84 protein-coding genes, 1 tRNA gene and 1 pseudogene (2 of these 86 only partly in view) are annotated in these 115343 nt (G+C 71.2%); 35 read left to right on the top strand and 51 right to left on the bottom strand.

The features are described from left to right. Positions 1 to 594, top strand: partial view of a SulP family inorganic anion transporter gene (locus DQ384_RS27070; protein ID WP_220183148.1) — the 3' portion only. The gene continues 993 nt to the left of window position 1, outside the view; 594 of the gene's 1587 nt are visible here — the last part of the coding sequence; its start codon lies beyond the left edge, outside the window; its stop codon occupies positions 592 to 594. Beyond that, a complete protein-coding gene (gene atzF / locus DQ384_RS27065) occupies positions 591 to 1901 on the top strand; it encodes an allophanate hydrolase (protein ID WP_220183147.1) in 1311 nt (436 codons plus the stop codon). Before DQ384_RS27070 ends, atzF begins: the two co-directional genes overlap by 4 nt. A gap of 47 nt (positions 1902 to 1948) precedes the next feature. Here the strand turns inward: atzF and DQ384_RS27060 are convergent, their stop codons facing one another. Both DQ384_RS27060 and DQ384_RS27055 read right to left on the bottom strand, forming a co-directional pair. Continuing rightward, on the bottom strand, positions 1949 to 2926 hold the full coding sequence (locus tag DQ384_RS27060) for a TrmH family RNA methyltransferase (RefSeq protein WP_245966807.1): 978 nt from the start codon (positions 2924 to 2926) through the stop codon (positions 1949 to 1951). 99 nt (positions 2927 to 3025) lie between these two features. Further along, on the bottom strand, positions 3026 to 16267 hold the full coding sequence (locus DQ384_RS27055) for a hemopexin repeat-containing protein (protein WP_114031700.1): 13242 nt from the start codon (positions 16265 to 16267) through the stop codon (positions 3026 to 3028). 45 nt (positions 16268 to 16312) lie between these two features. Here DQ384_RS27055 and DQ384_RS27045 point away from each other — a divergent pair, with 45 nt between their 5' ends. Both DQ384_RS27045 and DQ384_RS27040 read left to right on the top strand, forming a co-directional pair. Further along, positions 16313 to 19393, top strand: a complete 3081-nt coding sequence (locus DQ384_RS27045; RefSeq protein ID WP_147268908.1) for a hypothetical protein — start codon at positions 16313 to 16315, stop codon at positions 19391 to 19393. A gap of 12 nt (positions 19394 to 19405) precedes the next feature. Next, positions 19406 to 19597 carry a hypothetical protein gene (locus DQ384_RS27040; RefSeq protein ID WP_245966806.1) on the top strand — a complete coding sequence of 64 codons (192 nt, stop codon included), beginning with the start codon at positions 19406 to 19408 and terminating at the stop codon, positions 19595 to 19597. A 113-nt stretch (positions 19598 to 19710) separates the two neighbouring features. Here the strand turns inward: DQ384_RS27040 and DQ384_RS27035 are convergent, their stop codons facing one another. After that, positions 19711 to 20529 (bottom strand): DUF4184 family protein, encoded by an 819-nt coding sequence (locus DQ384_RS27035; RefSeq protein ID WP_114031697.1) that lies wholly within the window; start codon positions 20527 to 20529, stop codon positions 19711 to 19713. Positions 20530 to 20666: 137 nt separating this feature from the next. Here DQ384_RS27035 and DQ384_RS27030 point away from each other — a divergent pair, with 137 nt between their 5' ends. The 10 genes from DQ384_RS27030 to DQ384_RS26985 all read left to right on the top strand — a co-directional run bounded on the left by DQ384_RS27030 (position 20667) and on the right by DQ384_RS26985 (position 35033). After that, complete coding sequence (locus DQ384_RS27030; RefSeq protein WP_181871438.1) at positions 20667 to 21308, top strand: cation diffusion facilitator family transporter; 642 nt, start codon at positions 20667 to 20669, stop codon at positions 21306 to 21308. 717 nt (positions 21309 to 22025) lie between these two features. Then, entirely contained in the window at positions 22026 to 23846 is a 1821-nt protein-coding gene (locus DQ384_RS27025; protein ID WP_114031695.1) for a substrate-binding and VWA domain-containing protein, read from the top strand. A gap of 440 nt (positions 23847 to 24286) precedes the next feature. Further along, on the top strand, positions 24287 to 26155 hold the full coding sequence (locus tag DQ384_RS41555; protein ID WP_181871437.1) for a sigma-70 family RNA polymerase sigma factor: 1869 nt from the start codon (positions 24287 to 24289) through the stop codon (positions 26153 to 26155). A 288-nt stretch (positions 26156 to 26443) separates the two neighbouring features. Then, on the top strand, positions 26444 to 26797 hold the full coding sequence (locus tag DQ384_RS27015) for a hypothetical protein (protein WP_245966805.1): 354 nt from the start codon (positions 26444 to 26446) through the stop codon (positions 26795 to 26797). Positions 26798 to 26799: 2 nt separating this feature from the next. Next, entirely contained in the window at positions 26800 to 27909 is a 1110-nt protein-coding gene (locus DQ384_RS27010) for a GNAT family N-acetyltransferase (RefSeq protein WP_245966804.1), read from the top strand. A gap of 134 nt (positions 27910 to 28043) precedes the next feature. Then, on the top strand, positions 28044 to 28877 hold the full coding sequence (locus DQ384_RS27005; RefSeq protein WP_114031692.1) for a glycosyltransferase family 2 protein: 834 nt from the start codon (positions 28044 to 28046) through the stop codon (positions 28875 to 28877). A gap of 5 nt (positions 28878 to 28882) precedes the next feature. Then, positions 28883 to 29857: a glycosyltransferase family 2 protein gene (locus DQ384_RS27000; RefSeq protein ID WP_181871436.1), complete on the top strand. Its 975-nt coding sequence runs from the start codon at positions 28883 to 28885 to the stop codon at positions 29855 to 29857. Between the two features lie 4 nt (positions 29858 to 29861). Next, on the top strand, positions 29862 to 30662 hold the full coding sequence (locus DQ384_RS26995) for a polysaccharide deacetylase family protein (RefSeq protein ID WP_181871435.1): 801 nt from the start codon (positions 29862 to 29864) through the stop codon (positions 30660 to 30662). A 49-nt stretch (positions 30663 to 30711) separates the two neighbouring features. After that, a complete protein-coding gene (locus DQ384_RS26990) occupies positions 30712 to 32100 on the top strand; it encodes a lipopolysaccharide biosynthesis protein (RefSeq protein ID WP_114031690.1) in 1389 nt (462 codons plus the stop codon). Next, positions 32097 to 35033, top strand: coding sequence for a hypothetical protein (locus DQ384_RS26985; RefSeq protein ID WP_147268907.1), 2937 nt, complete (start codon positions 32097 to 32099; stop codon positions 35031 to 35033). Before DQ384_RS26990 ends, DQ384_RS26985 begins: the two co-directional genes overlap by 4 nt. Positions 35034 to 35229: 196 nt before the next feature. Here the strand turns inward: DQ384_RS26985 and DQ384_RS26980 are convergent, their stop codons facing one another. Next, positions 35230 to 36618 (bottom strand): GH39 family glycosyl hydrolase, encoded by a 1389-nt coding sequence (locus DQ384_RS26980; protein ID WP_245966803.1) that lies wholly within the window; start codon positions 36616 to 36618, stop codon positions 35230 to 35232. A 352-nt stretch (positions 36619 to 36970) separates the two neighbouring features. Here DQ384_RS26980 and DQ384_RS26975 point away from each other — a divergent pair, with 352 nt between their 5' ends. From DQ384_RS26975 to DQ384_RS26965, 3 genes are all read left to right on the top strand, one after another. Beyond that, complete coding sequence (locus DQ384_RS26975; RefSeq protein WP_245966802.1) at positions 36971 to 37486, top strand: hypothetical protein; 516 nt, start codon at positions 36971 to 36973, stop codon at positions 37484 to 37486. A gap of 121 nt (positions 37487 to 37607) precedes the next feature. Beyond that, positions 37608 to 38690: a GNAT family N-acetyltransferase gene (locus DQ384_RS26970; RefSeq protein WP_114031686.1), complete on the top strand. Its 1083-nt coding sequence runs from the start codon at positions 37608 to 37610 to the stop codon at positions 38688 to 38690. Positions 38691 to 38873: 183 nt separating this feature from the next. Continuing rightward, positions 38874 to 40046, top strand: coding sequence for a DegT/DnrJ/EryC1/StrS family aminotransferase (locus DQ384_RS26965; protein WP_220183146.1), 1173 nt, complete (start codon positions 38874 to 38876; stop codon positions 40044 to 40046). A 9-nt stretch (positions 40047 to 40055) separates the two neighbouring features. On the opposite strand, the gene pdxR is transcribed toward DQ384_RS26965, so the two are convergent. Continuing rightward, complete coding sequence (gene pdxR / locus DQ384_RS26960; RefSeq protein WP_114031684.1) at positions 40056 to 41531, bottom strand: MocR-like pyridoxine biosynthesis transcription factor PdxR; 1476 nt, start codon at positions 41529 to 41531, stop codon at positions 40056 to 40058. A 67-nt stretch (positions 41532 to 41598) separates the two neighbouring features. On the opposite strand from pdxR, the gene DQ384_RS26955 reads away from it, so the two are divergent. The 7 genes from DQ384_RS26955 to DQ384_RS26925 all read left to right on the top strand — a co-directional run bounded on the left by DQ384_RS26955 (position 41599) and on the right by DQ384_RS26925 (position 48543). Further along, the gene (locus tag DQ384_RS26955; RefSeq protein WP_114031683.1) at positions 41599 to 42249 is read left to right on the top strand and encodes a pyridoxamine 5'-phosphate oxidase family protein; all 651 of its coding nucleotides are present in this window, start codon (positions 41599 to 41601) and stop codon (positions 42247 to 42249) included. A 177-nt stretch (positions 42250 to 42426) separates the two neighbouring features. Then, positions 42427 to 44166: a serine/threonine-protein kinase gene (locus DQ384_RS26950; protein WP_245966801.1), complete on the top strand. Its 1740-nt coding sequence runs from the start codon at positions 42427 to 42429 to the stop codon at positions 44164 to 44166. After that, positions 44167 to 45645: a protein kinase family protein gene (locus DQ384_RS26945; RefSeq protein WP_114031682.1), complete on the top strand. Its 1479-nt coding sequence runs from the start codon at positions 44167 to 44169 to the stop codon at positions 45643 to 45645. 88 nt (positions 45646 to 45733) lie between these two features. Next, positions 45734 to 47338: a DUF2510 domain-containing protein gene (locus tag DQ384_RS26940; RefSeq protein WP_181871434.1), complete on the top strand. Its 1605-nt coding sequence runs from the start codon at positions 45734 to 45736 to the stop codon at positions 47336 to 47338. A 21-nt stretch (positions 47339 to 47359) separates the two neighbouring features. After that, on the top strand, positions 47360 to 47956 hold the full coding sequence (gene orn, locus DQ384_RS26935) for an oligoribonuclease (RefSeq protein ID WP_114031680.1): 597 nt from the start codon (positions 47360 to 47362) through the stop codon (positions 47954 to 47956). A gap of 71 nt (positions 47957 to 48027) precedes the next feature. Further along, positions 48028 to 48103 (top strand) — tRNA-His (locus tag DQ384_RS26930). A 197-nt stretch (positions 48104 to 48300) separates the two neighbouring features. Continuing rightward, positions 48301 to 48543 carry a helix-turn-helix domain-containing protein gene (locus DQ384_RS26925; RefSeq protein WP_114031679.1) on the top strand — a complete coding sequence of 81 codons (243 nt, stop codon included), beginning with the start codon at positions 48301 to 48303 and terminating at the stop codon, positions 48541 to 48543. Positions 48544 to 48639: 96 nt separating this feature from the next. On the opposite strand, the gene lat is transcribed toward DQ384_RS26925, so the two are convergent. Both lat and DQ384_RS26915 read right to left on the bottom strand, forming a co-directional pair. After that, on the bottom strand, positions 48640 to 49938 hold the full coding sequence (gene lat / locus DQ384_RS26920; RefSeq protein WP_114031678.1) for an L-lysine 6-transaminase: 1299 nt from the start codon (positions 49936 to 49938) through the stop codon (positions 48640 to 48642). Between the two features lie 153 nt (positions 49939 to 50091). Next, complete coding sequence (locus tag DQ384_RS26915; protein ID WP_114031741.1) at positions 50092 to 50685, bottom strand: HdeD family acid-resistance protein; 594 nt, start codon at positions 50683 to 50685, stop codon at positions 50092 to 50094. Between the two features lie 152 nt (positions 50686 to 50837). Here DQ384_RS26915 and DQ384_RS26910 point away from each other — a divergent pair, with 152 nt between their 5' ends. Beyond that, the gene (locus DQ384_RS26910) at positions 50838 to 52076 is read left to right on the top strand and encodes a M20 metallopeptidase family protein (protein ID WP_220183145.1); all 1239 of its coding nucleotides are present in this window, start codon (positions 50838 to 50840) and stop codon (positions 52074 to 52076) included. A 107-nt stretch (positions 52077 to 52183) separates the two neighbouring features. On the opposite strand, the gene DQ384_RS26905 is transcribed toward DQ384_RS26910, so the two are convergent. Further along, a complete protein-coding gene (locus tag DQ384_RS26905) occupies positions 52184 to 53740 on the bottom strand; it encodes a penicillin-binding transpeptidase domain-containing protein (RefSeq protein ID WP_181871433.1) in 1557 nt (518 codons plus the stop codon). Positions 53741 to 53791: 51 nt separating this feature from the next. Between DQ384_RS26905 and DQ384_RS26900 the strand changes: the two genes are divergently transcribed. After that, entirely contained in the window at positions 53792 to 54652 is an 861-nt protein-coding gene (locus DQ384_RS26900; protein ID WP_245966800.1) for a spermidine synthase, read from the top strand. Positions 54653 to 54788: 136 nt separating this feature from the next. Here the strand turns inward: DQ384_RS26900 and DQ384_RS26895 are convergent, their stop codons facing one another. The 6 genes from DQ384_RS26895 to ngcE form a co-directional block, all read right to left on the bottom strand. Beyond that, the gene (locus DQ384_RS26895) at positions 54789 to 55082 is read right to left on the bottom strand and encodes a 4a-hydroxytetrahydrobiopterin dehydratase (protein ID WP_114031674.1); all 294 of its coding nucleotides are present in this window, start codon (positions 55080 to 55082) and stop codon (positions 54789 to 54791) included. A gap of 187 nt (positions 55083 to 55269) precedes the next feature. Beyond that, positions 55270 to 55845, bottom strand: a complete 576-nt coding sequence (locus DQ384_RS26890) for a carboxymuconolactone decarboxylase family protein (protein ID WP_114031673.1) — start codon at positions 55843 to 55845, stop codon at positions 55270 to 55272. Between the two features lie 151 nt (positions 55846 to 55996). After that, positions 55997 to 58096 carry a M6 family metalloprotease domain-containing protein gene (locus DQ384_RS26885; RefSeq protein WP_245966799.1) on the bottom strand — a complete coding sequence of 700 codons (2100 nt, stop codon included), beginning with the start codon at positions 58094 to 58096 and terminating at the stop codon, positions 55997 to 55999. Positions 58097 to 58291: 195 nt separating this feature from the next. Continuing rightward, entirely contained in the window at positions 58292 to 59200 is a 909-nt protein-coding gene (locus tag DQ384_RS26880; protein ID WP_114031672.1) for a carbohydrate ABC transporter permease, read from the bottom strand. A gap of 1 nt (position 59201) precedes the next feature. Next, positions 59202 to 60155, bottom strand: a complete 954-nt coding sequence (locus tag DQ384_RS26875) for a carbohydrate ABC transporter permease (protein ID WP_245966798.1) — start codon at positions 60153 to 60155, stop codon at positions 59202 to 59204. Positions 60156 to 60161: 6 nt separating this feature from the next. After that, positions 60162 to 61613, bottom strand: coding sequence for an N-acetylglucosamine/diacetylchitobiose ABC transporter substrate-binding protein (gene ngcE, locus DQ384_RS26870; RefSeq protein ID WP_114031671.1), 1452 nt, complete (start codon positions 61611 to 61613; stop codon positions 60162 to 60164). A gap of 483 nt (positions 61614 to 62096) precedes the next feature. On the opposite strand from ngcE, the gene DQ384_RS26865 reads away from it, so the two are divergent. After that, positions 62097 to 63332 (top strand): DUF4032 domain-containing protein, encoded by a 1236-nt coding sequence (locus tag DQ384_RS26865; protein WP_220183144.1) that lies wholly within the window; start codon positions 62097 to 62099, stop codon positions 63330 to 63332. A 19-nt stretch (positions 63333 to 63351) separates the two neighbouring features. Here the strand turns inward: DQ384_RS26865 and DQ384_RS26860 are convergent, their stop codons facing one another. The 22 genes from DQ384_RS26860 to DQ384_RS26755 all read right to left on the bottom strand — a co-directional run bounded on the left by DQ384_RS26860 (position 63352) and on the right by DQ384_RS26755 (position 82942). Next, on the bottom strand, positions 63352 to 63861 hold the full coding sequence (locus DQ384_RS26860; protein WP_114031670.1) for a 2-thiouracil desulfurase family protein: 510 nt from the start codon (positions 63859 to 63861) through the stop codon (positions 63352 to 63354). A gap of 142 nt (positions 63862 to 64003) precedes the next feature. Next, entirely contained in the window at positions 64004 to 64879 is an 876-nt protein-coding gene (locus tag DQ384_RS26855; RefSeq protein WP_114031669.1) for an alpha/beta fold hydrolase, read from the bottom strand. 64 nt (positions 64880 to 64943) lie between these two features. Then, positions 64944 to 65606 carry an SDR family oxidoreductase gene (locus tag DQ384_RS26850; RefSeq protein WP_114031668.1) on the bottom strand — a complete coding sequence of 221 codons (663 nt, stop codon included), beginning with the start codon at positions 65604 to 65606 and terminating at the stop codon, positions 64944 to 64946. A gap of 64 nt (positions 65607 to 65670) precedes the next feature. Further along, positions 65671 to 66450 carry a DUF4328 domain-containing protein gene (locus DQ384_RS26845; protein WP_181871432.1) on the bottom strand — a complete coding sequence of 260 codons (780 nt, stop codon included), beginning with the start codon at positions 66448 to 66450 and terminating at the stop codon, positions 65671 to 65673. A gap of 88 nt (positions 66451 to 66538) precedes the next feature. Continuing rightward, the gene (locus tag DQ384_RS26840; protein ID WP_484378260.1) at positions 66539 to 67708 is read right to left on the bottom strand and encodes an LLM class flavin-dependent oxidoreductase; all 1170 of its coding nucleotides are present in this window, start codon (positions 67706 to 67708) and stop codon (positions 66539 to 66541) included. 177 nt (positions 67709 to 67885) lie between these two features. Next, positions 67886 to 68284, bottom strand: coding sequence for a hypothetical protein (locus DQ384_RS26835; RefSeq protein ID WP_147268906.1), 399 nt, complete (start codon positions 68282 to 68284; stop codon positions 67886 to 67888). A 58-nt stretch (positions 68285 to 68342) separates the two neighbouring features. After that, positions 68343 to 69407: a hydrogenase expression/formation protein HypE gene (gene hypE, locus DQ384_RS26830; RefSeq protein ID WP_114031665.1), complete on the bottom strand. Its 1065-nt coding sequence runs from the start codon at positions 69405 to 69407 to the stop codon at positions 68343 to 68345. Between the two features lie 94 nt (positions 69408 to 69501). Next, positions 69502 to 70629: a hydrogenase formation protein HypD gene (hypD, locus tag DQ384_RS26825; RefSeq protein WP_114031664.1), complete on the bottom strand. Its 1128-nt coding sequence runs from the start codon at positions 70627 to 70629 to the stop codon at positions 69502 to 69504. Between the two features lie 6 nt (positions 70630 to 70635). Then, positions 70636 to 70887 (bottom strand): HypC/HybG/HupF family hydrogenase formation chaperone, encoded by a 252-nt coding sequence (locus DQ384_RS26820; RefSeq protein ID WP_245966797.1) that lies wholly within the window; start codon positions 70885 to 70887, stop codon positions 70636 to 70638. Then, entirely contained in the window at positions 70862 to 71260 is a 399-nt protein-coding gene (locus DQ384_RS26815; protein ID WP_245966796.1) for a hydrogenase maturation nickel metallochaperone HypA/HybF, read from the bottom strand. The genes DQ384_RS26820 and DQ384_RS26815 overlap by 26 nt, the downstream gene beginning before the upstream one ends. A 6-nt stretch (positions 71261 to 71266) precedes the next feature. Continuing rightward, entirely contained in the window at positions 71267 to 71935 is a 669-nt protein-coding gene (locus tag DQ384_RS26810; protein ID WP_220183143.1) for a hydrogenase maturation protease, read from the bottom strand. Then, positions 71932 to 73320, bottom strand: a complete 1389-nt coding sequence (locus DQ384_RS26805) for a hypothetical protein (RefSeq protein ID WP_114031662.1) — start codon at positions 73318 to 73320, stop codon at positions 71932 to 71934. Before DQ384_RS26805 ends, DQ384_RS26810 begins: the two co-directional genes overlap by 4 nt. Further along, positions 73317 to 74021 carry a DUF6084 family protein gene (locus DQ384_RS26800; protein ID WP_245966795.1) on the bottom strand — a complete coding sequence of 235 codons (705 nt, stop codon included), beginning with the start codon at positions 74019 to 74021 and terminating at the stop codon, positions 73317 to 73319. The genes DQ384_RS26805 and DQ384_RS26800 overlap by 4 nt, the downstream gene beginning before the upstream one ends. Next, positions 74014 to 74643 carry a DUF5947 family protein gene (locus DQ384_RS26795; RefSeq protein ID WP_245966794.1) on the bottom strand — a complete coding sequence of 210 codons (630 nt, stop codon included), beginning with the start codon at positions 74641 to 74643 and terminating at the stop codon, positions 74014 to 74016. Before DQ384_RS26795 ends, DQ384_RS26800 begins: the two co-directional genes overlap by 8 nt. A gap of 125 nt (positions 74644 to 74768) precedes the next feature. Continuing rightward, positions 74769 to 75326 (bottom strand): NifU family protein, encoded by a 558-nt coding sequence (locus tag DQ384_RS26790; RefSeq protein ID WP_220183141.1) that lies wholly within the window; start codon positions 75324 to 75326, stop codon positions 74769 to 74771. 64 nt (positions 75327 to 75390) lie between these two features. Next, the gene (locus DQ384_RS26785) at positions 75391 to 77175 is read right to left on the bottom strand and encodes a nickel-dependent hydrogenase large subunit (protein WP_114031661.1); all 1785 of its coding nucleotides are present in this window, start codon (positions 77173 to 77175) and stop codon (positions 75391 to 75393) included. A 1-nt stretch (position 77176) separates the two neighbouring features. Further along, the gene (locus DQ384_RS26780; RefSeq protein WP_114031660.1) at positions 77177 to 78253 is read right to left on the bottom strand and encodes an NADH-quinone oxidoreductase subunit B family protein; all 1077 of its coding nucleotides are present in this window, start codon (positions 78251 to 78253) and stop codon (positions 77177 to 77179) included. A 95-nt stretch (positions 78254 to 78348) separates the two neighbouring features. After that, the gene (locus tag DQ384_RS26775) at positions 78349 to 79107 is read right to left on the bottom strand and encodes a D-sedoheptulose-7-phosphate isomerase (protein WP_114031659.1); all 759 of its coding nucleotides are present in this window, start codon (positions 79105 to 79107) and stop codon (positions 78349 to 78351) included. After that, positions 79100 to 79390, bottom strand: a complete 291-nt coding sequence (locus tag DQ384_RS26770; RefSeq protein ID WP_114031658.1) for a HypC/HybG/HupF family hydrogenase formation chaperone — start codon at positions 79388 to 79390, stop codon at positions 79100 to 79102. Before DQ384_RS26770 ends, DQ384_RS26775 begins: the two co-directional genes overlap by 8 nt. Further along, positions 79387 to 80055 carry a D-sedoheptulose-7-phosphate isomerase gene (locus tag DQ384_RS26765; protein WP_114031657.1) on the bottom strand — a complete coding sequence of 223 codons (669 nt, stop codon included), beginning with the start codon at positions 80053 to 80055 and terminating at the stop codon, positions 79387 to 79389. Before DQ384_RS26765 ends, DQ384_RS26770 begins: the two co-directional genes overlap by 4 nt. Before the next feature lie 180 nt (positions 80056 to 80235). Continuing rightward, positions 80236 to 80916: a dienelactone hydrolase family protein gene (locus DQ384_RS26760; RefSeq protein ID WP_114031656.1), complete on the bottom strand. Its 681-nt coding sequence runs from the start codon at positions 80914 to 80916 to the stop codon at positions 80236 to 80238. 13 nt (positions 80917 to 80929) lie between these two features. Beyond that, positions 80930 to 82942 carry an erythromycin esterase family protein gene (locus DQ384_RS26755; protein ID WP_114031655.1) on the bottom strand — a complete coding sequence of 671 codons (2013 nt, stop codon included), beginning with the start codon at positions 82940 to 82942 and terminating at the stop codon, positions 80930 to 80932. Between the two features lie 668 nt (positions 82943 to 83610). Here DQ384_RS26755 and DQ384_RS26750 point away from each other — a divergent pair. The 3 genes from DQ384_RS26750 to DQ384_RS26740 all read left to right on the top strand — a co-directional run bounded on the left by DQ384_RS26750 (position 83611) and on the right by DQ384_RS26740 (position 87815). After that, positions 83611 to 85026 (top strand): family 2B encapsulin nanocompartment shell protein, encoded by a 1416-nt coding sequence (locus DQ384_RS26750; protein ID WP_245966793.1) that lies wholly within the window; start codon positions 83611 to 83613, stop codon positions 85024 to 85026. Between the two features lie 132 nt (positions 85027 to 85158). Beyond that, on the top strand, positions 85159 to 86571 hold the full coding sequence (locus tag DQ384_RS26745; protein WP_245966792.1) for a family 2B encapsulin nanocompartment shell protein: 1413 nt from the start codon (positions 85159 to 85161) through the stop codon (positions 86569 to 86571). Positions 86572 to 86780: 209 nt separating this feature from the next. Next, positions 86781 to 87815: a family 2 encapsulin nanocompartment cargo protein polyprenyl transferase gene (locus DQ384_RS26740; protein ID WP_114031652.1), complete on the top strand. Its 1035-nt coding sequence runs from the start codon at positions 86781 to 86783 to the stop codon at positions 87813 to 87815. Between the two features lie 37 nt (positions 87816 to 87852). Here the strand turns inward: DQ384_RS26740 and DQ384_RS26735 are convergent, their stop codons facing one another. The 8 genes and pseudogenes from DQ384_RS26735 to DQ384_RS43740 all read right to left on the bottom strand — a co-directional run bounded on the left by DQ384_RS26735 (position 87853) and on the right by DQ384_RS43740 (position 95634). Continuing rightward, positions 87853 to 88338, bottom strand: coding sequence for a MarR family winged helix-turn-helix transcriptional regulator (locus DQ384_RS26735; RefSeq protein WP_245966791.1), 486 nt, complete (start codon positions 88336 to 88338; stop codon positions 87853 to 87855). A gap of 116 nt (positions 88339 to 88454) precedes the next feature. Beyond that, positions 88455 to 89897 carry an MFS transporter gene (locus DQ384_RS26730; RefSeq protein WP_281274111.1) on the bottom strand — a complete coding sequence of 481 codons (1443 nt, stop codon included), beginning with the start codon at positions 89895 to 89897 and terminating at the stop codon, positions 88455 to 88457. Between the two features lie 460 nt (positions 89898 to 90357). Continuing rightward, positions 90358 to 91983: a glycoside hydrolase family 6 protein gene (locus DQ384_RS43995; RefSeq protein ID WP_425451518.1), complete on the bottom strand. Its 1626-nt coding sequence runs from the start codon at positions 91981 to 91983 to the stop codon at positions 90358 to 90360. A 315-nt stretch (positions 91984 to 92298) separates the two neighbouring features. Continuing rightward, a pseudogene (locus tag DQ384_RS44265) lies at positions 92299 to 92697 on the bottom strand (cellulose binding domain-containing protein); the annotation flags it as partial. Between the two features lie 337 nt (positions 92698 to 93034). Next, positions 93035 to 93526: a MarR family winged helix-turn-helix transcriptional regulator gene (locus DQ384_RS26720; protein WP_114031649.1), complete on the bottom strand. Its 492-nt coding sequence runs from the start codon at positions 93524 to 93526 to the stop codon at positions 93035 to 93037. 162 nt (positions 93527 to 93688) lie between these two features. Then, positions 93689 to 93988 (bottom strand): alpha-isopropylmalate synthase regulatory domain-containing protein, encoded by a 300-nt coding sequence (locus DQ384_RS26715; RefSeq protein WP_181871431.1) that lies wholly within the window; start codon positions 93986 to 93988, stop codon positions 93689 to 93691. Between the two features lie 164 nt (positions 93989 to 94152). Then, complete coding sequence (locus DQ384_RS26710; RefSeq protein ID WP_342769456.1) at positions 94153 to 95412, bottom strand: alpha/beta fold hydrolase; 1260 nt, start codon at positions 95410 to 95412, stop codon at positions 94153 to 94155. A gap of 99 nt (positions 95413 to 95511) precedes the next feature. Further along, positions 95512 to 95634 (bottom strand): hypothetical protein, encoded by a 123-nt coding sequence (locus tag DQ384_RS43740; RefSeq protein ID WP_281274110.1) that lies wholly within the window; start codon positions 95632 to 95634, stop codon positions 95512 to 95514. 379 nt (positions 95635 to 96013) lie between these two features. Here DQ384_RS43740 and DQ384_RS26705 point away from each other — a divergent pair, with 379 nt between their 5' ends. The 3 genes from DQ384_RS26705 (at position 96014) to DQ384_RS26695 (ending at position 99436) form a co-directional block, all read left to right on the top strand. Continuing rightward, positions 96014 to 97237, top strand: coding sequence for a M1 family metallopeptidase (locus DQ384_RS26705; RefSeq protein ID WP_220183139.1), 1224 nt, complete (start codon positions 96014 to 96016; stop codon positions 97235 to 97237). Between the two features lie 205 nt (positions 97238 to 97442). After that, positions 97443 to 98237, top strand: coding sequence for a TetR/AcrR family transcriptional regulator (locus DQ384_RS26700; RefSeq protein ID WP_114031645.1), 795 nt, complete (start codon positions 97443 to 97445; stop codon positions 98235 to 98237). Beyond that, positions 98234 to 99436, top strand: coding sequence for a cytochrome P450 (locus DQ384_RS26695; protein WP_114031644.1), 1203 nt, complete (start codon positions 98234 to 98236; stop codon positions 99434 to 99436). The genes DQ384_RS26700 and DQ384_RS26695 overlap by 4 nt, the downstream gene beginning before the upstream one ends. A 146-nt stretch (positions 99437 to 99582) precedes the next feature. Here the strand turns inward: DQ384_RS26695 and DQ384_RS26690 are convergent, their stop codons facing one another. The 4 genes from DQ384_RS26690 to DQ384_RS26675 all read right to left on the bottom strand — a co-directional run bounded on the left by DQ384_RS26690 (position 99583) and on the right by DQ384_RS26675 (position 111258). Next, positions 99583 to 100269 (bottom strand): DUF11 domain-containing protein, encoded by a 687-nt coding sequence (locus tag DQ384_RS26690; protein WP_181871430.1) that lies wholly within the window; start codon positions 100267 to 100269, stop codon positions 99583 to 99585. 158 nt (positions 100270 to 100427) lie between these two features. Beyond that, a complete protein-coding gene (locus tag DQ384_RS26685; protein ID WP_220183138.1) occupies positions 100428 to 100925 on the bottom strand; it encodes a hypothetical protein in 498 nt (165 codons plus the stop codon). A 195-nt stretch (positions 100926 to 101120) separates the two neighbouring features. Beyond that, positions 101121 to 110249, bottom strand: coding sequence for a beta strand repeat-containing protein (locus tag DQ384_RS43735; RefSeq protein ID WP_114031642.1), 9129 nt, complete (start codon positions 110247 to 110249; stop codon positions 101121 to 101123). Beyond that, entirely contained in the window at positions 110242 to 111258 is a 1017-nt protein-coding gene (locus tag DQ384_RS26675) for a COG1361 family protein (RefSeq protein WP_147268904.1), read from the bottom strand. The genes DQ384_RS43735 and DQ384_RS26675 overlap by 8 nt, the downstream gene beginning before the upstream one ends. 311 nt (positions 111259 to 111569) lie before the next feature. On the opposite strand from DQ384_RS26675, the gene DQ384_RS26670 reads away from it, so the two are divergent. Then, a complete protein-coding gene (locus DQ384_RS26670) occupies positions 111570 to 112157 on the top strand; it encodes a hypothetical protein (protein WP_114031640.1) in 588 nt (195 codons plus the stop codon). Positions 112158 to 112282: 125 nt separating this feature from the next. On the opposite strand, the gene DQ384_RS26665 is transcribed toward DQ384_RS26670, so the two are convergent. From DQ384_RS26665 to DQ384_RS26655, 3 genes are all read right to left on the bottom strand, one after another. Continuing rightward, a complete protein-coding gene (locus tag DQ384_RS26665) occupies positions 112283 to 113155 on the bottom strand; it encodes a hypothetical protein (protein ID WP_114031639.1) in 873 nt (290 codons plus the stop codon). A gap of 159 nt (positions 113156 to 113314) precedes the next feature. Next, positions 113315 to 114076, bottom strand: a complete 762-nt coding sequence (locus tag DQ384_RS26660; RefSeq protein ID WP_245966790.1) for an SDR family oxidoreductase — start codon at positions 114074 to 114076, stop codon at positions 113315 to 113317. Next, on the bottom strand, positions 114069 to 114959 hold the full coding sequence (locus tag DQ384_RS26655) for an NAD(P)-dependent oxidoreductase (protein ID WP_114031638.1): 891 nt from the start codon (positions 114957 to 114959) through the stop codon (positions 114069 to 114071). Before DQ384_RS26655 ends, DQ384_RS26660 begins: the two co-directional genes overlap by 8 nt. 267 nt (positions 114960 to 115226) lie before the next feature. Here DQ384_RS26655 and DQ384_RS26650 point away from each other — a divergent pair, with 267 nt between their 5' ends. Beyond that, positions 115227 to 115343: the beginning of an SgcJ/EcaC family oxidoreductase gene (locus DQ384_RS26650; protein WP_114031637.1), read on the top strand. It continues 525 nt past the right edge of the window; only the first 117 of its 642 coding nucleotides appear in the window; it begins with the start codon at positions 115227 to 115229; its stop codon lies beyond the right edge, outside the window.

The raw sequence follows: 115343 nt of genomic DNA, 5'->3' as shown, positions 1-115343 counted from the left end.
GGCGTCGTCATCGCGCTGTTCTGCTTCCTCGGCATGTTCGCGCTGCTCGGCGCGGTGCTGCCGACGCCGGCGATCGTGCCGATCCTGCTGTACATCGGCCTGCTCATCGGTGCCCAGGCGTTCCAGACGGTGCCGAGGGCACACGCGGTGGCCGTCGTCATGGCGATCATCCCCAACATCGCGGCGTGGGCGCAGGGGTACATGGACAACGCGCTCGCCGCGGCGGGGACCAGCGCGCAGAAGGTCGGGTACGACGCGATCGCCCAGAGCGGCACCGTGTACGAGGGCACCGCCCTGCTCGGCGGCGGCGCGGTGCTGGCCGGGCTGGTCCTCGGCTCGATCACCGCGTTCATCATCGACCGCTCGTTCGTCTGGGCCGCCGGGTACGCCTTCGCGGGCGCGGCGCTCGCGTTCGTCGGGCTCATCCACGGCGTCCAGGTCGAATGGAACGCGAGCGGCCAGGTCGCGCTCGGCTACCTGCTGGCCGGGCTGGTCCTGCTCGGATTCGTCTTCGTCAAGCCGAGCCGCGCCGAGACGGCCGAGGCCCCAGAACCCGTCAAGGCGCCCGAGGCCGCGGGGGTGCCCGCCGCGTGAGTGGACAGGACGGGCGCGATCCCCGCGAGACCGCCGAGGACGTGCTCAAGCGGATCGAGGCGCGGGGTGACGACCACGTGTGGATCACCCTGCGCCCCGCCGACGAGCTGCTGGACGACGCCGCGCGGCTGCCGCGCCGCTGGCCGGACCCGCGCACCCGCCCGCCGCTGTACGGGATGCCGTTCGCGGTCAAGGACAACGTCGACGTGGCCGGGATGCCCACCACGGCGGCCTGCCCGGCCTTCGCCTACGTCCCCGAGCGCGGCGCGCCCCTCGTCGAGCGGCTCGTCGCCGCGGGCGCGCTGTTCGTCGGCAAGACCAACCTCGACCAGTTCGCCACCGGCCTGTCGGGTACCCGCAGTCCGTACGGCGCGTGCGAGTCGCCGCTGGTCCCGGGGCTGATCTCCGGCGGGTCCAGCTCCGGGTCCGCCGTGGCGGTCGCGGCCGGGCTGGTCGATTTCGCCATCGGCACCGACACGGCCGGGTCGGGACGGGTGCCCGCCGCGCTCACCGGCACCGTCGGCGTCAAGCCGAGCCGGGGCCTGGTGAGCACGCTCGGCGTCGTGCCCGCGTGCGCGTCGCTGGACTGCCCGAGCGTGTTCGCCCGCACGGTCGCCGACGGGGCGGCCGTGCTCGCGGTCATCGCCGGGCATGAGCCGGCCGACCCGTGGTCCCGCGTGCTTCCGGCGCCCTCCCCAGTGCCGCCGGTGACCGGCCCCGCGCGGATCGGCGTGCCCGCCCATCTGGACTTCTTCGGCGACCGCGCTGCGGAGGCCGCGTTCGAGCAGGTCAGGGAACGACTCGCGAACCAGGGCCACCGGCTCGTCCCGGTCGGCTTCGAGCCGTTCCTGGCGGCGGGACGGCTGCTGTACGACGGGCCGTGGGTGGCCGAGCGGCTGGCCTCGTTCGGCCGGTTCGCCGCGCTCAACCCGGTGCAGGTCCACCCGGTCGTCCGCGAGATCCTGCTCAAGGGCGCCGGCCTCAGCGCGGTGGACGCCTTCGAGGGCCTCTACCGGCTGCGCGAGCTGCGCGCCGAGGTGCGTCCGACGTGGGAACGGGTGGACGCCCTCGCCGTGCCGACCGTGCCCACCACCTACACGATCAGCGAGATGATCGAGAGCCCTATCGAGCGCAACACCGTGCTCGGCCACTACACGACCTTCGCCAACCTGCTCGACCTCGCCGCGGTCTCCGTCCCGGCGGGCATGACGGCCACCGGCCGCCCCCACGGCCTCACCCTGCTGGCCCCCGCGGGCACCGACGAACGCCTCGCCGGCCTCGCCGCCGCCTTCCACGAGGGCCTCTGAGCACCGCGCGGGAACGAGGTCGCGGCGAGGGCGACCCGCGTCCTCGGTCAGCCTTGACCTCGGGACAGGTCCGCCGACCGCATCAGACCGTGGCAGGCGATCGCCGCGGCGGCGACGACGTTCAGCGAGTCGACGCCGAGGCTCATCGCCTGAGGGCTCATCGGGATGCTGACGGGCTCGTCCGCCTCGCGCAGCCAGCGCGACGACAGCCCGTCGCCCTCCGACCCGAGCAGCAGGGCCACGCGCGCGCCCATGACCGCCTCGTCGATCGGCGTCGCGGTCTGGTCGGGGGTGAGGGCGAGCGTGCGGAATCCCAGCTCGCGCAGCTCGTCCAGCCCGGCGTGCCAGTTCGTCATGCGCGCGTACGGGACGGCGAACACCGCGCCCATGGACACCTTCACCGACCTGCGGTACAGCGGGTCGGCGCACCGAGGCGAAAGGATCACCGCCTCGACCCCGAGCGCGGCGGCACAGCGGAAGATCGCGCCGACGTTACCGTGATCGACCAGATCCTCCAGCACCAGCACCCGACGAGGTGTCCCGTCAAAGACCGTACGTCCGGAACCCGCCACGGACGCCACATGGCCTGCCCCTGCCACGGACGCCGTACGATCTGAACCCGCCACCGACTCCGCATGGCCTGAACCCGCCGCCACGTCCCGCGCGCCGCCCGCGCGCTCTCCTGTGAGCAGGGCCTTCACGGTGGGAAGCTCGACCCGGGCCATGGACGCGAGGGCCCCGCGGTGAACGGCGAACCCCGCGATGCCCGCCATCACGTCATCGGGGACGAGGTAGACGCGCGCGCCACCGAGAACGTCCGCGAGCCCGGGCAGCCAGCGGCGAGTAGTGAGGACCGACCTGACCGGATACCCGGTCGCGACCGCCCGCCGGATGACCTTCTCCCCCTCGGCGATGAACAGCCCCCGCTCGCCCTCCAGACTCTTCCGCAACTCAACGTCCCGCAACCGCACGTAGTCACCCAGCCGAGGATCCCCAACGTCCTCCACCTCGATCAGCTCAGCCACGCGACCAGCGTATGACCCACCCGAAGCCCCTCAACAACCGATCTTCGGAACGGCCGGGGGCCGTGCCCTGACGGAGGTGGGTCAGGGCACGGGGTCCCGTTAACGGGCGCGGTAGGACAGGATCAAACCCAGCCCCTGAAGGGTGGCCTTGTCTCCTTCGAAGAGCAGGTTCCAGGTTCCGACTGAAAGACCGGGAGTGGGGAGGAACTTGCCGTCGTTGAGGGCCAGTCGCGATTCCCCGTTGAGGAGGAAGCGGCCGGAGCCGCCGGCTTCGTGTGTGTAGAGGGCGTAGACCCCGGTGATGGCCCGGCTGGACATTCCGGGGAACATGCTTGAGATGAACGGGAGGGTGAGGGTGTCGTCGGAGCCCTCGAGGAACGCGGACCACTCTTCGGGGAACTCCGCCGGGACGTCGCAGTGGCGGGCCGTGGCGTAAGGCTTGAGCATGCCCTTGACCGCGCCTGCGAACAGCTCGCCGCCCTGGTCAGCGGAGTACTTGACGGTGATGGTGACGTCGATGAGCTGGGCGGCGCCGCCGGAGGGCAGCTCCAGGCGCCACCGGGAGACGGCGCCGGTGCCCTCGAAGGGGAGGTAGCGATCGTCGTCGTAGCGCAGGTCGAACAGGCCGTTGTTGTCCTTGTACTCCTCCAGGTCCGACAGGGTGATCTGCTGGCCGCCACGCCAGTCGGCGCGCAGCGTGGCGGGCATGGGGCCCTTGGGGTCCAGGAGGTACTTGACGGCCTTGGGGTCGGCCGAGAGCACGGTCCTGCTGTCGAGCTGGGTCAGCACGGCGTTGAGTCCGAGCTTGCCTTCGGGGCCGGTGAAGTCGACCGAGACCGTCTTGATGCGACGGCGGTAGTGGCCGGGGAAGTCGCGGTCGAAGAGGGCTTCGGTGAGGGCGAACTCACCGCGGCCGGTGGCGCGCAGGTTCAGCACGGCGAGCGGGTCCAGTGCCAGCAGCGACACCTTCTTGATGATCTCCAGGCCGCGGCGGTCGGTCTCCATCCACGCCTTGCCGAGCCGTTCCAGGTCGAGCCCCAGGCTTTCGGCGGCGAGCAGGCCGCTGCGACGGCTGTCCCAGTAGAGCGGCTGGATGTAGTCGGCCTCGCCTTCGGGGATGCCGCGCTCGTACTGGAAGGAGCGTTGCGCGGAGCGGGCCATCTCGTAGGCCATGGAGTAGGCCTGGAAGTAGAGGCCGGCCAGCCGTCCCGACATCCACTGGTAGAGCTGGAGGTTGGTGAACTTGCCGGTCATGAAGGTGCCGACCGCTTCCAGGTTGGCGATCTGCTGGTCGAGGATCTCCAGTTCGCGCTGGGCGACCTTGAACCGGAGCTCGGCGGCCTTGATCTGGTGGCCGAGCTGCTGCACGTCGTTGCGGGCCTGGCCGAGTTGGAAGGTCCAGTCCTGGGTCGTGCGCTCCTGGCCCGCGCGGATGCCGAACAGTTCACCGATGACGTTGAGCGCCTCCGCGGCGGTCGAGGAAGCCTCGCCGCCGTGCCCGAGGGCCTCGGCCACCTGCTCGCCGCCCTGCTTGGTGCCCATGATGAACAGGCCGACCAGGACGTCGGGCAGGCCTGAGGCGATGGCCGCGCCGATCTGGAAGCCGGAGGCGACGACGTGGGCGACGGCCGCCGCGGACAACATGCTGAGCTGCGCCTCCTCCAGCGGGGACAGCCCTTCGGCGATCAGGTGCTCGAAGTGGCTGACCCGGTCCAGCGCGCCCTGCTCGCTGACCCGTGCCTCGCGCAGGTTCTCGGCGGCGATCTCCAGTTCCGCCTCGCGCACGGCACGGGTGAGGGCGAGGATCTTGCCCTCGTGCCGCTGGTTGAGCAGCGTCAGCTCCTCGGAGTCGCGCCGCTCCAGCACGCTGAGCAGGTCGCCGCCGAACTGCCGCAGCTTGTCCACCAGTTCCTGCGCCTTGCGGAAGGTGACGGAGAAGCGATGGTGCGGCACCGGTACGGCGGCCGCGGCGGCGAGCTGGTCGAGCGAGGCTCCGCCCGCCGCGCCGCGGACGAGCGCCATCACGTCGATCGGCGGCTCGAACAGCGGCAGCGGACGGCTGACGCCCATGATGTCGAGGGTGGCACGGATCTTGCGCAGCCGGTCCTCGACCCGGTCCCAGTACTCCAGGTACACACTGTTGGCGGGCACGTGGAAGTACGGCCCGGCGACGCTGGCGTGTACTTCGCCCGATCCCTTCAGCAGCGCGGCGCCGGCGGTGAGCTCGGGAACCCGACCGGCCGGGGGCAGCGCGCGGATCTGCTCGTAGGTGAGCGCGGTCGTCGCGGGCCGGCTGCCGAGGTCCTCGGGCGGGCGCTCGCCTAGCAGGTCGTAGGCGAAGATGTAGAGCATCCGGGCCTCGTCCACGCTCTCCGCGGTGTACTGCCGGAAGAGCAGGTCGCCCCAGTCGAGCAGGTTGTCGACGTAGGCCATCACGACCGCGCGCCGGTAGGCCGTCGGGCGCAGCTCGGCGATCGTGTGCGGGTCGAAGGGGTCCTCCAGGTACGCCTTCAGCAGCGCGCCCCGGTCTCCCATCAGGGAGTACTGGTAGTGCAGCCTGCCGATCATGGCGATGCGCTCGCCCAGCGCGAGCCGGGCCGGCTCGGCCTCCTGCGGGATCTTGAGCGCGTTGAGTGCTCCCTCGATCGGCGGCAGCTTGGTGGCCGGCAGGCCGGCCAGGTAGGACTTCTCCTCGTCGGTGAGCTCGCGGTGGTGCTGGAACACCGGTGCCATCGACTCGACCTTGAGCAGGATCTTCTTGAGTTCGTCGACCGGTTTGCCCGCCTCGACGCCCCGCGCGGCGAGTTCGGCCAGGTCGTCGCGGCAGCTGTGGATGAGGGCCTCGACGTCGACCGCCAGGAACGGCAGGAAGCGCCAGTACCGTGGCTGGGTGGGGTCGAAGACGTACTCGTACCAGGTCCGGGCGTCGTCGAAGCGCTGGGCGGCGTTGAGCGCCTGGGCGATCAGCGTGGGCGCGTGGAAGAAGACCTCCCAGTAGTAGATGCCGTTGCTGCTGTTGAAGTCCAGGTGCGAGCTGGTGGGCACGCCCTGCTCGGCGGCCGAGGCGGTGACCCTGATCGTGGTGGTGTTGGAGTCGCGCGTGCTGAAGGCGGGGAGCTCGTCGAGCTCCTGGATGTACGGCGAGAGCAGCGCGGGCACCCCTCCCTCCAGCAGCGTCTTGTTCAGCTTGTAGGCGGTGCTGGAGGTGAGCCTGATGACCTCGTGCGGCAGCGCGGCGATCTCGTACGGCCGCTGGACCTTCGGGCTGGAGGCGTAGGTGACGTACTTGGCGCCCATGAACAGATAGAGGTCGGCGCTGTCCAGGACGCCGTCCAGTCCTGTCTCCCAGCCTGCGGGCAGGCCGCCCCAGTTGCCGTGGACGGGGGAGAAGGCCGGGCTGGAGTCCAGCTCCCGGCCGGGCTGCAGCACCGCGTAGTCGGTGCCGCTGAGGACGTAGCGCTGGCCCGCGCGGGTGAAGACGGCCCGGATCCGGCGGTTCATGGTCCTGGGATAGCCGGCGTCGGCCAGGTTGCCCGGCACGCCGCCGCTCAGGGTGTAGCCGACGTATTCCTGGTTCCTGGTGAGGTACAGCATGTTGTCCGCGACGTAGGCGGCGTCGACGCCTTCGTCGCTGATCACGGTTCTGGCCACGCCCAGCGTCTTGATGGGGGTCGGTTCGCTCCGGACGAACTCCTTGGGAGCGTTGCCGGAGTTCTTCTTGCCCTTCTCGGATTCCTTGGGGGTGACGGTGATGTAGGTGTGGGCGTTGTTGTCGAAGAAGTAGACCTGGCCGCCGTGGCGGAAGGGCGCGCTGACGGGGGCGGAACGGGGCAGGCCGTCAGGGTTGTCCTTGAGCGGGATGGCGGAGTCGGCACGGCCCTCCCAGCGCCGGTAGGTGTCGCCGGTGATGACGAAGACCTTCTCCCCCTCGAAGAGGACCGCGTCCACCTTGGTGACGCCGGCCATCCACGCCGGCTGGTAGGACTCCAGGGCACCGCCCGGCTGGGTCCTGCGGACCCACTGGCGATCCCCGGCCGAGTAGTAGAACTCGGCCCCGCTCGCGTCCACGGCGGCGGTGGAGATCGTCTTCCACTGAGGGAAGCCCTCCTTGTTCCCGGCGATCTTCTTCGGGTAGCCGGTGTCGATCCTGCCGAAGGAGCCGCCGGAGTAACGGTAGTAGTTCTCGCCGGAGAACAGGTACAGCTGGTCGTTCCTGAGGATGGCCGCGTCCACCTCGGCCTTGTCGCTGTACAGCGGAGTGGCGACGTGTCCCCAGCGGTCGGCGGTCGGCGGCTTGGAAAGGCGCAGGGCGCTGGTCCGGTCCGCCGGGACCTCCACGTAGTAGGGGCCCGAGCCGCTCTCCCCGGTGTTGTTGAAGAAGTACCGCGCCCCGCCGGGCAGCTCGACCGCGGCGTGGACCGGAGACCACGTCGGCAGCCGGTCCGCGTTGCCGCTCAGCGTGCGCGGTGGCTCGTCGCCCGCCGGGGGCGGGGCGATCGGCCGGCACAGGAAGCTGCCGCCCTTGTGGTCGACGCTCACCCAGGCGCCGCTCTCGGCCTCGGCCGGCATGGCGAACCTGACGACCTTGGTCTGGTCGACGGGCTCGGCGAAGATCCGGTCCAGCCGGGACTCCCGCACCGGCTCGGGCACGCCCGTGGCGCGGATGGCGTACAGCTCGGGATTGAGCGCGAACGCCGGGGAGACCCGCTTCGGGCCGAGTGGGGTGAGCACCGTGTAGGAGCAGGTGATCAGAATCGTGTCGTGCGTGTCACCTTGCGGGCCGGGCACGGTGGCGGACGCCTGGACGTACAGGCTCGCGTCGTAGACGGGCGCGTCCTGCACCTCCTCCAGGGGCAGGACCTGCGCGGGCACCCATTCGCCGTTGAGGTTGCGGAAGGAGTAGTTGACGCGCACGCGGTGCTTGGGCGGCGGCGGGGTGAGCGTGCGGACGTCGCCGCTCTGCTTGTCGATGAGGGCGGTCTGGGCGCCGGGCTCGGGTGCGACCGGCTCGATCGTGGGCCAGAAGACGAAGATGCGGCCGAAGGCGTGCACCGGATAGACCTTCTCGGCCTCGATCTGGGCGTCGACCTTCAGCCAGGGCCCCCAGGCGGCCGACAGGCGCTCGCCGTCCCTGAACTCCGCCTCGCGGCAGTAGTGGCGCCGCGGCTCGGTCCTGGTCCGGCCGAACAGCACCAGCCGCCGCACGCCCGGCTCCGCGCCGTCGGCGGTGTAGACGTAGCCGCCGGTGATCGAGAGCCTGGAGACCTCGGTGTACTCGTCCAGGTAGCGCTTGTAGGCGCGCTCCACCTTCTCCTGGGTGATCTCCCCCTGGAGCAGGTTGTCCTCCAGGTCGCGGAAGGCGGGCGTCTTGGAGCCGCGCAGCTCGGGTCGCAGGTAGTTCTCCGGATAGAGGAAGACCTTCCGGTTGGCCTCCCAGGTTCGGTAGTTCTTCAGCCACCCCCACCAGGTCTTGATCCGCTGCCTGAGCTCCTCCGGGTCCTGCCCGTTCCGGCCGGTGGCCTGCTCCAGGCTGAGCAGGTAACGGTGCACGTAGAGCTGGGTGGCCGCGATCGCCTCGCGCACCCGTGATGTACGGCCCTGGCCGCCCATCTCGACATCGATCAGCAGATCGTCGTACAGCTCGTGGGCCGTCCTGGGCGCGATCGAGACGAGGGCGTCGCGCTTGAGCACGTTGATCTCGTCGTGGACGGCGGCCGACAGCGCCGCCCACTCCCCGGTGAACAGGCGCTCCATGATCCCGTAGAGGGCGGTGTTCGCCGTCGCCAGGGCGGGCTCGGCGCCGAAGGCAGGCCGCCAGACGCCACTGTGCAGCGCGGACGGGGCCTCCCCGATCCGGTCGGTGAGCTGGAAGAGCTCGACCAGCCGGAGCAGGAACTCGATCTCGAAGCGGTCCTCCTCCCGGCGGGCCGGCGCGGCGCTGTTGGCCGAGGCCGCGATGGCCTCGGCTTCGGCGGCCAGCAGCGCGGCGTTGCGCTTGGCCCACCGGATCTCGTCGATGTCCCAGCCGAACAGGCGGTTGAGGTAGGCGTACGGATCCTCCACCACCGAGGTCGAGTCCAGCAGGAAGGCCGCCAGGCCGTCCGGTTGCCGCCGGGCCAGCTCGATGAAGCGGGTGATCGTGTGTACGTCGCTCAGCCGGTAGTCGGCCGTGCCGCCCCAGCGATACCGGAAGCGCTGCGGGTAGGAGCGGTCCACCTCGTGGAAGCCGCCGGAGTAGCGGACGTACTCGTCGTTCTTGCACAGGTAGGCGCGGCCTTCGAAGACGAAGGCGCCGTCGATCCCGGACTCGAAGCGGTCGGGGATGTTGCCCCAGTCGTCCCGGACGGTACGCGGGTGGCCTTCCTCGACGTAGTCGAGCCGGCCGGGCCCGTAACGCACGTACTGGTCGGCCTTGAAGGCGTACAGCTCGCCGGTGGGGGTCGCGAAGGCGGCGTCGACCAGCTCGTGGCCGGTGTCGGCGAAGGCGTTGCGCACCTTGCCGAACAGGCTGTTCACGGCCACCGTCTCCGGCGGCGTGCCGAGCCCGCCGATTCGCTGGCAAAGCGTGCCCTTGAGCAGGTGGATCGTGCCGTCCGGAGCGCGGAAGGCCGCGTCCAGGCCGTCGGTGAAGTCGGTGAGCGGCTCCTGGATGGACAGGTCGAAGGCGAGGTTGGGGTGGATGGCGCGGGGGTAGCCGTCGTCGGCGTAGGCGTACTCGGTGCCGGTGTAGCGGACGTACTGGTCGCCGGAGAACAGATAGGTGCGCGCGCCGGAGACGAGCGTCGCGTCCACCTTCTCCTTCTCGACGATGTTGTTCCGGACGCGGCCGAAGACGCTCAGGTGGCGGTCGGCGACCGCGGCGCGGGAGACGACGTGGCCGGAGCCGCCGACCAGCAGGCAGGCGGTGCGGTCGTCGGCGATGGCGGCGTCGACCGTGCGGCCGGTCACGTCGTCGTCGAACGACTCCGGCAGGTTGGCGAAGGCCGTTTCCCTGCGCAGGTTCCCGACGATCTGCTTCGGGTACCCGGGATCGATGTAGCGGTACTCGGAACCGGTGTAGCGCACGTACCGGTCGCCGGAGAACAGGAACGTCGTGCCTTCGCCGAAGACGCACGCGGCGTCGATCCGGGCGGTCGCCTCGTCGGGCACGAACGGGTTGGGCGACCTGCCCCACCGGTCGCGGATGACGGCGAGCGGGCTGAAATCGTGCCCGTCGTGGCGGGAGAACTGCTCGGACAGGAAGAAGTACGTCGAGCCGTCCGGCGCGGTGAAGGCCGTGCGCAGCGCGTCGCCCGCCTCCCTGCCGGCCGAAAGGGTGCGCTCGAAGCCGGGCCAGAGCCGCTCGATCGGGCGTGGGTAGGACCAGGTGCCGGTCGCCTCGTCGTGCTGCAGGAACTGCTCGCCGTACAGCAGGAGCATGGTGCCGCCTTCGAACAGCACGGCGCCGGGGACGGGGTGGCCGGGAACGCGGTACCGCTCGGGCACCTGCCAGAAGCTGTCGTCGGCGATCTCCGGCTCACCGTCGGGCGTGGTGTAGTCCGCGCCGGAGTAGACGACGTGGCGCATCAGGCCGTCCTCGTCGGGCGACTCGAAGAGGTACGTTCTGCCGCCGCGCACGTAGGCGAGCGCGACGTCCCGCAGGCCGCCCCAGTGGTCGGAGATGAGCCGCGGCTCGCCGTCGATGGTGAGGCCGGGGCCGTCGGCGGCGTAGGTGACGAACTGGTCGCCGCTGAACAGGTAGGTCCGGCCGTCCGTGCCGACGAACGCCGCGTCCACCTTGTTGTCCTGATAAATCGTGTTACGCGGTCTGCCCCACTCCTCGGCCAGCGGGTAGGACTTGTTGAGCCGGGTGTTGAGGCACTTCGGCCCTTTGAACAGGTACGTGGTGCCGTCGGCGCCGCGCAGGACGGCGTCGAGTCCGCTGCGGAACTCTTCCGACACCGCACGCAACAGCCGGGGCGTGACCGCCCGCGGCACGGAGGCGATGCTCCGGGCCCCTTCGACGGCCGCGTGGTGGTGCCAGCCGCCGCCGTCCTCGGCCAGCAGCTTGCCGTCCTCGACGAAGACGCAGCTCGCCCCGCGCAGCGAGCTGTCGTCGTAGCGGCGGTAGAAACCGTCGGAGGCGATGTGGCAGCGGGAGCCGCGGAAGAGGTAGACGGTGCGGCGGTCGGCGAAGGCCGCGTCCACGCCATCGAGCGCGACGTCCAGGGCCGCCATTCCCGGCTCGCGCGACAGCTCCGACACTGCTGCCGGATAGCCGTCCTGCACGTGGTCGAGGCGCGTGCCGAGGTAGCGCACGTATTGGTCGCCGGAGAACAGGTAGGTGTACCGGTTCTCCACCGACCTGCCGTCGATCAGCTCGGTCACGGTCCTGACCAGCGCCGCGTCCACCCGGCCGGTCCTGGCGATCCGGTTGACCACGTTGCCCCAGTAGGCCGGCACGGAGGCCGGGTAGCGGTCGTCGGCCCTGGTGTAGTCGCCGTTCGAGAAGCGGGTGTAGCGGTCGCCGGAGAAGACGTAGGTACGGCCATCCTTGCCGACGAACGCCGCGTCCACCTTGGTGAACGGCAGCAGGCTGTCCCAGTGCCCGGCGATCGTGCGCGGCTCCGACCACCAGCGGTGCCGCGCGTCGGACACCACGAAGCGGTCGCCGGCGAAGAGGTAGGTACGGCCCGCGCCGTCGGTGAGGACCGCGTCGATGGTCGCGAAGCGGGGGTCGGCGGCCAGCGAGGCGGGCAGGTTCCACCAGTTGTCGGAGACCGGCTTGGGGTAGCCGGGGTCGGCGGTGCTGTAGTCCCTGGTGGAGTAGCGCACGTGGAAGTGGCCGCCGTCGGCGTGCACCTGGATGTGCAACGGGTTGCGATGGAGCGTCAGCGCGATGCCCTGCTCGGTCGTGACGTGCCACTTGCGGTACTCGGCCGTGCCCTCGGCCGTGACGGCGGCGTTCTCGGCCAGGGTCAGGCCGTGCTCCAGGAAGCGGCGGCGCAGCGCCGGCGACAGGCGGCCCGCGTTCAGCTCGGACTCCTGCACGAGCGGCACGTCGAACAGCCTGCCGCCCTGGCCGAACAGGTAGGTCCTGCCGTCCATCACGAAGGCGGCGCCGACCTTGCGCAGCCCGCCCCAGTCGCCGGCGATCCCGCGCGGGTAGCCGAGGTCGACGACCGCGTAGTCGGCGCCGGAGTAGCGGATGTACCGCTCGCCGCTGAACAGGTAGGTCTTGCCGTCCATGCCCACGAACGCGGCGTCCACGCCGCCGCCGGTCAGTACGTCGGTGAGCTTGCCCCAGCGTTCCGCGGTGGCCTGCGGCGCGCCGACGCCAGAGGAGAAGAAGGAGACCGTCCTGCCGTCCTTGAACAGGTGCACGATCCCCGAGCCCGGCTCGGCGAAGGCGGCCTCGACGCCGGTGTGGAACTCGCCGGGCAGGTTGGGGAACTCGGATTCGATGCGCCGCGGGTAGCCGTCGTCCACCCGCACGCCGTCGTTCTCCACGCCGTCGGTGTAGCGGATCACCTGGTTGTCGCGGAAAAGGTACGCCCTGCCGTCCGGGCCGGTGAACGCGGCGCCGAGGCTGCCCGCGCCCTCGAAGGCGTTGTGGATTCGGCCCCAACGGGCGGAGATCTGCTGCTCCGCTCCGCCGACCTCGAGGTAACGGCCGTTGGCGAACAGGTGCACGTGCCCGTCCACGTCGTCGAAGGCCGCGTCGAGCGCCCCGGTGAACGCCGCGGGCAGCGCCGTGTCGTGGCCCTCCGCCTGCCACCATTCGGCGACGCTGCGCGGGTAACCCTCGTCGACGGTCGTGAAGTCCGGGCTGGAGTAGCGGATGTACTGGTCGGCGCAGAACAGGTAGGTCCTGCCGTTCTCATCCACGTACGCGCTGTCGATCCGGCGCGGGGCCTCGAAGTTGTTCCTGACCTTGCCCCACAGTTGCTCGCGGGGCGCCCAGCGGATGCTGCCGGGCTCCTTGACGAACAGCCGCGACTCCGCCCGGCTGTCGCCCACGAGGGCGCGTCCGATGATCCACTCCCTGCCGTCCGGGAACGCGACGGCGGCGTCTACGGAGGTCAGCCCGGTGAACCGGGGGGACAGGTCGGTCAGTGGCCTGCGCTTGGGGTCGAGCAGGGTGTAGGTGTCGGCGGCGTAGGTCCAGTAGGCGTCGCCGGCGAACACGTAGACGAGGCCGTCCGAGCTGCGCAGCACCGCGTCCACGGCCTCGACGCCCGGTGGCAGCGTCAGCGGTTCGGGGTACTTGCCGGTCAGGTCCTGGTCGTGGAAGACGACGGCGACCTCGGTCGCGCTCATGCCGAGCTTGGCGGCCAGCAGCGCGAAGCGGTGGATGCGCTGGTAGACGGCCGCGAAGTGCGGATTCGCCGTCTGCCGGGGGGCCGCGATGACCGGCGGTACGAGGATCTCGATCGCCTCGGACAGCCCGCCCGCGACGCCCTCGCAGATCGCCGCGACGGTCTCCTCGGTCACGCCGAAGGCGTCGGCCAGCACGGCGGTGAGGGCCTCCTGCTGCTGGCCGGCGCGGCTCTCCAGAGCGGCGGTCACCTCGTCGATCGCCTCGGTGAGCTCCACGGCGACCGCGTGCAGCAGGAAGAACACGTCCCGTTCGAAGTCCTCCAGGCCCGGCAGGGCGAAGTGGATGACGTTGGTGGGGTTGGCGAAGAATGGGACGGTCTCGGCCGGTACGGACATGGCGTCGGTGAGCGATCCCGTCGCGACCAGCTGCTCGACGAGCCTGCCCTGCTGCTCCTGGTCGAAGCCGAGCGCGCCCAGCGCGTCCAGGTGGATCCGGTACGGTCGTTCGTCCTGCGCGCACTCGGCGACCCTGCGGGTCACGATGGCGGTCTCGGTGGCGGTGAACTCATCGGTGAGCGTCTCCACCTCGGAGACCAGCCAGCCGTCGTCCAGGGCGGTGCCCTCCATCGCGGTGATCGCCCGTTGCGCCATCACCGCGTCCGCGACTTCGGCGAAGTCCTCGGGACCGAAGGAGAGCAGCTCTGCCTCAAGCTCGCCGACCTGCCGTCTCAAGGCGTCCAGCACGGCCTGCCGGTGCGGGTGGAACTCCGGCGGCAGCGCGAAGTCCGCGAGCTGGAGCGTGCTGAACGCCTGCTTGTCCAGGTAGTGGTCGTTCTCGTCGAGATAGCCGTTGAAGCGCAGCCCGTCCATCAGCCTGGCCAGCCGTACCTCGCCGAGCCGCAGCGACGCGAAGACGCCGGCGTCGAGCACGAGCGGCTCGGCGCGGAAGTCGGCGACGCGCCGGCGCAGCAGGTCGAGCACCTCGGGGGCGGCGTCGGACAGGCCCGCGTTGACGCGGAACCCTTCGAGGTTCGCCTCGTCGGCGAAGAACTCCGGATTCTGGACGTTGCCCTCGTCGTCGAGGTAGTCGTGGTAAATCAGGTTGTCGTACAGCTCGTCGAGCTGGCCCTGCGACAGGTTGCCGACCGTGGCCAGGTCGGAGGGGTAGAAGGCCGAGGTGCCGTTGCCGGCGCTGTTGATCAGCTTGAACAGCGACTCCCTGAACGGGGTGAAGTCCCGCTCCAGGACCAGGGCGTAGTCGGTCACCGGCAGGTCCTCGGCGACGAGCATGTTGTCGGCGCCCAGGCGCCCGGTGAACACCATCTGGGTGTGGATCTTGTCGGCCAGGCGCTCGCCGAGACCCAGCCCCATCAGGTCCTGGTCCACGATGGTGCCCAGGGCGGTGACCGCCTCGTAGGCGGCGGCGGGGACGGCGGCGGGGTCGAGGTGCAGCAGCCGGGGGTCGTGTTTCGACACCACGCCCTCGGCGCGCTGGGCCAGCACGTCGTGGACGACCTGCGCGGCGCGCTGCCCGAAGCGCTCGCTCGCGAACACGGCCGGGTCCAGGGCGACTTCCTGGAAACGCTGGTCGAGGCTGTCCAGCACCGCGAGCCGGCTCTCCGAATCGGACGACGCGGCCGGCGCGCCGCCCAGGATGTCGGCCAGTTCCCGCGCGCCGAAGCCACTGTCCTGCATCCACCGGGTGACCGCGAGCAGCGTCTGGGCCAGCCACAGGCCGGAGGCCGAATCGCCGCCCTCCAGGATGCGGTAGCAGTCCTGGGACGTCGGCTCGACCCCGCCCAGGACGGAGAAGGTCGAGTACCGCCAGAGCGACGGGTCGCTCTCCAGCATCTCCACCAGGTCGAACAGCTCGGCGGCGGACACGCCGAGTGCCGCGGTCAGCCGGCCCACCCGCCGCAGCAGTGCGATCTGCGCCGGCCCGGTCGGGCCGCGGTCGAAGAGGCTCGGCTCCAGGGCGCTGTGCCGGTCGCGGTAGCGCCTTACGGTCTCGACGAGGTCGCTCTCGGCGGTCTCGATCCCGATGGCCAGTTTGCGCCGGTACTCCTTGTTGTGCGGGCCGAGGATGTCACCCGAGGTGGCGGGCAGTTCCTCCGGCACTGGCTCGACCGCCGCCACCAGCCCGCACACGCCGTCGACGGTGAGGTCGTAGCCGCTCCGCAGGTGCACCACGAGCGCCGTGGTCCGCAGCGCCGCGGCGTCCAGTTCGCCTCCGCAGCAGGTGGTCAGCACGCGGTCGAGGTCGCCGAGGCCGAGCCCGGTCCATCTGGCCAGCCGGACGATCCGGCTGACGCGGTCGTACCAGCCGAAGGTCGTCCCCCGCAGTTCGGTGCCGTCCGCCGACACGGTGACCGGCGCGCTGCCCTGGTTGGCGTACGACTCCTTGGCCGGCCGTTCGATGTCCTCAGGGTCGCCCAACAGCTCACGTAACTCCAGCGCGGACAGGCCCGTGAGCTGCTTGAACGTCTCCACCTTCGCCAGCGACGTCAGTGGATCCTGCGGGGTGAGCCCGTAGAACGCCTTGGTCCTGGCCTCGTCGGCCGGTCTCGTCAGATGCGAGACGGCATCCGTGGACAGGCCCAGGAACAGCCTCGCCACCGTGTCGGCGTCGGCGACCGGAGCGAAGATCCGGTAGAGCTCGTCCGGCCCCGTCCTGAGGCGGCGCAGGTAGGTCTTGAACCGCTCCTCGTCCAGGGAGAACGGCATCCCGAACGGGTGCTCCAGCCGCCGCATCAGCTGGTACGGCTGACCGCCGGCCAGCTTCTCCAGCAGCTCGATGACGATATCGAGATAGGGCGAATCGCCAAAAGTGTTCTCCGCGTCCAGAAAAATCCTTTTTAGGTCGGCGCGCCGACCGTCACCGAGCACCGACGGCTGCTCCAGGACGTTGTCGAGGAATGTCAGCAGTTCTGACAGATAGGCGCCGGGCGAATAGACCGTCCTGGCCTCGTCCTCCTGCCGTCGATCGAGGTCAGAGTCGTCGAACAGCTCTTCGTAGCTCGGCAGCGCGTCGTTGCCCGCCATACGTTCCCCCTCAAGAGACCAAGCCTGTTGGAGCGGTCCACTATAGTGATACAAACCTATAAATGGCTTCATGAATATGCCTACAGAGACATTTGCTCAAGCTGTGTCCAAAGGTGGACGATCGGTCGTCAGCGAGGGATTGGCTGGAAGATCATGAAGAAGGACAGAGGCAGAAGCAGCAATAGCAGCAATAGCAGCAAGGTCAGACGCCCGACGACCACGACACGGCGTCCAGGGCTCGACGGGACGAGCACGGCACCGTTATCCGTGACCAAGCATGACGTGTCCGTATCCTCGGCGTCCTTACCCAAGGGCTGGCAGACGTTCGCCTTCAAGCCCGACGCGACCACCGCCCGAAAGGTCGCAGAAGAGCTGCAGAGCATGCGCCCCGGCAACGCGAAGACGACCATGAAGCTCATCGCCGACACGCTGGCCGAGCGCTCGTCCCAAGAGCGCAGCGAGATGTCCCGGCTCATCATGGCCGAGCTCATCACCGACCAGGCCCGCGACTTCCTGAAGGTGACCGCCGCCACCCGCCTCAAGCATCCGACGGTCCTGACGCCGAAGGATCCGACGCCGCAGCACCTCAACCCGGTACACTATCTCGACGTCGTGGAGCCGAGCACGAAGCAGAGGCTTCCGAAGACCTCGAAGCTCGGCGATCCGCAGCTGCTCAACGCACTGGATCTGTCCACCGCGGACAAGCGCATGGTCGACCTGGCCGCCATGGAGCAGCACATCGACGACGAGAGCGACGCTTCGTCGATGGGCCACCTGAAGATGGCGATGAAGTTCGTCGACGACATGAACGGCGGCAAGGGGACGTACTCGGAGGCGCGCCGTACCGCGCTCGGCCCGATGGTGACGGACAGCACCCAGCAGCACCTCGTCGACCAGATCGGCTTCCGCACGGCGCCGACACAGCGCAACGACAAGGGCCTGTCAGCCCAGAACGACCTGACGTCCACCTACTGGCGCTCGACCTTCGCCAAGACCTTGCCCGATTTCATGAAGAAGCTGGGGACGAAGGTCAAGATCGAAGACGGCGACCTGCTGGTGAACAGCCCCAGCGTCAAGAAGAGGCTCGAGATGCTGGTGGGCAAGGAGGTGACCGACCAGCTCACGATCGAGCCTCTGCAGGGGACCACGGGCGTCAGCGTGCTGAAAGGCGTCCGGAAACTCATGCGAAGCGACATCAACTGGGACTCCATCATGCATGAACTGGGCGCGGCCCCCTCGGCGTACCAGCTCTACGAGCTCATGGACCTGGGCAAGAAAGAACCACCGACGAACTTCAAGGTGGACACGCGGGCCGACCTCATCGCGCTCATGACCTCCAGCAAGTTCTCCCGTCTGCAGGAGATGGCCAGGAGCAAGGGCCAGCTGGCCACGGTGTGCGCCATGGTCGAACACCTCGTCCTGGGCCTGACCGACGAAAACGGCCCGCAGCGGTTCGACACACTCACCGCCAGCGCCCTGAACTCGATGGACCGGCTCCTCGACATCATCGTGGAGAACGAGAGAAACCCATCCGCGGCGATGCGTGCGGCCGACCTCATGATGGACGAAATCGGCCTCGTGGTCGCCGCCGCCAAGAACTACGTCGCCGACGACTACCGGAGCACGATGCGGGACATCACGCTGGAGCGGGCGCCGAAAATAAAGCCGCTGGTCACCCGGAATGAGATCCAGCTCGAGAGCCACCTCATGTCGAGCGGCATGGACTCACTCAGCACGGCTCTGTACATCGCCCTGTCCACACGCGACCAGGACAAGGTCTCGCGTAAGACCGAAGGGATCGACTACTTCGAGACGGGCATGTTGCTGGACAGCCTCAAGAAGGGCAAGGCGGTGCAACCGCGCGACGACGTCCTGATCGCGGCGCTGAACCCGAGCTCACCCTTCGTCGCGCCGTCGACCGAGAACCTGGTGAAGGACGTGCGGGACGCCATGAAGTCGCGCAAAAAGGGCGACCCGCCGTTCGCGCTGATCCTCGACACCACCATCCAGATGGCGGCGAAGTCGACCGAGGACCCGACCCAGCTCGACGCCGTGCTCGACGGCCTGAAAGACCTCATCGCCGACGGCAGCCTCGAAGTCTTCCTGTGCAAGAGCTTCCAGAAGTACGCCTCGTTCGGCACCGGCAAGGTGGCCGCCGGCGACCTGACGATGCTGTCCAAGAGGGGCAACCTCGCTTCGGCGTCCGCGCGCGCCAAGGCGAGGATTCAAGAGCACGACCTCGACATCGCCGCGCACGACGAGGGGCAGTTCATCATCCACATGCTCAAGCACGGGCATCGCGACGAATTGGCGCTGATCGACCACGCCGCCGAGAACGCCAAGTTCGTGGACGAGTTCTGCTGGCCGATCGAAGCGGATTATGCCAAGGGCTCCAAATACGTGGACGGCATCCCCCTACTCCTGCGCTCGTCGCCCACCGGGAAGGTCGGTAAAATCTTCGGCCGCCTCGCCGGAGTCGATCAGCGCGACAGCTTCTCGTTCCTGCGCACGTCGTACGTCGGCGGAATCCCGGGACCGTGGCCGGTTCCGGACACAGAGGGCTACTATGTGCGGATCAACACCGGCCACGAGCCGAAGGAGAAGATGGTCGAGAACTTCTACGCCTTCGGCCACCTGGCCGCCAGCCTGCTCCCCAACGGCGACAAGACCGACGACCCGATCGACCTCGACCGGCTGACGCCGGATACGGTGATCGAGCACCTGGACGCAGTGGCGATCGCCGCGCAGAGCAATCCCACCGCCGCGCAGTACCAGAACAACATCCTCGCCTCGTACTGCCTGTTCGGCTTCCAGAACGCCTACGGGCCAAAGCCCGCACTGGTACCCGCGGCCATCCGCGTCTTCGGCAGTTCAATGACGGGCGTCACCCTCGACACCCAGCGACTCCTCGCCACCTCGATCTTCGCGAACCTCCAGTCCAAGCACATCACAGCCGACCCCACGGCCCTCGCCGGACTGTGCAACGCGGCAATCGTCCTACCCGCCTGGCAGTTCAAACCGATCGCCGCCAAGCTCGCAAAGGACGCCAAGAGCCAACTCGAGGCGATGGGAGACTCGGACCAGGCAAAGCTCCTGCGCGAGATCATCTCCCGCGCCAACAAGTAGGCCGCCGTGTAGGTGCGATGGACGCGGGTCTGGCAGCTCAACCTGGCGAACAACACCTACGAGCCGGCCTACGACGACAACCTGGTCAGCCCCGGGTCGACCAGTCCGGCCGGCAACCGCCTCTACTTCTCATCCCAGCGCGGCAGCACCGGGTCGTCCTCGGGCGGCATCACCTACTGCGTCACCGGCCCGTTCCGCCCCTGAGCCCACGTCGTGCAACGTACGCCAGATGTCCGCCCGGGAAACACGGTCCGAGCCTTGGCGAGGCCCTTTTCCTGGGCGGCTGCGGAGCCTTGGTGCGCTGGGGCGGGGGCGTCTCAGCTTTGGGTGGCTCGGGTGTCGAAGTGGTCTTCTCGTCGTGCTCGGGTACGGCTCCAGCGGATGAGCCGCAGGAGATGCCAGAGCAGGGCGTACGCCGTGAGCACCGCGCAGAAGCCGACCAGCAGGCCGACGCCGGTCTTGGTGACGACGCCCGCCCAGCCGAAGACCGGGTTCGGAGGGTCGACGAGGGTCCAGACGGCGGCCGCGCAGCACGCGCCGACGCCGGTGCAGGCCAGCACGCCCCGGCGCAGCGGCACCGGCATCGCGAGGCGCGGCGGCAGAGGGACCGTTCCAGGCGAGCGCAGCCCCCGCGCGGCCCACCAGGCGACCACGGCCAGGCCGAGCGCCGAGCAGGCGTACTGCGCCAGCCGGTAGCCGGGCAGCCGGCCGAACACGGACGCGGTCATCCAGCTCCATCCCCAGAAGGCGGCGCCCCAGTCGTGGGTGAAGGAGTCCCACACGACGTGGGTGGCCGCGCCGGCGACGGCGCCGAGCACGATGGCGGGGAAACGGCGCCAGGCCGGTCCGGGCAGGGCCGCGAGACGCGCGGCGAGCGGCCCCGGCAGCAGCGCGGTGAGCGGGTCGCGGAACACGAACCGCAGGAGCGCGAGCAGCACGATCGTCGCCACGAGGTCGTCGGTGACGATGCCGATCGGCGAGTGCCAGCGGGTGTAGGCGTCGAGGTAGGGCAGGAACATCGGCAGGTCGGGAACCATGGACCCCACGCCGAGCGCCCACGGGTCCAAAACCCTGCGCACCCGCGCGGAGGAGATCAGGGGGACCACCGCGGCGACGTGGCTCGGGGTGAACGGCACGGGGGTTCTCCTCGCTCGGGTGCGCCTGTGGACGAGGCGGCGGTTGTCCACAGCTTTCGCGGCGGGCCGGTCCGGCACATCCGGTAAGCGTTAGGCTACGGAGCGCGATTGCGGCGGCTGCTCAACGATCGGGGGCTATGGTGCCAGATCTTGGTACGGACACGCGCGCCATGGCCCTTCCGGCGTCCTGGGTGCGTGACGCGCGCCGGGCGCGGGCGCTCTCGCTGGTGACGCTGGCCTGGCTCGGCTTCGAGAGCGCACTCGGGCTCGCGGCAGGCCTGTCGGCCCACTCGGTCGCGCTGATCGGGTGGGGCTGGTCGTCCCTGGGCGAGGCGCTGGCCGGTCTGATCGTGGTCTGGCGCTTCACGGGGTCTCGGCTCCGCTCTCCCGCGTCCGAGCATCGCGCGCGCAGGGCGGTGGCGGTCAGCTTCTGGATTCTCGCGCCCTACCTGGTGGTGCACGTTGCCTATGACGTCGCGACGGGTGAGCGGGCGGCCCCCACGGCGCTCGGCGTCGTCGTCACCACGATCAGCCTGGTGAGCATGCCGGTGCTCGGCGTCGCCAAACGCCGGCTTGGCGCCCGGCTGGGGTCGGCGGCCACCGCGGGCGAGGGCGCCCAGAACCTGCTGTGCGCCCTCATGGCGGGCGGCGTCCTGGCGGGCCTGGCGGCGACGTCGCTGGGCTGGTGGTGGGTGGACCCGGCCGTGGCGCTGCTGCTGGCGGCGGTGGCCGCGCGCGAGGGCGGCAACACCTGGCGCGGCCATTCCTGCGCCCACTGAAGCACCACCACGGCGAGCGGCAGGCCCTCGGCCCGCAGCGCGGCGGCCACGCGGGGTGCGGTGCCGGGGTCGGCCAGCGCCCGGCAGTCGTGCCCGGAGACCACGACCTCGCGCACACACGCGCAACTCCTGAGGGCTCGGCGCACCTCCTCGGGGCACCGGGGGCCCGCCAGCCGCATAAGGAGAAGGTCGGGACGCGCCTCACCCCACGCGATCTCCCGCGAGATCATCCCCGCCTCGCCGTGCGCGACCCCCTCCGAGGGCGCGCCTGCGAGGTCGCGTGCAGGCGGGGCTTCCGCCTCACCCGGTGGGGCTCCGGCGCGGGAGGCGTGGGGGCGTGGTGGTCGTTCGGGGCCGGCGCCGGGTGCGGGAGGCTCGGGCGGCCGGCCGAGCGGCCAGGCGGCGGGAGGCTCGGCCTCGCCAGGTTCGATCATCATCGACATGCCCCTACCCCCGGACTGCCGCGCCGGCCCCGTCCGGCGCTCGCGTGATCCCGAGAGACACGTTACATCGCGTTTGCGGCAAGTCAAGATGTATCGCATTCATGTTCTTATAGTCGCCGGTTACGGATACGTACCGTAATCACTCCTGCAAGTGATCGGTTTTGCCCAATTAGTCCCGAACGCTATGGTTCCGTAAGCATTACCCCGGCTCTGGCTATATGGTCGCTGCTAGCGCGCCGAGACCGGAAAAGATCGAACACTCTAAGAGGACAACGTGGGCGGACGCCACCGCACAGACGAGCTTGAGGGCGGCTACAGCCCTTATCACGAGCCGTCGGGCCGCCGCCGGGCGAGCCGGGGAAAGGTCCTGGTGCCGCTCGCGGGCGCCGTCGCGCTGGCGGTGCTGCTCGGCGTCGCCGCGTACGTCATCATGAGCCGGGACAAGACCTGCGCCGACGGCCAGGCCCCCGGCGGCGGGACGGTGTCCCTGCGGGTGGTGGCCTCCCCCGATATCGAGCCCGCCATCGCCAAGATCGCGGAGAGCTACAACAAGTCGTCGTCCACGACGCCCACCGGCTGCGGGGGCGTGACGGTCACCGTCTCGGACGGCGACCCCGCCGACGTCGTCAACTCCATCGCGGGCTCCGGCGCGACGAACGGCAAGTTTGACGCCGACGTGTGGATCCCCGACTCCAGCCTCTGGGTCTCCAAGCTGCGCTCCTCGCCCAAGGGCGAGGGCGTGCCCACGCCGACCGGCTCGGTGGCCCGCTCCCCCGTGGTTCTGGCCGCGCCCAAGCCCGTGGTCGAGAAGCTGAAGAGCGCCTTCGGCGAGCCGAGCTGGAGCGGGCTGATGTCGGCCGCCAACGCCGCCACCCCGGACGGCATCGGCCGCAACATCCGCATCCTGCCCCTGGACCCGACGCTCAACGCGGCGGGCCTCGGCGCGATCCTCGCCGGCGCGGGCGTGCTGAAGGCGGCCGGATCCGGCGAGGACCAGCTCGTGGGCGTGCTGCGGCAGCTTTCCGAGAGCGCGGTGAGCAGCCCGGCGAACATGTTCGCCACCATGAGCAAGCAGTCGTCGCGCGCGCCGATCGGCATCGCGTCCGAGCAGGGCGTGTGGTCGTTCAACACCGAGAACAAGCCGGCGTCGGTCATCGCGCTGTACCCGGCCGAGGGCACGATCAGCCTGGACTACCCGGTCGTCGTGACCGCCAAGCAGCAGGCCGCCCGCGACGCCGCCAAGAAGTTCGCGACGGCGCTGTCGAGCGCGAGCGCCAGGAAGACGATCCGCGAGTACGGCTTCCGCACCCCCGACGGCAAGGGCGGCGGCGCGATCAGCCAGGCCAACGGGCTGAACCCCGCGACGCCGCGCAGCATCAAGATCCCGGACGCGGCCTCGGTGACCAAGCTGTCGCAGGCGTGGTCCCGGCTCAAGCTCGGCGGGCGCCTGCTCGCCCTGATGGACATCTCGGGCACGATGGCGCTGCCCGCCGTCGGCGCGCCCGTCACGCGCATGCAGCTCATCGGGCAGACCGCCATCGAGGGCCTGAAGCTGTTCCCGGACAAGACCGAGGCCGGCACGTGGATCTTCTCCACCAACCTGAACGGCAAGGGCGTCGACTACCGCGAGGCGGTGCCCGTCGGCCCGCTCGGCGCCACGATCAACGGTGTCCCGCGCCGGGACGTCCTCACCCGGTCGTTCGCGCGGATCAAGGCCAAGCCGACCGGTGACACCGGGCTCAACGACACGCTCGCCGCCGCCTACGACAAGATGAAGGCCGAGTACGAGGCCGACAAGATCAACACGATCCTGGTGTTCACCGACGGCGTCGGCAACGACGACCCCGAGGGCGGCATCTCCAACAGCGAGATCCTCAAGAAGCTGCGCGAGGAGTTCGACGAGACGCAGCCGATCAGCATCATCATCGTCGCGCTCGGCGCGAACGACGCGGCGGGCCGCAAGCAGATGCAGGCCATCGCCGAGGCGACGCAGGGGCAGGCGTTCTTCCCGCGCAACGCGCTGGAGATCCGCAAGGTGTTCCTGGAAGGTATCTCCCGCCGCCTGTGCGCCCCCAACTGCAACGGCGGCCAGTAGTAGTGGGCGATTAATTACGGACTGGCAGTTGATTACGGACCGCCCGGTTCCGGCATTCAGGTGCCCGGGGCCGGGCATTTCCGTTTTTTGTGTGTTCTCCTAGGTATCGATGTGCTCGACTTCCCCCGTGTCATCGCGAACCTCCCCGCGCTCAGGGCCCTCCCTATCCTCTGAGTGCTCCGAAAGCGCGCCTCGTCACCAGAGGCCGCGCCGCGCGTCGCCGGTCAGCGCCTCAGACGCGCCTCAACGCACCACCAGTTACAGCAGCCCCAGCAGACCCCCTTTTCCCAGCTCATACCCGCTGATTATCAAACAATTCCGGGTGAACCCCTCAGGGAGAATGGGCGTCCTACGCGTGTGGGGACTGGCGCGGGCAGGAGAAATTCTCGTGTGCATGTGCGACCAAGAGCCAGGTTCCCGTCCTGCGGGGAGGAATATTCGTGCCCGGATGGCCGAGCGTCGGCCGGACCGACGACCAACGGCTGGCGGAGGCCCTTCGCCGTGCGGAAAGCCGCGCGGTGGACGGCCTTTATGACAGCTACGCCGACCGACTCAACGACTACGCCAGTTCACTGCTCGACGATCCAGACGCCGCGGCTGGCGCGGTGCACGACGCGTTCGTCACGGCCCACGGTCGCGCCGGCGCGCTGCGCGAGCCCACCCGGTTGCGCGCGTGGCTGTACGCGCTGACGCGCTACCAGTGCACGGCACGCCAGGGGCGCACGCCGCCCCACGGGACCGCGCTCGACGGCCTCACGGGGGACGAGGACGATCCGGAGCTCGCGGCGATCGTGCGCGAGTCTCTGGGCGAGCTCGGGCAGAAGGAGCGCGAGGTGCTGTTCCTGGCCGTGCGGCACGGCCTGAGCACCTCCGAGGTCGGCGCCGTCACGGGGCTGACCTCGCGCCAGACCGCCACCAAGCTGGCCCGCGCCACCGACCACCTGGAGAACGCCGCCGCCGCGGTCGTCCTCGCCAGGACCGGCAGGGCCCACTGCCCCGATCTTTCCGCCCTGCTCGACTCCATCGACGGCCCGCTCCCGCAGCCGCTGCGGCGGCGGCTCGTGCGGCACATCGTCGGCTGCAAGGAATGCACCGAGGGCCGTCACCGCCGGGTGTCGGCCGAGCGCCTGCTCGACACGGTCCCGGTCGCCTTCCCCCCGCTGTCCCTGCGCCGCCGGGTCGCCGAGACCTGCGCCCGCCCGGAGCGCGACGCGGTCCGCGCGGCGATCATGCCGGCGGTGGGCGTCCTGGACAAGAACGGCTTCCCGCCGGTCGGAAGCGACCGCCGCGCCAAGGCGCCGAGGGCCCACCGTACGGCGGACCCAGCGGACCAGGCGGACACCGCCGCCCGCGGGTTCACGGCGCACGACGAGACGCCCAGGCACGGCACGCGCACCCTGCGCGCCGTCCCTCCGATGCCCTCCCCCGCCGGCCACTCCGACACCCCCCGCCGCGGGATGCGGGCGGGCGAGCCCCCGAGGCACGGGGACACCACGCGGTACGCGTCGGCCGGCGCGTACGAGCAGACGGCGCACAGGGAGACCGCGTACGAGCGGATGGGAGGCCGCGGGAACGGGCGCACGCGGCGCCGCGGCGGCGGGGCGCCGCGCAGGGCCTCGCGCAGGACCCCCGTCTTCGCCACGATCGCCTGCGCGCTGCTGGCGACCGGCGCGATGGTCGTCGTGACCGGCCAGGACGCGAGCCACCGCAAGGAGGTGCCGCAGACCCTGCGCTTCCCGAGCCGTTCCCCGCAGGAGCTCCAGATCAGCTACGCGCCCGAGCCCACGGACGCCGCCCCCGCCTCGGAACCCTCGCGGACGGCGCCCCCGAGGCCCGCGGCCACAAGATCGCCGTCGAGCGCCGCGCAGGCTCCGGCGGCGTCGTCCACCATGCCGAGGACTCCCGCCTCGCGCACCCCGACGCGCCGCCCGCCGGCGTCCCCGGCCAAGCTCGTCGTCTCCTGCCCCAAGGGTCTGGGGGACGGGGGCGCGGGTGTGATCCTCGTCTCGGCCCGCGGCGGCACCGTCTCCTGGCGGGCGAGCGCGGGCGGGGGGCTCGCGGTCACGCCCGCGAACGGCGTGCTCGCGTCCGGGGTGAAGGCCCGGCTGTCGGTCTCGCCCACCGACCCCGCCCAGGCGGGAAAGGGGACGGTGACGCTCAGCTCCGCGGCGGGGGGCGCCTCGTGCACGGTGTCCTGGGACGGGCAGGACATGCCTCCGGCGTCCGAGCCGCCGCCGGATCAGCCGCCGACCTCCGAGCCGACCCCCACCGGCACGCCGTCCGAGGAGTCGTCCGGGGGGGTGGACTGAACTCCCCCCAACCCACCCTGACTCCACTTTCGGGTCGAACCGGCGGTACCTTTGTAAACACCCCAGTCCCTGCAGCCCCGGTAGCCTCAGGGGCATCAGGAGAACGGTGGAGGTGGCGTGGTCGATCACACAACGCTTCTTGCCCTTGGCGCTGTAAACCAGTGACCAGGTTAGGGCGTCGGCATTGACGGTCGCGTAACGTCGTTGGTCCTATGAGAGCAGCGATCAACCGCGTCTTTCAGTCGGCCTTGACCAGCGGAGCCAGGAGACATGCGTACGAACAGGGCGGTGCTCAAGTGGGTGCTGGTGCTCGCGTGCGCCGCGGGAGCGGTGATCGCGCTCGCCGACATCCGAACTCCAGCACGCCCGATTCTCACCGCGTTGTTCCTCTTGGTGGTACCGGGCGCCTCGGTCGTGGGACTGTTGCGTGATCGTGACCCTCTCGCGGCTCTAACGGTGGGTGCCGCGGCAAGTCTCGTTATAAACGTTCTCTTAGCCGAAGCCATGCTGATGTTCGACGCGTGGTCTCCTCGCGCGGGAGTCGCCACCGTCGCCGTCCTCGGTGGGTTCATGTGGGTGCTTCGGTCGCTGTACCGGGGGAACGGCAGTGCGCACACAGAACAGGGGGCCGGGTCAAGGTGAAAGTGACGGTCATCCGGCCCGGAGAACTCGGAGAGCCGGAGCTCGCCCGCTGGCGTGAGCTCCAGATCGCGTCGCCCTCCTTGGACAACCCGTTCCTCTCGGTCGAGTTCACGCTGGCCCTCGGCCGGCTGCGTCCCTACGTCCGCGTCGCGGTGATCGAGGACCAGGGCAAGGTGGTCGGGTACCTCCCGTTCGAACGGCACGCCTTCGGCATCGGCAAGCCCCTCGGGAGCTGGCTGACCACATGCCACGGGCTCATCGCCGCCCCCGATCTGGACGTTCCCGCCCGCCACCTGCTGCGGGCCTGCGGCCTGTCGGTCTTCGACTTCGACCACATGGTGGCCGGCCAGCGCACCTGGTCACCGCATGAGTCGGCGGTGCGCCCCGTGCCGCTGATGGACCTCACCGCGGGTTACGACGCGTACATCGAATACGTCCGCGCCAACTCTCCGAAGAACTACAAGACGATCCGCTACAAGGAACGCAAGCTCGCCCGCGAGCACGGGGTGGTGCACCTGGAATACGGCGCCACCGACCCCGCCGCCATGCGCCTCCTCACCGGCTGGAAGTCCGACCAGTACCGCAGGACGGGCCGGGTCGACCGGTTCGCCCAGCCCTGGATCGTCGAGTTGCTCGAAGAGATGCACGCCGCCGACTCCCCGGCGTTCGCGGGCGTCCTCACCATGCTCTACGCCGGCGACACCCCCGTTGCCGGGCACTTCGGGCTGCGCACCCACAACACGCTGGTCGGATGGTTCCCCGCCTACGACCCCGAATTCGCCCGGTACTCCCCCGGGATAATGCACCACTTGCACATGGCGGAGCAGGCCGCCTCTCACGGCCTGGGCCAGGTCGACATGGGCAAGGGAGGCAGAGAGTACAAAGGCTGGCTGAAGAACGGCACCATCCACGTCTCCGAAGGCAGGGTCGCCCGGCCCTCGGCGACCGCGGCCGTTCACTGGATGGGCCGGACGCCCGTGAACAAGGCCCGCAGCATCGTCGTCGACCGTCCGTCGCTCTACCGGCTGGCCGACCGCGTGCTGAAAGGGTTCGGACGGGTCCGCACATCCCTCCATCCAGCAGTCGAGAAGGAACCCTCGGGGGCGCGCTGAGAAGCGTTCCCCCTCGCCAGAGCTCATCCCCCATTGATCTGACCGGGGCGGAGAAGACCCCTCTCCGTCCAGTCGCGCCGGTCCTATTGGCAGTCGCCGCCGATGTCAGACCGCCCGGAAGGACATCCCTCAAAATGAGTCCCGAGATCACCAAGTACAACGGGAAACCTCAGGTGCACACCCTGAGGCCATTGCCGGCCGTGGAGCGTTTCACGCCGGTGACCCCGCACCTGGCCATATCCCCGACCGTCAGCGTGGTCGTACCGGCCATGAACGAGGCGGAGAACCTTCCGCACGTTTTCGCCACGCTGCCTCACTGGATCCACGAGATCGTCCTCGTGGACGGCAACTCCACCGACGACACCGTCGCGGTGGCCCGCCGCCTGCGCCCGAACCTGCGCGTCGTGCAGCAGCGCGGCAAGGGCAAGGGGGACGCGCTGCGCACCGGCTTCGCCGAGTGCACCGGTGACATCATCGTCATGATCGACGCCGACGGCTCGACCGACGGCCGCGAGATCATCCACTTCGTCGGCGCGCTCGTCACCGGCGCCGACTTCGTCAAGGGCTCCCGGTACGCGAGCGGCGGCGGCAGCGACGACCTCACCTTCAGCCGCCGCATGGGCAACAGCGTCCTGCGCTCGCTGGTGAACTGGATCTACGGAACCCGGTACACCGACCTGTGCTACGGCTACAACGCCTTCTGGGCACGGCACCTCGAAGTCCTCGACCTCGACTGCGAGGGTTTCGAGGTCGAGACCGTGCTGAACATCCGGGCGGCCAAGGCCGGTCTGCGCGTGCACGAGGTGCCGAGCCACGAGCGGTGCCGCATCCACGGCGAGAGCAACCTGCGCGTCGTCCGCGACGGGTGGCGGGTGCTCAAGACGATCATGCGCGAGTGGCGGCGCCCGCCGCTGCAGGTCGCCCCGGCACCATCGGCGCAGCCTGCCGCCGACCAGGGCGCGGCATAACCGCAATGAAGATCTCCGTCGTCATCTGTGTCTACACAGAGGACCGGTGGGACGACATCAGGGCCGCCGTGGAGTCGGTGCGCGGCCAGACACGCCCGCCGCACGAGCTGGTCCTCGTCGTCGACTACAACCCCGAGCTGCACCTCAGGCTGAAGCGGGAGTACGCCGACGCGATCGTCGTGGAGAACACCCACGCCAAGGGACTGTCCGGCGGCAAGAACACCGGAGTGGCGACCGCCTCGGGTGACGTCGTGGCGTTCCTGGACGACGACGCGGTGGCCGACCCCGGCTGGCTGGCGGCGTTCGAGGACGCGATGTCGCGGGATCCCGCCGTCGTGGGAGTCGGCGGCCTGACCAGGCCGCTGTGGGACACCGGGCGCAGGCCGCGATGGTTCCCCGAGGAGTTCGACTGGACCATCGGATGCACCTATCGCGGCCTGCCCGCCGAGCGCAAGGCCATCCGCAACGTGATGGGGGGCAACGCCGCCTTCCGCAGGCACGTCGTGGGCGAGGTCGGCGGGTTCCACACCGGCATCGGCCGCAGCGTCCAGGGCCGTAAGAGCCGTCCGCTGGGCTGTGAGGAGACCGAGTTCTGCATCAGGCTCTCCCAGCGCAGGCCGGGGTCGGTCATGATGTTCGAGCCCGGGGCCGTGATCGGCCACCGGGTGCCCGCCTCCCGGGCCACGTTCCGCTACCTGCGCTCCCGCTGCTACGCCGAGGGACTGTCCAAGGCCCTGGTGGCGCACAGCGTGGGCGCGGGCGACGGGCTGTCCAGTGAGCGCGCCCACGCGATGAAGGTCCTGCCGCTCGGAGTGCTGCGCGGCGTGCGGGACGCGCTGCGCGGCGACCCGTCCGGCCTGGGCAGGGCCGGGGCGATCGTCACAGGCCTGGCCTGGACCTCGTGGGGGTACGCGGTCGGGACGGCCCGGCTGCGCCTGCGCGGCGACCGGGCGGGGCGATCCACGGAACACGAACGGTGACCTGATGCGCGTGCCCATCCTGATGTACCACTCCGTCACCGATCGCCCGAACAGCGCGACGCGGCCGCTCGCGGTGCGCACATCGGTGTTCGAAGCGCAGATGACCTACCTGAAGGACCGCGGGTTCACCCCCCTCACGCTCGCCGACCTGGTCGCCTCGCAGTACGGCACCGGCGGGGCCCCGGCCCCCGAACGGCCCGTGGTCGTGACGTTCGACGACGGGTACGCGGACTTCCACGTCCACGCGCTGCCCGTCCTGGAACGGCTGGGCTTCACCGCGACGGTGTTCCTCACCAGCGGCTGGGTGGACGACGCGGGCCCGGACGCCGCCGGCAAGCCGCTCGACCGCATGCTGAGCTGGAGCCAGGCCCGCGAGGCCGCGTCCTGCGGCGTCGAGATCGCCGGGCACAGCCACAGCCACCCCCAGCTCGACCAGCTCCCCGACGCCGTCCTGCGCCAGGAGCTGCGCCGCAACAAGGGCCTGCTGGAGGACAAGGTGGGGCGCCTGGTCGCCACCATGGCCTACCCGTACGGTTACTCCAGCGCCCGGGTGCGCAGGGAAGTGCGGAAGGCCGGCTACTGGGCCGCCTGCGCGGTCGCCAACACGCTGGCGGGCGACTCCGACGACGTCATGGCGCTCCCCCGGCTCACCGTCGGCCGGTCCACGACCATGGACCGCTTCCGCCGCGCCGTCGAGGGGCGGGGCGTCCCGATCATCTACATGAAGGAACACGCGCTGACCAAGGGTTTCGCGGTGGTGCGCCGGACGCGGTACGGCCTGCGCCACGTGGTCGGGCGTGAGTGACGTAAACGCGGGGGCGACGCCTGGCGTCGACGAGGGGGGTGAGACGGCCGTGACCAGCACCATGGCCGGCGGACGGCGGGACCGGAAGGACGGCGGGGAGGAGGGGCGGCTCGCGCGCCTGCGACGGCGGCTGATGCGCGACCTGCGCAACCCGCTCTTCCTCAACGGTTACGCCCTGATGGCCAACACCGGGGTCACCGCCGTCCTCGGCATGGGCTACTGGCTGCTGGCGGCCCGCCTGTACTCTCCCGAGGACTTCGGGCGCAGCCAGGCGCTGATCACCGCGATGCGGCTGTTCGCGGGGCTCACGGCCCTCGGCCTGACCGGCGCCCTGGCGCGGTTCATCCCCGTGGCGGGCCGGCGCACCGGCGCGCTCATCGGCCGGGGCTACCTCATCGCCACCCTGTCGGCGGTGGTCGCCGCCGGAGGGTTCCTGCTCACGCTGCCGTTCTGGGGCGAGAACTACGCCACGCTGGCCGGAGCGGGGCCCGGGGTGTTCTTCCTGGCGTCCGTGGCGATCTGGTCGGTGTTCACGTTGCAGGACGTCGCGCTGGCCGGGCTGCGCAAGGCGGTCTGGGTGCCGGTCAACAGCGTGTGCTTCGGCCTGGTCAAGATGGCGCTGCTGGTCGCGCTGGCCGGGGCCCTGCCCAACGATGGCGTGTACGTCTCCTGGATCGTGCCCACCGCGCTCGCGCTGGTGCCGGTCAACTTCTTCATCTTCGGCGTGCTGGTCCCCCGGCACGCGCGCAGCGCCCCCGAGGGCAGCCGCCCGCCCGGGCCGCGGGAGATCGGCCGCTTCCTGGCGGGCGACTACCCCGGGGCGTTCTCGGTGCTGGCCATCGTCTACTTCCTGCCGGTGTACGTCGCCTCGCGGGTGAGCGGGGAGCTGTTCGGCTACTTCGCCATGGCGCAGACGCTCGGGGCGATGATCGAGCTGCTGGCCATCAACATGGCCACGTCGCTGACCGTCGAGGGGTCCACCGAGCGGTCACGCCTGGCCGCGAACTGCCGACAGGCGTTACGCCGCGCGTACCTCATCATCGGGCCGGTCTCGGTGGTGACCTTCGCCGCGGCCCCGCTGATCCTCTCGGTGTTCGGGCCCGGGTTCTCCGAGCACGGCACGCCGCTGCTCAGGCTCATGGCGCTCGCCGTGCTGCCGCGCGTGCTCATCGAGATCTACCTCAGCGCGCTGCGGGCCCAGAGCAGGGCGCGGATGCTGGCCGTGGTTCAGATCGGGCTGGCGGTGCTCGTGCTGTCCTCCTCGGTGATCCTTCTGCCCATCGCGGGCATCACGTCCGTGGGGTACGGGCTGCTCTTCAGCGAGCTTCTGGTGGCCTTGCTGATTTTCGGCGGGCTCCGGCAAATTCTTGATGGCGCGGAAACGCCGCGATCGTCTGGCGCGCGGGAGACGCCCGAGGCCGCATCATGGTCAACGTGAGGCAACGGACGGGTGACGCGGCGCGGCGGGGAGAGGCGGCCAAGGCCGCCGGACATGAGCCGGACAAGGACACCACGTCAGACACCACGTCGGGCAGCCTGTCGGGCACCGCTTCCGACATCGCTTCAGGCATCCCTTCCGACACCGCGTCCGGTGGTGCGTCGCGTGGTGCGTCCGGTGGTGCGTCGGAGACCGCCGTCGACGGCTCACCGGAGGACGTGCGGGACGACGACACCCAGGTGATCTTGCTGAACCTGTCCGACGACTCCGTCACCCAGGTGATCCCACTGCCCGTGGCGTCCCGCGCCGAGCCGGTCGCCCCGGCCGTCCAGCCCCCGGCGGCCCCGGACACACCGATCCGCGTGACCAAGCCCGGCGCCGCCCCCGCGAAAGCGCCCGCGAAGCCCGCGAAGCCGCCGGCGCCCGAGCCCGCGGAGTCCCCCGAGGCCGCGCCGGCCCCTGAACCGGCCGGCTCCGCACCGGACGCCAAGCCGGCGACCAAGCCCGCGTCCGGCGCGGACCCCGAACCCGGTTCTCCGCGCGAGACCGGTTCGGGTCGCCGTTCCGATGCCGATTCCATGTCGGACCTCGAGTGGTACGAGGCCACGGCTCCCCGCCGGTACGTCCGGCAGGTGCTCGCCACACGTGAGGCCCCCGAGCCGGAGACCGCGCGGGGAACCGGGCAGGACAGGGAACCCGCCAAGGAGAGCCCCGCCAAGGAGAGCTCCGTCAAGGTCGCCCCGGCCAGGGCGAGAGCCGGCGGCGGCGCGTCGCGGCCGGCGGGGGCGCCGTCTCTGGTGGCGCGGCTGGCGTCGAGCGCGTCCGCGTGGCTGCCGCCGTTGCTGACCGTCGAGGGCCTGGTCATGTACGTGCTCGCCATGCGCGTGCCGTACGGCCCCATGCGCGGCGTCGACCTGGACAAGATCGACGGCCTCGGCCTGATCTCGGTGCTCCCGGTGACCGCCTTCGCCGCGATCGCCCTGATCATCGTCTCGTTCTTCGTCACGCTGACGCAGAACACCGACCGCAAGGGCCTGCTGCTCCTGCAGCTCGGCGCCGTCACGTTCACCCTGCACGGCGCGGCGGCGCTGATCGAGCCCGAGCCCCGCTTTCACACCGCCTGGGTGCACGCGGGCTTCGCCGAGTACATCGGCCGCGCCGGCGAGGCCCTGCCCGGCCTCGACGCGCGGTTCGCCTGGCCGGGCTTCTTCGCGCTGTTCGGCTTCGTGCTGCGCGCGGCGGGCGTGGACGATCCGTCGTTCGTCCTGCAGTGGACGCCGTTCCTGTCGAACCTGCTGTACCTGCTGCCGTTCGTGCTGATCCTGCGCCAGCTCGTCGCGACCACGCGGGCGCGCTGGTTCGCCGCGCTGCTGTTCATCCTCGTCCAGTGGATCGGCCAGGACTACTTCTCGCCCCAGGGCTTCACCTACGCGCTGTACCTCGTCTTCATCGCGATCCTGATGCGCTGGTTCGGCCGCGCGGAGCCGAGGACGGCGCCGCTGCCCGCCAAGGGCTTCCTACGGCGCCTGATCGCCCGTCTGGACCGGCTGGCGCCCGGCGAGCTGCCCGCGAGGCCGACGACGGTGACCGACCGCGTCGTGCTGCTGACCCTCGTGGTCGGCCTGTTCGTGGCGACGACGGCCACCCACCAGATCACGCCGTTCATGATGCTGGGCGCGCTGACCGGGTTGATCCTCCTGCGGCGCAGCACGCTGTCGCTCGCGCTGCCGGTGTTCTTCGGCCTGATCGTGATCGCCTGGATCAACTACCAGGCGACGCCGTTCTGGAGCGGTCGCATCGACCAGCTGTTCGGCGGCATCGGCAGGATCTTCTCGACCTTCCAGGAGAACACTGGCGACCGGCTGGCGGGCACCGACCCCCAGCACGCCATCGTGCTCCAGGTGCGGCTGGCGATCTGCGGGGTGATCCTCGCGTTCGCCGCGACGGGCCTGCTGCGGCGGCTGCGGCGCGGGGTGGGCGACCGCAGCGCGCTGGTACTGCTGTGCGTGCCCGTGCTGGCCCTCGGCCTGCAGAGCTACGGTGGCGAGATCGGCCTTCGCGTGTACATGTTCGCGCTGCCCGCGGCCTGCATCCTCGGCGCGTACGCGTTCTTCCCGAACCTGCCCGCGCACACGGCGGACGCGCGCGAGGGCGAGACGGTGCCCATCCGGCGGCGCTCGCTACGGCCGTCCCCGGGCACGACGAGGAAGATCTCGGCGGTGCTGGCGGCGGGGACGGCGCTCGTGCTGGCGGTCGCGTTCCTGCTGGCGCGGTTCGGCAACGAGAAGTTCGAGCGGGTCACCACGGGCGAGGCCGCGGCCATGGACTACGTCTACGCCCACGACCGGCCGAGCGCGCGCCTGCTGTACCTGGTGCCGGTCATCGGCGAGGAGGTCACGCCGACGATCCCGTGGCGCGAGCGGGACATCGACCGGGTGGAGTACGACCAGGCGCTCGTCACCAAGAACGCCGAGGACCTCAGCGGGGTGCTCACGGCGCTGCGGTCCAAGGCGGCCAACACCTTCGTGATCATCAGCCGGGGGCAGGCGGCGTACCTGGAGCTCAACCACGGCTTCCCCGTGAACTGGGGGACGCGCTTCCGCGCGGCGCTCGACGCCTCCACCAGCCTGAAACGCGTCTACTCCAACGCCGACGCGGCGATCTACACGCTGCGCTCGTACCCGAGGGGGGCCGAGATCCCGCCGCCGACGGCGATGACGCTGGTCGGTGACCGGTCGACGCCGTGGACGCCGCTCGGCCTGGTCGCGCTGGCGCTGGCCGTGGCGACGCTGTTCGCCGCCGAGCTGGCGCGGCTGCGCGGCGCGGAGCGGACCTCGCGCGGGCGGCGCAGGCTGGTGGTCGTCGGCCTGCTGATGACGGCGGCCGCGCTGGCCGTCGTGGTCGAGCGCTTCCTGACCCTGACGTCCACCTGACCCACCGGTACGTCCGGCCGGTCCCGGGACGGCACCTCGGGCCGTCCCGGGACACCTGATCCCGGGACGGCCGACCCCGGAAGCGCCGATCCCGGAAGCGCCGATCCGGGAAGGAAGGATCCCGGGAGGGCCGGTCCGGGAAAGGACGGATCCCGGGAGGGTCGTCCCCCGGCGGACGGCGCCGCGCCGGGCGGGCTCACTGGCCCCGGTCGCTCCACTCGACGGCGTACGGGCCGAGCTGGAAGGGGCGCCCGTCGACGTTGACGGCGAGCTGGGCGTCCGTGGTGTTCACCATGATCATCTGCCTGTCCACGGCGAGCACCTGGACGCGCGGGTCCGAGACCGCGACCTCGACGAGTCTCGCGCCCGCGGGGAACCAGCGCGTGAACCCGCTCAGCAGGCCCGCCATCGGCATCTCCTGGCCCTCGGCGGGCGACCAGAGGCAGCCGGGGCAGTCGTCCCCGCCCTTGCGCTGGGGGTTCCAGTACAGGGCCGTCGCCGCCCCGCTCCTGGCGAACTCCATCATGGCCGCGGTCTGCACGGCCGTGCGGTGCTGCTCGTCCCAGTCGATGTTGTCGGGCGAGATGTACCACTCGGCCCACCAGACGGGCAGGTCGCCGCTCTGCTGCCGCAGCCAGGTGGTCACCGCGGAGAACTTCTTGAGCGCGGCGAACTCGTCCGGCACGAGCCCCCGGTCGTTGGTGGCCGAGGAGGCGTCGATGACGATGAAGTCCGCGCCCTTCTTGTGGTCCAGCCAGTACTGGAGGCCCTCCAACGGCCTGCTGTCGACGGCCCCCCAGGGGCCCTTGAGGGTGGAGGAGTTGGCGCTGGAGACGTGGCTGTCGACGGGGATGTACGGCCCGCCGACCTGGATCTTGGGGTTCACGGCCTTGAGCGCGTCGTACACGCGGTTGTAAAGCTCGGTGTAGGCCTCGACGTCCCAGTTGTTGTGGGCCTCGTCCCAGAAGCCCTTGAACTCGTTCCACACCATGTAGTGGGTGACGGTGGGATAGCGCTTGGCGACGGTGGCGGCGAGCTTGGCGTAGTCGGCGAAGTGCTCGCGCCGGGGGGCGACCTCGATCTTGCCCCAGCTCGTGCGGCCCTCGGCTCCGCCCTTCATCCAGTCGGGGGCGCAGCAGAGGGTGAGGACGGGCTGGGCCTTGGTGTCGGCCATCAGCTTGACGCGGCGGTCCAGGTCGCGGAAGTCGTACTTGCCGGGCGCGGGCTCGGGGTTGCCCGCGCCCCAGCCCATGATGTGCTGGTTCTGCAACAGGGGAACGCGGCTGAACAGGTCCTTCACCCGGTCGCGGACCTCGGCGGTCTCGTTGTCGGCGCTGTACTGGGTGTGGGTCACCCCCCAGCGCGGCCAGCTCTCGACCACGGGGGGCGGTTCGAGGCTGGGCGGGGGCTGCGGGGTGGCGAGGATCGTCGCGGCCACGCCCTCGCCGCGGTTCGCGCCCCGCTGCGCGGCGATCACCAGGAGCCCGACCACCATGGCCAGGGCGACGAGACCGGCCCCCGCGGCCATCGGCCCTCGGGGGATGTAGCGACGCCGAGCATGCCGGCCACCACCGTTCTCCAACACTTCGCCACCGTATCCGCTCGCGCTTGCAGAACCCTTGAATGCTCCCACTCCTGGCGACGCCGCGGGCGCGGGCCGTCACCACAGGGAGGGATCGCGATTGCCACCAGACCGCTCATTAAGCGCACTAACCACTCAAGTTCGCTTATGGGCGTCTAACCAATTATCAAAGATCATAAGGTGTCAAGTTGGCATGAAAGCGGTATGAATCCGGCGACCGAGGATTTGAGGGGGCACAGTGGCCCAGGCATGGCTGCCCGTCGCCAGTCGAATTCCCGCTCTCGAGGACTCCGGACCCATGGCCGGGGGCGCTCCCCGGGTGGTCTGGTTCATCTGGCCTACGGATCCCCACCGGGTGACGGCCAGATCCATCGCCCAGCGGCTCGTACAGATCAAACGTCCCGCCCATCTCGTCTGGAATCCCGTCTCGGGGCAGATCATCCAGTCTCTGCCCCCCACGCGCGCGGCAAACGGCCTGCCGGGGGACCTCAACCGGCAGGGCAGGGTCTGCGTGCAGATCCGCGTGCTCGGATCGGTGGAGGAGCCCTTCACCGAAAGCAAGCTCGACGGTCTGGACGACATCCTGGCGTGGCTGGACTCGTGGGAGGTGCCGCGGCGGTGGCCCGCCGGCCCCCCGCTGCCCTACCCGCACTCGGTGGCCGCCCAGGGCAGCCGCCGGCTGTGGGCCGGAGGCGGGCACTTCGGCAACTCCCAGGTTCCGGGCACGTCCGAGGGAGATCCGGGACCGATCGACGTCGATCGCATCGTGGGCGGGCACGCCGCGGACCTGGGCGTGCCCCGGCCCCGCGAAGAGATGGAGTCGCGCGAGAACGGACGCCCGGCGGAGGCCGTGAACGCGACGGAACGATAGCCGATCGGAATCGCGAACAGCACCGTGATCTGATCTTTATCGTACTATTACATCGTAGGCACCAAGCTGGGTAGAAGGCGCGAGCCTGGCCCGCGTCGCTAGGTACCCCCAGTAGGAGCCCATGCGCATTTCCGTCGTTCATCCTCGCGAGCTCGGCCCCTCCGAGACGGCCCGGTGGCGTGCTCTCCAGGGCGCCGACCCGGCCCTGGACAACCCGTTCCTGTCACCGGAGTTCACGATCGAGACCGGCCGCGTGCGAGAACAGGCCCGCGTCGCCGTGCTGACCGACGGCGCCGACGTCGTGGGGTTCTTCCCCTTCGAGCGTCACCAGCTCGGCATCGGCAGGCCGATCGCGGCGGGGCTGACCGACGCCCAGGGCATGATCCACGCCAAGGACATCGAGTTCTCCCTCCACGAGCTGATGAAGGCGTGCGGGCTCGCGGTGTTCGAGTTCGACCACCTGCTGGCGGGCCAGCCGCTGGTGCCCGCCAAGCACACGCGGCACCCGTCCCCGGTGATCGACCTGTCCGACGGCTACGCGGCGTACGTCGAGACGCTGAAGCAGGTCTCCGGCAAGACGTACAAGAGCACGGCGTACAAGAGCCGCAAGCTCGGGCGCGACTTCGGCGAGCTGCGCCACGACTACGGGATCCGCGACCAGGCGGTCCTGCGCGTGCTCACCGACTGGAAGACCGACCAGTACCGCAGGACGGGCCGCGCCGACCGGTTCTCCCGGCCGTGGATCACGAAGCTGGTCGAGAACCTGCTGGAGATCGACAGCGAGCACTTCGGCGGCTCGCTCGACATGGTCTACGTCGGCGACCGCCCGGTCGCGGGCCACTTCGGGCTGCGCACCAAGACCACCCTCGCCGGGTGGTTCCCCGCCTACGACACGGCCTTCGCCAAGTACTCCCCCGGACTGATCCACCACCTGGCGATGGCCGAGCGCGCCGCCGAGGCCGGCATCCGCCTGATCGACATGGGGCGGGGCGAGAAGGAGTACAAGGAGAAGCTGAAGACCGGCGAGCTGTGGGTGACCGAGGGCAGGATCGCCCGCGCCACCCCGGGGGCCGGAGTTCACTGGCTCGTGCGCGTTCCCGTCCGGAAGGCCCGTGGAACGGTCCTCGCCAACTCGATGCTGCGCGAGACCGCCGACCTGGCCCTCAAGACCTACGGCCGCATCCGCACCTCCCTCGCCTCCTGACGGTTTCGGGCGCACGGTCCCCGGAAGGCATCGGTCCCGACCCGCCGGCGAGGAACGCCGAAGCTCCCGGACGGCCGCACGGCCCTCGGTACATCTCCCTTCCGGACACGGCGGCCCGCATGCGCTACCTTCTGGTCTGACGTCGTCGCGGTGGCGGGACCGGGCCGTGAAATGAGGGAGCAAGTGAGCCCCGAACAATTCGTTGCGGCGCGCACGGGCCGCGAAAGCGTGTATCTGCCCTCCAACCGGCTGGGGCTGTACCTCGCCCTGCGCCACTGGTGCACTCCGGGCCAGCGGCTGCTCATGTCGCCCATCTCGGCCGACGAGATCCTCTTCCTCGTCCTCGCCGCCGGGCTGATCCCCGTGATCGCGCCGATCTCCGTGCTCGACGGCAACATCGACGCCGCGCGGGCCCTGCTCGGCACGGTCGACGCCGTGCTCACCACCAACCTGTACGGCCTGCCGGACGACGTGCTGTCCATGAGGGGGCCGGTGGTGATCGAGGACGTCGCCCACGCCGCCGAGACCTCCGTCGACGGCCGCCCGCTCGGCACCTTCGGCGTGGCCGGGGTGTTCAGCCTCTCCAAGCACGCCGGGGCCGGGTCGGGGGGCGTGCTCGTGGTGGACGGCGCCGCCGACCGCCGCGCGCTGGAACACGAGCGCGACCTGCTGCTCCAGCCGGGCGTCCTGCGCAGGGACGTGCTGGGCGTCGCCACCTCGGCCGCCCGCCGCCTGGCGCTCCGGCTCGACATGGCGCGTCCCGCGATGCTGCTCGCCCGCGCGCTGGGCCTCCAGGAGCGGCGCGAGGGGTACCGCATCGCGCTGCGGCCCGACGAGCTGCGCAAGGCGATGGGCGCGGCGTCGCCCGGGTTCGCCGCGCCCGGCCTGCCGCCGCTGGACTCCTGGGTGCGCGCCGACCTGCACGACTACCGCCACGCGCGAGGCTCGGTCTCCCGCTGGTACCAGAGCCGGTGCCTGGCCAGCCTGCCTCGCGAGCGCGACCGCCGCCTGGCCGGGGTGGCCCGGCTGGCCGAGCTGCCCACGGCCGCCGGGGCCGTGCGCGCGCACGCCGACCAGCCCCTGTTCCGGGTCCCGCTGCTCGTGGCCGACCGCGACCACGCCATCGCCGCGCTGGAGCGGCGCGGCGTCCCCACCGGCTACCTGTACGACCCGCCGTACGACACCTACGCCGAGGCGTTCGTCGAGCCGTCGCCCGACCCGGAACCGGCCCGCTGGTGGGCGCGGCACGTGCTGCCCGTCGACCCGGTGTACGCCGGGCGCGCCCTCCCCGTCGTCGAGTCGCTTCAGCCCGCTCCGCCCCCGCCGGGCGACCGCTCGCTGTCCCGCGCCGCCTGAGCGGGCGGGTCAGCCGGCGTCCGGCAGCAGGTCGCGGACAACCTCGCAGGCCCTCCTGACCTCGCTCAGGGAGGCCGAGCCGTAGCCGATGACCAGGCCGTGGGCCGCGACCGGGCCGTGGTGGTGGCGGGCGGCCGTGTCGAGCAGCACGCCGCGCCGGGCCGCGGCCTCCACCAGGGGCTCCACGGTCCCGGCCGGGAGGCCGAGGAAGACGTGCAGCCCGGCCGAGACGCCGTGGACGCGCGCCCCGAGGGCCTCGACGATGGCGGCGCGGCGGCGGGCGTACTCCAGGCGCATGCGCCGCAGGTGCCGGTCCAGGTCGCCGCTCTCCAGCATCAGCGACACGGCCTCCTGCACCGGCCCGGGGGTGCGGTCGGCCAACGACCGCCGGACGCGGGCGACGCGCGCGAGCAGCTCGGGCGTGGCCACCAGCCAGCCGATGCCGACGTCGGGGGCGAGCGACTTCGACAGCGTGCCGAGCAGCACCACCCGCCCGGGGTCGAGGCCGTACAGGGCGGGAAGCGGCGCCACGTCGTAGCGGAACTCGGCGTCGTAGTCGTCCTCCACGACGGTCGCGCCCGTGCGCCGGGCCCAGGCGAGCAGCCGCTCCCTGCGGGCGATCGGCAGGCGGCCGCCGAGGGGGTACTGGTGGGCGGGGGTGGTGTAGAGCAGCCGCAGGTCGTCCGGCAGGCCGGAGACGACCACGCCCTGCTCGTCCACCGGGCACGGGACGACGCGCCCGCCCCGCGCGGCCATCACGTGGCGCGCGGTGCGGTATCCCGGCTCCTCCACCCCGGCGCCGTCCCCCGGCCGCAGCAGGGTCGCGGCGACCAGGTCGAGCCCGTTGCCGGTCCCCCGGGTGACCATCACGTTCTCCGGCCCGGCGGGGACGGCCCTGGCCCTGCGCAGGTGGGCGGCCAGCAGCTCCCGCAGGCGGGGGTGCCCGTAGGGGTCGACGTACGCCTGCGGCGGCAGGTCCGCGGCGCGGCGCCAGGCCCGCCGCCAGGCGCGCTGGTCGTAGCCGAGCACCCACGGGCGTCCGGGCCGCAGGTCGATCATCCCGGCGGGCGGCGGTTCGACGGCGCTCCACGATTCGCGGTGCGGCTGTGCACGGGCCTCGCCGTCGGCTGCCGGCCCCTCGCCCGGCGTGCGCGGCCGGCCGTTCGCGGGCGCCCGGCCGTTCTTCCCCTGGTGGTCGTGCCGGAGGGGATCGTGCTTCGGAAGATCCGTCAGGCGCGCGACGTAGGTGCCCGACCCGTGCCGGCCCTCCAGCCACCCCTCGGCGTACAGCTGCTGGAACGCCTCGGTGACGACCGTGCGGCTGACGTCCAGCAGCCGCGCGAGGCTCCGGCTGGAGGGCAGGCGCTCCCCCGACCTGAGCATCCCCGCGCGCACGCCCTGCCGGAGCTGGTCGCCGAGCTGCACGGCGAGCGGGACCGGCGCCTCCCGGTCGAGCGACAGCGGAAGGTCGACGTGCCCGCGCAAAGTGGTCTCCCGAAAGTGGTCACCAGTGGACGTCCACAACCGTCCACTTGTTCCCTACGGTAGCGGCATGCTTTCCACGACCGCGCGCACGACCCTGAACCGTTCGAAGGAACGGGGCCGCACCGACCGCTCCGAGCTGTACGCCGTCCTCGACGCGGGGCTGGTCTGCCACCTCGGAGTCGTGGTCGGCGGCGCCCCGCGCGTGATCCCCACCGGCTACGGCCGGATCGGCGACACGCTCTATCTGCACGGGTCCACCGGCGCCACCTCGCTGCGCGCGGGCGGCGAGGTCTGCGTGACCGTGACCCACCTGGACGGCATCGTGCTCGCGCGCTCGGTGTTCCACCACTCGGTGAACTACCGCTCCGCGATGATCTACGGCACGGCGCGGACGGTGGAGGACGACGAGGAGCGGCTGGCGGCCCTGCGGGCGATCACCGAGCAGCTCGCGCCCGGCCAGTGGGACGCGACGCGCCCGCCCGACCGCAAGGAGCTGGCCGCGACGGCGGTGGTGGCGCTGTCGCTCGCCGAGGCGTCGGTCAAGGTGCGGCAGGGGCCGCCGGTGGACGACGAGGAGGACTACGCGCTGCCCGTGTGGGCGGGGGTCCTGCCGCTGCGGGCGAGCTGGGGCCGCCCGGAGCCGGACCCCGCGCTGCCGCCCGGCGTCCCGGTTCCTGCGCACATCTCGGACCGTCCCGCGCCCGGCCGGACGGGCTGATCCCCCGGGCCGTCCCGGCCCCGTTCGGTCCTGCGACCCCCTGGTGCAGGACCGAAACCACTGACAATCGCGCCGACAATATGCCAAATATCCATTTAGGCACCTCAGCGCAGCCACGCCGTCGTTAAGCTTCGTTCTCGCGTCATGGGTGGGGGCCCGGCCACATAAGGAGACCGAATGGACGGCCACATGGGGGCCATGGGGGCATGGCGAGTGCCCGGATACACCGAGATCAGAGATCTCGGCGCCGGTGGCTCGGGGCGTGTCGTGATGGCACGCTACGAGGCCGACGGGACGATGGTCGCGATCAAGTACCTCTCCGACGACCTCACCTCCGACCCGGGCTTCCTGATCAGGTTCCGGCACGAGGCCCGGCTGCTCGAACTGCTCGACAGCCCGCACGCCGCCCGGTTCTACGAGTACGTCGAGCACGGCAACGGCGGCGCGGCCATCGTCATGGAGCTCGTCAACGGCGTTTCACTGCGCACGCTGCTGCGCTCGGAGGGCCCGACCGGGCCCGAGGCGGCGCTCGTCCTGCTCAAGGGCTCGCTGCTGGGCCTCGGCGCGGCGCACTCCAACGGGCTGGTGCACCGCGACTTCAAGCCCGACAACATCGTCATCGACGGCGCCGGCCAAAGCAAGCTGGTGGACTTCGGCATCGCCGTGCGCGTCGGCGACGGCGTGAGCGGCGCGGGCACCCCGCCGTACATGGCGCCCGAGCAGTGGGCGGGCGCGCCCGCCGGGCCGAGCACCGACGTCTACGCGGCCACGATCGTCTTCTTCGAGTGCCTCACCGGGACGCGGCCCTTCCAGTCGCAGAACATCGCGGTGCTCGCCCGGCAGCACCAGTCGATGCCCCCGCCGATCGAGCAGGTGCCCGCGCCGCTGCGCGGGCTGATCGAGCGGGGCCTGGCCAAGCACCCGGCCGACCGGCCAGCCTCGGCCGAGGAGTTCCTGGCCGAGCTCGAAGCCGTCGCGGTCGAGGCCTACGGCAACGACTGGGAGGACCGCGGACGGCGCCGCCTCGCCGCCCTCGCCGGCCTGCTGGTGCTGCTGTTCCCGCTCGGGGAGGACGCGCCCCAGGCGGGCGCCTCGCTCGCCGAGTCCGACCTCGGCCACCGGCGGGGCCTCCAGAAGCTCAGCGTCAAGATCGCGGTCGGCGCGGTCGGCCTGGCGGTGGTCTCGGCGATCACCGCCGTGCTGGTCGGGTCCCTCGGGAGCACGTCCCTGCAGGCCCAGACCACGGTGATCACGCCGACCCCGTCCGTGGTGGAGACGGTGACGACCGGCGGCAGCCCGGAGCCGGCCATCGACGACACCCCGGTCGAGGAGCCCACGGAGACGCCGTCCGAGGAGCCGACCGAAACGACCTCCCCCGAGCCGTCCACCCCGCAGAACACCGCCGGGGCGCCGACGGCCGCCGCTCCGGCCCCCACAGCCACCAGGAAGAGCCCTTCCCCGAAGCCGTCTCCCACCAGGAAACCGACCAAGAAGCCGGTCCCCTCCGCCTCCCCGAAGCCCACGGCGACCGACGAGTCGGACCCGAACGTGAAGAATCCGGTGCCGTCGGGCAGGCCCAAGCCCACGCCCACCCCGACCCCCACCCGTACGACTCCGTCCCCGACCCCGACGACGGAGGAGCCGACCCCCACGCCCACGACCCCGACGCCGGAGGAGACCCCGACGAGGGGCCAGACGCCGAGCAGCAGTGGCCCCGAGGAGACGCCCCGGGGTGACGGCGGGGAGACCCCGCGCGGCGACACGGGCGAGGCGCCCGCGACGCCCGCGCCCTCCGATCCGCCGCGCGGCGGCGACCTGCCCGCGCTTCTCGCCATCGGGCTGGTGACGACGGGCACGGTTCCCGCCACACTGGTTCTGAAGAAGCGCATGGCGGGACGGCACCGGAGGCAGGGGTAGATGCCCGACGGCGGCGACATCGCGGGTTACCGGCTCGAACCCCGCTCGCGCACCGGCGAGGTGGGCACCTGGAACGACGCCGTGGCGCCCGGCGGCGGGCGGGCCGGGGCGCTGAGGCTCGACCCGCGCGCCCTGTCGGCCCCGGGCGCCCGCGAGCGGGTGGTGGCCGCGGTCGTCGAGGACCGCCGCCTGACCCAGTCCGGCCTGACGGGGCTGCTGCCCGTCGCCGACCTCGTGGCCGCGGGCGGGGAGGTCTGGCTGCTGACGGCCCGCCCCGCCATCCCCTCCCTGGACGATCTGGTGAACGGCGCGGCGGCGGGACCCGACGCGGGCAGCGCCGCCACCGTCCTGGTGGAGACCGCGCAGACCCTGCTCGCCGTGCACGCGGCCGGGCTGTCGCACGGCGCCCTCGGCCCCGGCACGATCGTGGTCGGCGAGGACGGCACCGCGCTACTGGCGGAACGCGGCCTGGCCGTGGCCCTCTGGGGTGGCCAGGCCTCTCCCGGCCAGGACGTCACGGCGTGGGCGTCCCTGGCCAGGGGGCTCGCGGCGGGCTGGGCCGCGGGGTCGCCCGAGGCGGCACGCCTGTTCGAGCGGGCGGCGGCCACGGCGACCGCGCACGGCCTGAGCGCCGCGCGCGACACGCTCGTGGCCGGGCGCGACCTGCTGCCGGCCGGGTTCACCACCCGCGAGCGGCTCGTGCGCACGATCCAGCAGTGGGCGGTGGCCGACGTCCCGACCGCCCGGCCCGCGCCGTCCCCGTACGACGCGCCCGGGGTGGACCAGGGCGAGATCGTGACGCTGCTCCACACCCCCGGCACGGGCGAGACGCCCCCGGCCGGCGCGTTCGGACCGGGCCACGCGGCCACGATCGGCGCGGCGGGCGCGGCCGGGGCCGTCGCCGGGCTGCCCGGCACCGCCCATGCGGGGACCGCCCCGACGGCGGCGAGCGGCGAGATGCGCTTCGGGCCGGGGGTTCCCTCGGACACGACCGCCGCGCAGATCTGGCGGGCGGGGCAGCAGCAACAGCTCACCGTCGCCGCCAAGGACCGGCTGGGGGGCCGGCCGCCCAGGCGCCGCCGGCGCGCGGGCACGCTGTGGACGGGCGTGCTGTTCGTGCTGATCCTCGCCCTCGGGCTGTACCTGTGGACGCAGCGCGCCGCGCCGCTGTCGGTCCAGGCGGTGGACGTGAGGGCGCCGAAGCCCAAGGGGTGCGACGTCACGGTCAACGTCGTGGGCGTGCTCACCACCAACGGCTCGTCCGGCCAGGTCAGCTACCAGTGGTGGCGCAGCGACCGCAAGGAGCCGATCGAGCAGACCGACACGATCCCGTCCGGCTCGACGACCTACGAGCTGCACTTCCCGTGGAAGGTGAAGGGCGAGGGCACCCAGAAGTACACGGCCAGACTGCGCGTCCTCTCGCCCACAGGGTCGGGGACTCCGCTGGAGGACAAGGCCTCGTTCACCTATAAATGCTGACCTAGCACATCACAATCCGCCGTAGCCGCCGTCGGCCACCTTGTGCCCGCAAATGCGCGATAACGGCAATGTCACTATTGTGACGGGCATGACGCAGACCCCCGCCGGCTGGTACCCCGACCCGTACGGAACCCCCCAATTGCGTTGGTGGGATGGCACGCAGTGGACCGATGCCACCCATCCTCTGGAGAGTTCCCCTGGCGGGCCCGTGACCACCGGCCAGTGGGCGCAGCCCGGCCAGGCGTCACCGGGCGGCGCGCCACCGCAGCCGGGCGGCGCGCCCCAGTCCGGCACCGCCCCTCAGCCGGGCACGGCACCTCAGTCCGGTACGGCACCTCAACCGGGTACGGCACCTCAGCCGGGCGTGGCGGCTCAGGGCGCGGCGCCGCAGGGAGGCACGGGCCCGCAGGGAGGCACGGGCCCGCAGGGAGGCACGGGTCCGCAGGGAGGCACGGGCCCGAACCCCGTGATGGGCGCCGCGTCCCAGCAGGGCGCCGGCCCCGGCGCGCCGCCGCAGGGGCAGCCCGGCACCGGCCCGTACCCGGCCCAGCCCGGCACGGGGCCCCAGTTCCTCCCGCAGGGGTCGCAGCAGGCCCCTCCGCCCGGACCGCAGGGCCCTCCGCAGGGACCGCAGCAGGGCCCCCAGCCGACGGCCGTCTACCAGCAGCCGGGCGCTCCCCAGGGGACCGCCCAGTTCGCCCCTCCGGGCGGCGGCGCGTACTCCGCCCCGGGGCCGTACGGGCCTCCGGGGGGCCCGCAGGGGGCGCCGCCGAGCGGTCCGTACGGCGCGCCCGCGCAGCAGTGGGGCGGCGCGCAGCCCGGGAACCCCGGGAACCCCGGGAACACGGCGCAGTTCTCGGTGCCCGAGTTCGGGGGCACGCCGCCGTCCAAGAAGAGCGCGATGCCGTGGGTGCTCGGCGGTGGCGCTCTGGTGATCCTGCTGGTCGTGGCGCTGGTGATCGGCTTCACCATCGTCCGCGGGGGCGACGGCACGCCCACGGCCATCGACAGCCCGGCCCCGGTGCCGAGCCAGACGATCGAGCCCAGCGACCCGCAGATCACTCCCCCGCTGGAGAGTCCCACCCCGGAGCCGAGCCCCTCGTCCTCCCTGGACTTCCCCGCCGTCCTGCCTCCGGTCAAGGACGGCAGGATCACCGATCCGCGCACGGGCGTCTCGTACACGTTCCCCGGCGCGCCCTGGGAGGTGCCGGAGTGGTCGGTGTTCAACGGCACCGGCCCGCCCGACCCGCGCTTCCCTCAGTGGACGGGCGGCTACATGGCCATCTCGCAGAAGAACTACGACGGCCAGGAGGGCCATGACTGGCTGAGCCAGGTGGCGTCCGCCCATCTGCCGGAGGCGTTCGACTACACGGGGGCCGACGACCTGCGCAACAGGACCTTCGAGGTGCTGCTCGCCTACGAGCCGATCGTCTACTCCCCGCCGCACAAGCGCAGGATCGTCAAGAACGAGGCGATGGAGATCAGCGGCAAGAAGGCGTGGCTGCTGCGGTTCGAGATGGACTTCACCGACGTGGCCAAGAAGAGCGGCTGGAAGTTCCGCAAGGAGGAGGGGTTCTACCTGCTCATCGACCAGGGACCGCAAGCGCGACCTACGCTGATGTACGCCTCGGTGCCGGACAATCTGGACACGAAGGTGATAGATCGCGTACTGGACTCTCTCAAAGCCTCCTGACCGGGCACTACGCTGAGCATTATGAGTGACCTGCTGGTCTGGATCGACTGTGAGATGACCGGGCTCGATCTGGGCCGTGACGCGCTCGTCGAGGTCGCGTGCGTCGTGACCGACGGTGAGTTGAACCTGCTCGACGAGGGCGTGGACGTCATCATCAAGCCGCCGAGGGAGGCCCTGGAGCAGATGTCGGAGGTCGTGCGCCAGATGCACACCTCCTCGGGCCTGCTCACCGCCCTCGGCGAGGGCGTCACGCTCGCCGAGGCCGAGTCCGTGGTGCTGGAGTACATCCGGCGGCACGTGCCCGAGCCGAAGAAGGCGCCGCTGTGCGGCAACTCGATCTCCACCGACCGCTCCTTCATCGCGCGTGACATGCCCGCCGTCGACGCCTACCTGCACTACCGCATGGTCGACGTCTCCTCGGTCAAAGAGCTGGTCCGCCGCTGGTACCCGCGGGTCTACTTCGCCGCCCCCGCCAAGCAGGGCGGCCACCGCGCGCTGGCCGACATCACCGAGAGCGTGCAGGAGATGAGGTACTACCGCGCGGCGGTCTTCGTCCCGCAGCCGGGCCCCGATTCCGCCACCGCACGAGAAGTCGCCGAGGCCATCACCGGATCTTGACCCGCCGCGGCGCCAGGACCCCGCAAAGCCCGCTACACTTTTCCTGTGCCGCGGCGCGATCAGCGGTCATGGTGGGTGTAGCTCAGTTGGCAGAGCGCCAGGTTGTGGTCCTGGATGTCGTGGGTTCAAGTCCCATCACTCACCCCAGCGGTCGATGGCCGGTCCCGACGGACCGGCCATCGCGCTTTTTACCGGACAACCCCACCCCTACCGGGGAAAGTAGCCTTTCTCCGGCAGCATGGACCCCAAAGAATGGGACGGCGGGCTATGCTCGCACAGAACCGCTACGCCGTCAGCGCGGGGGGCTCGGCGATCTGACAATGATTCGCGCCACCGGAGGCCGGATGAGTGTCGATGACGCCACGTACAACGAGCACGCGCACACCGGGTTGAGTAAACGCGAGGCCGAGGTGATGGAGCTGATCGCGACCGGACATTCGAACGGAGAGATCGCCCAACGGCTCTTCCTGAGCGAGAAGACCGTCAAGAACCACGTCAACCGCATCTACTCCAAGCTCGGCGCCGACTCCCGGGTGACCGCCATCGGCCTGTGGCAAGGGCTCACGGCGGGTCGGCCGCGCGGCTGACCTCCCGCGCCCGCGAGGACGTCAGGGGGCGTCCGGGCGGATGACGGGGGGTACGGCCGGGCCCTCGGGAAGGGCCCTGGCCTTCAGACGGGCCGCTCAGGCGGGCACCGTCATGGCGTCGCGGGCGGCCTTGAGCGCGCGCCCGAGCGCCGCAAGGCCGTGCTCGATCTCCTCCATGCTCACCGAGAGCGCGGGACGCAGCCGTACCGACCGCTCACCGCAGGGCAGGAGGAGCACCCCCTCGTCGTCGCGCATCGAGGCGACCAGGCGGTCCCGGCCGGAGGAGACGTCGAACGCGCACATGAGACCCCTGCCCCGGGCGTTGCGCACGAGCTCGGGGAAGCCCGCCTCCAGCTTCCGCAGGCCGTCCAGCAGGCGCTCGCCCAGCTTCGCGGCGCGCGGGATCAGGCCGTCCCGCTCGACGATCTCCAGCATGCGGCGCGAGCGCACCATGTCGGCGAGGCCGCCGCCCCAGGTCGAGTTGATCCGTCCGCTCACCTGGAAGACGTTGCCCTCGACCTCGTCCACCCTGCGGCCGGCCATGATGCCCCCGACCTGCACCTTCTTGGCGAACGCCACGATGTCCGGGGCGAGGCCGAGCTGCTGGTAGGCCCACGGCGTGCCGGTGAGCCCGGCGCCGGTCTGCACCTCGTCCAGGACGAACAGCGCGTCGTTCTCGTGGCACAGGGCCTGCATGGCCTGGAGGAACTCCGCGCGCATGTGATTGTCGCCGCCCTCGCCCTGGATCGGCTCGGCGATGAAGCAGGCGATGTCGTGCGGATGGGCGGCGAAGGCGTCCCGCGCCTGGGCCAGCGCCCGGCGCTCGGCCGCCTCGACGTCCCCGAAGTGGATCGCGGGCACGTCGATCCTCGGCCAGTCGAAGACCGGGAAGCGCTCGGTCTTGACCGGCTCGGTGTTGGTCAGCGACAGGGTGTATCCGCTGCGGCCGTGGAAGGCCCGGGTGAGGTGCAGCACCTTGGTGCCGAGCTCGCGCGGGCGGCCGCGCGCCTCGTTGTGGCGGCTCTTCCAGTCGAAGGCGCACTTGAGGGCGTTCTCCACCGCCAGCGCCCCGCCCTCGACGAAGAACAGGTGAGGCAGCTCCGGGTCGCCGAGCACGCGGGCGAAGGTCTCGGCGAAGTCGGCGAGGTGGACGCTGTAGAGGTCGGAGTTCGCCGGTTTGTTGGCGGCGATCCTGCCGAGCAGGGACACGAACTCGGGGTCGTCGTCGAACGGGTTCACCCCGAGCGGGGCCGAGGCGAAGAACGTGTAGAAGTCGAGATAGCGCCGGCCGGTGGCCGCGTCGACGATCCAGGACCCGCCGCTGCGCTCGAGATCCAGCTCCAGCCGGTAGCCGTCCACGAGCAGGTGCCGCGCGAGACGATCGAGGACGCTCATGGGCCCTCCTGGGTCGATGGAAGGTCTTGCCAGAACTATTCCCCGCCAGTCTGTGATTATGTGAATAGTTTCCGGCCATTGCGCCCCGCGTCGAAAGTTCTTCGCCCCTGAGCCGTCCTTTCGAGCCGTCCTTTGAGCCGTACGTGAGCCGTCCTACATGGCGTGGGCGGCCGTGCCCGCGGTCCCTCGGTGGCCGATGTCGTGGACCCGGTAGGCCAGCACCAGCAGCGAGACGCCGTACACGATCGCGAAGACGCCGATGAGCCAGGTCAGGGCCAGCGCGCCCGGGGCGGGCCAGATGAAGAGCAGGATTCCGAAGATGACCGCCAGCACGCCGCTGACCAGCCACATCCATTCGGTCTCGCCCGACGCGCGCCGCCGCACCGCCGCGACGATCTCGGAGACGCCGATGACGACCGCGTAGGCCGCGATCAGCATGAGCAGCGCGAACGCCGTGATGCCCGGCCAGACCCAGGCGATGACGCCCGCGATGATGCCGAGGACACCGGAGACGATCATCCAGAGCTTGGACTGCCGGGGGTGGTCGCCGCGGAAGGCGCCGATGAGCGTGAAGATCCCGCTCACGATCGCGAAGATGCCGAAGAGGATCACCAGCGTGAGGAGCGTGATGAGGGGCCAGATGATGGCCAGGATGCCGAATACGATCGCGCAGGCCCCGCGCACCGCGAGCACCCACCAGTCGCGGCCCGTGAGTCCGGGGGCCGCCTGGCCACTGACATCGCGCATGTCGTCCTCCAATGTCTAAATATGTCTGCCTCCATCACCACGTTTCCGTCCTATCCTGAAAGGTCACGACAGCAGACCAAGGCACGGCCAAAAGCTGTCCACCAGGCGTCAAGTCAGGCAATATCGTTTGAACGCGCGGACGATGCGGGGACATGTCTGTGACAAGGGCCGAGGAGGAGACGCCGGTGTCACTACGCGAGGACGCCAACGACATCAGCGGCGAGCTCGTCCGGCTGCGCCACGCGCTGCACCGCGAGCCCGAGCTCGGCCTCGACCTGCCGAGGACGCAGGAGAAGGTCCTCGCCGCGCTGTCCGGGCTGCCGCTCACGGTGTCGACGGGCAAGGGCCTCAGCTCGGTCACCGCCGTGCTGCGCGGCGCGCGTCCCGGGCCCACCGTCCTGCTCCGCGGCGACATGGACGCCCTGCCGGTGACCGAGCGCAGCGGCGCCTCCGTCGTCTCCGAGCTGCCCGGCCGCATGCACGCCTGCGGGCACGACCTGCACACCACCATGCTCGCCGGGGCGGCCCACCTGCTCGCCGCCCGGCGCGACCGGCTCGCCGGGAACGTCGTCTTCATGTTCCAGCCGGGCGAGGAGGGGTCGGGCGGGGCGAAGATCATGATCGACGAGGGCGTGCTGGACGCCGCGGGCGCGCGTCCCGTCGCCGCCTACGCACTGCACGTCATCAGCTCGGTGCTCCCGCAGGGCGTGTTCGTCAGCCGTGGCGGCCCCATCATGGCGGCGGCGGACCGGCTCCTCGTCACCGTCCGCGGCGCGGGCGGGCACGGCTCGACCCCGCACCGCGCCAGCGACCCGATCCCGGCGGCCTGCGAGATGGTCACCGCGCTGCAGACCATGGTCACGCGGGCGTTCGACGTCTTCGACCCGGTGGTCGTCACCGTGGGCAGCTTCCACGCGGGGACCACCGACAACGTCATCCCCGACGAGGCCCGGTTCGAGGCCACCGTGCGGTCGTTCTCCACCGCGACGCACACCCGCATCCAGGAGCGCATCCTCACCCTGCTGCACGGCATCGCCGCCGCGCACGGCCTCACCGTGGACGCCCGCTACGACATCAGCTATCCGGTCACCGTGAACGACGCCTCCGAGGCCGACTTCGTGGGCGCGACCGTGCGCGAGGTGTTCGACGAGCACCGGTACATCAGGGCCCCGCAGCCGTTCACCGGCGCCGAGGACTTCGCGTTCGTCTGCGACGAGGTTCCGTCCGCGTTCGTCGCCATGGGCGCGTGCCCTACGGGGGTCGACCCGGCTGTCGCCGCCTACAACCACTCCTCGGAGGCGTCCTTCGACGACGCCGTCCTCGCCGACGGCGCGGCCCTGTACGCCGAGCTGGCCGTACGCCGCCTCGCCCGCGAGCCCGTGACCGCCTGAGCGCCCTTCCGGCCCGGTACGAGGCTCCTGGGGCTTTCGGATGCCATTGAGGCGCTTGTGGTGTATTTGAGGGGCTTCAGGGGTGCCGTACGTCCCCGGACGGGCCCTCAGAGGGAGCCGAGGAAGCGCGCCGCGACCGCGGCGGCGGCCCGCGCGTCCGAGCCGCCGTGCTCGACGAACACCGCGAACGCCAGATCACCCCGGTAGCCGACGAACCAGGCGTGGTCGTCGCCCGGCGCGGCCTGCGCCGTTCCGGTCTTCCCCGCCGTCCCCGGGGGCAGCCCGGCCGGCGCGGCCGTCCCGCCGGTCACGACCGCCGACATCATGCTCCGCAGCGAGGCGGCCACCGGGGCGGGCAGCTTCCTCGGCTTCGGGCGGCCGCCGGCCTCCAGGCGGGCGACCGCGCGCTCCGACATCAGCCTCGGCGGCCGCCAGGTGCCGTTCTGGACCGCCGCCGCGACCGACGCCATGCACAACGGGGTCGCCTCCACGGAGTTCCGGCCGACGGCGTCCGCGGCGAGCTCGTCGGCGTTCCTCGCCGGGCGTATGGAGCCGCACACGCCGCCGAGGCCCGACCTCAGCTCCCCGCCGAACCCGAAGCCCGCCGCCTCGCGCCGCAGGCCGCCGTCCTTGAGCCGCTCGACCGCGAGGCGGGTGAACGTCGTGTCGCACGAGAGCGCGAACGCCCGCCGGAACGTCACGGTCCCGTGGTCCTGGGCCTCGGCGTTGTCGAAGGTCCTGCCCTTGGGGACGGTGTAGTGCGCCGGGCAGCCCGCCGGCGTGCCCGGGGTGAGCCGGTCCCGCAGCAGCGCGGCGGCCGTGATGATCTCGAAGCTCGACCCCGGCGGGTACGGCTTGGAGAACGCGCCCCGCTCCGGCAGGCGGTCGGCCACGGCCAGCACCTCCCCCGTGGAGGGCCTGAGCGCGACGATCGCGGCCGGCGCGCCGGCCCCGTCCAGCGCCCGCGCCGCGGCGGCCTGCGTCCACCAGTCGAGGGTGGTCCTGAACGTGCGGTCCATGGCATGGCGGAACACGATGAGCCGCCTGGTCGCGCCCGTCTTCGCCGAGACCGCCTCGACCGCCCACCCCCGCGCCGGGTCCTTCTCGAGGTCGTCGATCTTGCCGGCCAGCTCCTTGAAGTAGGCGTCGGCGCCGCTGTCGTGCGGCAGGGGCTTGCCCTGCCGGGTCAGCAGCTCGGTGCCCGGAACGGAGATCTCCGCCAGCCGGAGCCTCTCGTCGGCGCCGACGCCCGGCATGAGCGTCGCGGGCGTCCAGACGACCTTCCACGTGCCGTCCCGGACCGCCAGGTGCAGCACCGAGGAGAACCTCCACTGGCCCAGCTCTCCGATCTGGCGCACCCCGTCGAAGGCCATGTCGGCGGCCTCCTCGCCGCGGCGTACGACGGCGCCGGCCGTGAGCTTGATCGAGAGGATCTGCAGGTCGGAGCTGAGCCGCCGGTGCAGGTCCAGGAACTCCGCCGGCGGGGACGCGACCAGGTCGCGCATCTCGGTCTGGTTCTCCCCGGCCCAGGCGTCCAGGTAGGCCCGGCCGGTCTGCTCGGGGCTGCCCGTCACCCTGCGGGCGTCCGCGACGACGGCCGTCACGGCGGCGATGAGGATGGCCGTGCAGACCACCACGAGAGCGAGCAGTCCTCGGCGGCGCATACGGTTCTCCCAAAGGTGCCGGGCAGGGCACATCCGGATATACCAGAACGCGTGGGAGAGCGTGTGGGCAAGCCCAAGGAGACGACCCCCGCCCCGGGGCGTTACCCGGTCGATTCCGGGGAGGTCGAGCTGCTGCGCGACCTGGACCGGCCGAACGGGTGGCTGCTGAGCATGGCCGGGGTCCCCCAGTCGTACGTCGACCTGGAGGACCCCACCTACCTGGAGTTCGAGTACGTCCGGCTGATGGCCGACGTCATCGACGTGATCGACGAGGGCCCGCTCGACGTGGTGCACGTGGGCGCGGGGGCCTGCACTCTGCCCCGGTACATCACCGCGACCCGGCCCGGCTCCCGGCACATCGTGATCGAGCCCGACGGCGCCCTCGTCCGGCTGGTCAGGGAGCAGCTGCGGCTGAGGTCCGTGCCCTCGCTGAAGGTGCGCGTCACCGACGGGCGCGCCGGAGCCGCCGGGCTGCGCGACGCCTCGGCCGACCTGTTCGTGCTGGACGCCTTCACCGGGGCCGTCATGCCGCTGGAGCTGGCCACGGCCGAGTACATGGGCGACGTCGCCCGCGTGCTCAGGGATGCCGGGACCCTGCTGGTCAACCTCGCCGACGGCAAGGGCCTCGCGTTCGCCCGGCGCGTCGTCGCCACCGTGCGCGGAACGTTCCGCCACGTCGCGCTGCTCGCCGAGCCCGGCGTCCTGCGCGGCCGCAGGTTCGGCAACCTGATCATCGCCGCGTCCCCGGCACCGCTGCCCATCGCCACCCTCGCCCGGCGCGCCGCCGGCGGCCTGACCCAGGCCCGCCTCCTCGCGGACGACGACCTGACCAAGTTCGTCGCGGGCGCGTCCCCCATCAAGGACGGCGACCCGGTTCTGGCCCCCACCCCGCCCCCGGACCTCTTCACCTGAGCCCTCGCCGCCCGCCCGTCCGGACGCCATGGGGAACGACCCGGCCCTCCCCTGCCGCGGACGCCCCTCGGATGACGCGAACCGAGTACCGCGGTGACATCCGGCCACGTCGGCCCGGCGGGACCCTCGTGCGGCGTCACGCGCCGTGGTCGGCCGCGATGGCGTCGATCCTCGCAGCGAGCCTGAAGTCCATCTCGGTCAGGCCGCCGGCGTCGTGGGTGGACAGGGCGAGATGCAGGCGCCGCCACCGGATGTCGATGTCCGGGTGGTGGTTGAGGTTCTCGGCCTGCTCGGCCACGTCGTTCACGATGGCGATGGCCGTGCGGAAGTCGGGCGCCGTGACCGTCCGCCGGATCTCGTCGCCTTCGCGCCGCCACTCGGGCACGTCGGCCAGCCGGGTGGTGATCGCCTCTTCGTCCAGCCTGTCCATGCGGCCAGTTTTCCACGGGACGGTGCGCTTGTCGCCCGCCGGAGGACGACACGGCCGATCTCCGGCGTCGTGGAGACGGACGAAGGGCGGGGGGAGGTTCCCGGGCCGTCCCGGCAGGGGTTCTCCCAGGTGGGGAGCCGGCCGGGACGGGGTCAGCGCGTGGTGCGGGGGTGGCGCGGGACGCGCGTCAGACGGCGGGTTCCCTGTGGCGGGCCATGTAGCCCTCGGCGACGATGCGCTGGGCGGCGGCCTCGTAGCCCGCGGGGTCGTCCGGGGCCCAGGTGCCGAGGCCGTCGACGTAGCGGTTGTACATGCAGAAGGCCGCGGCGATGAGGACGGTGTCGTGGATCTCCAGGTCGGTGGCCCCGGTCTCGCGGGCGGCGGCGACGAGCTCGGGCGTCACGGCCTTGCCGCTCTGCTGCACGGCGCCGGCGACGCGCAGCAGAGCCTTCACCTTGTCCGAGACCGGAGCGGTGTCGAGGTCCGCGCACGTGTCGACGACGGCCTCCGCGCCCCCGGGGAGCTGGGCGGCGGCGAAGGCGGCGTGGGAGGTCGAGCAGAACTTGCACTGGTTCAGCGACGACACGTAGGTGGCGATGAGCTCGCGCTCCCCGCGGGTCAGCGTGTTGTCGTCGCGGTCGATCGTCTCGTCGGCGCGGAGCAGGACCTCGGCGAGGCCGCTCAGCGCCCGGCCGGTGTCCGGCCGGTATTCCATCAGTCCGCCGATGCCGGGGGACTCGTTACCCAACTCGATGTGCGCCATGCCACCCTCCCTGGACGCGCGGGCGCGCCCACCGGCAGCGGGCCGGTGGGCGCGTCCGTACAACGTGAAAGATCAGACCGGCCCCAGTCTCACCCCATAGGGGGTGGGGAGGGTAGATCGTCCGAGACTTTCAGGGGTGGGGTGGGGCCGGTCAGAGGCCCACCATCTGACAACTGGCGGTGGACGTCTTGGTTGGGTCGCTCTCGGAGGTGGCGGTGACCTTGACCTTGGCGAGGTGGTCGCCGGACGCCGCGCGCTGGGCGTAGACCCGCACGGAGCCGGTCTTGCCGAACTCGACGGCGCTCAGCTTGTTGGGCAGCCAGGTCGTCCAGCCCTTGCCGTCCACGGTCGCCGACACGCGGTAGACGTCCGACTTCAGGTAGGACGAGACGTCCTCGGGGTGCTGGCCCTGAGGCGCCGCCGCCTTGCCGGTGTTGACCAGCCGCAGGTCGCAGGCGGCCCACTCCGTGCCCTTGGTGAGCCCGACGCCGGGCAGCAGCCGGACGCCGCGCTTCTGCGGGCCGGCGCCGTCCAGCGAGCGGATCGCCACGGTGTAGGACAGCAGGCCCTTCTTGTCGCGATGCTTGTCGAGCACGTAGAACTGCAGGCGGTTGGCCTGGTCGGTGTACTCGTACTCGCTGCCGGAGTCGGTGCCGGCGTGGAAGAGCGCGTCCGAGAGCTGCCGGTAGTCGCCGATCGTGATGGGGACCTTCGTGCCGTCGGGCAGGACGTAGTCGGTCATGCCGATGTCCTGCGGGTTGGCGTCGATCACCCACTCGAACGGCGCGCGGTCCTGGTTCTTGGTCTTGGCCAGCAGCACGCCGGAGTCCGGGGTGAAGGAGTCGGAGCCCATCCGGTCCACGACCTCGACGGTGTAGTTCTGGTAGCCGCCGCCGTCGCAGAACGGGTCGGTGCTCACCTTGCACTCCGGGCTGAGGTCGCCGGTGCCGAGGACGACGTTGACGCCGGACAGGTCGCTCGCTCCCGGCTGGACCACCCGAGCCGTCACCTTGGCGACGACCAGGCCGGACTGGGCCAGTGCCTCACGCGACAGGCGCAGGACGTTCTGCTCGTCCACTATCCCCAGCTTGATCTTGTTACGGAGCATGTGCTGGGCGCCCATGGAGGCGCCGCCGGTGGGCGGGATCACCCAGCGGCTGTGCGGGCCGCCGGGGCCGTTGAAGGTGCCCCGGCTGAGCATCTCCCAGGGACCGGAGTAGTCCCGCTGCGGCGGCACGCCGAACGGGTTGTTGTAGTTGTCGCCGATGCCGAGGATGTGGCTGAACTCGTGGGCGTAGACGCTCATGCCGGAGCTCTCGGCCTGGGTGGAGGAGCCGCCGCCCGCGTTCGGCCAGATGGTCGAGCCCGAGGCCCAGGAGGTCCAGTCGACGTACCGGGTGCGCGACCAGTTGGGCAGCGCCGGGTCGGGCGGCCCGAAGGCGTCGGTGACGTCCTCCTTGGTCGGGAACTTCATCGACCCGAACTCCTGCCAGGTCGAGGACTCGTCCTGGCCCGCGCTGAGGTAGAAGACGAAGTCGAACGAGCCGACGGTCGTGTCACCGGCGTCGGCGACCCAGGCGGCGCGCCCGTCGGTGCGGATGTTGCGGTTGCAGGTGTCCCCGGACGGGCATCCGGTGCCGGCCTGGAACTCCATGGCGTACTCGTGCGACTTGCCGGGCATCTGGTACGGCCCGAAGGCGGTGAGGTCGACGCCGTACCGGCCGCCGGAGTCCTCCATCCAGTACTCGTGGATGGTGTGCCCGTTGTTCAGCGCCCCGGGGACGTTGAGGAAGTTCTTGTAGAACTCGGCGACCTGCGCGCGGGGGACGTCGTGCGCCTGCGTGCTGGGGTTGCCGAAGACGGTGGAGTTCGCCGGCTGGGTGACGACGAAGGGCTGGTTCGGGTAGTCGAGCAGGACCAGCGCGCCCTTGAACGTGCGGGTGGACCCCTTGGCCGCCGGGTCCGACCAGTTGGTGCCGGGGACCTTCTTGTAGTCGGCCCACGTCATGTGGTCGGGGTTCTTCCAGTTCTGGGGGTCGATCGCGGTGGGCCCGCCGGACTTACCGGCCGTGCCCCGCATCAGCGCCGCCGGCTCCTGCTCCTGCCAGGGCTGCCGCTGCGGCCAGTGGTCGGCCTGCCAGTGGTTCTCGGGCTGGGGCGGCGGGGCGGCCGAGGCCGGGGTCTGGGTGAGTCCCAGCCCCACGGGGCCGAGCACGAGGGCGGTGAATAGTAGGGCCAGCCGTCTCTTCACAGAAATCCTGCGACGACTCTTGCCATGATGGGCCTGCGACATGGTCACGGCATCACCCTCCGTCTGGGCGCGGCATTCAGCGGAGGACGCTACAGACGCCGCAGACGGAGATCTTCCACCATCTGTAGGAAAAATCTGGGCGAAATATCCTACAGATGGTGAAACGGGCCGCTCAGAAGCCCCCTACCCGGACCGTTACTTGACCGCTCCCGCGGTGAGCCCGGACTGGATCTGCCGCTGGAAGACGATGTACACGATCAGCATCGGCAGGATCGCCATGCTGAGCGCGGCGAACAGCCCCGGCCAGTCGGCCTCGTAGCCCGCGTTGGTGTTGATGTTCGCGATGCCCTGCGTGATCAGCCACTTGTCCTCGACGCTGCCCGACAGCAGGACGATGGGCAGCAGGTACTGGTTCCACTGGCCGAGGATGTTGAAGATCGTGATGCTGATGAGGCCGGGCCTGGCCATCGGCACCATGATCTGGAAGAACGTCCGCGTGTGCGAGGACCCGTCCATCATCGCGGCCTCGGCGACCGACTGCGGCAGCGTCTTGAAGAACGCCGTCAGGAAGAACACCGTGAACGGCAGCGAGTAGGCGATGTAGACGAGGATCACACCCGTGTGGGTGTCGATCAGGCCCAGGTTGCGCACGACGAAGAACAGCGGAACCAGCGCCAGGAACACCGGGAAGGAGAGGCCCGACACGAACAAGTAGTAGATCAGCCGGTTGCCGGGGAACCGGAACCGCGCCAGCACGTACGCGGCCATCGAGCCGAACAGCATCGTGAAGAACGTGCTGACGCCGACCACCAGAACGGTGTTCAGCATGTACCGGCCGATGTGCGCCTTCTCCCAGGCGCGTCCCCACGAGGCCCAGCTGAAGCTGTTCGGCAGCGCGAGCGGCGCGTCGCCCACGATCTCGGGGTTGGTCTTGAAGGACGCCAGGAACGTCCACAGGATCGGGCCGACGACCAGGATCGTCCACACGATCAGCGCGACGTGGGACAACGCGCCGAAGACCCCGATGTTGTTCTTCTTCTGCCTGCGCCGGGCGGCGGCACGGGGCGCGCCGGCCACCCGGTACGCGTCGGTTTGGGTCACCATCTCAGAGCTCGATCCTCTCGCGCCGCGTCACACGCAGGCTCAGTGCCGCGAACGTGATGGTCAGGAAGAACAGGGCCACGCCCATCGCCGAGGCGTAGCCGAACTTGGAGAACGTGAACGCCGTGCGCCAGATCTCCAAAGGCAGCACCGTCGTGGCGTTGTCGGGACCGCCGCGGTCCACCGACAGCACCTGCACCAGGGCGAAGCAGTCGAACGCCGCGATGCCCAGGTACACCCAGCCGACCTGGATGGTGTCCCAGATCAGCGGCAGCGTGATGCTGAAGAACAGCCGGAACCGGCCCGCGCCGTCCAGGGCCGCGGCCTCGAAGACGTCGCTCGGGATGGCCGACATGCCGGCCGAGAACAGCACCACGTAGAAGCCGACGGACTGCCAGATGACCACCCCCATGATCGACCACAGGGCGAGGTTCGTGTTGATGAGCCAGCCGACCTCGCCGATGTGGAAGATGCCGAGCAGTCCGTTCAGCACGCCGGTCGCGTCGGGGCGGTAGATGGCCTGGAACAGGACGCCGACCACCGCCACGGCCAGGACCTGCGGGAAGAAGTAGACGACCCGGTAGAACTTCGAGCCGGCGACGCCGGACATCCGGCCGCCCTTGCTGCCGCCTCCGAGGTTGAGCAGGAACGAGAAGAACAGCGCGATCGCGATGGTGATCAGCGGCATGGCGATCAGCAGCAGCGCGTGGTGACGCACGGCCGCCCAGAAGACGTCGTCGCTCAGCAGGCGCGTGAAGTTCTCAAGCCCTACGAACTGCGGATTCGCCGAGATACCCCGCCAGTTGGTGAGCGAGATATAGAAGGCCTGGGCGTACGGGCTGATCACGAAGATCGCGTAGAGGACCACCGGGATCACGAGGAAGGAGAATATGAACCCGTACTTCCTCATCTTGTTCGAGGCCAGCCTCCCGGCGCCCCCGACGTCGCCATGCCGCATGATCGACTACACCGTCCGGTTCTGCTTGGTGATCGAGCTGTCGGCCTTGACGGAGTCCGCCTTCTTCTGCATGTTGGCGCAGAACTCGTCGGCGGAGATGCGGCCGAACATCAGGGAGTTGGTCTGCTTGCGCAGCTCGGTCTCCAGCTCCTTGTACCAGTTCTCGAAGCTGCTGTAGGTGACGATGTTCGCGCCGGCGGCGGTCAGGGCGTCGTTGACGCTCTTGAGGCCCGGGGACAGGGACAGGCCCTCGGCCGCGCCGGAGACGACGGTGAGGCTGCCGGACTTCTCGGTGAAGCCCTTGGCCCCCTCCTTGGAGAGCATGATGCGGGCGTACTCCAGCGCGCCGGCGGTGTTCTTCGCCTTGGCCGGGATGATGTACGGCTCGCCCGCGGCGGAGCGGATGGCCTCGAACGGCATCTTGTCGGCCGAGGTGAGGCTCGGGGTCGGCGTCACGGCGTACTCGAACGTGGCCGGGGTGTTGGACTTCTGCTCGTTCTCCAGCCACGAACCGGACGGGTAGAACGCGATCTTGTCCTGGTTCTGCCTGGTCTGGACCTCGGTGTGGATGAGGCCCTCGTAGCTCTTGTCCATGAACTTGCCGATCTCGGCCCAGGCCGCGGCGGACTGCTTCACGGAGTCCTTGGTCCAGGCGCCGTCGGCCAGATTGTCGATGTCCAGCAGGACCTGGTTGCCCTCGACCTTGGCGGCCGTGATGAGGATCATCCAGTACTGGTAGTACGACGCGTTCTTGCCAGCGTAGGCGTACGGCGTGAGGCCGGCCTTCTTGATCGTTTCGCAGAGGGTCTTGAACTCGTCGAAGGTCTTCGGCGCGGCCCAGCCCTTCTCCTGGAAGAGCTTGGCGTTGTACCAGAGGCCGTAGCCGCTGGACACATAGTTGAGGATGTACGGCTTGCCGGCGATGAGGCCGGACTCGACCGTGCCCGGGATCAGGGTGTCCTTGATCTTCTTGCTCGGGTCGTCGATCGACGGGGCCTCGAACAGGGCGGTGAGGTCCAGGAGCTGCCCCTCGGTCTGGAGGGCGCCGTTGTCCATCAGGTCGGAACCGGAGTTGGCGATGAAGTCCGGCACGTCGCCGCTGGCGAAGCGGGGCTGGAGCGTCTGCGCGATCTGCTGGGTCGCGACGTGCTTGACGGTCGCGCCGGGGAACTCCTTCTTGTACAGCGGCTCGTGCACGTCGGTGGCGTAGCTGTCGCCGAGGCCGCCCTTGAAGATGACGACCTCGAGCGCGGCGTCCGCCTTCACGCCGAACGGGTTGGCCGCGGAGGTCGCGGCGGCGCTCGACGCGGCGGTGGGGGTGGCGTCCGAGCCGCCGCCGCCGGTGGCGCACGCACTGAGCATGCTTCCCGCCGGTCCGGCGACGAGGGCGGTCAGGCCGATACGGCGGAGCATCTGCCGCCGGGTGATGTCTTTGGGGGAGCCTGCGGAGTTGGTCATGCAACCCTCCAGGAATGGGGCAATCAATTAGGAAAGTTTCCTAAACGTTTGAGGAACGTACGTCCATCCCCGTACAGCGTCAAGTGGTATGGGCCAACCCGTGATCGAGCTGTAGCCGACCAGCACTCGACCCGCGACCGATCGCGGTGTCCGACGCCCGGTGAAACTCGTATGAAACCTAGCAACAGCACAGGTCACCGCCCGATGATGCCACAAATTGAGGCCAAATCGACACCCTCATGACCTGGTCTAGACCAGCCCGGGAAAGTTGGCCGGTCAGGGCCTCGGCGGTCTGCCTCCGGAGCTCCGGGAGATCACGAGATCGTGCGGTCCGTCATCGGACGACCACACTGCGCGCAGGCCGGACGCCGCCACAGTGTCCACCACAGTGTCCACCGGGTGAACCGCCCCGGCGCGGCGCGGCGGAAACGGCTAGCGTCTGGTAAAGCACTCCGACACACCCCCGACACGGAGGAGCACGGTTTGCCGCTCCAGATGACGGGCGCCCCGAGCGATCCCGACCTCATCCGCCTGCCCTGGGACGTCCCGCTGGAAAACTGGCCCGAGCACCACCTGGTCACGCTGCCGCGCGGCATCTCGCGGCACATCGTCCGGTTCGCCCGGCTGTCCGGGCGGGTCTACGCGATCAAGGAGATCAGCGAGCGGTACGCCAAGCGGGAGTACCAGCTCCTGTGGGATCTCAGCCGCCTGGACGCCCCCGCCGTCGAGCCCGTGGCCGTGGTGACGGGCAGGCGCGACGCCGCCGGAGAGCCGCTGGACTCGGCCCTGATCACCCGCCACCTGCAGTTCTCGCTCCCCTACCGGGCGATGCTGTCCGGCACGCTGCGCCCGGACACGCTGACCCGCCTGCTCGACGCGCTGGCCGTGCTGCTGGTCCGGCTCCACCTGGCCGGGTTCTACTGGGGCGACTGCTCGCTGAGCAACACGCTGTTCCGGCGGGACGCCGGCGCGTTCGCGGCCTACCTGGTGGACGCCGAGACCGGGGAACTGCATCCGATGCTCAGCGAGGGCCAGCGCAATCACGACATCGAAGTCGCTCATATCAACATTTACGGAGAAATGCTCGACCTGGAGGCGGGAGGTTTCCTGCATTCCTCCATCGACCCGCTCGCCTTCGCCGAGCAGCTCTGCCGCCGCTACCACCGGCTGTGGAAAGAGCTCATGGAGGAGGAGATCGTCGAGGACGTCGAGTGGCACCTCATCGACCAGCGCATCCGGCGGCTCAACTCCCTCGGCTTCGACGTCGCCGAGATGATGGTCCGCCGCAAGGCGGGGACGGCCCGGCTGATCGTCCGGCCCAAGGTCGTGGACGCCGGGCACCACCAGCGCCGCCTGCTGCGCCTGACCGGCCTCGACGTCGAGGAGAACCAGGCCAGGCGGCTGCTCAACGACCTCGACTCCTTCCGCGTGGCCAAGGGCCTGCGCCACGAGGACGAGGCGATCGTGGCCCACCGCTGGCTCGCCGAGATCTTCCAGCCGACGGTGAAGTCGATCCCGCCCGAGCTGCGCGGCAAGCTGGAGCCGGCGCAGCTCTTCCACGAGGTGCTCGACCACCGCTGGTTCATGTCCGAGTCCGCCGGGCGCGACGTCGGGCTGGACGCCGCCCTGCGCTCGTACATCGACACCGTGCTGGTGTTCAAGCCCGACGAGAAGGCCATCCTCGGCGGCGACACGGCCACCGACACCGTCAGCCCCTGAGCGCCGCCCCGCGGGCCGCTCAGGGCCGTCCGGACGCCGATTCCAGCTCGGCGAGGTACGCGGCGGCCTCGTCCAGGCGGTCCTCGCCGAAGACGCGGACGCCGCCCGCCTCCAGCAGGGCGGCCGTCACGCCCGCGCCCGGGGTGACCCGCCCGCGGAACGTGCCGTCGTAGACGCGCAGGCCGCCGCACGAGGGGCTGCCCTCCTTCAGCAGGGCGATCCTGATGCCCATCAACCGCGCCACGGCCAGCGCGGCGTGCGCGCCCGCGAGGAAGTTGCGGGTGACGTCGGCGCCCGCGAACGTCAGGACGCGCGCCGAGCCCGCGAGCACGGCCGCCCCGCCTGCGCCGCCCTCGATCTCGGCGGGCGGCCGTGGCACCGGCAACCCGCCCTCCATCTCCGGGCAGAAGGGCACGAGGCGGCCCTCGTCGCGCCATTGGGCCAGCAGCGCGCCGCCGACGTCCTTGGCGCGGCCGTCGTAGCGCACCGGGCGCCCGACCAGGCAGGCGCTGACGAGAATCCTCTCCACACCTTCACCGTACGGCGGTGCTGTCCTCGCCGGTTCCGCCTTCCCCGCCGGCACGGTGTCTGTTGTCCGGCGCCGCGCCGGCGCGCGGAGACGCCGGCGATGCCCTACGGCGAGGAACCCGGTTGACGTTCGCGGCACCGCGCTATCGCGCCTCGGCGCGTTCGGTGAGCTCGGTCACGGCGGCGACGATCTCCGGCCACAGCGGGCGCGGCAGGTCGTGGCCCATCCCCGGGAAGGTGAGCAGCTTGGCGCCGGGGATCGCGTCGGCCGTCGCGATGCCGCCCGCCACCTGGATCAACGGGTCGTCCTCGCCGTGGACCACCAGGGCGGGGACGGACAGCCCGCGCAGCGCCTCGCTGCGATCGCCCGAGGCGAGGATGGCCCCGAACTGGCGGCCCCAGCCGCCCGGGTCGAAGGAACGGTCGAAGCTCTCGCCGGCCACGCGGGCGACGCGCTCCTCGTCCAGCGGGTAGCCGGGCGAGCCGAACACCCGCGCGGCAGCCACCGAACCGGCCACCACGGACTCCCGGTCGGGGGACGACCCCGACAGCAGCGCGGCGAGCGCCTCGTCCGTCGGGGTCCCGATGGTGAAGGACGGCGTGGACATCACGGACGTGAGGCTGCGCGTCCGTTCCGGGTACCTGATGGCGAAGGCCTGGGCGATCATGCCGCCCATCGACACGCCGAACACGTGGGCGCTGTCCCAGCCGAGCGCGTCGAGCAGCCCCGCCGCGTCGTCGGCCATGTCCTCCAGCAGGTACGGCGCGGTGACGGCGCCGCCGGTGAGCGCGGGGGTGAAGTCGGGGACGCCCGCGTCGTGCAGGTGGGTGGCCAGCCCCACGTCCCGGTTGTCGTAGCGGACGACGTGGTGCCCGCTGCCGGCGAACATGGCGCAGAGATCCTCGTCCGTGAAGATCATCTGGCAGCCCAGTCCCGTGATCAGGAGCAACGGGCGTGCGCCGGGGGTGCCGAAGGTGTCGTAGACCAGCTCGATGCCGTTGGTCGTCACACGGTTCATGCGGTCAGAATCGCATTCGGTTTCCGCCCGCGACAAGCCCCCGCGCCCGGCCGTGGCGAACGTCTCAGGAGGCGGCGGCCCGGACCGCCTCCTCCACCGGCACCTCGCCCTGGACCAGGTCCAACGTCCGGCCGGAGGTCCCGGGCGTGTCCAGCAGCCCGGCGACGACGGCCGCGACGTCGTCCCGGGTGACCATCCCGCCGCGCAGCGTCCCGCCCTCGGCGAGGCTGACGCGGCCGGTGCCGGGGGCGTCGGTCAGGCCGCCGGGACGCAGGATCGTCCACTCCAGGTCGCGCGCCCGCAGGTCGTCCTCGGCGTCGCCCTTGGCCCGGATGTACGCCGCCCAGACGTCGTCCGCGCCCGCGCTCGGAGGCGTGCCCGCGCCGATCGCCGAGATCTGCACGAACCGCGCCACGCCCGCCCGCTCGGCCGCGTCCGCCAGCAGGACGGAGGCCGCGCGGTCGACGGTGTCCTTGCGCGCGGCGCCGCTGCCGGGACCGGCGCCCGCGGCGAACACGACCGCGCCCGCGCCCCGCAGGTGGGAGGCGACCTCCTCGACCCCCGCGCCCTCCAGGTCGCACACCACGGCCCGCGCCCCCGCCTCGCGCAGGTCGGCCTCCTGCGCCGGGTTCCTGATCAGGCCGACCGGTTCGTCCCCGCGCGCCGCGAGCAACCGCTCCAGGCGAAGGGCGATCTTGCCGTGTCCGCCCGCGATGACCACCCGCATACGAACCGCCTTCCCCTTCGGCCGCCCGGGGCGGCCGTCCGATGCCGTACGTTCCGGCACCCAATCATGGGGCAAGCCGCGCCTCGGCGACGGGCGCCGTGCGGCGAAGTTCCTGGAAGGCGGTGATCCGCCGGACGGTCGCGATGGCCAGGACGGCCGCGGCGACGCCGAACGGCGCCGCGGCGACCTCCACGAGGGCGATCGTCCGCATGACGCCGGGATCGTCGGACCGGAGCCCGAGCGCGCGTTCGGCCAGTTGGGGGGCGTAGAAGTACAGGAGGTAGAAGGCCCACCACAGGCGGACCAGGCCGGGGTGGCGCTGTCCCCGCCAGTCGGTCGCGGGCGTGCCGGGCCGGGAGGCCAGCCAGATGTCGTCGACGAACCGCTTCGGTATGAAGAAGTTGGCGATCGGGAGGATCCAGCCGAAGACGAACCACGGCCTGCCGTGACGATGCATGAGCGGGCTCAGGGCCTCGGCGTTGGCCCGGGCGCGGAACAGCCACACGACGAACACGACGGCGCAGGCGAGCAGCGCGCAGAGCTGCATCAGCCCGCTGAGGGCGTAGAGGCCGTCGTTGACGTCCAGCGCGTCCTGGGACGGCTCCTCCCCGTCCAGCAGGGAGTTGATCAGGAACACGCGCGTCAGGCTCACGGCGGCCGAGAACAGCTCGACCGCGCACCAGGCCGACAGGGTCACGGCCACCGCGACCGTGAGGCCCTGGAGGGGGCGCGCGGAACGGTCCGGGCGGGCGGCAGGGACCGCGTGGTCGCCGGCGGGCCTGCCGCAGGTGGGGCACCGTCGCGCGTCGGAGGGCAGCGCGAATCCGCACTGGGGGCAGGGCACGGACACTCCCGTTGATTCATCCGATCAAGAGAGGCCAATGGTATTGGGGCCGGCCTTACCCGTCATCCGACTTATTGTGAAATAACGGTTATCGCGAGTTATGCGGAAAAAGTCGGAATGCCTCGCGTACGACCGGCAGCACCTCCGCGCCGAGCCGCGCGACGTTCTCGCGGGTGCGCGCGGGGTCGCCCGCGCCCTCCACCAGGAGGATCAGGTGCCGGACACCCGTACGCCGGATCGTGGTGATCATCGTGTCCGCGCAGTGCGCCGGCGAGCCGACGGGGTGCAGGCGGCACAGCAACTCGGCGTACTCGGCGGCGTCCCTCGGGCGGTACGGCCGGTCGTCCACGGGACGGTACCCGGCGAGGCCGGGCGCGAGCCAGCGGGGCAGCGACTCCCGCATGGCCGCCACGGCCTCGCCGGTGCTGTCCGCGACATACGCGACCCCCGCCGCCACATGCCCGCCGCCGCCTACCTTGCCCGCGCCGCCCACATCGCCCACGGTCACACCGGCAACATCGGCTAAACCTCGGATACCGACAGCGCCGGCGACACCGCGGGCGCCGCCGGATCCATCGGTGGTGACGGCGCCGGACGGGTCGCGCCCGCTCGTGGTGGCCGCACGCGCGTAGTCCTCCACCAGGGCGGCCTTCTCCTCGTCGCCGACGTGCATGCCGAGCAGCAGCGGCAGCCCGCGGGACGCGGCGAGCCGCGCCGTCGAGGCCGAGGTGGCGGCGACCACGGGAAGCAGCGGCCCGCCGGGCCGGGGCACCATCTCCACCTCGCGGAAGCGGAAGACGGCCCCGTCCGCCGAGACCGTGGGACGGGTGAGGGCGGCGACCAGCAGGTCCAGGCTCTCGGTGAAGCCGTTCTCGAAGCGGTCCAGACCGGTGCCGAAGACCTCCAGGTCGACCCACGGGCCGCCGCGCCCGACCCCGAGGCGGAAGCGGCCCCCCGACACCCGGTCCAGGAGTGCGGCCTCCTCGGCGAGCGCGATCGGGTGCCGGGACGAGAGCACGCTGACGGCCGTCCCGACGCCGATGCGCTCGGTGCGGCCGAGCACGTACCCGGCGAGCGTCGTGGCCGAGGGGCACACCCCGTACGACATGAAGTGGTGCTCGGCGATCCACACGTCGTCGAACCCGGCACGCTCGGCGGCGACGGCGGTATCCACGGCGGCGGTCAGCACCTCGCCGTGGTCACGGCCGGGGAACGCCGCCGCGAGCAGGAACACCCCGATACGCACCTCGTCCGCCACGCCTCAACTCTGCCATCCTCGCCGCCGCGGATCACCCCCCTCGCCACACGGGCAGGCGTACCCGCCCACCGGGCCTGCCCGCCCGACCGGGACGCCGCCGTGAGCCCGTGCGGTGAGCGCGTGCGACACCCCTGGCGGTCGGTCCTTGCGGGCCGCCCGTGCGGACGAGCCTTGCGGTCAGCCCGCCTGGTCGCCCGGCGGCATGTACGGGCTCTCCTCGTCGGCGGTGTCCTGGACGCCGACGCCCGTGCCGTGCTCCGGGCGCGAGTAGCCGTAGGGACGCGCGGCCGGTCCCTCGGTCCCGCCCTTCCTGCGGCCCACCTCGCGCTCGCGCTGGGCGATCTTCTCAGCGCGAGCGCTCGTGCTCGGGCCGACGCCGAGCGGCGGGTTGGCCTCGGTGTCGGTCGAGGGCACGCCGTGCCGCTCCTGCTCGCTCACCACGCGCGGGGGGCGCTTGTCGCCGCGCGGCGGGCTCTCGAACGCGCGGTTGCCCGCCATGACGACCTGGCGGTGCACCCGCTCGCGCAGCTTGCCGAGGTCGACGCGGCCGGCGCCGGTACCGAATGGCGTGGTCATGATGATCTCACCCCCGGATCGGGTCATTAATCCCATTTGTCACCTACCCCGGGTGACCTCAGCAGATGCGCGGCAGCGGGTCGCCCACCAGCACGTCGACGATCCGCGTGCCGCCGAAGCCGGTCCTGAGCAGCACCAGCCCCGGCGGGTCCTCGGCGACGCGCCCGATGACCGCCGCCCCCGCGCCGAGCGGGTGCGCGCGCAGCGCGGCCAGCGCGGCGGGCGCGGCCCCCGGCTCCACGACGGCGATCATGCGCCCCTCGCAGGCGACGTACATCGGGTCGATGCCGAGCAGCTCGCACGCCCCGCGCACCGCGGCCCGCACCGGGATCGCGTCCTCCTCCAGGACCACCGCCGTCTCCGAGGCGCCGGCGATCTCGTTGAGCACGGTCGCCACCCCGCCGCGCGTGGGGTCCCGCAGGCAGCGCACCGCGCCCGGCCCGCACGCGTCCAGCAGGCAGGCGGTCAGCCCGGCGAGCGGCGCGGTGTCGGAGGTGACCTCGGCCTCGATGTCCAGCTCGCCCCGGGCGAGCATGACCGTCACGCCGTGCTCGCCGATCGGGCCCGACACGATCACCGCGTCCCCCGGCCGCGCGGCCGACGCGCGCAGCTGGATCGACGGATCGACGGTCCCCACCCCCGCGGTGGTGATGTAGCAGCCGTCCGCCTTGCCCTTCTGCACGACCTTGGTGTCACCGGTCGCGATCGGCACGCCCGCCGCCCGCGCCGCCGCCGCCATCGAGGCGGTGATGCGGCGCAGGTCGTCCATGGGGAAGCCCTCCTCCAGGATGAACGCGGCCGACAGGTACGACGGGTTCGCCCCGCACATCGCCAGGTCATTGACGGTGCCGTTGACCGCCAGGTCCCCGATGTCCCCACCGGGGAAGAACAGCGGCGTCACGACGAAGGAGTCGGTGGTGAAGGCCAGCCCGTCCGCCACGGCGCCGTCCCCCAGCGGGGCCAGCAGCGGGTTGGCGAACGACTCCAGGAACACCGCCTCGACCAGCGTGCGCGTGGCCTTGCCCCCGGCGCCGTGCGCCAGCGTGACGAGGTCCTCGCGTACGCGGGCCTTGCGGCGGCGCGCCCGTTCGATCCGCTCCAGGACCTGTTCCTCGCCGGTCACGGCGCCCCGCCCTTCCGCCCGCTCACGTCCGCGCTCGTGCCGGCGCACATATCGGTGCCCATGCCGGTGCGCATATAGAGGCACATATCGCTGCTCACGTCCCGGTCGCCTCCCTGACCCGGTCGCGCGAGAACCTGCCGAAGTTGTAGTACGCGGCGCACGCGCCCTCCGAGGACACCATGCAGGTGCCGATCGGCGTCTCCGGGGTGCAGGCCGTGCCGAACACCTTGCACTCCCACGGCTTGAGCACGCCCTTCAGCACCTCGCCGCACTGGCACGCCTGCGGGTCGGCCACCCGCCCGCCCGGGATGCGGAACAGTTCCTCGGCGTCGAAGGCGGCGTACCGCTCGCGCACGCGCAGCGCCGACTCCGAGATGAACCCGAGTCCGCGCCACTCGAAGGTCGGCCGGAGCTCCATCACCTCGTCGATCACGGCCAGCGCCTTGAGGTTGCCCTCCCACGGCACCACCCGGGCGTACTGGTTCTCGACCTCGGAGCGGCCCTCGGAGAGCTGTATCAGGTTCTGGTAGACGGCCTGGAGCACGTCCAGCGGCTCGAACCCCGCCACGACCAGCGGTTTTCCGTAGTCCCTGGCGATGAAGCCGTACGGGAGGCAGCCGATGACCGTCGAGACGTGGCCGGGGCCGATGAACCCGTCCAGCCGCAGGTCGGGCGAGTCCAGGATCGCCTTGATCGCCGGGAGGATCGTCACGTGGTTGCAGAACACCGAGAAGTTCTCGATGCCCTCGGCCCGCGCGCGCAGGACGGTCATCGCCGTGGACGGAGCCGTGGTCTCGAAGCCGATCGCCAGGAAGACGACCCGCTTGCCCGGGTTCTCCCGGGCGATCTTGAGCGCGTCCAGGGGCGAGTAGACCATGCGGATGTCCGCGCCGCGGGCCGTCGCGTCCAGGAACGAGCCCCTGCCGCCGGGCACGCGCATCATGTCGCCGAAGGTCGTCATGATGACGTCCGGCTGCTCGGCGATGTGGATCGCGTCGTCCACCCGGCCCATCGGGATCACGCACACCGGGCAGCCCGGCCCGTGCACCAGCGTCACCGCCGCGGGCAGGTGGTCCTCCAGGCCGTGCTTGTAGATCGTGTGGGTGTGGCCGCCGCAGACCTCCATGAACTTGTAGGCGCGGCCCGGCTCGCACAGCGCGGCGATCCGGGCCGCGAGCGCCCTGGCCTTGGCGGCGTCGCGGTACTCGTCGACGTAGCGCACCGGGTGTCACCCCTCTTCGATCATGGACTCGCGGAGCGCGGCCATCTCGTCCTCGTACGCCTGGCCGATGCTGGTGAGGAAGTCCATCGCCGACTTGGCCTCGGCCTCGTCGATCTTGGACAGGGCGAAGCCCACGTGGATCAGGATCCAGTCCCCCGGGACGAGGGACTCCCCCTCCAGCAGGCCGATGTTGATGGCGCGGCGGACGCCGCTCACGTCGACCTTCGCCAGATCAGGACGATCCTTCAGAATCTCCACGATCTCCCCGGGAATTCCCAGGCACATGGGTGGCCTCCGCGAGCTGGATGGATTCGAGGACGAGATCGTCGCCGCCCTCGCAGTCGACATCGGAATCCCCGCAGCGCGGGCACACCGCGTACGGGTCCACCGAGGTGGAGACGTCCCCGCAGGCCCGGCAGGTGAGCCGGACGGGAACGGTCACCAGGTCCAGGTGGGCGCCTTCGGCGACCGTCCCCTCGGCGACCAGCGAGAACGCGTCGTTGAGCGACGGCTCGGCGACATGCAGCAGGGCGCCTACCTGGACGCGGGCCCGGCGTATCCTGCGGCCGTCCGCGCGGCCCTCCACCGCGGCGAGGATCGACTCGGCGATCCCGAATTCGTGCACGGTCACGTCACCTCACTTCTCTGGGTTTCTCTGAGTCACTTGGACGACTGGGCTTGCTTGGACACCGCACGCCAGGCCGGTCACATGCTCCTGATCTGCATGTACCGCTTGATGTCCGGAATCGACTGGTAGACGAGGACGCCCGCCGCCACCAGCGCCGAGAGCATCACCAAACGCTTGATCATGATCGTTCTCCTTCCGCCCGGCGCCCCGCGGCTCCGGGCCCATCTGTTCCCGGACCAGGTCCAGCACCAGGTCCACGGCCGCGTCCACCGCCTCGGCGACGGGCGGGCTCAGGTCCATGCCGGGCGAGAGGTCGGCGGGCTCGCACCCGAGGACCAGCACCCGGCCGGGACCGCCGCCCAACGCGCCGGTCAGCGCCAGCACCGCGTCCGGGGTCATGTCGTGGGCGTCCGCGAAGACCGGCGGGGCCTCCCCCGGCTCCGGCCGCAGGACGTACAACGTCCCCGGCGGGCCGCCCCGGGAGACCGCGTCCACCAGGATCGCGCCGTCGTAGGCGCCGCCGGTGAGCTCGTAGGCGAGGTGGACGCCGCGGATGCCGAAATCGCCCACCACGACCCCGTCCGGCAGGACCGCCTCGGCCAGGCGGCGCGCGACCGCCACGCCGAAGCCGTCGTCCCCGAGGAAGACGTTCCCCACCCCCGCCACCAGGACGCTCACGCGCCCACCTCCCCGTCCGGCCCCACCGGCTCGACCGGCTCCACCTCGTCCGGCGCGAAGTAGAGGTAGCGGCCGTGGGACCGGTGCAGGTCGGCCCCGAGGTCCTCCTCCAGCGTGACCGCCAGGTGGCGCGCGCCCTCGACGTCGAGCAGCACGGCCTCCACGCGGGCGGTCCTGCCCGCCAGGAACATGTCGTGGGCGTCGGCCCGCCGCCTGCCGGGGGCCAGCCGGACGCGGCTGCCCTTGGCGATCTCGACCCCGGCGACGGTCACGCTGTCGGAGCCGGGCGACACCTCGGCCTCCGACGCCGGGTCCCACCAGGGCACCGGCTCCCGCCGCGCGGGCTCGCCCACGTGCCGGATCGCACCGTGCAGCCGCTCCATCAGCTCGGGCGGCAGCTCCCCCGCCATCCGGATGATCTCCGCCGCCCGGGGATCGGTCGCCCGCGCCTCACGCTTCTCCTCCTCGGTCAGCGTCCGGGTGCGCAGGTGGAGCATCTCGTCGATCTCCGTCGCGTCGAACAGGTCGCCGGGGCTCTCCGGGGCGACGCGCGGGTGGTCGTACAGGATGATCGGCGAGGACAGCACCACGTCGCGGTGCCCCGGCTCGCCCACCAGCACGGGCCAGGTGTGCTCGTTGACGCAGCCGCTCGCGGCGGTCCGCGCCCACTCCGGCGGGTCCGACAGCGAGACGAACCTGCCGGCGGTGACGCCGATCAGCAGGTGCGCCGCGACCAGGGAGTGCCGCAGCGCCCGGTCGCGTGTGCCGTCCTCGCCGGGCGTCCACGCGGTGGCGTTCTCCAGCCGGACGCGCAGCCGTGTCAGGCCGTACGGGCCGGCGCCGCTCTCGGCGGTCACCCGCAGCACGGCCCGCAGCGGCCGGTGCTCGGTGACCACCCGTCCCACCGGGCCAGACCCGTTCCCGTTCCCTCTCCCCTTCCCTTTCCCGGACGGGAGGGGCTCCTCGGCGCGGTCCCCGGGGACGGGAACCGCCACCGTGCGCTCCACGCCGAGCAGCGCCGGCATGGCGAGCACGGCCTCCATCTCACGCTCGGTGGCCTCGTCGAAGGTCAGGTACGTCCTGCCGTCCGCCTCCAGGCGGGGCACCGGCACGAAACCGTCCCCCTCCGCGCGCTCGACCCTGCGCTCCTTGACGTGCAGGAACCGCAGGCGCACCCGCACGAGCGCGTTCGACGCGCCCTCGACCAGGCACTCGGTCACGCTCGCCGACGGCTCGGCCGTCTCGACGTACGCGGGCGGGACGAGCACCCCGAACTGCCAGCGCACCCGGTTCTTGGCCGCCGAGGCGCGATAGGGATACAGCAGGTACCCCTCGTACAGGACGGCGTCGGCGACCCGGCGGGCGGTGTCCATGGCGACGGTCATCCGCGTGCCTCCTCCAGCAGAGCCTCGACGGCCTCGTCCCAGGTCGCCAGGGCGCGGCCGGACTTGAACCGTTGCAGCGCCCGCAGCGTGTCGCGGTGCAGCCGCAGCCAGCCGCAGCCGGGGAAGTAGCGGTCGATCAGCTCGCGCCACACGCTCACGGGCAGCGACGCGCGGGCCTCGCAGTGCCAGGGCACCTGGCGCACGGCGAAGCCCTCCCCGGACCTGGCGAAGACCGTGCCGCTGAACAGCAGCAGCATGGGCACCTCGCCGTCGTCCAGCGAGGCGAAGTACTTGCCGGCCGCGACCTCCAGGTCGTAGCTGCACGGCACGGGCAGGTCGACCTCGGTGGAGCCGGTGAACCTCGGCACCATGACCGAGACGTTCGCGAACCGGAGCGGCCTGACCGTCTCGCCCCACCGCGACGGGTCCCCGAACAGGTCCGCGAGCAGGGCGCTCTCGCCGTCCCCGTAGCGGCGGCCCGCCGGCTCGATGCGGATCTGCGTGTGCAGCGCGATGGCGTGCACGGACTCGCCCACGGGCTCGGTCACCCGGACGCGGAAGCGCAGCGTCGGGAACGCCGCGTGCGGGTCGGCCCGCACGCCCAGGCACCGGAAGCCGATTTCCGGCCGGGCCCCGGATCGGCCCTCGGAACTCGTCTCGGGGCTCGTCTCCGACCCGATCTCGGACCCGATCTCAGACACGGTCGTCCTCCCTGGCCTCTCCCTCGGAACGGGCGCGCAGTTTCGCGAAGAAGCCGTCGATGGCCACCCACGCCTCGCGGCCGCCGTCGAACCCCTTCCAGTGCAGCCGGACGAGGCCGACCAGCTCGTAGCAGGCGTCGATCGGCACCAGGTGGCACACGAAGCCCTCGGGACGGCGGTCCACCAGGTACGCCTCGACATCGGGCTGCGGGCGCGCGGCCTCGGGGTTGGCGTCGAGCACGCGGTCCCAGACGCCGAGCGGCAGCAGCGACTCGGTGGCCCCCGCCGGGCTCGGGTAGAAGGCCACGAACCGGTCCAGCGCTGAATTGCGGAAGAAGAAGGCGGTGCGTACGGGGATCTGCATCTCGTCCCAGTCCGCCGGGGTCAGCCGGAACGCCGGGAAGTAGATGTAACGCTCGGGAACGCCCCGGTAGCGGGCCCCCGGGCCGCCGCCCCTGGGCATCAGCAGGGAGCAGCCCCGGCAGGTGCACAGCAGCGCGCGGGTCTCGACGTTCACTACGTGGCCGTGCCGCTCGTCCAGCGGCTCGGCGCACATCTCGCACCGCGACACGCCGTCCGCCGCGGGCTCGCGGAAGCGCCGCAATCCGGACGTTCCGGGCACCCCCGGTTCTCCCGGTCCCCCCGGCACACCTGGTCCTCCCGGCACACCAGGTCCTCCCGGCACGCCCGGTCGTCCCTGCGGCCCCTGCTGTACGGCGCCCCCCGGCGCCGCCTCCCGGTCGGGCGTCATGGCGTGGCCTCCTCGGGCACCGGGCACGGGCCTGGCGGCCTGCGCTCTATCTGCAGCAGCGGCGACGGCGCGTCCGCCACCCCGTCGACCTCCACCCGGTACACCTCGGGCGCGGCCCCGAGCACCGCGCGCTCGATGGCGTCGTTCACGGTGACCCGCGACGACGCGCACCCGTGGCAGGTCCCGGACAGTCGCAGCCGCACCACCCCGTCGTCCACGCCGAGCAGCTCGACCCCGCCCTCGTGCAGCCCCAGGTAGGGGCGGACGCCGTCGAGCGCGGCGCGGACGCGCTCCTCGGTGCCCAGCGGGTGCAGGTCGTGCAGGACGAGCAGGCCGGACACGACGTCGTCCGCGGTGAGCCCGCGCAGCACCTCGGCCGCGTCGCAGCCCACGACGACGCCCATCACCCGTTCCAGGCCGGCGCCGTACAGGCCGACGAGCAGGCGCACCAGCTCCTCGGCCCTGCCCCGGGCGGCGGGGTCGGCGAGTGCGCCGAGCTCGTCGATCAGCGCCTCGGCCCGCTCCCCCGCCCGGCGCACGTCGAGCGCGGCCACGCCGCCGGCCTGGGGCGCCGGCGACGTGCCCTGACTGTCCGGGCGCGCCGCGGCGCCCGGCGGGTCAGCCGCCACCGAACGCGTGGGGGCTGTGCAGCTTGCGCAGTTCCTTGCCCCCGCCGAGGTACATGTGCACCCCGCACGGAAGGCAGGGGTCGAAGCTGCGGACCGTGCGCATGATGTCGATGCCCTTGAAGGTGTCCGGCGGGTTCTCCTCGAAGATCGGCGTGTTCTGCACGGCGTCCTCGTACGGACCCGGCGTGCCGTAGCTGTCGCGGACGCTGGCGTTCCAGGGCGTCGGCGGGTACGGGTGGTAGTTGGCGATCCTGCCGTTCCTGATCACCATGTGGTGGGACAGGACGCCGCGCACCGCCTCGGTGAACCCGACGGCGATCGCCTCCTCGGGAACCTCGAACGGCTCCCAGGTCTGGGTGTGCCCCCGCCGGACCTCGTCCAGCCCCTGCTCGGCGAAGTACACCGCGCACGCGGCGGCGTAGGCCTGGAAGTAGGACCTGGCCCGGTTGCGCTCCAGCGCGTTGGACAGCGGCTCGCCGTTCCACTGCGGGATCTTCCACTCCAGGGTCTTCTCCGGGAGCGTCGCCGTCTTCGGCAGGGTGATCTGGACGCTGTGGCCGGTCGCCTTGACGTAGCCGATGTCGACCTTGCCGTTCAGCGCGGTGGACCACAGCCGCGCGAGCGGCCCGCCGCCGGTGTCCAGCGCCAGCAGGTCCTTGCCGTCGAACCATCGGGGCGACATGACCCAGCTGTACTTGTCCTTGAAGTCGCGCTTCTGCGGGCGCGGGATGGTGTGCTGGTTCCACGGGTGCCGCATGTCGATCGGGTTGCCGAGCGGGTCGTGGGTGACGAACGGCTCCTGGTCCTGCCAGTCGTCGTAGTACGAGCTGCCGAGCAGGATGCGCATGCCGAGGTTGATGTCGACCAGGTCGTTGGTGACGAGCTTGCCGTCGACGATGATGCCGGGGGTGACGAACATCTTGTGGCCCCAGGCGTTCATGTTCTCGTAGGTGAAGTCGCAGTACGCGGGGTCGTTGAGCGAGCCCCAGCACCCGAGCAGCACCCGCCGCCGCCCGACCTGCTCGTACCCGGGCAGCGCCTCGTAGAAGAAGTCGAACAGGTCGTCGTGCATCGGCACGACCTTCTTCATGAACTCGACGTAGCGCATGAGCCGGGTGAGGTAGTCGGTGAAGAGCTGCACCGTCGCCACCGTGCCGACCCCGCCGGGGTACAGCGTGGACGGGTGGACGTGGCGGCCCTCCATCAGGCAGAACATCTCGCGCGTGAGGCGGCTCATCACCAGCGCCTCGCGGTAGAACTCGCCCTCCAGCGGGTTCAGCGAGCGCATGATGTCGGCGATCGTGCGGAAGCCGTGCTCGCCGGCGTGCGGGCACTCGGTGCGCTCGGCGAGCTCCATGACGCCCGGGTTGGTCTCGCGGACCATCTTCTCGCAGTAGTCGACCCCCACCAGGTTCTCCTGGTAGATGTTGTGGTCGAACATGTACTCGGCCGACTCGCCCAGGTTGATGATCCACTCGGCGAGCGCGGGCGGGCGCACCCCGTAGGCCATGTTCTGCGTGTACACCGAGCAGGTCGCGTGGTTGTCTCCGCAGATGCCACAGATGCGGCTGGTGATGAAGTGCGCGTCGCGCGGGTCCTTGCCCTTCATGAAGATGCTGTAGCCGCGGAAGATCGACGAGGTGCTGTAGCACTCCGCGACCTCCTTCTTGGCGAAGTCGATCTTGGCGTAGATGCCCAGGCTGCCGACGATCCGCGTGATCGGGTCCCAGGCCATCTCGACCAGGTCGCGGTTCTGCTCCTGTGACGTCGTCATGTCAGCTCCACGGGGCCTTGTAGCCGGTCAGCAGCGCGCGGCCCTTGGCCCGCCACTTCGGCTCCTTGTCGACTGTCCTGAACGTGATGTCGCGCAGCCTGCGGACGACGCCGCCGTACATGGTGCTGACCGTCGAGGACACGCGGGCCCCCGGAGGCTCGTCCATGAACGGCATGAACTTGTCCGGGAAGCCGGGCATCGTGCAGGCGATGCAGATGCCGCCCACGTTCGGGCAGCCGCCGATGCCGCTCATCCACCCGCGCTTGGGGACGTTGCACTTGACGACCGGCCCCCAGCAGCCGATCTTGACCAGGCACTGCGGCGAGCCGTACTCGGTGGCGAACTGGCCCTGCTCGTAGTAGCCGGCCCGGTCGCAGCCCTCGTGCACGGTCTGGCCGAACAGCCACGTCGGGCGCAGCGCCTCGTCCAGGGGGATCATCGGGGCCTGCCCGTTGAGCTGGTAGAGCAGGTACAGCATGGTCTCGGACATGTTGTCCGGCTGGATCGGGCAGCCCGGCACGTTGACGATCGGCACGCCGGCCTTCGACCGCCACTCCCAGCCGAGGTAGTCGGCCAGGCCCATCGAGCCGGTCGGGTTGCCCGCCATGGCGTGGATGCCGCCGTACGTCGCGCACGTGCCCGCCGCGATGATCGCGGTGGCCTGTGGCGCGAGGCGGTCGAGCCACTCGGGCAGGGTCATCGGCTGGCCGGTGTCGGGGTTGTTGCCGAACCCCGACCAGTAGCCCTCCTGCTTGATCGACTCGTTCGGGATCGACCCCTCGACGACCAGGACGAACGGCTCCAGGCCGCCCTCGGCCGCCAGGAAGTACCACTCGATCATGGCGTCGGAGCCCTGCATCGGCCCGCTGTGGAAGTCCAGCAGCGGCCAGTGGACGTCGACCTTCGGCAGCCCGGGAAGGACGCCGAGGAGGATGTCCTCGATGCTCGGCTGCATCGCCGCGGTGAGCGCGACGGAGTCGCCGTCGCAGCTCATGCCCGCGTTCAGCCAGAGAATGTGGACGACGGGCTCGTCCTGCTCGCGCGCCGCGTCACCCGATGCCTTTGCCGTCGTGGCCATATCGCCTCCCCGTTCTCCCCGATCTCGCCGATCTCCCGGCCCTCGGCCGGACTCCGATGAGGCCGAGGCCTCACCGCTGGCGCCCCGACGGGCGATCACCCGCCCGGCGGCGGCCCCGCGCCGTCGCCGGGCTCCAGCAGCCGCTGGGTGATCTCCCAGAGCACGTGGTAGACCGTCGTCTGCGCCTCCTGGATGCGGTGCACCGACGACGACGGGATGACGAACAGGTGGTCCAGCACGTCGAGCTCCGCCAGCTCGGCGAGCCGCCCGCCCTGGTAACCGGCGAGCCCGGCCGTCAGCATGCCGACGCGGCTCGCCTCCTGGAACGCCTGCACGAGGTTGAGGGAGCCGCCGCTGGTGGACAGGCCGACGGCCATGTCCCCGGGCCGGCCGTACGCGGCGATCTGCCGGGCGAAGACGACGTCGAATCCGACGTCGTTGGACAGCGCGGTCACCACGGCGACGTCGGCGGTCAGCGACAGCGCGGGGAGCGGGCGGCCGTACGGCGGGTTGAGGTAGCAGGTCGCCATCTCCTGCGCGTCGGTGCTGCTACCGCCGTTGCCGAACGCGAAGAGCCTGCCTCCGGCGGCGAACCTCGCCGCCATCTCCTCGGCGCACACGGCCAGCCGGTCGGCGTACATCTCCCCCACCTGGTGGCGCAGCCGCACGATCTCGTCCGCCTTCACCTCGGTGGACCAGATCGCGTGCTCGGCCGCGCGACGCATCTGGTCGGTGCCGGCGCCGGCGCGCGCCCGCTCGCCGTCCGCCGGGGGCGCGCCGGTGCGCGCGTCCGTGCCGCCGTACAGGAACGGGTAGAGGCGCCGCACCGCCTCGGTGCGCGCCTCCTCAGCCATGGCCCTGTCCGTCGTCGTGTCCGTGGTCGTGTCCGTCGCCGCCAGCCTTGGCGATCACGGCGATGGCCTCCTTGGCGTGCACGAGGATCGTGTCGCCGGGCTCGGCGTCGACCAGCGCGACGCTCACCTGCTCCTCGGCCTCCTCGGCGCTCCCGGAGCACTCGGCGCGCTCGACCTGGACGATCGCGAGGCCCGAGCCGGTCAGCCGGAGCACACGGGCGGGCAGCGCCTCGTCCGAGCAGGTCGGGCAGGCGTCCGCGCGCGGGTCCACGCGGCCGGTCATCTCACCGCCTCCGCGCCACCGCGCGCGGCGGTCTCGGGCTCGACGGCCGGGGTCCTGGCGGGCCCGGGCGGGACGGTCTGGGCGAAGAAGACATGAACCAGCTCCCACAGGACGTGGTAGGTGGTGACGTGGATTTCCTTCACCACCGCCGGGTCGCAGGACCTGGCGATCAGCGCCTGGCCGACGGCCGGGCTCCGCGCCAACGCGCCGCCGTCGCCGCCCACGAGGGCCATCGTGTACAGACCCAGCTCGCGGGCCGTCTCCAGCCCGCGCAGGACGTTGGCACACCGGCCGTCGGGCGAGATCCCGAGCGCGATGTCCGCCGGGTCCGCCCAGTGCCGTATCTGGTGGGCGAAGACCTCGGAGAACCCGTCGCGGGCGCCCACGCCCGTGACCGTGGCGGCGTCGTTGCCCAGGGCCATCGCCGGCAGCGCCCGCTTGCCCACGACGACCGGATGCATGAACTCCACCGCGACGTGCGAGGCGTCCGTGCCCGCGCCTCCGTTGCCGAAGACGATCAGCTTGCCGCCCTGGTGGAACCTCGCCGCCATGTCACGACATGCTCGCGCGATGCGCTCCGCGTCCTCCGCCAGGCGGCGGCCCGCGGCGTCCCGCCGGGCGAATGCCTCGCCGACGGCCAGGCGCGTGCTCGATGTCACAGGCATGTGTACGCTCCGTTATGTACCGTAGTCGCCAGGCTACGGTGCGTACGCACGGGACCGACACCCTAAGCCGGACAACATGGAGTAAAGGGTTGATCGCGGCACCTGGGCGGTCTCACCCCGGTACGCCCTGCGTCGTCCGATCAACGATCTTCCTCGCGCGCGGCGGCGGGCGGGGGGCGGCTAGGCCGAGGGGTGCACCTGGCGGTGCGGCACGCTCCTCAGGTGGCGGCGGAACCAGTCGCGGGCCAGGTGCGCCACCTGGTCCAGGGCTCCGGGCTCCTCGAACAGGTGCGTGGCGCCGGCGACCACGGCGAAGGCGGTCTCGCCCGCCAGCAGCTCCATGGCCTCGCGGTTCAGCTCGATGACCACCGGGTCGAGCTCGCCGACGATCAGCAGGGTCGGCTGGCGCACCAGGCGCAGGTGGTCGCCGGCCAGGTCCGGACGGCCGCCGCGCGACACGACGGCCTGGACCGAGACGGGCCGCTCCGCCGCGGCGACCAGCGCCGCCGCCGCGCCGGTGCTGGCCCCGAAGAGCCCGACGCCCAGCTCGGCCAGCGGCCCATGCCGCCCCGCCCAGTCGACCAGCGCGACCAGCCGCTCCGCCAGCAGGCCGATGTCGAACCGGAGCGCCGCCGTCAGGGCGTCGACCCGCTCCTCCTCGGGGGTCAGCAGGTCCACCAGGACGGTCGCCAGCTCCGCGTCATGGAGCGCGGCCGCCACGTGGCGGTTGCGGGGGCTGTGCCGGCCGCTGCCGCTGCCGTGCGCGAACAGCACCACCCCGTGGGCGGGCCGCGGCACGACGACGTCCGCGTCGAGCGATACCCCGGCCGCGGGAATCGAGACGGTTTCTGTAACTGCCATCGCGTCCTCCTCCTCAGACGCCGGCGGGATAGGTCTCGGGAAGCTCCCCCTGGACCCAGCGGTCCGTGTCGTCCAGGGGCTCCACGGCCCGGGTCTCGTCCACGTGGACGACGGCGTCGAACTGGCCGGCCGGCCGGGCGCGGAAGTAGTGGCTCCTGCGCTCCGTGCGCGGGCGGTAGACGGCGCCCACCATGCGCTCCAGCCGCGCGGAGCCCAGCACGTCACGCGTGCGCGGCGCCGTCCTGAACGACGTGAGGAACTCCTTCTCGCCGACCTCGTGGAAGAGTTCCTCCACGCTGTCGGACAGGGCCGGTCTCAGCCACTTGCGCTCGGCCGGGCCCTCCCAGTGGTCGGCCGCGGTGACCGTGCCCGTGTAGGTGGTGAGGCCGACGATGCGGCAGTCGTCCCCGTGCCGCTCCCGGACGAGCCCGCCGAGGTTGATCTCACCGCGGCAGGCCGCCTCGGTGGCGCGGGCGTCGCCGACGTGCGCGTTGTGCGCCCACACCACGATCTTCGCCGGGCGTCCCCGGTGGCGGCTCAGATGCTCCAGGAGGGCGTCCAGCGTGTCCGCCATGTGCCGGTCGCGCGCGTTCCAGGACGCGATCCGGCCGGCGAACATCGAACGGTAGTGCTCGTCGGCCGACTTCGCCGCCCGCGCGTTCAGCTCGGCGAAGAACAGCTCGTCCTCGTGGAGCAGCCCCTGGCGCCGCATCGACCCCAGCGCCTCGCGCCGCCGGTGGACCAGGCGTTGGACCACCTCGTCCTCGCAGGCCTCCCCGGCCCCGCAGGCCGCAGTGAAGCCGTACGCCTGGGCCTCGCCGCTGCCGAGGTGGTCGAAGCAGGCGTAACGCTCGCGCGCGCACGCGGCGGCGGCCGGGTCCACGGCCTCCAGATGGGAGACGACGTCCCGCATCGCCTGGTGCGTCCCGAACAGGTCCAGCCCGTAGAAGCCCGCCTTGTCCGGGTGCTCCCCGAGAACGCGGTGGTTGTGCTCGCGCAGCCAGGCGACGAAGCCGAGCACCACGGTGTTGCGCCACATCCACACCGGGAATCGGCGGAAGTCGCGCAGCGCCTCCTCGGCCGTGGTGTCGTGGCCGCACCCCCGGACGTACCGGTTGACCCGGTAGGCGTCGGGCCAGTCCGCCTGCACCGCGACGCCGCGGAAGCCCTTCTCCTCGATCAGCCACCGGGTCATGGCGGCGCGGGCCGCGTAGAACTCGTGCGTGCCGTGGGAGGCGCCACCGAGGAGCACCAGGCGCGCGTCCCCGACCAGGTCGGCGAGCACGTTCGGGTGCGGGACGCCGCCCTCGGTCGGCAACGCCTCCGCGCGGACGGCCGTGACGTCCCCGGAGCCCGGTGACCACGCCCTGGCGGGCAGCGACGCCGCCGACGCGCGCAGCAGGTCCCGGACGTCCTCCACGGTGATCTCGGCGAAGTCCCAGTACGACTGGTCGACGGCGGAGTACGGCGAGGGCGTGGTCGCGTAGACCACCTCGTCGGCCTGCGCGGCCAAGTCCTCGCAGGTGGCCTGGGCGACGGCCGGGAGGGCCACCACGACGCGCGCCGGACCCGACCGGCGCAGCGCCTTGACGGCCGCGCGCAGCCCGGCCCCGGTGCTCAGGCCGTCGTCCACCAGGATCACCACCTGGCCCTCGATCGGGCGCGGCGGGCGGTCCTGCCGGAAGTGCCGCTCCCACCGGGGGATCTCGCGGCCCTCCCAGTCGGCGACGTGCTCCACCACCTCGGCGGGGATGGCGAGGCCACGGATGACGTCGTCGTTGAGCGCGATCACCCCGTCGCCGGCGACCGCGCCCATCGCCAGGTCCTCCTGGCCGGGCACGCCCAGCTTGCGGGCGAGGAAGACGTCGAGGGGCGCCCCCAGCGCCCTGGCCACCTCGAAACCCACGGGGACGCCGCCGCGCGGGAGGGCGAGGACGAGAACGCCGGGCTCGCCCCGGTAGTGGTCGAGCAGCCCCGCCAGCGCGCGACCGGCGTCTCTGCGGTCGCGGAACAGGTGGTCGGACATGGCTGGCCCCTAACGTGCTCGGAGGCGGACCACCCTGCGCACGGCGACACCGCCGGCGACTTCTGCGTCGAGGTCGCCACCGGGCGGACCTGGGCCGTCACAACGAGCCTACGCTTCCCGCCCTCCGGTCTCCTCGCCCGCCGGACGCCGGGGCCGCCATGGTTACGGACATCCGACCGTGCGGCATAAGCGGCATTTGACCAAGCTATTCGGAAACAGCCTCTCTGTTCCGAAATATCTGGCGTCGGCCTTCTTTTCGGTAGATTCGCACTATCGGAAACCGCCGAGTCAACCGATGTGGACCCGGAATTGACACGCGAAAGATCGGCACCGCATAATTGCAGCGGCCCGGCGACCATGAAGAACACGCACACGACAGAGCGTCCGCACGTCAACCCCCCACGGCAAACCGACGGCTCCTCTATCGCGGCGAACGGCCCGCGTAGCGTTCGACCATTCATGTACGACATTCTTTCGGCCATTCCGGCGAGCGGTTAACGGCGACGCGGATTCGCACCCCGTCGATCACTTGACGCCGCGCCGGAATTCGATTCACGCGTCCTCACGCCGGCGGCACGATCTCACTGCGCACGGCCTCTCCGGCCGGACTAATCCAAGCGATCCCTTGTTCCCCCCGTTCAATGCTCTACGGATTGGTGGTGTGGGTTGTGACCGAGACAACCGATACAAGGCCGGGCGGCGACCAAGCCCAGGCACAACAAGCCCTGGCCACCGCGGCCGCGCGCAACCTGGCCACGACGACCAAGTCGCAGCCACAGATGCAGAACATCTCCTCCCGATGGCTGCTGCGCATGCTCCCCTGGATCCACACCAGCGGCGGCACCTACCGCGTCAACCGCCGCCTGTCCTACGCCATCGGCGACGGACGCCTCAGCTTCACCAGCCAAGGCACCGACATCCGCGTCATCCCCCCCGAACTACGCGAACTCCCCCTGCTCCGCCACTTCGACGACGACTCCACCCTCGAAGCCCTCGCCAACCGCTTCACCCAGACCCACCACGACACCGGCGACATCATCACCCAAACCGGCCAGCCCGCCGACCGCCTCATCCTCATCGCCCACGGCAAGGTCAACAAAATCGGCACCGGCCCCTACGGCGACAACACCATCCTGACCGTCCTCGCCGACGGCGACTACTACGGCGACCACACCCTCACCACCACCACACCCACCCCCACCTGGGACCACACCATCCAGGCCGTCACCCCCACCACCACCCTCACCCTCACCCGCCAAGCCTTCAACGAACTCCTCGCCCAATCCCAAACCCTCCGCACCCACCTCCAAACACAACAAGAAACCCCCAAACCCCCACAAAACAAACACGGCGAAGCCCTCATCGAAATCACCTCAGGCCACCACGGAGAACCCCACCTCCCCGGCACCTTCGTCGACTACGAAACCACCCCCCGCGAATACGAACTCTCCGTCGCCCAGACCATCCTCCGCATCCACACCCGCGTCGCCGACCTCTACAACCAGCCCATGAACCAAACCCACCAACAACTCCGCCTCACCATCGAAGCCCTCCGCGAACGCCAAGAACACGAACTCATCAACAACCCCGAATTCGGCCTCCTCAACAACGCCGACCTCAAACAACGCATCCACACCCGCACCGGACCACCCACCCCCGACGACCTCGACGACCTGCTCGCGCACGTGTGGAAGGAGCCGGCGTTCTTCCTCGCCCACCCGCTGACCATCGCGGCGTTCGGGCGCGAGGCCAGCCGCCGCGGCGTCTACCCGCAGAGCACCGACCTGCACGGCCACGCCATCCCGTCCTGGCGCGGCGTCCCGCTGCTGCCATGCAACAAGATCCCCATCACCGACAGCCGGACCAGCAAGATCCTGCTCATGCGCACCGGTGAGCACAACCAGGGCGTCATCGGCCTGCACCAGACCGAGATCCCCGACGAATACGAGCCCGGCCTGTCGGTCCGCTTCATGGGGATCAACGAGCAGGCGATCATCTCCTACCTCGTCTCCACCTACTACTCCGCCGCCGTCCTGGTCCCCGACGCGCTCGGCATCCTGGAGAACGTCGAAATCGGCCACTGAACCGGCCCCCGCGTTTCACCGCCCCGCGGACCCGCCACGGCCTCACGGCCCGGCGGGTCGCCGGGGTCTCGCTTTTCCTCCCGACAACGCGCCGGCCGGTGGTTCGCGGCGCCTCAGTGATTGGTGTGGGTTGTGACCGAGACAACCGATACAAGGCCGGGCGGCGACCAAGCCCAGGCACAACAAGCCCTGGCCACCGCGGCCGCGCGCAACCTGGCCACGACGACCAAGTCGCAGCCACAGATGCAGAACATCTCCTCCCGATGGCTGCTGCGCATGCTCCCCTGGATCCACACCAGCGGCGGCACCTACCGCGTCAACCGCCGCCTGTCCTACGCCATCGGCGACGGACGCCTCAGCTTCACCAGCCAAGGCACCGACATCCGCGTCATCCCCCCCGAACTACGCGAACTCCCCCTGCTCCGCCACTTCGACGACGACTCCACCCTCGAAGCCCTCGCCAACCGCTTCACCCAAACCCACCACGACACCGGCGACACCATCACCCAAACCGGCCAGCCCGCCGACCGCCTCATCCTCATCGCCCACGGCAAGGTCAACAAAATCGGCACCGGCCCCTACGGCGACAACACCATCCTGACCGTCCTCGCCGACGGCGACTACTACGGCGACCACACCCTCACCACCACCACACCCACCCCCACCTGGGACCACACCATCCAGGCCGTCACCCCCACCACCACCCTCACCCTCACCCGCCAAGCCTTCAACGAACTCCTCGCCCAATCCCAAACCCTCCGCACCCACCTCCAAACACAACAAGAAACCCCCAAACCCCCACAAAACAAACACGGCGAAGCCCTCATCGAAATCACCTCAGGCCACCACGGAGAACCCCACCTCCCCGGCACCTTCGTCGACTACGAAACCACCCCCCGCGAATACGAACTCTCCGTCGCCCAAACCATCCTCCGCATCCACACCCGCGTCGCCGACCTCTACAACCAGCCCATGAACCAAACCCACCAACAACTCCGCCTCACCATCGAAGCCCTCCGCGAACGCCAAGAACACGAACTCATCAACAACCCCGAATTCGGCCTCCTCAACAACGCCGACCTCAAACAACGCATCCACACCCGCACCGGACCACCCACCCCCGACGACCTCGACGACCTGCTGTGCAGGCGCAGGAGGTCACACCTGTTCCTGGCCCATCCGCTCACCATCGCGGCGTTCGGCCGCGAGTGCAGCCGCCGGGGCATCTACCCCCAGACGAGCGAGCTCCACGGCCAGACCGTCGCGTCCTGGCGCGGCGTCCCCCTGCTTCCCTGCGACAAGATCCCCATCAGCGACGCCGGCACGACCTCGGTGCTGGTCATGCGCACCGGGCAGGAGGACGAGGGCGTCATCGGCCTGCACTACACCGGTCTCCCCGACGAATACGAGCCCGGGCTCTCCGTTCGCTTCATGGGCGTCAACGAACAGGCGGTCATCTCCTACCTGGTCTCCACCTACTACTCCGCCGCCGTCCTGGTCCCCGACGCGCTCGGCATCCTGGAGAACGTCGAAATCGGCCACTGAATCGGCCACTGGGTCGGCCACCGGCCACGAGAAGCGGGGATCAACGCCGGGCCGTTTCCGCGCTCGCCTGCGCCGTTCGGTCAGGGCGCCAGGTTTACGTGCACATGGCAGAGATCGACCCCGGTAAATGTGATGAAGTCGATGAGAATCTTCCCCGGCGCGCCCTCCCCCCAGCGTGCCGGGTCCGGACTCGGACGGAAGGGGCGCGCATGGCCAGGGTGATGACCACGGGCCGGCAGGCGGACGAAGTGCTGGCCTGGAGCCGTGACCAGGTGGGTCCCGCTCTGCGGACCGCCGTCGAGACGTTGCCCCCGTCGATGCGGCGGATCGCGGGGTACCACTTCGGGTGGCTCGACCAGCACGGCCTTCCCGCCACCGGTGGCGGCGGGAAGGCCGTCCGCCCGGCGCTGACGCTGCTGGCCGCCGAGGCGGTCGGCGCCGCCCCCGGCACGGCGGTCCCCGCCGCGGTCGCCGTCGAGCTGGTGCACAACTTCTCGCTGCTGCACGACGACGTGATGGACGGCGACGTCACCCGGCGGCACCGCCCGACCGCGTGGAGCCTGTTCGGGGTGAGCGGGGCGATCCTCGCCGGCGACGCGCTGCTCACGCTGGCGTTCGAGGTCCTCGCCGACGGCGGGCATCCAGCCGCCGCCGAGGGCGCGCGCCTGCTGGGCGCCGCCGTCCTGGACCTGATCGAGGGCCAGAGCGCCGACACCTCCTTCGAGACGCGGGACGACGTCGGCCTCCAGGAGTGCCTGAGCATGGCCGAGGGCAAGACGGGTGCCCTGCTCGGCGCGTCCTGTTCCCTGGGCGCCCTGTTCGGCGGTGCCGCCGCCGAGCGCGTCGAGCACCTCCGGGCGTTCGGCGACCGCCTCGGCCTGGCGTTCCAGGTCGTGGACGACCTGCTCGGCATCTGGGGCGATCCCGCGGTGACCGGCAAGCCCATCCACTCCGACCTGCGCAACCGGAAGAAGTCCCTGCCCGTGGTCGCGGCACTCACGTCCGGATCACCGGCCGGCGACGAGCTGGCCTCGCTGTACGGGCGCGAGGAGGCGCCGTCGGGTCCCGATCTCGTGCGCGCGGCCGAGCTGGTCGAGCTCGCGGGCGGGCGCGCCTGGAGCCTGCGGCAGGCCGGCGAGTTGCTGCGCGAGGCGTTGGGCCACCTCGCCGCCGCGTCCCCGGCCGCGCGCACCGCCGCCGAGTTGCGCGCGCTGGCCCACCTGATCACCCACCGCGACCACTGACCTGCCGCGGCCACCGTCCCGGCTTGCCGGGCGGATCTCACCGACGGGCGAGGGCGGTGAGGATCCGGTGGAGCGCGGCCAGGTCGGCGGGGTCGAGGGTGCGGAGCGGAGGAGGCGGCTCGGTCAAGATCGACTCTGCCAGCGCCGCCGCCTTCGCACCCTCGGCCGTTACCGTCACGATCTTCTGCCGGCGGTCGTCCGGGTGCACGTCCCGCACGACCAGCCCGCGCCGTACGAGGTCGTCCACGACCACCGTCGTGTACGGGGCGTCCGTGACGAGCTCGGCGGCCAGACGCCGCATCGTCATCGGCTCGGTCATCGGCGCGGCGGCGAGGTGGCGCAGCGCCTTGGCCCTGATGAAGCTCATGTCGAGCGCGGCGCAGACCTCCTTGCGCCGGTCGTACAGGTCGAGCACCATCGTCCGCATCTCGGCCCAGACCCGCGCGGCCAGGTCCGCGGTGTCCGCCGGGGGTCGGCCCGCGTCGTCAGCCTCGGCCGAGGGCACCGCGTCCGCCGAGGGCACGGCCTTCCCAAAGGGCACCGCGTCGGACGGGTGCGCCGAGGCCCCGGCAGGTGCCGCCGGTGCAGGCGACGGTGCAGGCGGTGAAGGCGGTCCCGACGGTGCGGACGGATCGTGGCTCATCGGGGCACCGGCGTTCTGGTGTCGTCGGCGGTGAGGCGGGCGGCGGTGCGGGCGGCCGTGTCCCGCGCCCACCTGCCGGTGGTGAGCAGGCCGAGGACGAGCACGACGGCCCCGTACGCGGCGACGATCCACCACCCGGCCCGGCTGGCCCGAGGGAAATCGGCGCTGAGCGGCCCGGCCACGCCTGAGGCCAGCACCGACCCGGCGACGGCGACGCCGAGGGACTGCCCGACCTGACGCCCGGTGGAGGCGATGGCCGCGGCGACCCCCGCCTGCGTACGTGGCATACCGGAGACGGCGGTGTTGGTGATGGGCGCGTTCGCCATGCCGAATCCTAGGCCGAAGACGGCGTAGCCGGCCAGGAGCCACGGCAGGGACGTACTCGTGGTGAGCCGCGTCAGCATGAGCCCGCCCGCCGCGATGCCGAGCCCCGCCACGACCAGCGGCACCCGCGCCCCCCGGTCGGCCACGAGACGTCCCGACAGCGGCGCGAACGCCACGGTCATTGCGGCGATCGGCAGCGTGCACAGGCCGGCCGCGAGCGGCGACAGCCCGCGTACCTCCTGCAGGTACAACGTGTTGAGGAACAGGAACCCGCCGAACCCGGCGAACACGCACAGGGCGATGGCCGAGGCTCCCGAGAACGGCACGCTGCGGAAGAAGCGCAGGTCGATGAGGGGGTCGCGGCGACGGGACTCGTAGGCGAGCAGGCCGGCGAGCGCGGCCGCGGCGAGGACGAAGGCGCCGGCGATCAGCGGGGACCGAAGGCCGAGGCCGGGCGCCTCGATGATGCCGTAGGTCAGCGAGCCGAGCGTAACGATGACGAGCAGTTGCCCGACGGGGTCGACGCGGCGGGGGCGCGGAGCACGGGACTCGGGGACGAACAGGGCGGTGAGCACGAGCGCGGCCAGGGCCACGGGCACGTTGATCCAGAAGATGGCGCGCCAGTCGGCCGACCCCACGAGCGCCCCGCCCACCACCGGGCCGAGGGCCATGCTGATGCCGACCACGGCGCCCCAGACGCCGATCGCGCGGGCCCGCTCCCGCGGCTCGGTGAAGGTGTTGGTGATGATCGACATGGCGACGGGGTTGAGCATGGAGCCGCCGATCGCCTGGAGCACCCGGAAGGCCACCAGCCAGCCCGTGGACGGCGCGAGCCCGCACAGCAGCGAACCGGCCGCGAACACCACGAGACCGATCTGGAAGACGCGCCGGCGCCCGACGCGGTCGGCCGTCGAGCCGGACAGCAGCAGGAAGGAGGCGAGCGTGAGGACGTAGGCGTCGATGGTCCACTGCATGCCGGAGACCTCCGCGTGGAGGTCGCGCCCGATCGCCGGCAGGGCGACGTTGACGATGGTGTTGTCGAGCCCCACGATCAGCAGGCTCATACAGCAGATCGACAGGATCAGGAGGCGCCGGCGGCGGCTCGGTCCGGTCACGGGGCCCCCAGATGCTTGTAGACCTACAACGATTTCCACAGTACAACCAATGCCTCCAATAGGCCGATTTATGCCGATGAGCTGCGGATACATGCCGCACGTCAGGGAAGACCAGTGGCGTGGGGGCGTGCGATGGCCGGTCACCCGCGACGCGCCCCGTTCAGGGGTCGTTGGAGGGTGCCGTACAGCGCGTTCGGGCCGGGCTCCGCCGTCGCCGCGCTCAGGGGGACAGCGGCCGGCCATGGCATGCCGCGGCCGGAGTGGTCCGGCCGCGGCGCCCGTGCGCCTCGTGGCTGTCCCCCATCCATCTCGGGCATCCATGGCGCGGGCCGCGCCCACGGTCCCGCCTGGCCTGCGGGGCGCCCGGACACGCCGTGCCGGAGACGCGGCCATCAACGCAGCGTGCCCCGCCACGGCTGTGGCGGGGCACGCTGTTCAGGGCTGGTTCAGGGCTGAAGGATCAGTTGACGGGCGGGTAGGCGTTGGCCAGGAGCTGGCGGAACTGGGCCGAGAACCACTGGCCGGAGATCGGGGCGTTCGGCAGCGCGCCGGTCAGGTTGTTGCCGTTGCGGGCGTTGCCGGTGTAGGTCGGGTCGCACATCCGGTCGAAGCCCTTGCCCTCGTTGTTCGGGATCTCCGAGCTGGAGCCGTCCGACTCGCCCGGGGGCTTGATCCAGACGTAGGCGTCCAGACCGGTGGCCGGGTTGGCGCGGGGACGCTCGCCGAGGCCGGCGCCGCTCTGGTTGCACCAGTTGCCGGCGTGGATCCGGCGGTCGACGCGGGACTCGTTGACGAAGGTGTCGACGTTGGTGGAGGTGCTCGGGCCGCTCGGGCGCGCGGAGCCGCCCCAGCCGTTGCGCGAGGTGTCGATCAGCATGCCGATGTTGGACGCGAAGCCCTCACTGATGAGCCGCTGCCGGAACGCCTGGGCGTAGCTGAGCTCGTCGACGTAGAAGTTCCAGTCGACCCAGCGGGACTGGCGCACCGTCTGGCCGCCCACCGTGGTGTTGATGGTGAAGTACGGCTCGGTCAGCGAGGAGTAGTTGGCGGTGTTGGTGATGAAGCCGTCCACGCTGGCGAAGCCGGCGGTGGTGCCGCGGACCGTGCTGGCGAAGAGCTGCGCGGCCGGGCCGAAGTTGGTGTCCCAGCCGAGCCAGCCGTGGTGGGCGGCGTCGATGTAGGTGTAGACGTTCGGGATCGCGTGCAGCTTGTTCAGGGCGTACTGCACACCCTGGACGTAGGCGCCGCTCTGCTGCGCCTCCTGGCAGGCGGCGATGTTCGTGTTGGTGATGAGGTTCGGCAGCGAGTCGATCTCGATGATCGTCACGATGCGGAGCTGCGAGTACTTCGACTGGCCCATGATCGCGGCGATCGGGTCGATGTACTCGGTCTTGTAGCGGTTGAGGCCGTTCTCGGAGATCTTGAGCTCGCCGTTGGAGGCCAGCGCGGAGCAGTCGCGGTTCGGCAGGTTGTAGATGACGAACTGGATGGTCAGCGGCGTGCTGCCGTTGGCGGCGTCCTGCTGGAGGGCGGCGTCGAGGTGCGCGGCGAGGCCCTTGGCGCTGGAGGAGCCGGCGATGGCGGCGATGCGGTCCAGCCACACGCCGGTGGAGATGTTCGCCACGGCGGAGCCGCCCGGCTCGGCGGCGGCCTTGCTCGACCAGTCGGAGTTCACGTAGCCGGTGGCGCCGGCGTACGGGTTGTCCACGTGCGTGCCGGGGGTGCCGCCGTCGTCGTCGGCCTCGGTCGCGGTCACGGACACCGAGGTCAGCCCGGCGGACGCCACGGTGATCGTGCGCGAGCCGTTGGTGGTGTCGGCGTCCTGCGCGGCCGCCACGGTCACGTTCTGTGCGGTGTTCCAGTTGGCCGTCGTGAAGGTCAGGCTGGCCCCGGCGGAGATGGTGAGGTCGGCGTCACCGGTGCCGGCCGTCGAGGTGACGGTGACGTTCGCGGTGGGCTGCCGGGAGAGCTTCACGGAGTAGGTGGCGGTGGCGCCCTCGGGGACGGAGATGGCGGTGGGCGTCACGACGAGGGACTGGGTGCCGGTGCCGGAGTCGTCGTCGGCCTCGGTCGCGGTCACGGACACCGAGGTCAGCCCGGCGGACGCCACGGTGATCGTGCGCGAGCCGTTGGTGGTGTCGGCGTCCTGCGCGGCGGCCAGCGTGACGTTCTGCGCGGTGTTCCAGTTCGCCGAGGTGAAGGTCAGGCTGGACCCCCCGGAGACCGTGATGTCGGTGTCACCGGCGCCCGCCGTCGAGGTCACCGTGACGTTGGAGGTGGGCTGCGCGGCCAGCTTCACGGAGTAGGTCGCGGTGCCGCCCTCGGGGACGCTGACCGAGGTGGGGGTGACCACCAGGCCCTGCTGCGGGCCGGGGCCGCCCTGGCCGGTGCACGTCGTGCCGTTGATGGCGAACGTGCTCGGGTTGGTGTTCGTGCCGCTGAAGGTGCCGTTGAAGCCGATGGTCCAGGACGCGCCGGTGGCCTGGGCGCCGTTGTAGGACAGGCTCCGGGCCGTCACGTTGCTCCCGGACTGCGTCCAGTCGGCGGTCCAGCCCTGGGTCACCTGCTGGCTTCCGGGGAAGGCGAAGGTCAGCGCCCAGGACGTCAGGGGGTCGCCCAGGTTCTTGATGGTGATGTTGCCGCCGAACCCGTTGCCGCCTTCCCACGCCTTCTGGTAGGTCACCTCGCAGGCGACCGCGGCGTGCGCCGAGGTCTGGCTGACGGCGAGCCCGACGGCGGAGAGCAGTAGGACTGCCACCGCCGTGAAGGCTCGACGCCAGGAACTCTTGTGGGGTCCCATCGTCTGTTTTCTCCCTCATGAAACTTATGGGTCCGCCGCCTTCTTGAGACGGCCAAGCAGCGCCCCGCTCGACATCCGGCGGTGGGAGCGCTCCCATAGTCAGGTTGTTTCAGGAGGATGTACAGCACATTGCACCCGGGCCCGGCTCACCGGCAGGCCCGCTTTCGCCCTGGACGCCGCTTCCGCCCGCTGGCCTCGGGAAACATGACGGCGGTTACGTCCGCGGGCCCCGCCGTACACGCGGATTCGATGAAACATTCATCCAGACGGCGGTGTAACGGTGAGCGCGGACCGTGGGCACGGCGGTGGGCACGATCATGGGCACTGCGGTGGCGCGCTACCCGCCGCGGACGGCGACGTGGCCGGTCACGTCGCGCATGCCGGGGATGCCGGACGGGGTCATGGCGGCCGAGCGGCTGAGGAAGTCGAGGATCACGGCGAGCTGGTCGTCGTCGTACGCCTCCAACAGCTCCTCCACCCGCCGGCCCGTGGCTTCCAGTGAGGCGTGGATCGGCAGCTCGTTCTGCGGGACCGGCACGATGATCACGCGGCGGCGGTCCTCCGCGTCGCGGACCCGGCGGACGTAGCCGGGCTTCTCCAGACGGTCGACGACGCCCGTGATGGCGCCGGTCGTGAGGCCGGTCAGCTCGGCGAGCTGCCCCGCCGTGATGGGCCCGGTCCTGCCCAGGATGTCCAGGCAGCGGGCGTCGGTCGCGTTCAGCCCCAGCTGTTCGGCTATGGCCTGGCTCACCAGCACGGTGCCGGCGGTGTAGGCCCGCATGGCCTCCTGGATCCGTGCGAGCAGCAGCGAACGGGAGTTCTCCGGCATTGACGTCCCATCCCAATTCTCTTAGCGGGGAACTAAGAGACTTTCCTCGGTGAACCACGTCTCCCCAGGAGGATACTTCGGACTCGGCCCGCCGGCCCGGGGGGTGGTCAGCCGCGGGAGCCGGCGAGCAGGCGGGTCAGGAGGCTCACGTGCAGGTGACCGTCAGGTGCGATACGCCCGGTTGAGCGCGCTCGCGACGCCCTTGAACAAAGCGACGGTGCTGTTGGAGTCGATTCCGACGCCCCAAAGAATGGTACCGCCGATCTCGCATTCGACGTATACGGCGGTGTGAGGACCGTCCTCGCCCTCCACCGGATGTTCGGCGCGGTCCAGGACGCGGACCTTGACGCCCCTGTCGCTCAGTGCGCCGATGTGCGCGGACAACGCGTCATCGACGGCCGTGCCCGGTTCGCCGGGGCCACCGCTGATTCGCGGCGCCGGGGCCTCGTCCAGGTCCTTCACATGTACCGCCCCTCGCCAATGGGCAGCGATATATGTCCATTTTGCATAAAATATTCTGACTCAAATAGCCGTCAGATGAAGACCCGGGAAACTCCGCCCGCCACCCGTAACGGGGCCTGGGGACCCCCCTCCCCCGGGCCGCCGTCCCCCTGCCGCCGCCGGCGTCAGACCCGGCCCGCCGCCATGTCCATCAGCCGGGACAGCACGCGGTCGCCCGAGGCGCGCACACCGTCATGCTCCCACTCGTTGGTGACCCAGTACCGCAGGTTGCCCACCGACCGGGCGGTCCGCAGCGAGAGCTCGGCGTCGACGTACATGTCGTCGTGGTACACGATCGCCGCCACCGGCACCGTGTTCGCCGTGAGCCGCGCGGGGTCGTACAACGCCGGCCAGTCACGCGTCCCGGCCAGCGCGTGCGCCGCCTCGGCGAAGGGGCGCAGGCCCGAGAGCTCCTCGAACATCCACGGGTAGAACATCTCGCCGGTGAACAGCAGCGGCTCGGCGCCCGGCGCGAACTCGGGGTGGTCGCGCAGCGCCCGCTCGGCGGCCCACGCGGTCGGCGCGCCGCCCTGGGCGTAGATGACCTCCTGGAGCACGCCGTACAGGGGGGTCTCGGCGAACGAGGTCAGCGCCATGACCTGCCGCAGGAAGGTGTCCGACAGCGCGGCGCCGTCCCATGCCTCGTCGAACAGCCAGTGCAGCCGCTCGGCGCCGTCGCCCATGCCGAGCAGCATGCCGAGCGTCTGGAGCCGGCGGACGGTCAGCCGGTCGCCGTCGGGAAGCCGAACGTCCCCGGCGGCGAGGTGGCCGGCCACCGCCGCGACCGTGGCGACGTCGCCGGGATAGCGCGCGTAGAAGCGCTCGACCTTCTCGCGCACGCGGGGGTAGGTGCGGGCGTACACCTCGTCGGCCCCGGCGGTGAGCCCGCTGAGACCCCCCGTCACGTAGCAGGCGCGCAGCCCCTCGGGCGCCTGCGACAGGTACGTCAGCGTCAGGAACCCGCCGTAGCTCTGCCCGAGCGTCTCCCACGGCCGGTCCCCGCACAGCGCGCGGCGGATGTGCTCGGCGTCGGCGACGATCGCGTCCGCGCGGAAGTGGCGCAGGTAGGCGGCCAGCCCGTCGCCGAGCCGCGCGGCGGTCGCGGCGGTGACGGGGGTGCTGCGGCCGGTGCCACGCTGGTCGAGCAGCAGGACGCGGTGGGTGCGCAGCGCGTGCGCCAGCCATCCGTCCGGCCGGGTCGGGCGGGGCGACTTGCCGCCGGGGCCACCCTGGAGGAACAGAAGCCACGGCAGGTCGTCCCCGGTCCGGACGGGGTCGGCGACCTCGCGGGCGAACACGGTGACGGCGGGCCCGTCCGGGTCGGCGTGGTCGAGCGGGACGCTGAAATGGTGGTCGGTGACCGCCATGCCCGGCATGTGGATCATGTGGTGGCTTCCTTCCTCCGATGGCCCGCCACCCTATCCGCAAGCCGCCCGCACGCGGCCGCGGGCGCTCGGAGCCACCCGCGCGGCCCGGCGCCCGGCTCAGGCCGCCTCGCGCAGCCCGGTCTGCCCCGCGACGACGACCGCCTCGGGTCCCTCCGCGCCACAGTCCGGGCCGTTGGGGAAGACGCTTTCGGGGGTCACGTCGATCTCACGGTCGAGCACGGACGCGCCCGTGCCGTCGTACAGCCGCCGGGTCGGCCATCCTCTGCGGACTGCCCGGCGACCGCGCCCGCGGTGGCGGGCCACAGCAGCCTCTCGGCCCGGGGCGGGACGCGGGCGTCGCGGAGATCATGTGAGCAAACCATCAAGGCGTTCTCACGTTACGGCCGTGTGCAGGAGATTGCTCGTTGACTGGCATTTGACTAGCAGTTACGTTCACGACGGCAGCGCAGGGGTTTTGGGGCTCGAAAGGAGATCCGTCCCGATGGTGCGACGATTCCTGTTTTCCGCACTTGCAGCGGCATTTGTTCTGGTTTGGGGGAGTCCACCGGCGGCGTTCGCGCTGGACGCCACCCGCACTCCCGCCGCACCGTCCTACACGGTGACCTTGACCAGCAACGCGGCGGGCAGCACCTGGACCGGGCACGAGAGCGTCACCTTCAGCAACCCGTCGGCCGACCCCATGCCCGAGGTCTACCTGCGGCTCTGGGACAACGCCCACGGCGCCTGCCCGTCCACGCCGATCACCGTGACGAACGTGACCGGCGGCACGCCGTCCGCGCTGTCCGTCGGCTGCACCGCGCTGAAGATCACGCTGCCGGCGCCGCTCGGCCAGAACCAGAGCGCGTCCATCGGGTTCGACCTGAGCATCGTGGTGCCCGCGGGCGCGGACCGCTTCGGCCGGGACGGCTCCTACAACTTCATCGGCAACGCCCTGCCCGTCCTCGCGGTGCGCGACGGCGCCGGATGGCACCTCGACCCGTACACCAACAACGGCGAGTCGTTCTACGCCCTGATCAGCGACTTCAAGGTCACCCTCGACCACCCGACCTCGCTGCTGGTGCCCGCCACCGGCACCTCCGTCGACACGCCCGGCGCGTCGGGCCGTACGATCACGACCGCGACCGCGAACAAGGTGCGCGAGTTCGCGTGGGCCGCCGGGCCGTTCGTCAAGACGACGAGCACGACGACCACCGGCGTCACCGTCAACGTGTACCGCACGAGCGCGATCAGCGCGAGCAGCGCGAGCTCGATGATGACGACCGCCAAGAACTCGCTGGTCGCCCACGCCGGGCGGTTCGGCGCCTACCCGTACGGCGAGGCGGACGTCGTGCTGGACAACAACTTCTGGTTCGGCGGCATGGAGTACCCGGGCTTCGTGCTCGACGTGATCAGCTCCACGGCCCTGGCCCACGAGCTGGCGCACCAGTGGTGGTACGGCATCGTCGGCGACGACGAGTACAACAGCCCGTGGCTGGACGAGTCGTTCACCGACTACGCGACCGACCTGTACAACAACATCCAGGGCACCAACTGCTGGAACAACGTCACCTGGCAGTCCTCGGCCGAGAAGATCAGCAACTCGATGGCCTACTGGGACGCCCACTCCAGCCGGTACGGGACCGTCGTCTACACCTACGGCAAGTGCGCGCTGCACGACCTGCGCCGCGTGATAGGCACGACGGCGATGCAGAACCTGCTCAAGAACTACGCCGCCTCGCACTGGTACGGCGTCTCGACGACCGCGGAGTTCAAGGCCGCCGCCCAGGCCGCCACGACGGTCGACCTCACCTCGTTCTGGACGACCCACCGCATCGACGGCTGACCGACCACCCGAACGGCCGTGCCGATCCGGCCGTGAGCCCGAGGGCCGCCGCTCTCTCCGCACGTCCGCGGCGGCCCTCACGCTTTCGCGGCGCATCGCCCGGCCGCGCGGACCCGCCTGGGCTTGTCCGCGCGGCCGGGCGGGCGTACGTTTGACTTGTTGACCGAGTTCGGAATCTGGTCAACAAGTCACGGAGGAGCGTGCGGTGCTGGGGCGACCACGGCAGGATCTCCACAGGGCGGACCGGATTCTCGACTCCGCGGCCGAGCTGCTCCTGCGCCTCGGCTATCGGAAGGTCACGATCGAGGACATCGCCCGGCACGCCGGCATCGGCAAGGGCACGGTGTACCTGCACTGGCGCACCAAGCAGCAGCTCTTCGAGGCCCTGCTCCTGCGCGAGGCCCTCACCTACGTCGAAGGGCTCGTGGACGAGCTGCGCCGCGACCCGTCCACCGTGCTCCCCCACCGCCTGCTGGCCGCGTCGTTCCTGATCGTCCACGACAGGCCCGTACTGCGGGCGTTGTTCGGCGGGGACGCCGAACAGCTCCAGGCCAGACCGGCCGACAGCCCCACGCGCGGCCACGAGCTCCTCGCCACCGCCCGGTTCTTCGCGGTGCTGACCCGCCACGGCCTCTTCCGCGACGACGTACCGAACCTGGCCTACGCGCTGACGGCGACGCACGCCGGATTCCTGCTCATGGACAACCTCGGCGAGACGGGCCCCACCGCCACCGCGCCGGACGTGCGGGCGAGGGCCGGCTCGCTCGCGCACGTCGTCCGCACCGCCTTCGAGCCGGCCGGGCCGCCGGACCCCCAGGCCGTCGCCTCGGCGGCCGCCGAGGTCCTGGAGGCCATCGCGGACGTCATCCCGCCCTACCGCGAGCGGATCTACGGCTATCGGCGCGCGCAGGAGGCCGCGGAGACATCGGGCGCGCACTCCGCCCCGGCGACGGCGCGCGAGCCCGTCCCCGGCGACACCGGTCGAAGGAGACCGACATGACGAAGCCCATTCCCCCGGCGGCGCCGTTCCCCCTGGAGCGGCCCAACCACTTCGACCCGCCGGCGGCCCTCGGGCGGCTGCGCGAGACCGCCCCCGTCAGCCCCCTGGCCTACCCCGACGGCCATACGGGTTGGCTGGTGACCCGGCACGCCCTGGTCCGCGCGGTGCTGGCCGACCCGCGTTTCAGCGCACGGGCTGAGCTCAACCACGTGCCGTTCGCGCGGGCCGGCCGCGCGGGCGAGCTCCGGCCGTCCCCGCCGGGCATCTTCACCCGGATGGACCCCCCTGACCACACGCGCTACCGGCACCTGCTCACCGGCCAGTTCACCGTCCGCCGCATGCGCGCCCTGACGACGCGCGTCCAGGAGATCACGACCGAGCATCTGGACGCCATGGAGCGGCACGGGCCGCCGGTGGACCTGTTCGAGGCGTTCGCGCAGCCCGTTCCGGCGCTCGTGATCTGCGAGCTGCTCGGTGTGCCCTACGCCGACCGCGAGCACTTCCAGCACCACACGGCGGTGCTGATGCGCCTGGACAACGCCCCGCAGGAGATGATCGCCTCCTACACCGCGCTCCAGGAGTTCCTGGGCGAACTGGTGCGGGCCAGGCGCGCCGAGCCCGGCGACGACCTGCTGAGCGGGCTGACCGCCGCCGACCTCACCGACGAGGAGCTCGTCAACATCGGCTTCGTGCTGCTGGGCGCGGGCTTCGAGACCACCGCCAACATGCTCGCCCTGGGCGCCTTCGCCCTGCTGTGCCACCCCGGCCCGCTCGCCGTCCTGCGCGCCGACCCGGAGGCGGCCGACCAGGCGGTGGAGGAACTGCTGCGCCATCTGAGCGTGGCCCCGTTCACGACCCGGACGGCGCTGGAGGACGTCGAGCTGGACGGGCATCCGATCAAGGCCGGCGAGACGGTGACGGTGTCGATTTCGGCGGCCAACCGCGACCCGCGCAAGTTCGCCGACCCGGACCTGCTCGACCTGCGCAGGCCGACCGCCGGGCACCTGGCCTTCGGCCATGGCATCCACCAGTGCCTGGGCCAGCAGCTCGCCCGCGTCGAGATGCGGGTGGGATACCCGGCGCTGTTCACCCGCTTCCCCACCCTCCGTCTGGCCGTCGCGCCCGAGGAGGTGCCGGTGCGCACCGACATGCTCATCTACGGCGTGGACCGGCTCCCCGTCGCCTGGGACGCGACGTGACCGGGCCCCGGTCAGCGCAGCACTTCGGCGGCGGCCCTCAGGTCGGGCACATACGGTGACGCGTCGTACGCCTGGCCGTCGTCGGTGGTCCCTGCCATGGTGTCCTCCTGTTCAGCCGCCATGACCGGATACCCGCGAATCCGGCCTCAATCCGGACGCGACGCCGAGGACGCCGACGAGGGCGCCGCGCGGCGTGAGCGGAGCGCGCGGCGGGCGCGGGGCCCGAGGAAGGCCAGCAGGACGGCCAGGGCGGCGGCGAGGGCGTACCACCTGCCGCCGGTCGCGTGGGGCTGGGGCGTCTGCGGGGCGGCGGCCGGCAGACGGTCGAGGTCGGTGGCGCAGACGATGGGGCGCTTCTCCTTCTTGACCGAGGCGCACACGACGGCGGCGAGCCGCTGGAGCTGCGCGGGGAACGACCCGATCTCGACGGCCACGCTGAGCCGCTCGGTCTTCCCCGCGGGCACCGCGCGCTTCCACGCGATCCGGCCGACCGAGACGGTGCCCTGCGGCGTCGAGGACAGGACCTTGACGCCGGGCGCCAGCATCTGGGTGAGCAGCAGGTCGGGCGAGTCCTTCACCCCGGTGTTGCTGACCTCGATGGTGTAGGTGAGGTGCTCGCCGGGCCGCACGCTGCTGTGCCCGTTCTCGATGCCGATGCGCAGTGCGTACGACTTGTCGGGTCCGGCCGGGTGGGGCGCGGCCGCGTGCGCGGCGGCGGTGCTTCCGAGCGGCAGCGCCGCGAGGGCGGCGGCCATCATCCACCGGAGGTGGACGGCGGGCGGCCGTGCTCCGCGCGTCGCGGCCGTGCGCACAAGTGTGACGGTAGAAGGCATGCGTCCATCCCTTTTATGGTGCAGGGACATTCCGCCCCGGCCATGGCGGGTGAATTCCACCCCGATGAATGGTAGATGCCGGCAGAGTTCTTTCCGTCGGCATCACCTTCGGCGCGCCGCGCACGTCCGGGAAACCCTTTCATCCCGGACTACGGCGGCTACAGCGTCGTGGCCACGTAATCCAGAATTCCGCTGTAGGTGTCGGGGCGGACGAACGGGATCGTGATCCGGTAGTTGTTGACGATGACGTCGCCGTCCGCCCCCGACGCGGAGGACTTGGTGGCCACGACGACCGGCGTGCCGAAGCTCAGAGGGACGTACGCGCTTCCCTGCGCGGGCCCGTTGACCTGCAGGAGGTTCGTCGGGATGGTGTCGGTGTTGCCCGCGATCGACGGGGTCAGGGCCGCCGTGCGCGGGGCGACCGTGACGGTGTATCCCGCGAAGTTGTTGGTGGTCACGCGCATCCTGACCGGATTGGCTCCCGTGGTGACGACCTCCCCCGGCGCGCCGGTCAGCGTGAACGACGGCGTGAGCTCGGTGAGCGTGATGGACGACGTCACGACGACGTTCACCACCGTGGACGCCGTGTCGGTGTCGGCCAGGGCCGGTGTGACGCCGGCCCCGAGCACGCCCGCGGCCGTCGTCGCGCCTGCCATCGCCAGGCCCATGAATACGGCCCGAGACTTTCGAAAACTGGACATATCGCCCCCCACGAAATTCCGTTATATTGGCCATGATCACCGGATCACCGCGCGAATAAACCCTCGATTCACTCTTCCTCCACCCAAAATGCGCGGCCGTGACCGTGGGCTGGTGACGCCTCGATCGTTCCGAGGCGGCGATCGTTCATTTCATTGCGTGCCGGCGACATAGTCCAGCGTCGCCGAATAGGCACCGGACGGTACGAACGGAATGTCCACCTCATAGTCGTTGCTCAGCGGATCGCCGTTGTGCGCCGACGCGACGGGCTGGGAGTGGACGAGCACCGGGGTGTCCGGCGACAGCGGCGTGAAGACGCCCGTGCCGCTCTCCCGGACCTTCAGGTCGCCGATGGGGATGGACGCGCCCGTGCCGGCCGAGGTCAGCGTGGGAGAGGCCGGCCGCACCGTGACGGTGTATCCGGTGGGGCTGTTGGTGACCACGGTCATGGTCACCGCGCCGTCACCGCGCACCGTGGTCTCGGGCGGCCCCGTCAGCGTGAAAGCGCTGGTCAGATCGCTCAGGACGATGTTCAGCGCGATGACGGACGTCGTCGCAGTACACCGAGGGTCCTCGCCGCCGCTCGGGCAGTTGCTTCCCGCGGCGGCCGAGACGGCGGTGTTGGTCAGGCTGCCGTCGCCGGCCCCCGGGCTGTGCGCGGTGACGGTGTAGCGGATGGTGGCCGTCGCCCCCACGTCCAGATCCCCGGTCCAGGTCAGCACGGGCGCGACGTAGGAGACGGTCCCGCTCGTGGCGGTGGCGTCGTTGTCGTACATCGCGTCGTCCAGCACCCCGGCGAGCGAGTCGGTCAGGCTCGCGCCGGTGTACGGCGTCTGCCCGGTGTTGCCGACGGTGATCGTGTAGCGGACGCCCGCGCCCTCCACCACGCCGGAGGTGTCGGCGGTCTTGGTGATGGTCAGTCCTGGGATGAGCACGATCACCTGGTTGACGCAGGGCGGCCCGGTGCTGCCGGGCGGGCAGGTACTGCCCAGCGCCGTCGAGCTCGCCGTGGTCACCACCTGCTTGTCCCCCGGGTCCGGGTTCATGACCGTCACCGTGTACGTCACGATGGCGGTGTCCCCGACGTTGAGGTCGCCGGTCCAGACCAGGTTCGGGCTGGTGTAGGACACCGTCCCCGCCGTGGCCGCCGCGTCGTTGTCGTAGACGGCGTCGGTCAGCACGCCCGCCAGCGAGGCGACCACGCTGACCCCGGTGTAGGGCGTCTGGCCGGTGTTCGTGATCGCGAGCGTGTAGCCGATGGTCCCGCCCGGAGTGGCCGTCGCGGCGTCGGCGAGCACGGCGACGCTCAGCTGCGGGATCAGGATGGCGACCGTCGTGAAGCAGGCCGCGTCCGTGGTGCCCACCGGGCAGTTGTTGCCCGGTGTGGTGGAGACCACCGTACTGGTCATCGTGGGCCCGCCCCCGGGCGGGTTGTCCACCGTCACCGACGCCGTCACCGTCGCGCTCTCGCCGACCGCCAGCGGGCCGTGCCAGGTCACCGACCCGTCCGGGTTGAAGTCCAGGCTGCCGGAGGTCACGATCGCGTCGTTGTTGTAGCTCGCGTTGTCCAGCGCGCCCGCCAGCGAGAAGGTGAAGTCGGCGTCCGCATAAGGCGTCCGCCCGTCGTTGGTCACCGTCGCCGTGTACCGCACCACCCCCGTCGGAACCGTCGTGCTCACGTCCGTCGCCATCACGATCCTGAGCACCGCGATCGGCACCGTGACCCCGCACCGGGGGTCGGCCGAGCCCGCAGCGCAGTTGGAGCCGGAGGTGGTGGAGACCAGGGCGTTCACGAGGTTCCGGTCCCCTGTGTCCGGCGAGTTCACCGTCACCGAGTAGGTGATGGTCGCCGCGGCACCGAGACCGAGCGCGCCGGTCCAGGTCAGATGGGGGCTGGTGAAGGCGACGGTGCCGCTCGTCGCGGCGGCGTTCCCTCCGTAGGTGGCGTCGTCCAGCACCCCCGCCAGCGAGTCGGTCACCGTGGCCGCCGGATACGGAGTCTGGCCCGTGTTGGTCACCGTGATCGTATAGTGCACGGTGGCGCCCGGCGCCGTCGTGGCGGCGTCGGCGGTCTTCACGATCGTCAGCGCCGGGGTGAGCACGTCGACCGTGGTGGTGCAGGCGGAGGTGCGGCCGGTGGGCGCGCAGGTGCTCCCCTCCGCCGCGGAGGTCACCGTGTTGACCAGGAACGTGTCACCCGGGTCCGGGTTCAGGACGGTGACCGAGTACGTGATCGTCACCGTCCCCCCGACCGGGACGTCGCCGGTCCAGATCAGGTTCGAGCCCGCGAACGCGACCGCGCCCGCCGTCGCCGCGGCGTTGTCGTCGTAGACGGCGTCGTCCAGCACACCGGACAGCGGGTCGGTGAGGCTGATCCCCGTGTACGGCGTCTGGCCGGTGTTGCTGAGGACGATCGTGTAACCGACCACGGCCCCGGGGACGGCGACCGTCGCGCCCGCGCTCTTGGTGATGGTGAGCGCGGGGACGAGCACGGGAACGTTGATGACGCAGCGCGGGTCGGCGCTGCCCGACGGGCAGTTGCTGCCGGGGACGTCCGCGATGGACCTGGCGGAGATGTTCCGGTTGCCGGTGTCCGGATTGTTCACCGTGAACGAGGCCGACAGCACGACCGTGGCGCCGACGGGGATGTCACCCGTCCACACGAGCCCGGAAGGCCCGATCGAAATGGTTCCCGATGTGCTGGTCTGGTCGCCGTTGGGGGTGACGTCGTCCAGCAGGTCCTCGGCCGTGAACGAGATGCTGATCCCTGTGTACGGGGTCTGACCGGTGTTGGTGAAGGTAGTGGTGAGCCGGACGTCGCTGCCCGGCGTCGCCGTCGGCACGTCCGAGGTGTTCACCAGCGTCAGGCTGGAGACGGTGACCGTGGCGGCGCAGCGGGGGTCGGTTCCTCCCGCCGGGCAGTTGCCGTCGGGGGACGTCGAGGTCAGGGTGTTGGCCAGGATGTCGTCGCCGCCGGGCGCGCTGTGGACGGTGACCGAGTACGTCACCCTCACCGTCCCCCCCGCCGGCACGTTGCCGGTCCAGGTGAGGACGGGCGCGGCGTAGGAGACGGTCCCGGCGGTGGCGGCCGCGTCGGAGTTGTAGGCGGCGTCGTCCAGCACGCGGGCCAGCGAGTCGGTGAACGTCGCGCCGAGGTACGGCGTCGCCGCCGAGTTCGTGACGGTCACCGTGTAGGCGACCACGCCTCCGCGCGGGGACGAGCTCGCCCCCGCGGTCTTGGTGAAGGTCAGCTGCGTCGTCGGGGTGATCGGGATGTTCAAGGTGCATCGCGGGTCGCCGCTCCGGGGCAGGCAGTTGTTGCCGGTGGTGGGCGAGCCGACCGTGCTGGCCAGGAGCTGGTCGCCGAGGGAGGGATTGGCCACCACGACCGTGTAGGTGATGGTGGCCGCGGCGCCGACCCCCAGGTTTCCGGTCCAGGTCACGTTGGGCGCGGTGTACCCGGCCGTTCCGGAGGTCGCCGTCACGTCGTTGCCGTAGGCGGCGTCGTCGAGGAGCCCGGTCAGGTCGTCGGCGAACGTGGCGCCGGTGTAGGGGGTCTGGCCGGTGTTGGTCACCGTGACCCTGTACCTGACGGTCTGACCGGCGACCGCGGTCGCGCGGTCGGCGGTCTTGACGATCGTGAGGGCGGGCGTGAGCACGACCACGCTCGCGGCGCAGGCCGGGTTCCCCGTGTTCGGCGGGCACGTGCTGCCGACGTCGGTGGAGTCGATGCCGTTGGCCATCAGTTTGGCGCCGGGATCGGGATTCCGGACCGTGACGCTGTAGGTGATCGTCGCGGTCGCGCCGACCGCCAGGTTCCCCGTCCAGGTCAGGGTCTGACCGGCCAGGGCCACGGTGCCGGTGGAGGCGGCCGCGTTCCCGGCGTAGACGGCGTCGTCCAGCAGTCCGGACAGGTCGTCGTGCGTCGTCGCCCCCGTGTACGGCGTCTGGCCGGTGTTCTGGACGGTCACCGTGTAGCCGACCGTTCCTCCCGGGACCTGCGTCGTGGTGTCGGCGGTCTTGGTGATGGTGAGGGCCGGGATGAGCACGTCCACCCGGGCGGTGCAGCGCCGGTCGGTGCCGCCGGAGGGGCAGTTGTTGCCGGGGGCGGAGGAGACCAGGGTGCCGGTGATCACCTTGTCCCCGGGGTCGGGGTTCTTGACGGTCAGGGTGCCGGTGATGGTGACGACGCCGCCGACCGGGATGTCCCCGGTCCAGGTGATGGCGGTGGCGCCGAGCACCAGCGTGCCGGAGTCGGCGTGCTGGTCACCGTTGGGTACGGCGTCGTCCACGGTGCCGCCGGTGCCGGCCGTGACGCTGATGCCGGTGTACGGCGTCTGCCCGGTGTTGGTGAACGTCGCGCTCAGATGGATGACCGAGCCGGGGGTCGTGGTGGGCTCGGCGTAGGCCTGGGTGAGCAACAGCCTCGACAGCCGTACCGTCGTCGTGCAGCGGGGGTCGGTGCCGCCCACGGGGCAGTAGCTCCCTACGGCCGGCGCCACGACCGTGCTGGTCAGGACGCCGTCGCCGGTGTCGGGGCTGTTCACGGTGACCGTGTAGGTGATCGTGGCGGTGGCGCCGACGGGGAGGTCGCCGGTCCAGGTCAGGTTCGGCGCGGCGTAGGACACGGCACCGCTGGTGGCGGTGGCGTTGTTGTTGTACGTCGCGTCGTCGAGCAGCCCGGTGAGCACGTCGGTGACCGTGATCCCCGTGTAGGGCGTCTGGCCGGTGTTGGCCACCGTGATGGTGTAGCCGACGGTCGCGCCCTCAACGGCGGTCGCGGACGTGGCGGTGTTGGTGACGGTCAGGCCGGGGACCAGCACGACGACCTGGTTGGCGCAGCCCGCGCCGCCCCCTCCGGGCGGGCAGGTGCTGCCCAGGGTGGTCGAGCTCACCTGGGTCACGATCACCTTGTCACCGGGGTCGGGGTTCCTGACCGTGACGGTGTAGGTGACCACGGCGGTGCCGCCGACCGGTAGGTCCCCGGCCCAGGTGAGGTTCGGGCTGGAGTACGCCACCGTGCCGGAGGTGGCCGTGGCGTTGTCGGTGTAGTCCGCGTCGGTCAGCACCCCGGCGAGCGAGGTGACCACGCTCGCCCCCGTGTAGGGCGTCTGGCCGGTGTTGGCGATCGTCACGGTGTAGGTGATGGTCTGCCCCGGCGTGGCGGTCGCGGTGTCGGCCGTGGCCGTGATGGAGAGCTGCGGGGTCAAGATGGTGACCGTGGTGGAGCAGGCCGGGTTGCCCGTGCCGACGGGGCAGGTCGTGCCGGGCGTGGTGGAACTCACCGTGCTGGTCAGGGCCGGCCCGCCCGTCGGCGGGTTGTTCACCGTCACCGACGCCGTCGCCGTCACGCTCGCCCCGATGGCCAGCGGGCCGTGCCAGGTCACCGTCCCGTCGGGGTGGAACACCAGGTTCCCCGAGGTCGCCGTCGCGTCGGCGTTGTAGGTGGCATTGGCCAGCGCACCCGACAGGTCGAACGTGAAGTTCGCGTCGGTGTACGGCGTCTGCCCGGTGTTGGTGGCCGTCACCGTGTAGCGCACCACCCCTGTGGGCACCGTCGTGCTGACGTCCGTGGCGCTGGTGACGGTCAGCTGCGGGATCAACGCCGTGACGGCCGCCGTGCAGCGCGGGTCGGCGCCCCCGGCGGAACAGTTGCTCCCCGCCGCCGGCGACACGACGGTGTTGGTCAGGTTGCGGTCGCCCGGATCCGGCGTCCTCACCGTCACCGTGTAGGTCACGATCACCGATCCGCCGACCGCCAGGGTGCCGGTCCACGCCAGGGTCGGGCTGGTGAAGGAGACCGTGCCCGAGGTGGCGGCGGCGTCGTTGTTGTACGTCGCGTCGTCGAGCACCCCCGCCAGGGAGTCGGAGAACGACGCGGAGGGGTACACGGCCTGGCCGCTGTTGGTGACCGTCACCGTGTACCGGACCGTGTCGCCCGGCGTCGCCGTGGGCACGCTCGCCGTCTTGGTGATCGTCAGGGCCATCAGGGCGACGGTGGTGCGGCACCGGGTGTCGGTGTTCCCGGCCGGGCAGTTGGCGCCGAGCGTGGTGGAGGTGACGCCGTTGGTCATGACGCCGTCGCCCGAGCCCAGCGGCTTGAGCGTCACCGAGTAGGTGATCGTCGCCGTGGCCCCGCCGGCCAGGTTGCCGGTCCAGGTCACGTTCGAGGCGCCGAAGGACGCCGTCCCGGTCGTGGCGGCGACGTCGCCGTTGTACGTGGCGTCGTCCAGGACGTTCGCCAGGGAGTCGGTGAAGGTGACCCCGGTGAACGCGGTCGTACCGGTGTTGTTCACGGTCACCGTGTAGTGGACGGTCGCACCCGGGGCGGCCGTGGTCGTGTCGGCGGTCTTGGTGACGACCAGCGGACCGGCCCCGACGACCAGGGTGACCGCGCGGGTGTCGGTCTGGTTGAAGGAGTCGGTGATGCGCACCGAGAAGGTGTACGTCCCCGCCGTCGTGGGCGTGCCCGACAGCAGGCCGGTCGACGCGTTGAGCGTCACACCCGGCGGCAGACCGCCCGCGCTGACCGACCAGGTGAACGGCCCGGTGCCCCCGGTGAAGGTCAGCGGGGCGCTGTAGGGGACCCCGACCTGCCCGGCGGGCGGCGCGGGGAAGGTCAGCGTGGGAGGCGGCGCGACCACCAGGGTCACCGCACGCGCGTCGCTCTGGCCGGCGGCGTCGGTCACCCTGACCGTGAAGGTGTACGTCCCCGCCGTCGTGGGCGTGCCCGACAGCAGGCCGGTCGACGCGTTGAGCGTCACACCCGGCGGCAGACCGCCCGCGCTGACCGACCAGGTGAACGGCCCGGTGCCCCCGGTGAAGGTCAGCGGGGCGCTGTAGGCCACCCCCACCTCTCCCGAGGGCGGCGCGGGGAAGGTCAGCGTCGGTGCGGCGTTGGGCGTGACGGCGGTCGACCGCGCCGACGCGGGGCCCGGCCCGGCGATGTTCTGCGCGGTGACGGTGAAGGTGTACGCGGTGCCGGGCGTCAGGCCGGTGACGGTCTGCGTCGTCGCCGTGCCGGTGAAGGTCTGCGGCGTCTGGGCCACGTTGCCGATGTAGGGCGTGACGATGTACCCGGTGATCGGGCTGCCGCCGGTGCTGGACGGGGCCGTCCAGGTCAGCGTGGCGGTCGCGTCGCCCGCCGTGACCGACGTGATGGCCGGCTGCCCCGGGACGGTGTAGGGCACCACGGCGTTCGACTGGGCGCCGGCCGCGCCGGTGCCGACGGCGTTCACGGCTGCGACCGTGAAGGTGTAGGAGGCTCCCGCGGTCAGCCCGGTCAGGGTCCGGGTGGTCGTGGTGGCGTCGAACGTCTGCGGAGCCTGCGCCACCCCGTTGAGGTAGGGCGTGACGATGTAGCTCGTGATGGGGCTGCCGTTGCTCGCCGGGGCCGTCCAGGTCACGGTGGCGCTCCTGACGCCGGCGGTCGCCGTGGGCGCGGCCGGGACCCCGGGTGCGCTGGTGTAGACGTAGGACGCCGCCCCGGCGACCCCGTGGGTCACGACCGTCACGGTCACCGTGTCGGCCGAGGACCGCGACGGCATGGAGTTGATGGTCAGCGTGCCGTTGGCGTTGACGGTGAAACATCCGGCGGCCGGGCCGGAGGCGCAGGGCAGCAGTACGACCGGAGTACCGGCCTTCTGCTGGGCCGTGGTACCGATCTCGATCGCGGTCGCCCCGGCCAGGTTGCCGCCGCTGACCGTGACCGTGCTGCCCCCGGATATCGTGCCGGAGGTGCTGCTGAGGGTGATGCCCGACGGCGTCGCCGGCGGCGTCCCCGCCGTGGTCGTCGTCGCGATGGCCGGGTTCGCGTCGTTGGACGAGGCCGTGGCCGTCGAGGACCCCTGGATGAGGGCGGGCGTGACGCTGCCGCCCGTCACGATGCCGACGATCTCCAGCATGGGCAGGGTCGTCCCCGCCGCGAAGGGCGTGTCGCCGTTCGTACAGGTGATCTTCTGCCCGGACGGCGCCTGGCACACCCAGCCCGTGCCGAACGCCCCGACCGGGACCACACCGGTGGGCAGCGTCTCGGTGATCGAGACGGGGCTGGTCTCCGTCGCGCCCGTGCCGCTGACGCTCGCGACCACCGTGTAGTTCACCGGGTCGCCCGGCTGCGGGGAGGCGCCGTTGTAGCTGGTCTGGGTGACGTTCAGGTCGGGGACGGGGCTGAAGCTCACCACGTTCACGGTGTCGACCTCGTGGAAGTCGGTCACCGAGCCGGTGGACCCCACCCAGCCGAACGCGAGCTGGCGCGGGATGCCGCTGGAGTTCAGCCAGGTCATGGACGGGTACAGCGTCGAGGACACGGTGGGCAGCGTGCCCTGCAGGGTCCTGGCCGTCCCGCCGATCGGCGTGAACACCACCTTGTACGTGCCGGCGGCGACCGCGATGCCCGAGGCCGTGGTGAAGTTCGTGGCGGTGGGGTTGATGGCCACCTCGACCGGGACCGTGGCCGCCGAGCGGCTGGTCCCGCTCGACCGCAGCGTCAGCGCCGGGGAGGATGTGTTGGTGGCGGTGCTGTTGATCGCGCAGTAGCCGACCAGCCCGGCCCCCGGGCCGCGCACGACGACCTGGCCGGGCACGCGTCCCCCGGTGCTGATGTACGCCGGGTCGGTGCAGCCCGTGCCCTCGTAGATGCTGTTGCTGAAGTTGCCGTACACGTCGAAGCCGAAGCCGAGGTAGGCGTTGGCCAGGCCGACGTTGCTGCCGGTGCGCGCCGGGCTGTAGCCGAGCGCGCCGCCGGACTGCCCGATGTTCGCCGGGGACAGGGGGTTGGCGGGGTCCACGGCCGCCAGCACGAAGGCGATGCCGTCCGCCCCCGTACCGCCGTACTGGTACAGGTTGAACGTCACGTCCAGGCCCTGGGAGGTGGGGACGCTGGTGGCTCCGAACAGGCCGCCCTCCTGGCCGGTCGTCGTGGTGGTCAGGCGCAGCGCGCCGGACCCTGGGGCGTCGGTGCTGCTCGTGCAGCTGCGCAGGCCCGTGCTGCCGGTGCTGCCCCGCGCGGTCAGGCACACCGGGTTCGTCGTCCCGGTGGGCAGCGCGGGGATGCTCACGGGGTAGTCCGCGTTGATCGTGTTTTCCTTGAACGTCTGGGCGAACAGCGTGCTGCCCGCGGCGTTCGCGGGGACGGCCGTCAGCCCGTTCACGGGACCGGTCAGCACGGAGCCGAGCAGGCCGGCCAGAGCCACGCGCGCGACGCCGCGGCGCACGCGCGGCGTCCAGCTCACCCGGACGCGGCGCGGCACGCGCGCCGGCCCGCGGTTCCTCCTAGTCATGATGACCTTCCTGGGTCTTCTGGAGGGCCGCGGCGGCCGCGAGCACCTTCGCCCGGTAACGACGTCGCACGAACCAGCCGGTCGTCAGCGCCACGACGATCAGGGAGGCCAGGAGCGCCAGCAGGTCCAGGGGGAAGACGATGATCCTCACGGTGGCGGTGCGGTTGACGCCGGCGGGGGCGGGGACGGACACGGTCGCGTGGCACACGCACATCAGCGGCGGGTTCCACTGTGTGGTCACCTGCCGGGTCGCGCCGCGCAGCACCGTGAAGTCGGGGAAGTCCACCGCGTCGCCGCCGACGTTCACGCGCAGGCGCTGCGGGCCCCGGAAGTCGCGGTGCACGGTACCGAGGTCGCTGATCTTCGTGGTGATCGGCACGGGGCCGCGCGTGACGAAACCGGGCGCGTCGAGTCCCGCGATCCCGGCCGTCCGGTCGACGGTGCCGGGCACGGTGATGAACACCGGCGCGGCGATGACCCGGTTGATCCTGATGTTCTGGGCGTTGCGGCCGGCGGGCACCCGGAAGAGCACCGCGAGGTGGTGGTCGCCCGGTTCGGGGTCGTGGGGCACCGCGACGCGGACGGTCACCTGACGGGTCGTCCCGGGCGCCATCGTGAACCGGGCCGGCTCCACGCTCACCCAGGAGGCCGCGGCGAAGGGAGTCCTGGCGCTGAAGTTCATCATGCCGCTCAGGTCCATGGTGAAGTCGGCCCGCGCGACGGTCACCTTGAAGGGGGCCGCGCCGCGGTTCGACACCCGGAAACGCTGGGTGACGGAGGCCGCGCCGGCCGGGACCACCAGGCGGGTCGGGCTGACCTGCATGGAGAAGTCGGGCGTGGGCCTGGCCTGGGCCAGGACGGGCGGACACCAGGCTCCGACCAGGCACACAGCGCCAAGGACACCGCTCAGACGTCTGCCGAGGCGGCGGGCTGCGGCGCCGTTCACCTGGACGCCCGAACGAATACGACCAGTTGCATGCGCGTAACCCTCGCCACCCACAGTGATCATTTGCAGACAGTGTCCGAATGCTCACTCAGAGTGTCAAGAATGATCGTCCGAAGAACTGACGTGTCGTCCGCGAAACCAGCCAAGGGCCGGAGATGCCACCCCTAAATGCCATTTGAACCGTCACACGTTCGTATGTCCGCGCACACCATCCGCTTCTGGCTGGTAATGAAATCTACGTCCAGAAAGGACGGAGAGATTCAGGGAGATGGACGTTCGTCGCGGTGGACACGGCGACCAAAGGGGTAAAAACCCGGAAGAGCAAAGATATCAAGCCAATCGTCAATTAACCATTACCGGGGATATTTGGGGGAATGATGGGTAGACGTTTCACGCCGTTCCTGCTCGGCGTCGAGCCGGCGATCGCGCTGGTCTTCTGCGCCGGCCTGGCGACGTCGCCCGCCGAACCCGCCCCCGCCCCGGAGCGCACGCCCTCCTCGTCCACCGAGGTGTCGGTGCGCGTCCTTCCTCCGAAGGGCGACCCGCCGCCTTCTGGCCGCGAACCGGCCACCCCGGTCGACCCCAAGGGAGGGCCCGCCGGCGTCGTGGCCGTCGAGGAACCGGCCGGCGAGTCCGGCGGCGGGGTGACCGTCTCCGGGGGCGGGACCTTCGAGTACACCGAGGGCGCGAACGACTCCCACGGCGGGGGCGAGGACTCTCGCGCGGGCCACGGCACCGGCCCGGCCGGAGCGGAACAGCCGGGCGGCGTCTCCACCGGCGGCACGGCCCCCGTCCAGCCGGGCGCTCCTGCCCGGCCGGGCGGGCCCGCCCCGGGCAGACTGCCCTTCACGGGCGCCGACCCGGCCACGCTGGTGATCACACTGGTCGGCGGCGCGGCCACGCTGCTCGGCGGCGCGGTCCTCATCCGCCTGGCGACCCGCCGCAGGAGACCGAGGCCCTGACCCGCGGACCAGGCGGGCCACGTCACGGCGTACCGGCGCGCCTCATCAGCACGCGCGGTCGAGGTCTCGACGTCCGGGGCCCGGTCTCCGCGTGCCGGGTCTCCTTCTCGTGCCGGGTCTCGTTCTCAGCCCGCCGAGCCTGCTCGATGACGCCGGGCGCCGGTGCGGCGCAGGGTGAGGCCGCCGGCTCCGGCCAGCAGGATGAGCAGAAGGCCGGTGGTCACGAGGACACGCCCGTCGGGCCCCGCCTCGCCGCCGCCACCGGTCCCTGCCCCGCCCTGCGGGGTCCGGGTCACCTTGCCGTTCGCGCCCCCGCCCACCTGAACGCCGTCGTCCGCCTCGGGCGCGGTGTCGGTGGGCGTCGGCGTGGCCGAGGGGGTGGGGGTCGGGGTCGGCGTGGGCGTCGGGGAGGGGCTCGCGGAGCCGCCCTCCTCGGTCACCACCAGCGTGTAGGTGGTGAGGTCTTCCTTGTTCAGCACGTCGCAGTTGACGACCGGCTCGGTCGGGCCCGGCCCGAAGTTGATGCCGCCTGCTCGCACGATCCCCGTGTCCGCGTAGGACGGTGTCGTCGTGATGTCGACCTTGGTGGTCGGCAGCGGGATGACCTGGCCCGGAGCCACGGTGCTGACACTGCTCACGCCCGTGCCCGAGGTCAGTGCCTGGAATTCGCTGATCGACGCGTAGGCGTAGAGGTTGGTGGCGACGTCGAGTCCTTCGGCGGGGGCCGTCACGCCGGTGCCCACGTAGGTCCCCCGCCAGCCGATGGTCAGCGGCTCCCCCACCTTGGCGCCGGTCGGCATCGTCAGCTCGACGCGGACCTTCACGTTCTGGGTCTCGGTCACGCCCTCGGTCTTGCAGGTGTACTCGACGATGTCGGTCGCGACCGTCACGGCCCGCGCGGGTGCCGCAGATGCCGGGTTCACGCTGGCGAACAGCCCGAAGGCCATGCCGAAGCCGGAGAGCCTGAGGGCGATGCGCCGCGCTTTGTGATCGAGCACTGTCCATCTCCGTGTCCGCCCCGGCGACCGGCTCGCCGGGCGCACCACGATTCCAGGCCACGGTCACGGATCGGTGGAGATTCGTCACTGCTTCGGGCGTATCCGGGCCGCCCCGCAAGGGAACGGCCCGGATACCTCAGGGATCACTCCGCGAGCTCACTACCAGGGAACCGCCCCCTGGTCGCCGAAGCAGCCCCCCGTGGGGCCGTCGGCGGGGAGGGTGGCGAGGTGGACGGCGATCGCGGCGCCCTCGGCGGCGGTGCGCGTGAGGCCGGGCACGCCCGAGGTGAAGCCGGTCGCGCACGGCCCCGGGTCCGCCGCGTTGACCAGGATCCCGTGCGCGCGCAGCTCCCGGGCGTACTGCACGGTCAGCGAGTTGAGCGCGGTCTTGGACGGGACGTAGGCCACCGAGGCGGGCCGCCCGGCGAACGGACCGGCGGGGTCGCCCATCAGCGTCAGCGATCCGAGGCCGCTGGTGACGTTGACGACGCGTCCCGCCGGGGACCGGATCAGCAGCGGGATCATCGCGGTGGTCACGCTGATCACGCCGAAGACGTTCGTCTCGAACACGTCCCTGACGACGTCCAGCTCGGCGGTGCCCGGAGCCTGCCCGGCGCGGTCGCCGAGGATGCCGGCGTTGTTGACCAGGACGTCGAGCACGCCGAAGCGGCCGTCCACGTACTGCGCCGCGGCCTTCACGGACGTGCCGTCGGTGACGTCGAGCTGGATCACCCGCACGTCCCCGCCGGTGGACCGCAGGGCCTCGGCCGCCTCCTCACCGCGGCGCGGGTCCCTGGCGCCGAGCAGCACGGTCATGCCGCGCGCCGCGAGCCCGGCGGCGATCTCGCGCCCGATCCCCTGGTTCGCCCCGGTGACCAGCGCCGTCATCGGACGGGACGCGGGGCCGCCGCGCTCAGGCATGGACGGGCAGTCCCGGGCGGGGGCCGCGGCCGGCACGGACCAGCTCGACGATGGCGGCGATGTCGGCCTCGCTCGACGTGTGCCGCGCCGCCTCCTCGAAGCGCCGCTCGACGAGCCGTGCGATGGGCAGGGGCAGGCCGTTCTCCTCCGCGACCTCGGCGACGAGCCGTACGTCCTTGGCGCCGAGCCGGGTGCTGAACCACCCGTGGTGGTCGCCGCCGATGGTGTCGTCGATCCGGTTGAAGAGGCAGGGCGGGACGGTGGGCCACTGGTGGAGGGCCTCGCGCAGCAGGCCGGTGTCGAGACCGGCGGCCTCGGCGGTGGCCACGACCTCGGCCATGACGGCCATCGCCGAGATCAGGAGGTAGTTGTTGAGGAGCTTGAAGGTGGTGGCGGCGCCGGGGTCCTCGCCGCAGTACTGCCGGCCGAGGAACAGGCTCGTCCACACGGGCTCCAGCCGGTCGGCCAGGCGCCGGTCGCCCGCGAGCAGGCACGTGGCCTTGCCGTGGCCGATGGTCTGCGGGGCTCCGATGATGGGGGCGGCCAGGAAACGGCCACCGGGGACCAGGTCCCTGACCGCGCGGGAGGTGCGCGGGGAGACGGTGCTCAGGTCGGCCAGGATCGGCCCGTCCTCGCCGGATCCCATCTCGGTGAGCCGTCCGGCCACCTCCATGACGGCCGCGTCGTCGGCCAGCGACATGAGCACCGCGTCGGCGCCCTTGGCGGCTTCCTCCGGCGTGGAGGCCTCGGACGCGCCGGCCTGGACCACCTGCGCGGCCTTGCCCTGCGTCCGGTTCCATACGGTTACGTTGAGTTCGTGGTCGAGCAGACGCATTGCCACGGCTCGCCCCATGTGCCCCATTCCGAGTACGGCTATGTGCATATGTCACTCCCCCTCGCCCGGCATCCTTCCCCGGCCCCTCGCGGAACAATCTGGGGAAAATCGCAAGCGAAGTGCCAAAACCGGCATTCCGGGGAATACCCATAGACAAGCCACGCAGCAATCAGAAGAAACCGCCCGCGCGCCCGCGACGAATCCCGCCTGTATGCACAGGTTGCCGAGTCATAACCGGGCGCGTGATCGTCTCGACCATCGATAAGGAGAATCGCCTATACGTTTGCTCCAGGTGCACGTTGAACGGGGGCATGCATGGACATTCGTCGATACACCAGGAGAACCGTCCACCTGGCCGTCGTCGGCGGGCTCGGGGCCGCGCTCCTGACAGGCCCTCGGCCGGTCGGCGCCACGTCGGCGGACAACCCGGCG

The organism is Sphaerisporangium album (genome assembly GCF_003323745.1).
Taxonomy (GTDB): domain Bacteria; phylum Actinomycetota; class Actinomycetes; order Streptosporangiales; family Streptosporangiaceae; genus Sphaerisporangium; species Sphaerisporangium album.
Note: the sequence above shows the minus strand (reverse complement) of the source record. Positions and strands in the feature narration are given on the sequence as shown.

Excerpts from the sequence above, each read along its gene's own strand:
- DQ384_RS27055 (WP_114031700.1), bottom strand. The coding sequence starts at position 16,267 with ATGGCGGGCAACGACGCGCTGCCGAGCTACGAAGAGCTGTTCGACGAC.
- DQ384_RS27030 (WP_181871438.1), top strand. The coding sequence starts at position 20,667 with ATGGTGCCAGATCTTGGTACGGACACGCGCGCCATGGCCCTTCCGGCG.
- DQ384_RS27005 (WP_114031692.1), top strand. The coding sequence starts at position 28,044 with ATGAGTCCCGAGATCACCAAGTACAACGGGAAACCTCAGGTGCACACC.
- DQ384_RS27000 (WP_181871436.1), top strand. The coding sequence starts at position 28,883 with ATGAAGATCTCCGTCGTCATCTGTGTCTACACAGAGGACCGGTGGGAC.
- DQ384_RS26995 (WP_181871435.1), top strand. The coding sequence starts at position 29,862 with ATGCGCGTGCCCATCCTGATGTACCACTCCGTCACCGATCGCCCGAAC.
- DQ384_RS26970 (WP_114031686.1), top strand. The coding sequence starts at position 37,608 with ATGCGCATTTCCGTCGTTCATCCTCGCGAGCTCGGCCCCTCCGAGACG.
- DQ384_RS26955 (WP_114031683.1), top strand. The coding sequence starts at position 41,599 with ATGCTTTCCACGACCGCGCGCACGACCCTGAACCGTTCGAAGGAACGG.
- DQ384_RS26950 (WP_245966801.1), top strand. The coding sequence starts at position 42,427 with ATGGACGGCCACATGGGGGCCATGGGGGCATGGCGAGTGCCCGGATAC.
- DQ384_RS26945 (WP_114031682.1), top strand. The coding sequence starts at position 44,167 with ATGCCCGACGGCGGCGACATCGCGGGTTACCGGCTCGAACCCCGCTCG.
- DQ384_RS26940 (WP_181871434.1), top strand. The coding sequence starts at position 45,734 with ATGACGCAGACCCCCGCCGGCTGGTACCCCGACCCGTACGGAACCCCC.
- orn (WP_114031680.1), top strand. The coding sequence starts at position 47,360 with ATGAGTGACCTGCTGGTCTGGATCGACTGTGAGATGACCGGGCTCGAT.
- DQ384_RS26925 (WP_114031679.1), top strand. The coding sequence starts at position 48,301 with ATGAGTGTCGATGACGCCACGTACAACGAGCACGCGCACACCGGGTTG.
- lat (WP_114031678.1), bottom strand. The coding sequence starts at position 49,938 with ATGAGCGTCCTCGATCGTCTCGCGCGGCACCTGCTCGTGGACGGCTAC.
- DQ384_RS26915 (WP_114031741.1), bottom strand. The coding sequence starts at position 50,685 with ATGCGCGATGTCAGTGGCCAGGCGGCCCCCGGACTCACGGGCCGCGAC.
- DQ384_RS26910 (WP_220183145.1), top strand. The coding sequence starts at position 50,838 with ATGTCTGTGACAAGGGCCGAGGAGGAGACGCCGGTGTCACTACGCGAG.
- DQ384_RS26905 (WP_181871433.1), bottom strand. The coding sequence starts at position 53,740 with ATGCGCCGCCGAGGACTGCTCGCTCTCGTGGTGGTCTGCACGGCCATC.
- DQ384_RS26895 (WP_114031674.1), bottom strand. The coding sequence starts at position 55,082 with ATGGACAGGCTGGACGAAGAGGCGATCACCACCCGGCTGGCCGACGTG.
- DQ384_RS26890 (WP_114031673.1), bottom strand. The coding sequence starts at position 55,845 with ATGGCGCACATCGAGTTGGGTAACGAGTCCCCCGGCATCGGCGGACTG.
- DQ384_RS26880 (WP_114031672.1), bottom strand. The coding sequence starts at position 59,200 with ATGGTGACCCAAACCGACGCGTACCGGGTGGCCGGCGCGCCCCGTGCC.
- DQ384_RS26875 (WP_245966798.1), bottom strand. The coding sequence starts at position 60,155 with ATGCGGCATGGCGACGTCGGGGGCGCCGGGAGGCTGGCCTCGAACAAG.
- ngcE (WP_114031671.1), bottom strand. The coding sequence starts at position 61,613 with ATGACCAACTCCGCAGGCTCCCCCAAAGACATCACCCGGCGGCAGATG.
- DQ384_RS26855 (WP_114031669.1), bottom strand. The coding sequence starts at position 64,879 with ATGAACCGTGTGACGACCAACGGCATCGAGCTGGTCTACGACACCTTC.
- DQ384_RS26850 (WP_114031668.1), bottom strand. The coding sequence starts at position 65,606 with ATGCGGGTGGTCATCGCGGGCGGACACGGCAAGATCGCCCTTCGCCTG.
- DQ384_RS26835 (WP_147268906.1), bottom strand. The coding sequence starts at position 68,284 with ATGACCACGCCATTCGGTACCGGCGCCGGCCGCGTCGACCTCGGCAAG.
- DQ384_RS26805 (WP_114031662.1), bottom strand. The coding sequence starts at position 73,320 with ATGACCGTCGCCATGGACACCGCCCGCCGGGTCGCCGACGCCGTCCTG.
- DQ384_RS26785 (WP_114031661.1), bottom strand. The coding sequence starts at position 77,175 with ATGACGACGTCACAGGAGCAGAACCGCGACCTGGTCGAGATGGCCTGG.
- DQ384_RS26780 (WP_114031660.1), bottom strand. The coding sequence starts at position 78,253 with ATGGCCACGACGGCAAAGGCATCGGGTGACGCGGCGCGCGAGCAGGAC.
- DQ384_RS26775 (WP_114031659.1), bottom strand. The coding sequence starts at position 79,107 with ATGGCTGAGGAGGCGCGCACCGAGGCGGTGCGGCGCCTCTACCCGTTC.
- DQ384_RS26770 (WP_114031658.1), bottom strand. The coding sequence starts at position 79,390 with ATGACCGGCCGCGTGGACCCGCGCGCGGACGCCTGCCCGACCTGCTCG.
- DQ384_RS26765 (WP_114031657.1), bottom strand. The coding sequence starts at position 80,055 with ATGCCTGTGACATCGAGCACGCGCCTGGCCGTCGGCGAGGCATTCGCC.
- DQ384_RS26760 (WP_114031656.1), bottom strand. The coding sequence starts at position 80,916 with ATGGCAGTTACAGAAACCGTCTCGATTCCCGCGGCCGGGGTATCGCTC.
- DQ384_RS26755 (WP_114031655.1), bottom strand. The coding sequence starts at position 82,942 with ATGTCCGACCACCTGTTCCGCGACCGCAGAGACGCCGGTCGCGCGCTG.
- DQ384_RS26740 (WP_114031652.1), top strand. The coding sequence starts at position 86,781 with ATGGCCAGGGTGATGACCACGGGCCGGCAGGCGGACGAAGTGCTGGCC.
- DQ384_RS26720 (WP_114031649.1), bottom strand. The coding sequence starts at position 93,526 with ATGCCGGAGAACTCCCGTTCGCTGCTGCTCGCACGGATCCAGGAGGCC.
- DQ384_RS26710 (WP_342769456.1), bottom strand. The coding sequence starts at position 95,412 with ATGATCCACATGCCGGGCATGGCGGTCACCGACCACCATTTCAGCGTC.
- DQ384_RS26695 (WP_114031644.1), top strand. The coding sequence starts at position 98,234 with ATGACGAAGCCCATTCCCCCGGCGGCGCCGTTCCCCCTGGAGCGGCCC.
- DQ384_RS26690 (WP_181871430.1), bottom strand. The coding sequence starts at position 100,269 with ATGCCTTCTACCGTCACACTTGTGCGCACGGCCGCGACGCGCGGAGCA.
- DQ384_RS26685 (WP_220183138.1), bottom strand. The coding sequence starts at position 100,925 with ATGGCAGGCGCGACGACGGCCGCGGGCGTGCTCGGGGCCGGCGTCACA.
- DQ384_RS43735 (WP_114031642.1), bottom strand. The coding sequence starts at position 110,249 with ATGACTAGGAGGAACCGCGGGCCGGCGCGCGTGCCGCGCCGCGTCCGG.
- DQ384_RS26675 (WP_147268904.1), bottom strand. The coding sequence starts at position 111,258 with ATGATCACTGTGGGTGGCGAGGGTTACGCGCATGCAACTGGTCGTATT.
- DQ384_RS26670 (WP_114031640.1), top strand. The coding sequence starts at position 111,570 with ATGATGGGTAGACGTTTCACGCCGTTCCTGCTCGGCGTCGAGCCGGCG.
- DQ384_RS26660 (WP_245966790.1), bottom strand. The coding sequence starts at position 114,076 with ATGCCTGAGCGCGGCGGCCCCGCGTCCCGTCCGATGACGGCGCTGGTC.
- DQ384_RS26655 (WP_114031638.1), bottom strand. The coding sequence starts at position 114,959 with ATGCACATAGCCGTACTCGGAATGGGGCACATGGGGCGAGCCGTGGCA.